This is a genomic window from Bacillus sp. M13(2017) (assembly GCF_002218325.1).
GTDB classification, from domain to species: Bacteria; Bacillota; Bacilli; order Bacillales; family Bacillaceae_G; genus Bacillus_A; species Bacillus_A thuringiensis_K.
In genome coordinates, this window is sequence record NZ_KZ268506.1 from 1 (window position 1) to 115343 (window position 115343).

Consider the following 115343-nt stretch of genomic DNA (forward strand, 5'->3'; position numbering starts at 1 on the left):
CTATAATCATAAAAGAATTAAGGCAAAATTAAAGGGTATGAGCCCAGTACAATACCGGGCTCATACCCTAGAGGCTGCCTAATGAAACGACCTGTCTAACTTTCGGGGGTCACTTCACAGTAGGTGGCTTTTTCTATTGCTTAGATGTCCATAGTATTTAATGGATTATATTTGTCATTTTGTTCTCTTAATGCAGTACCCCATATAGCCAAGTAACGTTCAGTCATTCGTAAATTGCTATGACGTAGCATTTTTTGAAGGGTAAATACATCACAACCATTAGCTAACATACGATGGGCAAATGTATGCCTAAAAGTATGGGCAGATAAGCGAACGTCTTTAAAATTCATTACCACCTTTAATCGTTTAAAGATACATTTAACAGCATTAGGTGTTAAAGGCTTGTTATCTTTATTTACAAAGACATGACTTGATAGAGTATCAAATTCTCGTTCACAGAATATCTTGTATTCGCATAGTTCTTTAATAAGTTTTTCTGTTAAAGGAATGCTGCTTTGCTGACGTTTCTTTCCGAATACAGTAATTGTGCCCTGTACAAGGTCAACTTCTCTCCATTGCAAATTACATAATTCTCCTAACCTGCAACCAGTACCGAGAAAAATAAGCATGATAGCATAATCTCTATATGCGTAATATTGTTTATCTCGTTGTTTTAACCGCCTATAATAGCCAAGCATTTGTTTAATATGTTGGTCATTGAAAACCTCGATTTTGATGTCTTCTTTTGCATACGTAAACTTTCGAGTAGGATTCTTCTTTTCTTCAATGATTTCTTGATACTGAAGGTAATTAAAGAAAATCTTTAACGTATGGAGTTTGGTATTTCTTGTAGTAGGATTGTTCTTACGTTGCTTTTGACAATATAATAGGTAGCTTTTGATTACATTAGGTGTAATATCATTAACGTCAATAAGTTCACGTTCAGAACAAAACCCTTGAAACTCGTTAAGAGTAAGGAGATAAGAACCGATTGTTCGAGAGGATAAATTTTTAAATTCCCTGTCATCTTTGAAGTCTTGAATAGCAAATTTAAGCAACAAAAAAACCACGTCCTTTCCAGTTTATAAACTAGAAGAAAGTGGTTCTTCGATTGCATAGCGTGTCTGCCAGCAACCACTATATTTTATTACCGTATAAATTGCTTGAAAATTCAGCGATATCAAGCGTGTATGACCCCGGAGAGGTTCGAACTCACGACCTCCACCCTGTCAAGGTGGCGCTCTCCCTGCTGAGCTACGGGAGAAACGTTGATTTAAAGGGATTTTCATTAGTGTATGAAAGTCGAAATCTATTGAAATTGCATAGTTTTTTGTATGCCATGTGACCATTTGTGACCACAAAATTATGTTCTTAGCTGTCTGTATAATGGTAAGGGGAATGAGGTGACTCATTCCTTTTTTGTGTAGAGGGGGATAATTTCCACAATTAGAGGAGGACTTGTGGAGAGAATAGGCATAGGTTGGTTCAGACACATGGTATGGAAATGTTGAGTGTCCGAGAAAGAAATATGAGAGCGTGGAAGCTGAAAAAGAAACTTGATGATAAAGAGAATGAATTAACATACATAAAGAGAAAGGTTAAAGAAGGCATGGATGCTGAGCGAAAGAAACTTGACAATAGAAGGACAGAAGCCGAAGAGATTTTAAATCTTGTTAATAATAAGAATCAATTAACATCAGAAGTTGATAAGCTAGGAAAAGATGTTGAGGCTAAGAAAGTCGAGATTAATATGATTTACATTCCAATAAAAAACAATTAAACTGTATAAATGAATTAATTAATAATAGACGCAAAAAGGAGAATTATCGTGAAAACAAAAAAATGGACAATTTGGGGAATTATCTTTTACATCCATTCAGCAGTATTACTTTTCTTAGGATTTGATAGACTCGGAGGATATCAAAATTCTGAAACATATACCGATTCGAATAAATATGCCTACGTAGGCGGAGATGCGTATAATTATATTATCAATACAAATGTACTTACAGGTTTCTTTGTACTTAGTGCGTCATTCTTTGTAGCAGGTACAATGTTAATCGCAACTGGTTCAATTCTAAGAGCTATCAAGGAAAAGTAAGTGGAGAACAAATACTTGAACCGCCAATAACACTATATAATTAAAAATGGACTTCCTTCGGGAGGTCTTTTTTTATCTTTACCTTTGTTTCTACGAAGCAGGACATGACTTACGGGATAGTACAGATTCAACTCTCTGCTCATTATAAGGAGAAGAATGAAGCCTCTAGAATTATCTGCTAAAGGGTTGTTCCAACGAGAGATTATAGAAAATGTAAGTAGAGGTTGGTAAGAAGGGATGGTTATGTGACCATTTGTGGCCACAAAATTATGTACTTAGCTGTCTGTATAATGGTAAGAGAAAGTTGTTTTGCTATGGGGAACTATACTAATTTTCGATGGAACTTTTGCTTTAGTAAGGATTGTTACAGTAGAACTTGAGAAAAGAAAAAGAACCACGATGCCGACCAAGCTGATGGTTCTTCTTCTGATTCCAAATAATTGAATTAGATAAACTACCACAATGCTGTAAATAGTTGTACGCAGAACTCGATGTTAGCGCATCGGGTTCTTTTTATTATGTACCAATTGTATCATTAATATAATATTCTTAAAAGAGGATGGGGAAAATCAATCTTCTTTGTTGATGTAGGATAGTATATTTCTACATTATTGAGTCTCTCTTACTTATGAAAAGAGGGAGGCTCTTATCACAAAACATTTAATGAAATATTGCTTTTATTAGTTACTGGGATTAGGAAATCTTACAGCACTTTTTAGTATCTGGCTCAGTAGCCATATGCTTGGATATAGACGGAAAGAAGCTAGTTGTAAGGGGGTTATTTTGTTATAGTAGAAGATAGACAACCTTATTCAATAACATGCATGGATATAGATGTAATTCAGATGGAGGAAAGAACATGGAGAAATTAACATTACAACAACTGGAATCCCATTTATGGGAATCTGCGAACATAATGCGAGGAAGTATTGATTCTTCCGATTATAAGAACTATATATTTGGGTTACTATTCCTAAAACGTTTGAATGACGTATTTGTAGAAACAGCAAAGCGTATAGAAGAGGAAGAAGGAGATGACTACGGTTGGACTGACCGTGACGAGCATCAGTTCTTTGTACCAGAAGGCGCAAGATGGGAAGATATACGTTCCAAAACACAGGACATCGGTGATGCTATTAACAAAGCATTTGAAAAGCTAGAAGAAGAAAACGTATCGTTACAAGGGGTACTAGCGACAATCGACTTTAATGATAAAGAAAAGCTGCCTGACAACCTTTTACTGCAATTGATGCAGCACTTTTCAAAAATTGATTTAAGTAATGCGAGCTTATCTGAACCTGACATGCTCGGTCGTGCATATGAATACCTCATTAAGCAGTTTGCTGATGATGCTGGAAAAAAAGGTGGAGAATTCTATACGCCAAGTAAAGTAGTAGAACTTATTGTAAAACTGATTAAACCAGAAGAAGGAATGCGTATATGCGACCCAACAGCAGGTTCTGGTGGAATGCTTATTCAATCTGTAGACTACATTAAAGAAAAAAGTGGAAACCCACGGAATCTTGTGTTACATGGACAGGAAAGAAATCTTAGTACATGGGCAATTTGTAAAATGAACCTTCTATTACATGGATTAAGTGACCATCGCATTGAAAAAGGAGATACAGTTCGTGAGCCTAAGTTATTAGAAGAAGGTGAAATTATTCTTTATGACCGTGTTATCGCTAATCCACCTTTTAGTTTAAAGAACTGGGGACGTGAAGAGGCAGAGGCTGACGAATACGGACGTTTTAGATTTGGATTACCCCCAAAAACAGCAGGGGATTATGCGTTTATTCAGCACATGATTGCGACATTAAATCATGAAGGTAAAGCTGGAGTTGTTATGCCACATGGTGTTCTATTTCGTGGTGCAGCAGAGGGGACAATTCGTAAAGGGTTAATTGAGGAGGACTTAATTGAAGCAGTTATTGGTTTACCTTCTAATTTGTTTTATGGTACAAGTATTCCAGCATGTATTCTAATCCTTAATCGTAATAAGCCAGAAGAGCGTAAAAACAAGATTTTCTTTTTAGACGGCTCTCAGGATTATCAAGAGGGGAAAAAACAAAATACATTGCGTGACCAAGATATTGAAAAAAATGTAGCAGCTTATGACAAATATGAAGAAGTAGAGAAATATTGTCGTCCTGTAAGCATCGAAGAAATTCGTGAAAATGACTATAATTTAAATATCGCTCGTTACATTGATACCTCGGAAGAAGAAGAACAAATTGATGTAGCTGTTGCATTAGTAGAACTTTGTAAGTTGGAGAAAGAATGTAAGGAAATCGAGTCGGTGATGTATGGGTATTTAAAGGAGTTGGGGTACGATGTCAAATCAATGGATTAAAACAAAAATAGGCAATCTAGCTACACTTCGGAAAGAGAAATTTGACCCTAAGGATGAAAAGATAAAAAAGTATATAGGTCTAGAACATATAGAACAAGGTACAGGAAGAATTAATGGGCATGGGTATTCTTCGGAAACTACTAGCATGAAAGCAGTATTTGAAACAGGAGATATTCTATTTGGTAAGCTGCGTCCCTATTTGCGGAAATATTGGTATGCCCAGTTTAGTGGAGTATGTGCTACGGAAATACTACCGTTAATAGCGAATAAGAATGTAGATAGAAAATTTCTTTTTTATTTACTACAACAAGACAAATTTATTGATTTTCTGGACCAGAAATCTTTTGGTACAAAAATGCCAAGAACGTCTTGGAAAGAGATTAAAGAATATGAATGTATCGTTCCGTCATTATTGGTTGAACAAGAGAAAATTGTTTCTACCCTTTCTTCTGTTGATGAGGCTATTGAAAAAACGGAAGCTATTATTGAGCAAACCAAAAAAGTAAAAAAGGGATTGATGCAGCAGCTTCTTACAAAAGGAATTGGACACACGAAGTTTAAGAAAACGGAAGTTGGGGAGATTCCTAAGGAATGGGAAGTAAAAACATTTAATGACCTTTTACGAGAAGGTTATATCATTGATATCCAAGATGGAAATCATGGAAATGCTCACCCGAAAGCCAATGATTATGTCACACGAGGTATACCATTTATTATGGCAAATAACTTGGTAAATGGAGCTTTAGACTTAGTAAATTGTAAATTTTTAAAGAAGGAGCAAACAGATAAGTTAAGAATTGGATTTTCTATAGAGGGAGATGTCCTTTTGACACATAAAGGAACTATTGGGAGAACAGCTATAGTTCCAAGGGTTGAAAGTTATGTTATGTTAACCCCTCAGGTAACCTACTATAGGGTAAATGATAGCAGGTTATCTAATAAATTCTTAAAGTACTTCTTTGAGGGAGATTATTTTCAAAACAGGTTAGAAAAGTTATCTGCGCAGTCAACCCGCAGTTACATCGGTATTACAAATCAAAAGAACCTATTAATGGCAATGCCTACATTAGAAGAACAAGAACAAATTGTGAGCAATTTAGAGATATTTGATGAAAAGTTAGGGAATGGAGTTGCAAAGTTAGAACAATTTCAAATTCTAAAAAAAGGACTTATGCAATCTCTTCTCACAGGAAAAGTTCATGTAAAGGTCGATGAAGCTGAGGTGACACAAGTATGACCTCCTCCGCTAAATGGAATGAGAAACAACTTGTTGAAAACCGTATGATTGAACAATTAAAGGAACTGGACTATGAACATCTTCATGGTCCTTCTCTTGATTCAGAACGAGAATCAAGAGGGGAAATCATATTAAAAGAACGGTTAAGTAAAGCTATCTTACGACTAAATCCTTGGCTTTCCGATACTAATCTAGCAAAGGTTATGCGTGCTATTACACATATTGAATCAATAAGTTTAATGGAAGCAAATCAAAAGTTCCATGAAATGATAGTCAACATGATTTCTGTTCAACAGGACCTTGGCAAAGGGAAAAAGAATCAAACTGTAAAACTAATTGATTTCGAAAGACTCGAAAATAACGAGTTTCTAGTAGTAGACCAATTTACCATAAGTAACGCTCAAAGTAACATTCGCCCTGACCTTGTTATTTTTATAAATGGATTACCCCTTGTTATTGTTGAATGCAAAAGTCCTATGCTGCCTCCAGATGAACAGATTGGTGAGGGTGTACGTCAGTTACATAGATATCAAAACACACATGAGCAGCTATTTTATTACAACCAATTTATGCTTGTTACAAGTAATGACCGTGCAAAGATAGGGACTATTGGAGCAAAAGTGCAGCACTACGGTGAATGGAAAGACCCATATCCAAAAACAGTCGCAGAACTAGAAGCTTCTCCAACACCACAAGATATTTTAACAGCTGGAATGTTAACAAAAGAGAATCTACTAGATTTAATTCGTAACTTCATAGTATACGAGCCAGTAGAAGGTCGTACAATAAAAAAACTTGCCCGTTACCAGCAGTTTCGTGCAGTAAATAAAGCAATTGACCGTATCTTATGTGCAGAGGATAAAACGCAACGTGGCGGTGTTGTATGGCATACGCAAGGAAGCGGGAAATCTTTAACGATGGTGTATCTTGCGATAAAGCTACGACGGATTAAAGAACTTAAGAACCCCACTATCGTTGTAGTGACAGACCGTAAAGACTTAGATGACCAAATTTCAAACACATTCCGTCGATGTGGCTTTCCAAATCCACAACAGGCTGAATCGGTTGCACAATTACGGCAGCTGCTTCAACAAGGTACAGGCTCTACTATTATGACATTGGTACAGAAGTTCCAAGAGGATGCAGAGACAAAGGAATTCAAGAACCTATCTACTGCTGAAAATATCTTTGTCATGATTGATGAATCTCACCGTTCTCAATACGGTGGACTAGCGACCACAATGAAAAGTGCTATGCCAAATGCTTGTTATTTAGCATTTACAGGTACACCAATCGATAAGGAAGATAAGAGTACAAAGCGTACATTCGGACCATACATTGACAAATACACCATTGAACAAGCAGTAGAAGATGGGGCAACAGTACCTATTTTTTATGAAGCAAGAATGGCTGACCTACATGTGCAAGGAGATTCGTTAGACGAACTGTTCGAGCGACAATTTCGTGAGTACAGTGAGGAAGACCGAGAGCGTATTAAGAAGAAGTATGCAACAGAACAAGCGATTATTTCGTCTCAAAAACGAATTAAACGTATTGTACTAGATATAATTGAACATTATGAAACACATATCCAGCCAAATGGCTTCAAGGCACAAATTGTGGCGATTAGCCGTGAAGCAGCAGTTATGTATAAAGAGATGTTGGACGAGTTGAGTAATTATGAATCTAAGGTTATTATGTCAGCGGGTCATAACGATAAGGAACATCTTCAAAAACATCATTTGTCAAAAGATGAAGAAAAAGATGTGATTGCTCGTTTTAAGAAGTCGATGTCAGAGGATAAGTTATGTTTCTTAATCGTGTGTGATAAGCTGCTGACAGGCTTTGATGCTCCAATCGAACAGGTTATGTATTTAGACAAGCCAATTAAAGAACATAATCTTCTACAAGCCATCGCTCGTACAAATCGTACATATGATAAAAAGACTTATGGTTTGATTGTCGATTATTACGGTGTTTCTAGATTCCTAGAGCAAGCGCTTGCTATTTTTAATAAAGAAGATGTACAAGGGGCATTAAAAAATATTGATACTGAGATACCAAGATTACAGTCTCGTCATCGTTCTGCTATGCGCTTTTTCGACTATATCTCGACAGAAAATCTAGAAGCATGCTTACAAGTGTTAGAGCCAGAAGACGTACGAAACGAATTTGACACAGCATTTAAACGCTTTTCAGAAAGCATGGATATGGTAATGCCGAGTCCAAAAGCACATGGTTATATAGCAGATTTAAAATTTCTAGGTAAAGTACGGCAAGCAGCAAAGTCTCGTTATCGTGTCGATGGGATGGACATTAGTGACTGCGGAGAAAAGGTAAAGCAGCTCATAGAGGAGCATCTTGCAGCAGTTGGTATTAACGTTGTTCATGAACCAATTGATATTCTTTCGAATCGATTTGAAAAACAGATAGAGGAAACGAAGACACCAGAAGGTAAAGCAGCTGAAATGGAACATGCCATTCGTCATGAAATACGAGTTAAGTTGGAAGAGAATCCAGTTTACTATACATCTTTAAAGGAACGGCTTGAAGAACTCCTTCAACGGCGCAGAGACCGCCAGATGGATATCGACGAGTTGTTGGAAGAATATCGTAATATGGTGAATGACATGCGAAATACAGCCCGAAAAGGTGAAGAACAAGGCTTTACCCGTGAGCAATACCCATTTTATCAAATGCTGGAGAAAGAAATGCCTCAATATGATGATGCAGAGGATTTGAAAGCATTAGCGCATCTTATAACGGACATCATTCAGCAGGAAGCAGATATAGTGGAATGGACGACTAAAGAAGATGTGAAACGTGAAATGCGAAAGAAGATAAAGAAGCAGCTCCGTGTAAGTCCTTGTCCAAAAGAAAAATTGGAGAGTCTAACACAGCAATTGATTGACTTAGCAACAGTGAATTATAGGAAATAGCATCAGTAACGAAAATAAGCCATCTTTCTTGAGATGGCTTTCCTTCTATTCCAGTGTTAAAGTAGGTCCGTTTACACGTAACCAATCTTTACGTTGTTCATAGTCGGGGAGGATAGAGCGCACAAAGTTCCAGTAGTCATTACTGTGATTCATATATCTTAAATGTGCCAATTCATGCACGAGTACGTAGTCTATAATAGACATTGGTGACATGATAATTCTCCAGTTTAAATAAATGTTACCTTCAGATGTACAAGAACCCCAACGCATTCTCTGCTCCTTAAGTTCCACATCATTAGGTGTAACGCCCATCTTAGCACAATACAGCTTTAAACGTGACTGTACCTTCGCTTTACCGTGTTCAAGATACCAAGCTTTGAACAAGTCTAGCAATTGTTGTCTCTTCTCCTTTTCGTCTAATCCCACTGGAACGGTTGCGATGAATTTACCTCTTACAAAATTTAACTGAACTTTTTGTAGACCTTCTTCTCTATATACTTTTAATCGATAGTTTCGTCCTAAATAAGCAAATTTTTCACCGCTAACAAATTCCTTTGGAACAGGAGGCTCAGTTATCTCATTCACTTCTTTTAGCTTCTGGAAGATAGTAGGTGCTTTCTTTTGCACAATCTCCTCAATTTGTTCGTCGGTAATACCTGTAGGGACTATGAGTCGAGTGCTTTCCATCCATTCAATAATAATAGATACGTCTTTTTTATCGTCGGCATATTCGATGTCATACTCAATAGCTGTAGTTCCATATTGAAAAGTCGGCATGCTATAACTCCTTCCCATATATATCATCATTTTACGGACAGAAGTACATTGTGGCAACTGTAATTGCAATTGTAATTTTTGCTAGAAGTTGTTGTGTACACATCAGCGCAATTGAGGGCGTTGTAAGTAGTCGTGAGAGGATGGGATTGTGTCATATAAGGTTTGAACGGAGGAGGGGGTATTTTCCACATCTCATAGTGTCTTGTTAGGGAAAGAGAGAGTAGCACCTACATACACACCAATACGATGTGAAAAATTACGATACGAGACGGATATTTGATGTTTTTATTCAATAAAAATACCTTAACAATAAGTATTTCTAAAGTAAATGTCGAAGCGTGTATACATCATTTGTTCATGTCGATACTTTTTATTTTAGGTATCAAAGTATTTTTGTATCGATGCTACTATTGTAAGTAACGCTTGATGCAAGAGTTGATGAGAAGATGCTAATTACAAATCCTGTAGAAGGTTATGATGGATATAAGAAAGAAATTTTTATCAAATTGTTGATAGAATCTATTGCGTTACACTGTTAATAGTATTTTAATAATATTAATAATTGAATGAAGCGTTAAACAAATAAACTATAAAAGGAGAGGGTTTACATGTACCCGCCTCAATAGGAGGCACACTTATTTCTATTACCTGTTACGTACTAAAATAGATAGGATGTTTCATGTCTATAACTGGGGATGAGTGTGTTTTCTTCGAGGTCGGAGTATGTAAATTCACCCCTTTTTGTGCTTCTTGGGGTAGGATATATCCACTCGTACTAATCTTATCAGTGCTTTTTTTAGCCGTACACAGCTTGTCGGTGGCTATTTAAATTCTGAGTTTATATGCTTCAAACCCTTGTGGTTCTAAGGCTAGAAGGAACTCCCCTTTTTTTAGGGAGTTCCTTCTAAAGTTGGGGGGTAAACTCCCCCGAAAAAGGGGACTTTGTTCCAGACCTTCGGGAAGAATTCCTCAAAAAAAGGGGAGATAACGGGTCACTAAACAGAAGACGAATTATAAACAGAAGATAAAAATAAAAAAGAATATATGTAACGCCCCCCTGCAAGCGGGTATGGGACGTTACGGACTTAGGTAATTTCTGCTTTTTTAAGGAGGCTAAAGTTCTAGATAAAGCAAAAGAACCACCAATGCCCTCCAAAGCGTAGTGGGCTAAAGATAAGAAAAATAATCTATGAGCTAACCATCTTTGTAGGCATTTAAGTCAGATAGTTTTCAACCCTTGTCAACTTCTTAGTTGTGAAATGATACTAATGTAGACGGGCAAAAGAAATTGATAAATGCTAATAACTTTTGGGGTGTGAGATAATACTAAATTATGAGAGCATACGAACTTTTTAGTTGTAATATAAAAAAATATACCACTTACTACAATTTCTCATCAGAATCACTAGTAATTCTCGGACAAATCTGATATAATTTTAATTTTGGATACATGTTGATGTTATATTGCGTCTGTGATATAATAGACTTACAGTTAAATAGATGTACTCGCATTCTTGTCCAACGGACATAGTGTTATTTTGCGACTTGGTTCTATTGCAGAACTGACGACTTAGGCACAGAAGAGTCTATCAATCCATTAATTTGGGTCGGTAGCTTTTCTGTGCCTTTTTTGCGTTGCCTTTTTTAGTAACGAAACTACGTTAACAGAAGGAGAATTACAGTGATTAATTACGTTGAAGTTGATAATAATTTTATTTGGAATAGTGAAGAGTACAATTGCAAGGAGCAGTTCATTACAGTTCTATTAAGAACCTTGAGCATGAATCCAATGGGTTCAGCTAGAGTAGGGGTTAACAGCTTGCTACAGATGCTTTCGTTGAGTGAGGGTAAGAAAAATAAAGCATCTTTAAAAGCAACCCTTGTAGCAATGGAAAAGAAGGGTATGATTATTATCTTTGAAGATTTCATAAAGATGAATCAGATTCAAGCAGAAGATATGAAGTATGCGAATGATTACTTTATTGAAGTATCTGATATTTCTGATGCTAAAACAATTTTTGGAGAGAATGCTGAAGGTAAAGTTAAGAACAACTTCACTAAGATTTCATTTGATGTGATGATGAAGCTTATTGCAATGAAAGAGCGTAATAAGTCAATCGCATTCGCAGTTTACTTCAATATTGTGCATTGGATTTGGGAAGGGGTTTCAAATTGGAGTGTGTCAAACCCCACAATTGAAAAGCTTGCAGAAGCTACTGGATTAGATAAGAAGACAATCACTAAGTATGTGAAAGTGCTTATGAAAAATGAGTTAATCTACTTTGAAACTATCAGAGAAGAATACGATAAAGAGAAGAACTACTACTGTAAATGGGAATATAGAGAATCATTTAAGGAAGATGTTAAGGCTCTTCAAAATTACTATAAAGAGAAAGGTGGACAATAGGGTGAAATATTATTATATTAAGGGACAAATAGAGTTGCGTATTGACAAGAGAGGGAATATCGTTTTTAGTCCTATAACAGGAATGTACGCTAAGGGCAAGAGCGTGGGTGGGATGCTTTATAATGCTGAGAAATCAAATCCTCAATTCATGAATAGCTTTAAGTCAATTCACTGGATTGAACTTGATAAAGAGTGTGTACAAGAGGTATTGAAAAGTGGATTAAGGTTCGCAGATGGAACAAGATAGAAATGTGACAGACAAACTGTATATATAAGTGTAAAAGTAAACACATCTCATAAAAGAGAGAACCTAACCTTTGGGATTGCCTTTGCCCATCTTTTAGCCGCAATAGATTGGATTGGTTTGGGTAGGATGCCTTGGGAAGAAATCTTAACCGATGCATTGAGTGATGAGTAAAAGCAGGAGAAATCCAAGTAAACATCATCTAATATAAAGCTGCCAGTAGGGCAGTTTATTTCTTATACAGCTAACTGGTTTAACAACAAGACTCAAATAATTGATTATTTGAGTGCGGTAAAATGATAAATCTTTAGTGATTTAATGGAATGTAAGGTGAACTAAAGAAAAAGAAGAACTATTGTGTTATTTAGTAATAAATATTCCGCTAAGAAAAATGGATATCAAATTTATAATGTACTGATTTTCAACCCTCTAGGCTAATTAGGTAACCTAGAGGGTTTTTATATAGCTATAAATAGTTTAATAGTCTAGCTTTGTTAATTATTTTAGTTATTTATAGGGATTTAATTCGGAGATAACTTTAAAAAAGTATTAAAGCTAGGTTTATTTAATACTTAAATTACGTTTAAATGCATTTTTTATTCTAGCTGCTAGAATTATTTGACAATTTTAGCAGCTAGATGATATATTGTTGGAAACTATTAATTTGAGGAGTACTTCATATGAATTCAACATTAAAGAAATCTTTATCAACCCTATCATCTAGTGCATTATTTGATGCAAGTAAAGAAAAAAGAGAAATCAATATTAGACAGCTATGTGAGGATATTGAAGAGAAGAAACTTGTCATTCCTGTTTTTCAAACATACATTAGATGGGTAAATGAAAAAGTTGCAGAATTATTTAATTATCAGTTACACGGAGCAGCACCAATTTCGCCGATTTCAGTAAATCTTATTACAAAGCCTGAGAAGGTAGTTGAACAAATGAATTTTATTACACGTGAAGTTTTAAGTGGCGAGGAAATGAAGAATAAAATGTCAGTTGCTGATGGACAGCAAAGGTTGTCAGCAAACTATAAAGCGTTTGTTAATCATGAGGATATTAGTAATGTGGTGCTTGATATCAGAAAAGGTAAGTTCAGAGTACTAAATGAAGGAGATGAATTAGCAGCTCATCATGTTCCTGCTGGAATCTTGTACAATAAGGATACAGTTGTATTTAAGGAATATATTAGAAACAATAAGTTTTTAAAGCAAGAGGAAGTGAAAGATGTTTTAGAAGATGTTCGAAGAAAACATTTCTCATATACTTATGTCATTAATGTAGCGACGGATTTAAACAAAGAAGACCAAAAGGAATGGTTTGAGGTACTAAATTTAGAGGGAAGTCGTGTAACGGAAAATATGGTTTACTTATCTGAAATGCTCATAAAAGGTTTGGATTTTTATACCAATTATGTGTTTCCATTCGTAGACAAATTAGAGGGTTTTGGATTTGGATATCTTTTCCCAAGAAAGTCAGCTGAAGTATCTATTCCGTTAGCAACATTAAATACTTCGTATTATAAATTTACAGGTTTACCTAAAACAAACAACTCAAGTCCTATACCTTCTGATGCCAAACCTAAACCTATTGGTAGATTAGAAGTTGTTGAGATTAAAAAGATTATTGATGAAACGCTAGAAGCTATGGACAACGTTTTATTATTTATCCGTGAAAATGCAACGTTAATTCCAAAGATTGAACGTATAGATATTATTACTTATCTAATCGGGTTATTTGTTGAATTTGAAATTACTAGCGAAGTTGATGGTAAGCAAAAAGAATATATTCTTAAATGGTGTCAGAGCATTAATTTTGTAAATAATTCAAATTCGGAAAGACGGGAAAAATTTGAACGCTTGATTGATGACTATAAGAAGCTATAAAGATTGAGATAGAACATGAAATCAATTTTCATGTTCTATCTTAATTTAATGATAGTAAATGTATATTGATACTTGGATGAAAGGGATAGCTACTACATTGCTATCCTTTTTGAATACAGTCGTAATAAAATTTTGATTTTAATAGGAATTACCATTAGGAATCTTTACTTCCTTCTATTCTATTGCCTTTATCAAACATAAGAGTAAGAATGAACTGCCTGTCACAATCTTTCAATGAGGCTATTACAATATTGTGAATGTAAAATACTAGGACATGTGGTATAATTTAATTTCTAAATAATTTGTCTTTTTTGTAAATTGTCAATGTGGAGGTCTATTATGTTACTGAGTAATACTGATATAAAAAGAGAGTTGGTTAGTACTAAAAAACTTAGCATCTACCCCTTAAGTTTGGAGAATATTAAAGCCAGCTCAATTAACTTAACTGCAAGCGCTCATGCATGGGATATTAAGTCTGGGGATTCTGTTGTAACATCTGATAAAAAAAAGATAATTGTAAGGGCTTCCACAACTGTGTCTATACACAGCCAAGAGGCGATATGGGTATCTAGAAGGATAGGAGGTACATATCATCCTAGAGTCTCTTTGGTAGCAAAAGGATTAAGCAACATATCAACTACCTTAGACCCTCAATGGTATGGACTCTCTCTGGTAACAGTAAGTAATAATACAGGTCAAGATATTGAGCTTAAAGTAGGAGAAGCTTTTGTTTCTGTTATGTTATATTATGTTAACTCTCCTGCTGAAAAATGGAATATAGATAATCAGGCTGGTAGACCTGACTTATACAGTAGGTTTAAACTAACTGATGATGATAGAGACTTTCTTAACCAACAATGGCATAAAAACCATCCTTCCATAGTAGCTGCTATGAAAAGGTCTGATACCTACAAAGAACTTGTTAATGATAAGAAAAGGTTTAGCAGATGGTTCAAAAGCATTTCTACAAATCCACTGATTGTTGGCATCTTGGCAGGAATAATAAGTGGTGTCATAACAGGCATTATAGTTTATAAGCTAGGTATGAATTAATGACAGCATTCAAATTGACCTTTCTAGTATTAATGAAAGGTCTTAATTTTTTGCCTTTTTCACAAACTTACATCTTTGAAACAGTATTTTAATACGTAAGTCGACAGGTTAAGCGGAAATCTAAATTATAGTTAAAGAAAACCTTTATTCACAGTCTTATGAGGATGTTTCTTATTCACTAATACGGTCGTCAAAGGATTAATGCCGTTAGGTATTAGCGTTCTGTAGAGAGTGTACAAACAGCCGCAAATAAATGCCTAATATATCTTATTTAGGGGATTAAACTTCTTATTATTTTCCTTTAATTCATTAGAGAACATATGCAGATAACGCTCAGTTGCTTTTATACTAGTATGACGTAAAATTCAAGTATATAATAAAATTACCATATACAGCACAGTTAAGGACTTCAAGGAGGCTCTTAACGATGAATGGAAGCGTCAAAAAAGATAATAAAACAGGAAAGTATTTTTATATTGTAGATATTGGTATTGACCCTTTAACAGGTAAAAGAAAGCAAAAAAAGAAAAGGGGATTCATTACTAAAAAAGAAGCAGAAAATGCTTTAACAATGATACTTTCAGAAGTTCATACTGGAACATACGTAGAACCTAGTAAACTACTTTATGGTGAGTATCTGGAGAGCTGGTTCAATACAAAGAAGCACAGTGTTGGTATTCAAACAGCGAAGGTACTGAAAGGCTACTTAAACAGCCGCATCATTCCTTCTCTAGGTAATATCAAATTAGCTCAGTTAACATCATTGCACATGCAAAACTATGTCAATTCACTGCGGAACGAAGGTTTAAAGAGAGGAACAATAGAGAAGATAATCAAAATCATTCGGAACTCTCTTGAGCATGCAATAGATTTGGAGCTGATTACCAAAAATGTCGCAGCTAAAACTAAGTTGCCTAAAAGTGATAAGGAAGAGTTAACTGTATGGAATGAACAGGAAGTGCAGTTGTTTTTGAAAGCTGCGCAGGATAGCAGGTATTCTATTGTCTTTCATATGGCTCTTGTAACTGGAATGAGACAAGGTGAATTACTAGGTTTGCGGTGGAAAGATGTTGATTTAGAAAAAGGGCATTTAACTATTAGCCAAACGTTAAGTCATGACGGGAAGACGTTCTTGCTTGGAGGAAAGACGAAATCAAGTTTAAGAAAGATACTATTACCTGTATCCACAATAGCAAAGCTAAAGAAGCATAGAGCAGTCGTATTGAAAGAGAAGCTGAGTCAAGGTGAGGAATACCAAGACAATGACTTGGTGATGTGTACTCCTTCTGGAACGCCAATCAATCCTGCTAATGTTAGAAGGAGTTTAAACGCTTTGATTAAGAAAGCAGCTGTACCAAAGATTCGCTTTCATGATTTACGTCATACACATGCAACCCTGTTATTGGCTAAAGGTGTGAATGTGAAGGTGATTTCTGAGCGGTTGGGACATAGTAACATCAAAATCACATTAGACACATACTCACATGTATTACCAACGATGCAAGAAGATGCAGTTAATAAAATAGAAGAGATTTTGTAGGTAATGTGACCAATTCTGTGACCACTAGCTCTATAGAGTATGAAAGTAAACAAATAAAAACCGCATCAAACGTTAAGTTGACACGGTTTCTAACGGTATGACCCCGGAGAGGCTCGAACTCACGACCTCCACCCTGTCAAGGTGGCGCTCTCCCTGCTGAGCTACGGGATCCCAACTATAAATATTACGACCAGCAATGTGTTTTCATTCGTGTAATCGGAGGATTTATATAATTTGTTGAATATTGTAACATTTGACGTATTCTTATAATAGCAACAAACTTCAATAGTGTAAAGATGTAATTTTCTGAATATTATTATTCCAATTTGTATATAAAAAATAAGCCCAGAAGAGCTTATTTCAATAATAATAATATCACCGCAATTATCAATGATATCATCAAAAATACAAGTATAAATAATGGAGCTCGTTCATGAGCTATCTTCCTGTAAGTGTCATTGAAGCTGTATAAATTGTATCTACAGAACCGTCAGCATTTGTAATTTTAACTTTGTAACGATATTCCCCGTTTTCTGGAAGTTGTCCCCCAAAACCAGTTGTATTGTAAAATTCTTCGTTTGTTCCAGCTGGTAATTCGGAGCCAAAATTGAAGTCAGTTTCATAGTAACCCCAGCCACTTGCCCATTTCTTTTCAATAGTTACACGATAGCGCACATCTTCAGCTCTATCATTTGTAATTTTTGCAATCATATTTTGGCCGTAGCTGTACTCTGTAGCGTGTAATTGAATTGTGAAGCCATTCAACGTTTCGCTAGGACCACAAATATAACGACAGAACTCGCTTGCTCCGTCAGCATGTGCCTTTGGTGTATCAATGTTCATAGCTGTTAAACCGCCTAAAGCTAAAGCTCCTGTTAATAATACTTTACCAAATGTTTTCACTTGAAATTCCCCCTAAGTATATTCTCAATTCGTTCGATAGATATCATATTAATCTAATGGAACGTTTTTTCCTTAAGTGTATTCGCTATGAATCTTTCATCTTGTAGTAATCTAATCACAAGATAAAATTTCATAGTTTTGATTCTATATATGTATCATGATTTACATAGAACAAATCTGTTAATACGCTTTGGTTATTTACTTATTCCACCACTTATTATTACCTTTTATTGGTAAAATGTTGGTTTTATTATATAACATTATTATCTATTTACAAGAGAAAATAATACTGTATGCAAAAATGCATAATAAAAAACACTGCTTGTATTCTAGATTACAGATTAAATGGAGTGTTGGGTTTCAATTAATATTTGAGTGGAACTTAATGCTAATTTTTTATGCTTAACAGTATGCATATATCATCGTTTATTAAAGTCATAATTGATAAACCTTGTTCAGGGGACGCTCTTCCTGCTGAGCTAGAGAATCTTCAAAAGGGAAAGTATAAGCGATTATGCTAGTAATGTATGAAGGAATAATGATGAGAAGCGAATTTAGTAGAAAGTAGTCTTTGGATGTAGTGGTTATATTATTTACGATACCAATCCAAAGGACCTTCAGCACTTAAATCAACAAGAAAAGGGAGTAAGAAATGTAAAGGTAAGCTTATAAGTTCTGGCATAGCGTTCACCGTTTTCTTTGATAGATATTGTCTCATAAAACAATACGGACAATCCTTTTCAAATGTCACGAGTATTGCCCATACATCTTTTATTGTCCACTTCGTTTTACAATACGTACAACGCGTCATGAGGTTCCTCCTCATTTTAAGTTTTCTTCTAGTATACTCCATTCCATTGTAAGAAAGTCATTTGTATTTGGTGTGGTAAAATGTAAGTTATTTTATTTTTATGTGAATCTATTTAGTCATTTATGATCAATTACATATCATTTGATATTTTTGCAGAATGATAGATTTTCAGTTTCAATATGCCAATTGGCCAATATATCCTTTTTACAATTTACTGAAAATCATGTATAACAGAGATACATGATTATTTTATCTCGCTATTTGCAGGCAGTAAGATCCCTTACCTCGAAATTCAGCAAAAGTAAAGAAGTTAGGTTGGAGTCTGGATGGCCGTAAAAGTCCGATTGGTGAGGGTTGATGAAAGTTTCACTTTATAAATATTCAGAAGTAGAGGGAGAAAAGTTGTAATGGTAAGAAAAACGTTCAAGATGCGCGTGTCTAAAAATAGAACGATTTCGATTAATGGATCGATTCTTGATGTGGATGTTACACATGATGAATTTTTACAAGAGTTTGTTGAGTGGGTTGATTCTAAAGGTTGGTCGTTTATGGGAATAACAGATGAGATTACGCCCGAGGAAGCTAGTCAAAAGTTAATAGATTCGTTGATTGATGAGAAGGATAAGAAAGAGTAATTCCTTCTTATTTTTATTGTATATTTATGTTCTTTATCGTAAAAGTATGATATAGTAAAAAATAGTGAAAATTCTTCCAATATAATACAAATTACATATGATTGGTAGATTTATTATTTTGTTAAGGAGTAAATGGAAAAGGGAGAGTCATATGGTAAATTTTAAGAAAATTTTGGTTTTTGTTACAGTTATTTGTTCGTTTTTTTTGACACCTATGACATTGCGTGCTGAGACGAATATTGGAGTAAATCCAGAACAAGTTGCACCACCACCTGCGGAAGGACCGAATGTTTTTAGTCAGTTTGCAACGACAATTGATGCAAAAACAGGAGATGTTTTGTATGACAAAAACGCATATCACCGCGCATTTCCTGCTAGTACGACGAAGGTGTTAACAGCGATTTTACTCATGGAGCATACAAAGCCAGAGGATCAATTTACATTTTCACAATTAGCATTAGATCAAGAGAAGAGTAATTATCAAATTGAGTTTCAACCTGGAGAGACAATTAATAGAAATACTGCGCTTATGATTTTAATGGTGCTGAGTGCGAATGATGTGTCGTATGCGATTGCGGAGCGGATTGGCGGGAGTGTTGAGAATTTCGCTAATATGATGAATGAGAAAGCGAAGCAATTGGGGGCGAAAGATAGCCACTTTGTAACACCGAATGGATTGCATGATCCGAACCATTATACGACGCCGTATGATATGGCTATGATTACGAAGGGTGTGCAAAAGTATCCTGAAATTTTACAAGCGATGAATACGAAAAGAACGACAGTTACGACGTCTAGGCAGACGGTGTCTATTTTTAATAAATCTAATTTTTTTGAAAATCCATATAGCATTGGCGGTAAGACAGGGTTTACGAATGAAGCACGTAATACACTTGTTTTATTAAATGAGAAAGATGGAAATCGTATTATAAGCGTAGTAATGGCTTCTCAAAGACCTGAAATTTATGAAGATTTGAAGCAGATGGCGGAATATTCTTTCGGTCAATTTACGAAGCAAATGGTGCTTGATAAACATAATTGGCATCAAAAAACAACATATTTAAATAAAGATGTTAATTCTGAGTTGGAACAAAGTGCGGAGCTTATGCTTAAGAAAGATGAAGGGAAAAATGTGAAAACTATTTTCCGGGCGGCTTCATTAGATAAAGAATCTTTATATCATAAAGGAATACATCGTGGTGAGGTAGTTGGTGCAGTTGATATTACGAAAAATAATCAAACAATTGCGACGGTAAATGTTCTTTCAACAGAAGATGTCACTTTTACGATGCCTAAAAAAGATACAACTATGCCTGAAGTAAAAGACTCAAATGTGAAAGTAATAAGTGTTGGGATAGGTGCGATTGTATTATTTGGAGCAATTTTATATGTAGTGTTGCGCCGAAATACAAAAGGAATGAAATCAGAAGGTAAATAAATTACTAATAAAAAGACTGTGTAAAATTTTGGCACAGTCTTTTTTCTATACTTAAAATAACTAATAATTGTAAATTTTCTTATTGCAATAACTTAAAGTTCGTTATATCATTTACTTGTGTTCTTGTTAAAGAACAAAGTGGATATTGCATACTTCAAATAATATAAAACAACGGAGAGGGAGAGAGACGATGAAATTAATATGGAAGATAATTAGCAACGCGATCTCATTTGTTTTATTTGCATTGATGGTTTTTTTAGCTTTTGTAGTTATTTCTTCAAAAGCAAGCGGTGGTGATCCGACAGTGATGGGATATCAATTTAAGAGCGTTCTTTCAGGATCAATGGAGCCGACGTTTTTAACAGGATCAATCATTGCAATAGAACCAAACAAAGATGGTTCTAAATATCAAAAAGGTGATGTTATTACCTTTAAAGAGAAAGATCAAAAAATTATCACTCACCGTATTATCGGTGTGAAAGATACAAATGGAAAAGTAATGTATGAAACAAAAGGGGATAACAACAACGGACCAGATTTAGAGCCAGTACTTGCAGAAAATGTAGTTGGAAAGTATGCAGATATTACAGTTCCGTATGTTGGTTATTTACTGAATTATGCGAATTCAAAAGCGGGAGCAGCATTACTTCTTATTATTCCAGGAGTCTTTTTACTTGGTTATTCCGCGATTTCTATTTTTGGTGCTATTCGTAGCATTGACGGAGAAAAGAAAGATAAAAAAGTAGAACAATCCGTCTAGTTCGTTTGGTTATACTTTCCGTTTAGGAAGTTAACAAATATATATTAAGGGGATATGGACATGACTTTAAAGAAAAAATTAGGAATGGGTATTACATCAGCGGTATTAGGAGCAGCTTTAGTTGGTGGAGGAACATTTGCATTTTTCAGTGATAAAGAAGTGTCAAACAATACATTTGCGGCTGGAACACTGGATTTAGCATTAAATCCATCAACGGTTGTTAACGTATCGAATTTAAAACCTGGGGATACAATTGAAAAAGAATTTAAACTAGAAAATAAAGGCTCTTTAAATATTAAAAAGGTTCTACTGAAAACAGATTATAATGTAGAAGATGTAAAGAAAGATAATAAAGATGATTTTGGTAAACATATTAAAGTAACATTCTTAAAAAATGTAGATAAACATGAGACAATTGTGAAACAAACTACTTTAGATAAATTAAAAGGTGACACACTTACAGCTGTAGATAATGATTTATCGGCTTGGTTCTGGGATGAAAAAGGTATTTCAGCAGGTAAATCCGATAAATTCAAAGTGAAATTTGAGTTCGTTGATAATGGAAAAGATCAAAATCAATTCCAAGGTGATAAGTTACAATTAAATTGGACGTTTGATGCACAACAAACAGCAGGTGAAGAAAGATAATAATAAAAAGGGCTATCACATGGATAGCCCTTTTTCTATTTTTCTAGTATTTGTCTATCAATTTTAATAGTTCTTTACTATAATATAGGTAATGTTCTGTATAAAGAACGTAACGTTCGATGGGAGAGATTAAGATGCTGAAAAGACCGCGTAATTTTAAAAAGATGCTTATATTGCCGTGTATGTGTTCTATTACGTTTTATTTAGGATCTCAAATTATGACGCATACAGAAGCGGCGTTCATTCATGAAACGAAAGTAGAAGCGACGCTTTCTACAGCAATTATATTTCCGAAAACAGTTAATACGTTAAAAGAGCAATCTGAAAAACATAAACAGTTTATTGAGCGTGAGTATGGAACGATGAAGGGGAAATCGAAAGCAACTTCTATTGAAGAAATAAAACAGGCGATTTCTGTATGGCAACAAGGGCGTGAGAAAATTGTTACTGAGAAGGAAGCCCTGCAAAATGTATATACTGAAATAGAAGCTCCTTACAATCAAATACAAGAAGAATTAAAGGTAAATAAAGATGAGTCGATGCAGCAAGTGTCCATATATGTAAATGAAGGCTTCCGCAGTATCAAAGAGAAGCGTGACTATATTGAGAAAGAAATTAGCTTGAAAGCTATTGATGAGCAAATCCAGGCTCTTCAGCAACAATTAAACGTTGCAATTGAAGCGGAAGGACAAAAGAAAGCCGAAGAACAAAAGAAAATAGAAGAACAAAAGAAAGTAGAGGAACAAAAGAAAGTAGAAGAACAAAAGAAAGTAGAGGAACAAAAGAAAGTAGAAGAACAGAAGAAAGTAGAAGAACAAAAGAAAGTAGAAGAACAGAAAAAAGTAGAAGAGCAAAAGAAATTGGAAGAACAGAAAAAGCTAGAAGAGCAGAAGAAAGCGGAGTAACTGCTTTAGTGAAACAGCCAGAAAATAAGAATGTGGTGTAAGAGAGAGCGAACGAATAAGCAAGACTAGTAATATTTATACGAGTGTGAGGGAACGTTAGCCCTCACCTCTTTGTTTTTCTTTTTTCTTATAGTATTAAATGATTTGAGTGTGAAAAAAGTTATAAATTATCATTATTTTTTCTGAAAAGTCTAAATAATATTGAGAAATAAAAATAACTGAAAATATTAATAAATATGTGTTGTGTTTATATAGGTTTGTTCGTTATAATGAACATAAGGTTTTTAAAAAAGAACACATATTGGCTAAGCTAATATAGTTTTCTTTACATCTCTTATTGAAAAATAAGTGATAAAAATATAAAAAAAGCTAGGGGGAATTGATTGTGAGTCTGAAAAAGAAATTAGGTATGGGAGTTGCATCAGCAGCATTGGGGTTAGCTTTAATTGGTGGAGGAACATTTGCATTCTTTAGTGATAAAGAAGTATCAAACAATACATTTGCAGCTGGGACGTTAGACCTTACATTAAACCCTAAGACGCTTGTAGATATTAAAGATTTAAAACCAGGGGATTCTGTTAAGAAAGAGTTCTTATTACAAAACAGCGGTTCGTTAACTATTAAAGACGTTAAATTAGCAACAAAGTATACTGTTAAAGATGCAAAAGGTGATAATGCAGGTGAAGACTTTGGTAAGCACGTTAAAGTAAAATTCCTTTGGAACTGGGACAAACAAAGTGAGCCTGTATACGAAACAACTTTAGCAGACTTACAAAAAGCTGATCCAGATCTTTTAGCTAAAGATATCTTCGCTCCTGAGTGGGGAGAAAAAGGTGGATTAGAAGCTGGTACAGAGGATTATCTATGGGTACAATTTGAATTTGTAGATGATGGAAAAGACCAAAATATCTTCCAAGGTGATACATTGAATTTAGAATGGACATTCAATGCTAACCAAGAAGCTGGGGAAGAAAGATAATAAAAAAGGCGGGTATCCCCCGCTTTTTTTTATAAAGAAAAAGAAGTGCTGGTTGTAAGCACTTCTTTCTATTATTATTTTTGATTTTGCTTCCACTTTGTAAATTCAAGAAATTCACGAAATTGTTCTTTGGAGACACCAGAGTTCATTGCATCTTTAACGAGTTGTGTCCATTCGGAGTCTAGGTTAGTTTCCTTTGTTGTTTCATCATGAAGTAAAGTATCAACTGGAATTTGTAGAACTGCTGCGATCTTTTCAAGAAACTGAATGGAAGGGTTTTTTTGTAAATTTCGTTCTATAGAACTAATGTAAGATTTAGCAACGCCAGCTTTTTCGGCAAGTTCAGTTAATGAAATACCTTTTTGTAAACGAAGGCGTTTTATACGTTCTCCAATCATATTTGCGCACCTTTCTATCAATATGTAGTTGTCTTATGATGTCATTATTATAACATAAACTTCGTTAAAAAGAACAAACCTATTGAGCCTGACTGGATGGCTTCATACGTTGGAAAAATTGCTCGATGTCTTGCATGGCGATACCAGCATCTAGAGCTTCAAGTATTAAATCAATCCATTCTTGATCCAGTGCGTCTGTCTTATCTTTGTACAAATGTAATTCCTCCCTAATTATCGGTCATAATTGCTGCTACAGAATACATGATAATGCAATCGGATTTTGTGTTTTATATAGTGAATTATCAAATATTGTGTAGATGAAACAAAGATAAAATCCCCATTAAACTCCCTCTATGGAAATTATAAATTGTTCGATAAAAACTTTCAATATTTTCAGAAAACATTGTTGAATTGTGATATATTCGTATGCTAACTATGAAATTTTTACAAATATATTAAAAATATTACATAATATAACTAAATATTGAAAAAATATTGAATTTTTAATAAAATTCAATTTGTAATACATATTATTTATTAGGGGAGGAAATATGGGATGAACAAGAAACCGTTCAAAGTTTTGTCATCAATCGCTTTAACAGCTGTATTAGGCCTTTCATTCGGAGCTGGCACTCAATCTGCATATGCTGAAACGCCTGCGAATAAAACAGCTACGAGCCCAGTTGATGATCACTTAATTCCGGAAGAACGTTTAGCAGATGCGCTAAAAAAACGTGGGGTAATTGATTCGTCAGCTTCAGAGAAAGAAACAAAGAAAGCTGTCGAAAAGTATGTAGAGAACAAAAAGGGTGAAAATCCTGGGAAAGAAGTACCGAATGGGGATCAACTTACGAAAGAAGCATCTGACTTTTTAAAGAAAGTGAAAGATGCGAAAGCAGACACGAAAGAAAAATTAGATAACCCTGCAACAGGAACACCTGCAGCGACAGGACCAGTTAAAGGCGGATTAAATGGTAAAGTACCAACATCTCCAGCAAAGCAAAAAGCGTATAACGGTGATGTGCGTAAAGATAAAGTACTCGTTTTACTTGTAGAGTACGCTGACTTTAAACATAACAATATTGATAAAGAGCCTGGCTATATGTATTCGGAAGACTTTAATAAAGAACACTATGAAAAAATGTTATTCGGTGACGAGTCATTCACGTTAGATGATGGAAGTAAAATTGAAACATTTAAACAATATTATGAAGAGCAATCTGGTGGTAGTTACACTGTAGATGGAACAGTTACAAAATGGTTAACAGTTCCTGGTAAAGCTGCTGATTACGGTGCGGATGCTGCTAGCGGTGGTCATGATAATAAAGGACCAAAAGGACCACGTGATTTAGTAAAAGATGCATTAAAAGCAGCTGTAGATAGCGGTCTTGATCTATCAGAGTTTGATCAATTTGATCAATATGATGTAAATGGTGATGGAAATAAAAATCAACCAGACGGTTTAATTGATCACTTAATGATTATTCATGCAGGTGTTGGACAAGAAGCAGGTGGTGGTAAGTTAGGTGATGATGCAATTTGGTCACATCGCTGGACAGTTGGACCAAAACCATTTGCAATTGAAGGTACACAAGCGAAAGTTCCATATTGGGGTGGAAAGATGGCAGCGTTCGACTACACAATTGAACCAGAAGATGGGGCTGTTGGTGTATTCGCACATGAATATGGTCATGATTTAGGTTTACCAGATGAGTATGATACACAATATAGCGGAGATGGTGAACCAGTTCAAGCTTGGTCTATTATGAGTGGCGGAAGCTGGGCAGGTAAAATTGCTGGAACGACGCCAACAAGTTTCTCACCACAAAATAAAGAGTTTTTCCAAAAAACAATCGGTGGTAATTGGGCAAATATCGTAGAAGTAGATTATGAGAAATTAAATAAAGGTATCGGCCTAGCAACATATTTAGACCAAAGTGTTACGAAATCTAACCGTCCGGGTATGATTCGTGTTAACTTACCAGATAAAGATATAAAAACAATTGAGCCGGCATTCGGAAAACAGTATTACTACAGCACAAAAGGTGATGATCTTCATACGAAGATGGAAACACCGCTGTTCGATTTAACAAATGCAACGACTGCAAAATTTGACTTCAAATCATTATATGAAATTGAAGCAGAGTATGACTTCCTTGAAGTACACGCTGTAACAGAAGATGGTCAACAAACGTTAATTGAAAGACTTGGTGAGAAAGCTAATAGTGGAAATGCAGATTCGACAAATGGCAAATGGATTGACAAATCATATGATTTAAGCCAATTCAAAGGTAAGAAAGTAAAATTAACATTTGATTACATTACTGATGGTGGTTTAGCATTAAATGGTTTCCTACTTGATAATGCTTCATTAACAGTAGATGGTAACGTAGTATTCTCTGATGATGCAGAAGGTACATCACAATTCAAATTAGATGGTTTTGCTGTTTCTAACGGAACAGAGAAGAAGAGCCATAACTATTATGTTGAGTGGAGAAACTATGCTGGTTCAGATAACGCGTTAAAATTTGCTCGTGGTCCAGAGTATAACAGTGGTATGGTCGTATGGTATGCAGATTCAGCTTACACAGATAACTGGGTAGGTGTACATCCAGGATACGGATTCCTAGGTGTAGTTGATTCTCATCCAGAAGCAATTGTAGGAACTTTAAATGGTAAACCGACAGTGGAAAGTAGTACACGATTCCAAATCGCTGATGCGGCGTTCTCATTCGATAAAACGGCAGCTTGGAAAGTTGTATCTCCAACGCGTGGAACGTATACGTATGATGGTTTAGCGGGTGTACCGAAGTTTGATGATTCTAAAACGTATATTAATCAACAGATTCCAGATGCAGGACGTATTTTACCGAAGCTTGGTCTGAAGTTTGAAGTAGTAGGACAAGCTGATGATAATTCTGCAGGTGCTGTTCGTTTATATCGTTAATACTGTGAAACTACCGAGAGATTTTCTTTCGGTAGTTTTTTTGTGAGCAATGAATTTTATATAGCTGAAAAAGTCATATATAATGTAACTTTAAGAATAGAAATTTGTTATATATGAAGTCTATATAAATAATGAAAGAATTGGATAAAAATAGTGGGAGAAGGTGAGTGAATGAGTATTTCCTCTATTATAAGTAGGCAAAAGGAATATTTTTTAAAAGGTCATACGAGAAGCATCGAAATGAGAAAGAATAATTTGAAGAGGCTTTATGAAGGCATTCAGCATTTTGAAGAAGAAATATTTCAGGCATTGAAATTAGATTTAAATAAGTCAGTTCACGAGTCGTTTACAACGGAAGTTGGATATGTATTAAAAGAAATTTCCTTTCAATTGAAACATATGTCATCGTGGAGTAAACCGAAGCGAGTTCGAACAGCACTGACTCATTTTGGATCAAAAGGAAAAGTAGTGCCAGAACCGTATGGTGTGACGCTTATTATTGCACCGTGGAACTATCCTTTTCAATTAGCAATTGCACCACTTGTAGGAGCATTGGCAGCTGGAAATACAATCGTTTTAAAGCCGTCAGAGTTAACGCCAAGCGTTTCAAAAGTGCTTAAGAGAATGCTAGATGAATTATTTCCAGAAGAGCTTGTAGCGGTAGTAGAAGGTGGCGTTGAAGAGAGTACATCTTTGCTGAAGGAACCGTTTGATTATATTTTCTTTACTGGTAGTGTTAGCGTTGGAAAAGTTGTAATGGAAGCAGCAGCGAAACAGTTGACGCCGCTCACTTTAGAACTTGGCGGGAAAAGTCCTTGTATTGTACATAAAGATGCAAAGATAGAGATGACAGCAAGAAGAATTGTTTGGGGTAAGTTTTTAAATGCAGGGCAGACGTGTGTAGCGCCTGATTATATGTACGTGCATTCTTCCGTGAAAGAAAAGCTAATTGAGGTACTGCGACATGAAATTACAGAGCAGTATAGTAAAGAACCTTTGAAAAATGAAAATTATGTGCGTATTGTAAGTGAGCGTCATTTTGAACGATTATGTGGATTTTTACAAGATGGTCAAGTCGTAATTGGTGGAAACTATGAGAAAGATACATTACATATTGAACCGACAGTGCTAGCGGATATTACATGGCAAGATGCTGTTATGGAAGATGAAATTTTTGGTCCGATTTTACCAATCATAGAGTACGACAATATAGAAGATGTAATTGGCACAATCCAGCAACATCCGAAGCCGTTAGCGTTATATGTATTTTCTGAAGATAAAGAAGTACAAAAGAAAGTGACGAGTAATATTTCATATGGTGGAGGCTGTATTAATGATGTTGTCTATCATCTTGCCACGCCATATTTACCTTTTGGGGGTGTTGGAAGTAGTGGATTAGGGGGTTATCATGGGAAAGAAAGTTTTCGGACTTTTTCACATTATAAAAGCATTTTAGCCCAATCTACAGCATTCGACATGAAAATTCGTTACTCTTCTACAAAAAGTGCTTTAAAATTCATACGAAAGTTGTTAAAATGATGATGGTGTTTATCAGTAGGCGTAGCCGTATGATAAAAGCCCCTTCGCAATGGAAGGGGTTTTTCTGTTCGACGTTATGTATCATGCGAAAATGAATCAAACATACTACATAAAGAATAGAAACGAACGCTTGCTAAATAACCATTTTTGTTTGGATCGAAACAAAAAATAGTCTATAGAACATAAATATTTATTCATGAATATAAAAATTTAAAATTTAAGGTAGATAGGACGGGAAAATGAAAAAGATTATTAAAGTTGAAGCAGTTGAAAAACATTTTGGAAATCAAGTGATTATCCCACCTCTTTCTTTAGATATTAAAGAGGGAGAGTTTTTAACAATTTTAGGGCCGAGTGGCTGCGGGAAAACGACTTTACTTCGTATGATCGCAGGATTTGAAACTCCAACTAAAGGGAATCTTTTATTAGATGATGAAAGAATTAACGATTTGCCGCCATATAAACGTCATATGAACCTAGTGTTCCAACATTACGCACTATTCCCACATATGACAGTAGAGAAGAATATTTGTTTTGGTATGAAAATGCAGAAAGTATCAGCAGCAGAGCAGAAAGAGCGTGCTGAAGAGGCAATGCGTTTAACGCAGTTACTTGAGTTCCGTAATCGTAAACCTGCGAAGCTTTCTGGTGGACAACAGCAGCGTGTTGCAATTGCAAGAGCGATTGTAAATAATCCGCGTGTATTACTATTAGATGAGCCACTTGGAGCGCTTGACTTTAAGTTACGAAAAGACTTGCAACGTGAATTGAAAAACTTACAACGTAATTTAGGAATTACGTTCATATACGTAACGCACGATCAAGAAGAAGCAATGAGCATGAGCGATCGTATCGTCGTTATGAATAAAGGACATATCGAACAAATCGGAACACCGAAAGAAATTTATAATAAGCCAAAAACATTGTTCGTTGCGACATTCATCGGTGAAAATAATATTGTGAAAAACGGGGAAGGCTATGTAGCAATTCGCCCTGAAAATGTAAAAGTACGTTCGGTTGAAGAACCAATTTTAAAAGAATACCATCTTGGACATATTGAAGATATTGAGTTTGTCGGAAATATGGAGAAGCTTTATGTACGTGATGAGAAAACATCAGAATTACTAATGGCATATCAAACTGCTGAAGAGGCAGCGCAGTGGAGCATTGGAGATAATGTATATGTAGGCTGGGAGCAAGAGGACGAGGTGACCTTAAATTGAAAAAAGGGAAATTACTCGCACTACCTACAGTCGCGTGGCTGTTAATTTTCTTCCTAATCCCGCTCATATTCGTATTAGGATTCGCCTTCATGCAGCGCGGAGCTTACGGGACAGTAGAAATGCAATTTACGCTGGAGAATATATCCCGTGTGTTTGACCCATTGTACTTAGGAACGTTATGGGAAACTGTTAAAATCGCAGTTATTACGACAGTAATATGTTTATTAATTGGTTATCCGTTTGCTTATACAATTACAATTGTTGACCGCAAATACCGCTCTATTCTTTTATTATTGGCAACGATCCCGTTTTGGATTAACTTTCTTGTTCGTTCATACGCATGGATTGTTATTTTACGTTCACAAGGTCTTGTGAATACGTTGTTATTAAAGCTTGGCATTATTAGTGAACCGTTAAATTTATTATATAATACTCCTTCTGTAATACTCGGAATGGTCTATTCTTTATTACCATTTATGATTTTACCAGTGTATGCAGCAATTGAGCAGCTGGATAAGCGTAAGCTAGAAGCGGCTTATGATTTAGGAGCAACACCAATAAAGGCATTTTGGAATATAACAGTGCCGATGACGATGTCAGGAATTGCGACTGGTTCTATTTTAGTATTCGTTTCTTCTATCGGAATGTTTGTTGTATCAGACGTGATGGGCGGATCGAAAGTAGCATTAATCGGAAACGTTATTCAAAACCAATTCTTAGGTGCACGTGACTGGCCGTTTGGATCTGCGTTATCGATTATCGTTGTTCTATTCTCTGTTCTGTTAATTTACTTATATTATCGTGCAACGAAAGTATATAAATATAATGAGAACGGAGGCGAATAGGCAAAGATGAAGAAGTTTTTAGTTTCTTATTCTTGGTTAATTTTGTTATTTTTGTATTTTCCAATGATGGTTTTAATGGTCTATTCTTTCAACGACTCTCGCATTAATGCGGAGTGGGAAGGTTTTACATTCCATTGGTATACAGATTTATTTCAAAAACAAGATGTTATTGATGCATTTGTAAATAGTATTACGATTGCAGTTATAACAACGATTGTGACAACGGTACTTGGTGTATTCTTTGCAATTGCTTTACATCGTTATAAATATCGTTTCGAAGGGGCTATTAATGGCCTTGTATATTTACCAATTTTAATTCCGGATATTTTAATGGGATTATCTTTACTAATTCTTTTCAGTCAGTTAGGAATGGAACTTGGACAAACAACGATTATTATTGCACATATTACATTTAGTATTTCGTTTGTTGTTGTTATTTTAGCTGCGCGTCTTTCAAGTATGGGACGTGACTTAGAAGAAGCTGCAAATGATTTAGGAGCAACCCCTTGGCAAACGTTTCGTTATGTAACGTTCCCAGCAATTGCACCGGGAGTTATTTCAGCAGCATTATTAACATTCACATTATCAATTGATGATTTTGTAATTAGTTTCTTCGTATCAGGACCAGGATCAACAACATTGCCACTATACATTTACAGTATGGTTAAGCGCGGAGTATCACCAGAAATTAATGCTCTTTCTACAATTTTAATTGTTGCTATCGTAGGATTAATGGTTCTATCTGAAATCTTCCGGAACAAAGGTGCAGATGGTGAAGAAAACTCTGGAGGACACCTTCCTTTATAATACGAACGATATAGAAAGTACAAGGGGGTAATAAATCGATGAAATTAATGAAAAGAATAGCTGGCGCAGCAATTAGCTTTAGCCTTGTTGCTGGTGTGCTTGCTGGTTGTGGTGAAAAGAAAGAAGAATTAAATATTTATAGCTGGGCTGACAATTTTGATGAGCAAGTGCTAAAAGATTTTGAAAAAAAGTATAATGTGAAAATTAACTATGACAAGTACGCAAGTAATGAAGAAATGCTTGCAAAATTACAAGCTGGTGGTGCAAAGTATGACTTAATCCAGCCGTCTGATTACATGGTTAAAACAATGGCGAAAATGGACTTATTAGCGCCGTTAGATAAAAAGAATATCCCAAATATCGAAAACATGGTTTCTAATTTCAAAACACCTGCGTTTGATCCAGAGAATAAATATTCTTTAGTGTACACTTGGGGTGTAACAGGGATTGCATACAATAAAAAGTATGTGAAAGAAGCACCTACAAGCTGGGCTGACTTATGGAATGAGAAATATAAAGGACGCGTAACGTTACTAAACGATTCTCGTGAAGTATTAGGAATGGGTCTTAAGAAGCACGGGTTCTCAAACAGTACGAAAGACGATGCACAATTAAAGACAGCAGCAGATGATTTAAAGAAGCTGCTTCCAAACTTATTAGCATTTGATACAGATAACATTAAACAAAAATTCATTACAGAAGATGCTTGGATTGGAACAGTTTGGTCTGGAGATGCAGCATTTATCGCAAAAGATAATAAAGATGTAGAATATGTTGTACCAAAAGAAGGCGGCACAATTTGGGCTGATACGTTAGCAATTCCAAAAGGTGCAAAACATAAAGAGCTTGCTGAGAAATTTATGAACTACTTACTAGATGAAAAAGTAAGTGTGAAAAACTACGAGTCAATTGGTTACAGTAATCCAAATGAAAAAGCTCATCCTCTTCATAGTAAAGAATACCGTGATAATCACATGATCTTCTTAACGAAAGAAGAGTTAGATCGTACAGAATGGCTTGTTGATGTGGACGATAAGTTAAAAGATTATGATCGTTACTGGACAGAGCTAAAAACAAAAGGTAAATAAGTAAGGAAATGCGGTTTCTAAAGTAGAAATCGCATTTTTTCATAGTAGGAGGAAATCGTTTGAAGAAGTTACATCAGTATGAGGTAATGTGTATCGGTTTGTTATTTGCTGTATTTGGTATTGTTGCTTGGCGCGTACATGCAGGTGGCGTTACAGTGATGGATACATATGTCCGTGGATTAGTAAGAGGGCTGCAAACGGAAAGTTCTCTTACATTTTTCTCGTACTTTACAAAATTGGGATCAGCAATTGGGATAGTCGCTACGCTCGTTATAAGTTTGCTTGTTTTTTGGAAGAAGCGTTATTATGCTGCGATGATTGTATATCCAATGGGAATTTTAATAACACATCTTGTGAATAAAGGGATAAAAGAGATTGTAAAGAGAGAACGTCCGTCATTAAATGAAGCGCTAGATGCACTTGGATATAGTTTTCCTAGTGGACATGCAATGCTATCGATTATGACATTTGGATTTCTTACTTATATCATTGCTGCTAATTTGAAAAGCGTAGCTGGGAAATGTGTCACAATAATTTTGATGGGTATAGTAATTCTATCGATTGGATTAAGTAGAGTCATTTTAAATGTACATTACCCAACTGATATTTTAGCTGGTTACTGCGTAGGTGGTATTTTGTTAATTATCGCGATTTACTACCATCGTTTACTTACTGAGAGATTAGGGCTTAATAAAGAGAGATAGAAAGACGTCTGGAAAAACTATCATTATAGTTTCTCCAGACGTTTTTTGTTTATATCAAGATGTGATACAGTATAAGTGACAATTGAATCATTTAAAGTAGGTGAAAATGTGTGAAGACAAATGTACATAAAGTTGATAAGTGGGGGAAGTTAGGAGCCTTTTTGTATCAGTCTCGTTATACAGTAATTGTAGCGCTACTGTTGCTCGCAATCGCACTTGGGATTTTTGCTCCAAAGCTACCGGGAGTATTAGGTGGCGATGGTTTCCAAACGGAAGGCGACTATCAAAAAACAAAAGAAATTTTAGATAAAGATTTTAAGAAGTCTCAAGATACGCTTCTGCTCGTTTTTGAGAAAAATAAAGATGTTTCGCATGAGGAATTTAAAAAACGAATAGATGAAATTGTAAAGAATGTTCAAGAGAAAGAGAACTATGAATCTTTCCATCACCCAATCCAAAATAAAGAAATGCTACAAGATGACATCGGTTATGCGACAATTTTATTTTCCGGGAAAACAAATAAAGAAAGAATGGAAAAGACATTACAATTTGCTGATGAGATTGAGAAAGAAAGTAATGTAGCATTAAAATTAACACCTACAGGATTTCCGAAAATTAATCAAGAGATTAATGAAAGAACGCAAAATGATTTAAAAGTAGCAGAAATGATTGGATTACCAATTGCGTTTCTTGTATTACTATTTTCGTTTGGGAGTCTTTTGGCATCAATTTTACCGATTTTGAATGGGGCGCTTAGTGTTATTAGTACGATGGGGATATTGTATTTCATCGGTGTTGATAAAGAACTATCTATTTTCGTGTTAAACGTTGCACCGATGATTGGACTTGCATTATCTATTGATTTTGCGCTATTATTTGTGAACCGTTTTCGAGAGGAAGTTGCTAAACGAACGGTAAAAGAAGCGATAGCAATTACATATCAAACGGCAGGACGTGCGATTGTATTTTCAGGATTATGTGTATTTGTTGGGTTATCCGGTTTGTTTTTCTTTAAGATAGATTATATTCAATCTGTAGCGATTAGCGGAATGATTGTTGTCATTATGAGCATTTTATTCTCACTCACACTTCTTCCAGCACTATTATCGTTAATAGGTAAAAGAATATTAAAAAAGAATCAAGTAGCACATACGCCGGCAAAAGCATGGCGTAAATTTGCACAATTTGTGATGAAACATCCAATTGCAATGATTATTGTTGTTACAACATTTATTGTTATTTGCTTATTACCGTTACGTACAGCTAATTTGCAGTTCCCTGGTGTTGAAGCTTTACCTGAAAAGAGTGATACAAGAATTGCATATGAAAAGTATGAAGAAGCATTTAATGAAACTGTCAAAACACACGCTGATGTTACGTTAGTTGTAGAGACGAAAAAAGATATGAAAGAAAAAGAAAGTCTACAAAAGATAGAAGAAGTCGTTCAAAAGTTAAAAGATGATAAGAAAGTACATGAAGTAAGAAGTTTATACGACGGGTTAACTGGAATGAAAGTAGATCAAGTTGTTGGAATATTACAGTCGCCAGAATCAGCGAAACTAACTCCTGTATTTGAAGCATACACGCAAGGGAATAAGACGACGATAGAAATCTTTTTGAAAACAAAACCACGTACAGAGACTGCAAAACAGTGGGTGCGTGACTTTAAAAAGAACTATAAAGAAACGGATGTTACTTATTATCTAGGAGGAATGACGACATTTCAACAAGAATTAGAAGATGAAATTAAAGATAAAGTAGTAATTGGTATGTCTGTTATATTTGGATCGACCTTTGTTATATTATTATTTGCATTCCGATCTATACTCATTCCAATTAAGGCAATTGTTATGAATATACTTAGTTTAAGTGCAACTATTGGAATTGTTGTTTGGTTATTTGAAGGTGGTCATTTCGGTTTAGAAACGAGTCCGGTTCTGTTTGTCTTACCAATCTTCATTTTTGGCCTCGTATTTGGGCTTAGTATGGATTATGAAGTATTTCTTATTTCACGTATTCATGAGCTCTATGAAGAAACAGGAGATAACGATCAAGCAACGTTAGAAGGGCTCGTTTCAACAAGTAGAATCATTACATCAGCTGCTTTAATAATGATTGTTGTAACTGGTGCATTCGCATTTACTGATATTTTACCAGTAAAGCAGATGGGTCTTGGCGTTGCGTTAGCAATATTTCTTGATGCAACAATTATTCGTCTTATGCTCGTACCAAGCTTAATGAAGTTATTTGGAGACTGGAACTGGTGGTTACCATTTCGAAAAAAACGAGAAAAATCATTGTAAAAAATGCTCATCATATTGATGAGCATTTTTTATGAATAGCAAAGCCTACATTTTGCAAATAGTATGTGATAAGAACATTACATAATAAGTAGGTGAAGGCAATGTTTCGTTATTTTAAGTTTAAGTTAAATGATACAGTACAGTTTGCCGAGAACGATGGGCATATGTATCGCATTGTCGGTTATCGGTTAGAAAAAGGATTTTATCCAAAAGATGAATGGACTCATATCATTTATGAACTACTTAGAGAATTTGACGGGTATACGATGGATGCAGAAGAGGAAGAACTTGTAAAGGTCGTTCAAGTAGAGGATGAGTATTACAAAATACAAGAAGTATCAGGTTATCGCTATCCAGTAAAAATGAAACAAAAACAACAAGTGATGAAAATAGAAAAGATGGACGATTTATTAGATGCTTACAATGACTATAAAAGGTTGGCGGATTTCTTTAAGGATTTATCGTATGAACAAAAAGCTGAAGAAGTATTGTTAGAAATGAAAAGACTTAGAGCTTGAGGGGCAGTCTATTATAAGACTGTCCTCTATTTTTGACGGTGCATCAAAGTGTGTTTTCCGTTACAATGAGAGAATCAATAGAAATAAGGTGATAAACAGTATGGAAACAAAGAAAAAGGGCGAATGGTGTGAAATTACCGTTCCAGCTAAATGGAGTGGTATAAGTATTGAATCGGTATTAAAAGTAGAATGGGAAATACCGAAAAAGCTATTACATCAGCTTCGTATGGAAAAAGGTGTTACGGTTAACGGGGAACAAAGAAGATGGAATGAGCTTTTAAAAGAGAACGATAAGTTACAAGTCCATATGTTTGCGGAGGAAGAGTACGATGTAGATCCAGAATATGGTGAATTACATGTAGTATACGAAGATGATCACGTACTTATCGTAAATAAACCAGAGCAAATGGACACACACCCTGCTGAAAAAGGTGGAACCGGGACGCTTGCAAATCTTGTTGCTTTTCATTTTCAAATGCAAGGTTTAGAGACGAGGGTGCGTCATATTCATCGTTTAGATAAAGATACGACAGGTGGTGTCGTGTTTGCTAAGCATAGAATTGCTGGTGCAATTATGGATCGTCTATTAATGGAAAGAAAAATTAAAAGAACGTATGCTGCGCTCGTTGAAGGGAAAGTAAAGAAGAAACAAGGAAAGATTGATGCTGCTATCGGAAGGGATCGCCATCATGCTACAAGGCGTCGTATTTCTCCAAAAGGTGACCAGGCTATCACATATTATAAAGTAGAAAAGTATTTTAAGAAGCAAAACACGACTTTCGTAACGTTACAATTAGAAACGGGTAGAACACATCAAATTCGTGTTCATATGAGTCATAATGGTAATCCACTAGTTGGGGATGTATTATATGGTGGACAAACAAAATATATGTCCAGTCAAGCATTACATGCGATGAAGATAAATTTCTTGCATCCAATTACGAAAGAAGCGATTGAAGTTGATGTGCCGTTTCCTGCAAAGTTAAATAATAAAATAAAAGAATTTCAAAAAGAAAATGCGTAAAGTATAAGTTTTAACTTGAAAAAAGTAGATTTTTGCAGGGATTTCTCTACAAGAAGCGAAGCCGTTAAGAGAAAAGAGAGGTGAGAATCACTTGATCAAATATAAGTATGTACTTGGAATATTTTTCGCTTGTCTTTTACTTACTCTATGTCTTTATCCCTATTTACCAAATCGTATGGCAGTACATTGGAATGTAAATGGTGAGCCAAACGAGTTTATGAGTAAACAAGTTGTTGTAGCATTTATTCCCTGTTTTATTATTTTTTCATATGGATTTTTGTATATTATTTCACATAATATATTTAAGTTTAATGAAAGAGAGCATGGTATTATAGGCGGATTTATAAAGAAAATTACGTTATTTATGTTGTTTATTCATATGCTTATCCTCTTTATTAATTTTGGGGATTTGATATCCTTTCAAACAGGATTAACGATTGGGATTAGTATGTTTCTTTTTATGCTGAGTAAAGAATTTAAGAAAATAAAAGGCAAAGAAAAAGACCCAATTAAATTACAAAAAATTCGTTTAGTGAGTAGACGGATTTTTCAAGTGATGGCATGTGGCATATTGTTTTCATTGTTTTTGAACTTAGAGTGGGGATTTTATGTATTGCTTAGTGTAATAAGCTGTGGATCTATGTTGTTTATGTTATATATTTTCTATTCATACATAATAGAAAGCTATGAAACTTAAAAAAGAGTCTTCTCATTATGAGAAGACTCTTTTAATCTATTTACTTCGTAATAAATTGTTGTGTCCAGTAGTTGCCGCTTTCTACATAACCAACACCGATATGAGTGAAGCCGTTATTTAAGATGTTTGCACGGTGTCCAGCGCTGTTCATCCAAGCTTGTACTACTTCTTCAGGTGTACGTTGGCCTTGAGCGATGTTTTCACCTGCAGATGTATAAGAAATGCCAAATTTCTTCATCATGTCAAACGGAGACCCGTATGTAGGGCTGTTATGATCAAAGTAGTTGTTTTTTTGCATATCTTCAGACTTAATACGTGCTACTTTGCTTAATTCAGTATCGATTTTTAGTGCTGGTAAGCCTTGTTTTGCACGCTCAGCATTTGTTAATTCAACAACACGTTGTTCAAACTCGCTTAAAGATTTTGTTTCTTCAGCAGGCTTTTGCTCAGCAGGTTTTTGTTCAGTAGGTTTTTGAGTATTGTTGTTTTCAGCAGGTTTTTGAGCTTCTGGTTTTTGAACTTCTTCAGCAGGCTTTTGCTCAACTGGTTTTTGTTCAGCAGGCTTTTGAGTTTCTGGCTTAGCAGTTGGTTGCTCAGTTACAACATTTTCAGTAGGTTGTTGACCAGGAATGAAGCAGTTTGGTTGGAAGTTTCCTTGTTGCCATTGTGCTAATGATTCAACGCCCATAGATTGTAAGAATGCTTGTAATTCTTGTTGGCTCATTTGTTTCATCATCACTTTTGAATGCTGAATATTTTGAACCTTTAAGTTAGATGGTTGTACTGTTGCAGCTTGTGCATCTAGAGAAGATACTCCTAAAGTAAGAGCTGTTGCAGCAGCTACAGATAATAAAACACGCTTTTTCATGATGTGTGTCCCCCTATATAAAGTTTTAATTTGTTTTCACACGATTTGTTTTTGACAGCCTGTCTGACTGACAAATTCATCGTAGCATACAATTTGCGAGAAAAAAGATGGAAAAAAATTCATAGACTTTAAAATTACCTAATTTATCCTAAGAGAAGAAGGGAACAAAAATAAGAGAAATATAGAGTATAAAAGGAATTTATAGTGTTTTTATACTTGGTTTTAAGAGGGGATTTTTGGATAAAGTTACCTAAATAGAAAATGAAGAATCCTATTGTATCAATGGTTTGAGCGATTTTTTGAGGAATATAATGGATTGATTTTTACAAAACTGTAATGTTTCTGTTGTTCTTTTTTATAATAAAGTAACATATTTTTAATGTTGTAGCAGACAAAAAAGCGGCTATCTCTTTACATAGACGAAGGAGATAGCCGTTTTCCTATTATTACGTATGTTACGAGTTAGTTTCAATTGCTTCTAATAATAAATCCACAATGTGAATTCCTCTCATTTTATGAGAAAGCCCTTCTCGCTCAATGCCCAATTTCATTTGTAATAAACAACCTGGATTTGCAGTAACAATGGTTGCTGCGTCTGTTTCATGCACACGGTCCATTTTGTAATCTAGAAATGCCATTGATAACTCTGAATGAACAATATTGTAAATACCAGCAGAACCACAGCAACGGTCGGCATCTTTCATTTCACGGTATGTTGCACCTTGGATAGCCTCTAGTAACATACGAGGTTCAGAAGATGTGCGCATAACATTGCGTAAATGACAAGAGTCTTGATACGTAATAACTTGCGGCGTGAGTCGTAAGTCATTACGTTTATGGAAATCTAGTTCTACTAGAATAGCAGTAATATCTTTAATTTTAGAAATAAACTGCTTAGCACGTTCAGCCCAATCCGGATCATCCTTTAAAAGATAATCATAGTCTACGAGATAAGCTCCGCAACCACCTGCATTCGTAATAATATAGTCGATGTTTAAATCTTCGAATGCTTTTATATTTCGCTTTGCTAATTCTTTTGCTCCACTCTTTTCACCAGCATGTCCATGCAATGCACCGCAGCAACTTTGTGTTTTCGGAATAACGATATCACAACCAGCTAATTGAAGAAGTTTCATCGTTGCGTTATTTGTTTCTAAAAACATCGTATCCATTAAGCAGCCTGTGAAGAATGCAACTTGTTTTTTCTTTGTACTTTCTGCAGGTAAAAATGAAGGACGATTTTTCATCGCTTTCATTTTAGGGACTTTGGGTAAAACGAGATCCATCGTTGCAAGTGTTTCAGGGAATAACTTCATAATCCCTGTTTTATGTGTTAGCGTTTGTAAACCAGAACGTTGATAAAATCCGATTAGTCCAGTTAATGTTCTCATTCGATTTTGATGGGGGAATAATCCTTCAAAAACGACTTTTCGAACAGCTTTCACTGGCACTGAGAATTTTTTATTTTGATTAATAATATCACGAGCTTCTTCTAATAAATGTCCATAATTTACACCAGATGGACAAACAGGCTCACAAGCACGGCAACCAAGACAAACGTTTAATGTATTTTCAACATCTTCATCTGGTTCGATTAAACCATCAACGACTGCTTTCATTAATGCGATACGTCCGCGCGGTGAATGTGACTCTTTATATCCGGATTGAATGTAGGTAGGACAAGTAGGTAAACAAAAACCGCATCGCATACAGTTTAGTAATTCATCTTCACTTAATCGTTCTTTAAATTCTTTTTGAATATTTTCTTTATTTAATGTGGTCATCGCTCAACCACCACTCTTTTTCGAGTGTCTTTCGCGAACATTTTTCCAGGATTCATAATGTTATTTGGATCGAAAGCTTGCTTTATTCCTTGCATAGCTGCAATACCTTCTTTACCTAATTTCATTTCTAAATATGGAGCTTTCATTGCACCAACACCATGTTCACCAGTAATTGTGCCACCAAGTTCAATTGCTTTCGCAAATATTTCAGCAAAAGCTTGCTCAGCTCGGTGCATTTCTTCTGCATTACGAGCGTCTGTCATACAAGTTGGATGTAAATTACCATCACCAGCGTGTCCAAACGTACAAATAGGAATATTATATTTTTTTGCAATGGCATTAATAGCTTCAACCATAGGAGCGATTTGTGAACGTGGTACAGTTGCATCTTCTAATATTGTAGTAGGTTTTAGTCGTGCGAGCGCTGATAGAGCACTACGGCGAGCGGTACGAAGCGCATCTGCTTCTGTTTCATCTTTTGCAACGCGAACATCAACTGCATTCATAGAGCGGCAAACATTAGCCATGTTTTCAATATCTCGATTGACTACTTCGGGCGGACCGTCTTGTTCGATTAATAAAATTGCTTTTACATCTGTAGGTAAACCGATTTGTGCAAACTCTTCTACTACTTCAATTGTCGGTTGGTCTAAAAACTCCAGTGTTGCTGGAATGATTTTATTTGCAATAATAGAAGAAACAGCACGTGCAGCTTCATTAATATCTTCATATAATGCAAGCATTGTTTTCTTTGTTTCAGGCATAGGAACAAGTTTTAATATAGCTTCTGTTACCACGCCAAGTGTTCCTTCAGAACCGATAAATAAACGAGTTAAATCGTAACCAGCTACATCTTTTGCTAATTTACCACCAGTGCGAATAATATCACCATTTGGTAAGACAAGTTCAAGCCCCATTACATAATCACGTGTTACGCCATATTTCAAACCGCGTAATCCACCTGAGTTTTCATTAATATTACCGCCGATTGTAGAAATTTTCATCGAGCTTGGATCTGGTGGATAAAATAAACCTTTTTCTTCTACCGCTTTAATAATATCAAGTGTAATGACACCAGCTTGTACAGTAATTGTTAAGTTTTCTTCATCAATTTCTAAAATATTGTTCATATGGCGGAAAATAAGGACGATACCGCCTTCAAGTGGACATGTTCCTGCGCAAAGATTTGTTCCAGACCCGCGCACATACACAGGAATTTTGTGAGTGTTACATACTTTTAACACTTCAGCTACTTCATTTGTATTACGAGGAGCAATGACTGCATCAGGCATTGCTTGGAAGTTTGGAGTAGCATCATAACTATAAGTTAAACGCCCCATATTGGATGTATCTACATTATCTTCGCCAACAATAGATACGAATGAATGAATAATTTGTTTTTCTAACATTGGAAATCCCCCTCAAACTGTTAACGTGTTTAGTTATAATAAACAACGTGGTAACAGTGCTTTCATTATAATGATAAAAAAGTTGAGGGATTCTTTCTATGTATAATCATCTAAAGATTAATCTATTTTATCGTTCTTTTTTATATGATTATCTAATAGGAGAAGTGCGAAGTATAAAACGTTTAAGTCTTTGAATTGTTTTGGATCAAGTCCTGTATGTTCTTCAATCTTTTTTAGCCTGTAATGTAATGTGTTAATGTGTATATGTAATTGTTTAGCCGTCTGTTTATAAGATTGGTTATAATCGATAAATAAGCGTAAAGTGTGCATAAGCTCAGGAAATGATAATAAGTTTTCGATGGTACGCTCTAGAAATTGTTCACGCGTTTCGGCAGAAATATCTTGTAAACACATTTCTAAACGTAAATCTTCATTAAATACAATTTTTTTCGTTTCCAATGATACAGAAAGAGCGCGTAATGCTTGTTCGTAACATATGCTCATATTGTTTGAGGTAACTGTTTGTCCAATCCCTATATATAAAGGAATAGAAAATAAAGTTTCGCAGTCTTGTTTTAATCGTTTTAAAAATTGATAAGTTTGCTCTTTGGAGCTCATTGCTGTAAATAAAATAAAACGATCATTTCCCCAGCGAACAAATAGATGCTCTTTTGTTAAAATATTACGTATGTGTTGCCATATTTTACGCTGGAGCATCGTGTCATTTTTGCCAATAGAAAACAAAATAAGTTGTTTTTTCTTATATAAATCAATGCCAAGTGTTTTTGCGCGATCAAGAAAACTCGGGGACCACTCTGTATTTTGAAGCCAATCAAAGACAAAAGCTTCATAAGAACGGTGCTCAAGTTCTAGTTGCTCTAAAAAGTAGTTTTCATGAATTAATAATTCGGTCATCTTACGCAATATTTCTCCGTAGCGTGAAATGTTTTCAGGTTCTCCTGTAATCCCAATGACACCAATTACTTCATCATGAAATAATAAAGGAAGATTCATCCCAGCCTTTACACCTTGCAATCGCCTTTCATCTTCTTTTGTAATGATGACGGTTTTCTTTTGTTTGGCGCAGCGGAGTGCACCTTCATGAAATTGTCCAATTCTTTCTGTATCTGTACTTGCGATAATAACGCCTTCTATATTAATGATAATTATATTTTCTGTAATTAGTCTGCGTACTTCTCGTACAATTTTATTCGCTAAATCAGGAAATAGCATAATTGACACACCTCAAATTCTATTTGTTGTACATTATATATGTAAATTGAGTAAGAAAGGGAAATTTCACACTTTCCACACATTTATTTGTTATTTTACAATTATAACGAAATCATCTGAAGATGGAGGGAATCTTTTGAGAAAGTATGTTTTTCTTCTCTGTTTTTTATTTCTATTAGTAGGGTGTCAAGGAAGTTCATATACACCAATTGCTAAAGATAAAAATGTTATTATAACTACGAATATAAAAGAAGGCAGTATTAGTTTTATTGATAAAAAGGATAAAAAGTTAATTACGACATGGGAACTAAATGAGCCAATGGCCGGAATCACACTGCTTCCAAATGGCGATGAAATACTTGTATACGGTAAGCAATTAGAATATATGTATGTATATTCACTAGCGGAAGGAAGGCAAGTGGAAAAATATAAAACTGGAAAGGGCATTGTAAATGTGGTCGTATCAGCAGATAAAAAACAATTATTTGCTGCTGATCAAAATGTTCAAAAGGTAAGATTCTTTACGATAAATGGGAAAGAGACAGGAAATGTTTCAACAAGAAAAGGGCCTATAACGATGGTAGAGTATCAGAATCGGTTATCTGTACTAAACTTTTATGATACGAAACTAACGACAATTGATACGAAGAAAAAAGAAGTTGTTCAATCCTTTATGATTCCGCCAGCATCAACAGGAGCGACGATTAGTCCTGATGGGAAAGAAATATGGATTGGCGGACATGGTGATGGAAATCAAGTAAATGAGAAAGTGTTAGTGTATTCTTTACAGAGTGGAGAAATGGTGCGTTCTTTACACGCTCCATTTATGCCTGTGAATATAACGAAGGATAGTAAGTACGTATATGCACTCAGTCATGGGTCGAATACACTTAGAAAGTTTGATGTTAGCACATATAAAGAAATAGCTTCTGTAGAAGTAGGGTCGAATCCATTTGCATTTTTGGAGAGCGGAGCAGAAGGGTATGTAGCCAGTTATGATAGTGATGAAGTGTGCGTTATGGATATGAAGAATTTGAAAATAAAACAAACAATTAAAGTCGGAAAAGGACCGTTTCAACTCATAGAGAGGGAAGGGAAGGACAATGAATAAATATAGAGTGCTAGTTGTAGATGATGAAAGTGATATGAGGCAGCTTGTTGGAATGTATTTGGATAACTTTGGATATGAGTGGGGAGAAGCTGAAAATGGAAAAGAGGCTCTTAAAAAGCTAGAAACGGATCATTATGATTTCGTTGTATTAGATATAATGATGCCAGAAATGGATGGACTTTCAGTTTGTAAAGAAATTAGAAAAACGTCAGATGTGCCGATTATATTTTTAACCGCAAAAGGTGAAGAGTGGAATAGGGTGAACGGCTTACGTATGGGAGCAGATGACTATATTGTAAAACCGTTTAGTCCTGGTGAATTGGTTGCCCGTATGGAAGCTGTGCTAAGAAGATATACAAAGCAAGAACAGCAAGAAGAGATTCAATTTGGACCAATTCTTATCAATGAAAAAAGTAGACGAATCGAGGCGGATGGTGAATTGATTTCTCTTACTGTAAAAGAGTTTGATTTACTATATTTTCTTTGCCAGCATACAGGACAAGTGTTTAGCCGGGAGCAATTACTTGAAAAGGTATGGGGATATGATTATGCCGGAAGTACAAGAACAGTAGATACGCATGTGAAAACGATGCGCTTGAAGCTTGGAGAAAGTGGAAACTACATTCAAACTGTTTGGGGTGTAGGCTATAAATTCGAGGTGTAACGTATGTTTACGATGGTACAAAAAATTTGGCTTACAGTAGTATGTGCAGTATGTGTAACAGTGTCCTTTCTTTATTTCGTATCTTTATACTCGTATGAAAAATTATACGTTGATAATTTAAAAGCTTCGTTAGTAATGGAAGGAAAAAGTCTTGCTGCTCAATATGATAGGCGTGAAGGAATATCAACTTTTGAAGAGAAAGTAAGATCGTTTGATCAAATATCTAGTTCAGACGTTATTTTTGTGTCTAATCCGCGTGACTTAAGCGCATGTTTGCCTTTTGATGTGCATCACCATTCTCTTATAAGTGAAGGAGATAGGCAAACGCTATTAGATGGGAAAACTGTGACAAAAATAGGATATGAAGAACATTTTGACCGTAATATTATGGGGGTTGTCATTCCTGTATTGGAAAATAAAAAATTAGTCGGAATTGTCTATTCGTATATTCCTTTAAAAAGTATAAAAGATTTAATCTATGATATGGGTCTTATTTTAGCACCGTTAGCAATTGCTATGATTTTAATTACGATATGGGTTGGAAGAAAAATTATAATTGCAATTACGAAGCCACTTTCGCAAATGGAGCGGGTTGCAAATCATTTGGCTACGGGAGATTTCTCGGAGCGGATTACAGTTTCTTCAGAGGATGAAATTGGACGATTAGGAAAAGCATTTAATAAAATGGCAAATTCATTAGAAACAGAAGATGTAAAGCGTAAGGAATTTTTAGCAAATGTTTCGCATGAACTTAGAACACCACTTAGTTATATAAAAGGGTATAGCGAGGCTATTTTAGATGGTGTTGCAAAGGGACCGCAGCAGGAAAAAGTAACGCAGCTAATTCATAAAGAAGCAGGTCGTATGCAGCGTCTCGTTCATGACTTGTTAGACTTAGCACAATTAGAAGGCGAGCACTTTCCGTTAAAGAAGCAACCTATCGTTTTTTCACAGCTGATTGAAGACGTATTAGATACGTATGAGATTAAGTTTATAGAAAAGGAAATTCATATTTCAACCAATTTAAATCCAGAGGTCATTGTCATGATTGATGAGGATCGTATGCAACAAGTGCTTCATAATGTGTTAGATAATGCGATACGGTATACAAATCAAAAAGGAAATATCGTTATAACTTTAAAGCAAATCTATGATTACTGTGAATTAAAAATACAAGATACAGGAATTGGCATTGATATAGAACATTTGGAAAACCTTGGGGAACGCTTTTACCGAGTTGATAAAGCGAGAAGTCGTCAACACGGTGGAACAGGTTTAGGCCTTGCTATTGTGAAACAAATTGTTCATATACATGGTGGACAGTGGCAAATTGAAAGTGAAAAAGATAAGGGAACAACGGTTAGTATTAAACTGAATGTACAGGATGAGGGGGGCATGTTCTAATTTTGAGGACATGTTCTTTATATTGAAGGAAATATTTATACATAAAAATATAAATTAATATGTAATAAATATCGAAAATTCGACTATTTTATGAACAAAACATTTGTACTTCTTATCAATTCGGTCTAAAATAGTTATGATGCAAAGTTTTTATAAATCGTTTCAATTGTTGTTTGGAAGATACTGAGGTGATTTAACTGGAGTACAAATCTATTAAACCGAAAAAAATTTACGAAGAAGTATCTGAAGCTATTTTAACAATGATTAAAAATGGTACGTTAAAACCTGGTGACAAACTACTCCCTGTGCATCAATTAGCTGAGCAGTTTCAAGTTGGCAGATCTGCTGTTCGTGAAGCGCTAAGTGCGCTAAGAGCGATGGGCTTAATTGAGATGAAACAAGGAGAAGGTACATATGTGAAGAACTTCGATTCTTCTTCATTAACGAAATCATTAAACAATAGATTATTAATGAAGAAAGAAGATATTTTGAATTTATTAGAAGTACGAAAGGTGCTTGAAGTGGGGGCAGTTCGAGTAGCGGCGGCAAAACGTACGGAAGATAATTTACAAAATATGAAACATTGGTTAGATGAAATGGCAAAGAGCATTGGAGATGAAAAGGCTGGCGAAAAAGCCGATTTTCAATTTCATATGGGAATTGCAGAGTCTTCGCATAATAACATTTTGCTTGAACTCATGAATCATGTTTCAGAGATGATTGCTGAAACAATTGGTGAATCAAGACGCATTATTTTATATGGTGAACAAACGACATCAGAACGACTTATAGAAGAGCATCAAGTTATATATGATGCGGTGTTAAAACAAGATGTAGAATTAGCGCAGCAAGCAATGCTAGATCATTTAACAAATGTAGAACATATTGTCACAGGTAAAAACGATATAAATTCGTAATTTAATCTTTTAAAAATTTAATTTTCTGATAAAATAGAGAAAGATTAAGTAAGCGTTTTCTTTAGAAGAGGGAGAGGATAGGCCATGGTTGAGCCTATTTCTTCTCTACTAAGTCATCTGATGACCGTATGTTTGTTGGTGAAGTTGTAAAAAGGGGGAGTAATAGTTATGAAAGTTACTTTATTTGTTACTTGTTTAGTCGATATGTTTGAAACAAATGTCGGCAAAGCAACAGTTGAAGTGTTGGAGCGTTTAGGTTGTGAAATTGAATTTCCAGAAGCACAAGTTTGTTGTGGGCAGCCTGCTTATAATAGCGGCCATGTAGAAGCAGCAAAAGAAGCGATGAAACATATGATTGAAACTTTCGAAGATGCAGAATATATTGTTACGCCATCTGGTTCTTGTGCGACAATGTTTCATGAGTATCCGCATGTTTTCAAAGATGATCCAAAGTGGGCTAAACGTGCACAAAAAGTTGCTGATAAAACTTATGAATTTACACAGTTTATTGTAGATGTTTTAAAAGTTACAGATGTTGGTGCAAGTTTACCAGGGATAGCTACTATTCATAAATCATGTCATATGACGCGTATGCTTGGAGTAAAAGAAGCACCAGGAATTTTATTATCAAATGTAAAAGGATTAACTGTGAGAGATTTGCCAAACGTGCAAAATTGTTGCGGGTTTGGGGGAACGTTTTCAGTTAAGATGACTCCAATTTCTGAGCAAATGGTAGACGAAAAAGTAGATAGTGTCATGGAAACAGGTGCAGATTATTTAATCGGTGCAGATTGTGGGTGTTTGTTAAACATTGGCGGACGTATTGAGCGTTTAGGAAAAGAAGTAAAAGTAATGCATATTGCTGAGGTACTGAATAGTCGCTCATGAAGGGGGAACATAAGCTATGTCTATGAAAATCAGTGAGAAAAAATTTAATGATCGCGTTGGTGATGGAATTCAAGATTCGTTTATGCGCGGAGCAGTATCTTCTGCACAAACGCGTTTATATACGAATCGCTTAAAAGCTGCAGATGAATTAGGAAACTGGGAAGAGTGGCGTGAACTAGGTGAACAAATTCGTCAACATACGTTAGAAAATCTGGATTATTACTTAATGCAGTTAAGTGAAAATGTATCAAAAAGAGGCGGACACGTGTACTTTGCGAAGACGAAAGAGGAAGCTGCAAAGTATATTCAAGATGTTGCCAAAAAGAAACAAGCGAAAAAAGTAGTAAAATCAAAGTCGATGGTAACAGAAGAAATCAGTATGAACCATGCGCTTGAAGAGATTGGCTGTGAAGTGTTAGAGAGTGACTTAGGAGAGTATATCTTGCAAGTAGATAACGATCCACCTTCACATATTATTGCACCTGCACTTCATAAAAATAGAACGCAAATTCGCGATGTATTTAAAGAAAAGTTAGGCTATGAAAATTCTGATGACCCGTATGAAATGACAAAGTTTGTTCGTAAACAACTTCGTGAGAAATTTATGGATGCAGAAATTGGTGTAACTGGTTGTAACTTTGCTGTTGCAAATACTGGCTCTCTTTGTTTAGTAACGAATGAAGGTAATGCCGATCTTGTCATGTCGATTCCGAAAACACAAATTGCAGTAATGGGTATGGAACGTATGGTTCCTACAATGGAAGAATTAGATGTTTTAGTTGGTTTACTATGTCGTAGTGCAGTAGGTCAAAAGTTAACAAGTTATGTAACGGTAGCGGGACCAATTCAAGAAGAGGAAGTAGATGGCCCAGAAGAATTCCACTTAGTTGTGGTCGATAATGGTCGTTCTCAAATTCTTGGATCTGAATTCCGCCAAGTATTGCAATGTATTCGTTGTGCTGCTTGTGTTAACGTATGCCCTGTATATCGTCATGTTGGTGGACATTCATATGGTTCTATATACTCAGGACCAATTGGTGCGGTATTAACACCACTTTTAGGTGGATATGATGATTACAAAGAGCTTCCTTATGCCTCTAGTTTATGCGGAGCATGTACAGAAGCTTGTCCAGTAAAAATTCCATTGCATGATTTATTATTAAAACATCGTCAAGTTATCGTTGAGCAAGAAGGACGTGCTCCACTTGCAGAAAAATTAGCAATGAAAATGTTTAGTATGGGTGCATCTTCAGCAGCTTTATATAAAATGGGATCAAAAATGGCGCCAGCAGCAATGAGTCCATTTACATCTGGTAACCGTGTATCAAAAGGTGTTGGGCCACTTAAAAACTGGACAGATATTCGTGAATTCCCAGCTCCAAGTAAAGAACGATTCCGTGATTGGTATAAAGATCATAAGAAAGGTGGGGACAAATAATGACAGGATTAATTCAAAACCGTGATGCCTTTCTAGATAACATTGCAAAAGAACTTGGGCGCGCTCGTAAAACAGAAGGTGTAGAGCGTCCAGTATGGAAAAGTAATGTGAATATAGAAACGTTAAAAGATTATTCACAAGAAGAATTACTAGAAGTGTTTAAAAAGCAATGTACAAACATTCATACAACTGTAGTAGAAACGACAAATGACAGTTTAGGTGAAGACCTTCAAAAAGTAATTATGGAAAACGGCGGGGGACCTATTTTATTATCAGCAGATGAGCGTTTTGATGCATATGGTTTAACATCTTTATTTCAAGAAGAACTTCCAAAGCGAGACGTTGAAGTGAACGTATGGGATCCAGAGAGAAAAGACGAAAATATGCGTTTAGCTGAAAAAGCGAATATTGGTATTGCATTTAGTGATTATACATTAGCTGAATCTGGTACAATTGTTGTACAAAGTCATAAAGGGCAAGGACGTTCTTTACACTTTTTACCGACTGTATATTTTGCTATTATTCCACGTGAAACACTTGTGCCTCGTATTACACAAGCAGTTCAGGATATGAACTCACGCGTAGAAAATGGGGAGACAGCGGCATCTTGTATTAACTTTATTACAGGACCAAGTAACTCGGCTGACATTGAGATGAATCTTGTTGTCGGAGTACATGGACCATTAAAAGCAGTATATTTCATCGTATAAAAGAGGGGAAAGCAGGCCAGAAAATGGCCTGCTTTTTTAGTAGAATAAAGGATAATATGAAGTAGAAGTTCTCTCCTTTTTTTGCTATGTTTTTTGGGAAAGGAGAGGAAGGGATGTTCACTTATTTATATGCACTGTTAGCAGGGGTGGTGTTTGGTTCTTTTTTTATGCTAGTTGCGATGAGGGTTCCATTAGGTGTTTCTATTATTACCCCGCGTTCACATTGTGATTATTGCAAATATGTGCTAAGGACAAAAGAACTAATCCCCATCATTTCATTTTATATACAAAGAGGCTATTGTACGAATTGTAAGAGGAAAATTCCAATTATGTATGTAACATTTGAATATATAACAGGAGGTATATTTCTTCTTACAGTTTATATGATTGGAATAGAACGAGAGCTTATTATCATTTTATCCCTTTTTTCGCTACTTCTTATTATTTCAGTTACAGATTACTTATATATGTTAATTCCTGATTGTATTTTAATTTCGTTTGCCGTTTTACTCATTCTCGAAAGTGTTTTTGTACAATTAGTTACTTGGACAGATAGTATAGCTGGTAGTGGTGTTATATTTATTTTGTTATATTGCATGCAAAAGATATATCCAGAAGGGCTTGGCGGAGGAGATATAAAACTGCTTTCGTTACTTGGTTTTATAGTAGGAGTGAAGGGAGTTTTTATCGTTTTATTTTTAGCATCTTGTTTTAGTCTTTGTTTTTTGGGGATTGGTATCGGATTAAAACGTATAGAAGTACGAAAGCCAATTCCATTTGGTCCTTTTATTAGTCTTGGGGCAATGTGTTATGTATTAGCCGCTTATTCAAATTAGAGAGTGAATCGAAAATGAACGTATATATGGATGATCAAAGAAGTTGCCCGTTCGGGTATGTGTCCGCAACTACAGTAGAATGTGCCTTGCAAATGGTTCGGGATTATGATGTGAATATTCTTTCCCTTGATTATAATATGGGCTGGGGAGCAAAAAATGGACTAGATTTTGTAGAAGCTTTTTGTACAGAGGGATTATATGTAAATGAAATTCACCTTCATACGAATGATGTCATCGGTATGCATAAGATGAAACAGAGAATGGATAAGGGAAAGGAAGAAGGAGAAATTAATCCTCACCTTTTAGTTAAATACGTGGGAAGCTAAAAACTCCAAAGTAAAACTTTGGAGTTTTTAATGTTTCATATGTGCTTGTAAAGGAATAATCTCTTCTTGTTGAGCTGTTGCGATTTCAGTTTTTTCCTGTTGAACGTCAGGTGTTTTCTTTGTTAAGTAGTGGTATACCATACCGACAAATACTGATCCACCAATAATGTTACCGATTGTAACAGGAATTAAGTTATGAATAGCACCTGAAAAAGAAATTGTCTCAGGATGCGGTGAAACTAAAGATAAAGCAAAGAGTGATAAGTTTGCAATACTATGTTCGTAGCCAGATAAGAAGAATGTGAAAACAAGTAGCATCATGACCATTATTTTTGCTGTGTCACCTTTAACCTGAGAAGGTAAGAAACAAGCAAGACATACGAGCCAGTTACATAAAATAGCTTTAAAGAATAACTGCATCGTAGGTGTGTTCATCTTTCCTTCAACGACTTTACTCATTAAGTGACCGTGATCAATTGCTTCGAAAATTCCAGTTGCGTAAAATAGTAAGGCAAAGAATAACGCGCCGGCTAAGTTACCTGCATAACAAGCAACCCAGTTACGAAGTGTATCAGAAATCGTTGTTTCTTTTCTTAAAGTTGCTACAGTAAAGTACATTGTGTTTCCAGTAAACAATTCAGCACCGCCATATATAATAAGTACGAGAGCAATCCCGAAAAACATAGAAGCAGCTAAATACGTTGCTGGTGAATCTGCAATGTGAAAAAAGTTACCTAATTTAAAACATAGTACAATAATAAAACCGATATAAATACCCGCAAGTGCAGCACGAATGAAATATTGCATTGGGTTTGTATCTAGTATTTTCTTTTTGTTTTTAGCCAGTTTGACAACATAATCTAGTCCTTGTTCTAGCATGAGTAATACGCTCCTTTAGTAAATCTTCTATAAATACTCCTTATATGAATAAAGTACATGGAATTGTTCTCACTTTCAATAAGTTTGTGCAATGTTTCACAAAAAGGACATACATACATTAAGAAAACGTTTACAAAAGGTAGTATAATGGAATTTTTTCTGGACATTGAGAGGAAGAACGGAAAAAGAAAAAGCGCTGTAATTACAGCGCTTTTTCGTCTAAATTCTTTTCTACTTTTACTTCTACTTCTTTTGAGAAGAACCAACCACCAACTGCGATTCCGACTAATACAATCCAGAATGTAAGCTTCCACGGAGTGGATTCTGGGAATGAATGTGGTATTACATTTAATGCAGGGTGTGCTAATGTATAAACTGTTAGCTTCACACCAACCCAACCTACAATTAAGAATGCTGCAGTTTCAAGTCCTGGTTTACGTTTTAAAATCTGTACGAAAGCAGTTGCTGCAAATCGCATAATGATTAATCCGATAAGTCCACCTACAAAGATAACAACGAATTGCCCAGTATCAAGACTACCAATTGTACCTAATCCTGTTTTTGGTAAAGTCATTGCTAGTGCAACAGCAGCTAAAATTGAATCAACTGCGAAGGCGATATCAGCAACCTCAACTTTAAATACAGTCCACCAAAAGTTCTCTTGTTTTTTCTTTGCTTCTTTTTCTTCTGTTTCTTCATCTGTATTCTTTTTAACATATGTTTTAAATAAGTGATTACCAGCGATAAACATAAGGTAGATGGCACCGATTGCTTGCACTTGCCATACATCGACTAAGAACGAAATCATAAATAACGATCCAAATCGGAAAACAAATGCCCCCGCTAATCCATAAAATAGTGCTTTCTTTCGTTTTTCTTCTGGTAAATGTTTTACCATAATTGCAAGAACAAGAGCGTTATCAGCCGCTAAAATCCCTTCAAGTGCAATTAGGATGAGTAATACCCAACCATACTCCAATAATAATGATACATCCATGTACATTCTCCTCTCATTTCTATAAGTTCTAAATAAGTGAAGAATTTCCCCACTATTTAGTTTCCCCATACTCCTGCCTATTAACTTTGGGAGAATCTGGAAATGAATACAAAAAAGACCTCTGCCGTTAATAGGCAAAGGTCTTGCTAGACATATGTAATAAAAAATGCCAACAAAGCCGGAAGAACTAAGTTCTACGTAATGACGACTTTGTTTCCAAGAAATATTCTTGGACGCTACTCCCCTTTGGAGATATGTTATTGTATTCTCATTATATGGATAATTTATACGGTTGTCAACCTGTTAAAATATCTTCATTCGGATATTTTATTTTCGGGTTCTTTTTACGAGCAAATGAAAAAGCCAATGTTAAAGGACCCATTTTCCCAAAAAACATCATAAAGATAATAATAGTTTTTCCGATTATAGTTAAGTGGGGTGTTAAATTCATACTGAGGCCAACAGTCCCAAATGCTGAAAATACTTCGAAAGCACTCATCAATAGAGGAACTCGCTCAGTAATACTTAAAATTAAAATAGCAAAAAAGATAAATGAAATGGAAATAATAGTAATGGTTAATGATTTGACAATGAGAGTATCTTTAATGGATTTTTTAAATACGACAATATCCTCTTGTTGTTGTAAAAATTTAAATACGCCAAAAAATATGATTAAAAATGTTGTTAACTTAATCCCACCACCAGTTGAAGCGCTACCAGCACCAATAAACATAAGGAGCATCATTAATAGGAGGGAAGGTTTTGATAATGTAGAAATATCAACTGTATTAAACCCGGCAGTTCGCGTTGAAATTGCTTGAAAATAAGAGGCCAATCCTTCTTCAAATGGGGTAAAACCTCTCATAGAAAGGGAGTTATGGAACTCGAATATAAAAATAAAAAGGGTAGCAATAATGTTGACGATTAGAGTAGAAGAGAGCATAAGTTTTGAATGTAGTGTAAGGTTTTTAAAGTTTTTCTTTCTTTTTATGTCTACGATTACTGTAAAACCAATTCCACCTAAAATGATGAGAGAGGAAATGACGAGATTGACAAGAATACTATGAGAATGGGACATTAAATTATCGCTCCACACAGAAAAGCCAGCATTGTTAAAGGCTGAGATTGAATGGAAAAAACTATAATAGATCCCTTTCGTAACCCCGTATTTGGGTACCCATTCAAAAGAAAGAATTATAGTAGCGATACATTCGACTGTAAAAGAGAATAAAAATAATGCTTTGGCAAGACGGATGACGCCGCCGATATTCGTTTGATTTAATGCTTGTTGCAGTAAAATCCGATTTTGAAGACCGATTTTTCTTCCGAGCATAATCGCAATTAAGACAGCAAAGCTCATAATGCCCAGTCCGCCTACTTGTATAAGTGTTAAAATGACACATTGGCCAAATAAGGTAAATACCTTCCCAGTGTCTACCACACCAAGCCCTGTAACCGTACAAGCAGAAACGGTTGTAAATAAAGCATCTAGCCATGAGATAGACGTTGTTGTAGCAATTGGCAACTTTAATAAGCATGTACCGATAAGTGATAACATAATAAAAGCCAATGTAAGAACACGGGGAGGACTCATGCGAATATTAATCCGTTTCATGTTACATATCGTTCCTTTCAGTTTGCTTTTACTAGTATGTGAAAAAGTACGATTATGTATGTTAAAAATAGAAAGAGGCAGAGAATATCTGCCTCTAAGCCATATGTTATATTATTATCCACGTAGTTGTTGTTGAGCTAAAGCAACAAGACGTTTTGTTACTTCACCGCCAACTGAACCGTTAGAACGAGATGCTGTATTAGATCCTAAGCTTACACCAAATTCTTGTGCAATTTCATATTTAAATTGTTCAAGCGCTTGTTCTGCACCTGGAACTAATAATTTGTTTGTTTTTACCATGTTGATACACATCCTTATGAGTAGTCCAGTTCAGCTAAGTTCTTATCTAAACTGGTAACGTTATTTTATGTGGAAACGACGTACTCATACGCGGAAGTAATCGGTGCGATTAGAAGTTCTTGGATAGAAAAAAGAGTAGCAAATTTGCTACTCTTTTTTTAGTATTGTCGCTGTTCCTTCCACGACAATATCATCTGATTGATTATATATGTTTGTTTGCAACGTAATGATTTTTTTATCGTCACGCTTCTTAATAACCTCTGCCACAACGCGAAGTGTATCACCGATTTTGACAGGGGCACGGAATGAAACATTTTGGGATAAATAAATCGTATTTTTGCCTGGGAGTTTCGTTCCAAGGATGGTAGAAATAAAACTCGAGACGAGCATTCCGTGAGCAATACGTTCTTTAAACATTGTCGTTTTTGCAAAAGAATCTAAAATGTGAATAGGATTCACATCTCCAGTCAATTTTGCAAAATTGATAACATCTTCATCTGTAATTGTTTTTGTAAGGGATGCTTGATCACCGACTTGAATCTCATCATAGCGAAGCTCCGGAACAGTTTGTGCTTCTTGAAATGGATTCATTTTGTCCTCCTTCTTTTCCATATCGAAAAATGTTAGCCATCTTGATGTAGTAGGAGGAAGAAAGAGTTTTGTTTGTGCTGCGGTTAGCTCCCACATTTTTCTTACTTGATGGAAGTAAATAGATTTTTTGAGTTTTCCTCGAACTTTTTTGCGAGTTCCAACTGTTTTGACTTGAACTCTTCCAAAAAACCCTCTAACTGTTTTTGAGCCTCTTCACGTTGTAATTGTTGTTGCTCAATAAATTGTTTTGTTGTTTCTTCAAATTGACCGCTTGTTTGTGTAAGAATTGACAAAGAAGTTTTTGTAGGAGAAACGGTAAGCTGATGCATATGAGCAGAAAGTTCCTTCCACTTGTCTTGCCATTCGTTAATTTGATCATTTAAGGAGTTTCCAGTTAATTGTTTCACGTAATCTGTATATTGGTTATTGAACTGAGCAGTGAGTTGTTGCAGTTCTTTTTCTAGTTCATCTACTCCTGATGTTAATTTATGCAAAGCGTCTTGTTGTTGTTTTAATGTTTCTAAAGTAAGTTGCTCTAACTGTTTTCCAGCTGAAGAGAAAAGGGAAAGTGATTGAGACCAGTTTTTCCAAAATGCATCGACTAATTCGTATGGTTTAGTTTCCATTGTTTGACCCCCAAATGTTTTTTTGCATATTGTGAACGCAGATTACTCTGCTGTACCACCAGGTGAAGATGAAGAATCCTTTTCATCCTTTTCTGGAGAAGTAGAAAATGGAAAGAATGCATTGGTGTATAACGTGAAAAACGTTCGCAACATATTTTGATAATGTTCAAAAGAAGTCGCACATGTTGTTAAATATTGCTCTCCATATTCAGTTAAAGAATAAATTCTTTTTGCCGGCCCTCCATCGCTTGTATCCCAAGTAGAAGAAATAAGGTTTTCTTTTTCTAATTTGCGTAGTGTTCTATAAACATTACCTTGGTCAACAGAAGAAAAGCCGATATCCATTAGCATTTGAATAAGTTTGTAACCATGAAGACTCCAGTCTTTTAGACAGAGAAGTAAGAAGGGAACTAAGAAGTTTTTTGGCATGGAGTTTGGTTGTTTCGCTTGGTTGCTCTCCAAACTTTCGCGTTGTTCTGGTTCATTTTGTAGCATGATTGTGCATCACCTCATGAATCAGTTAGATGGAATTTTTTGCTTATAAGTGCAATTTACACCTATCTGTTTTTAAAGTCAACACATTTGTTAGAAAATAGAAAAAATAAAATATAGACTTGAAGTTTTATTCAGAATATTAGAAAATAGTGAATAGGTTGAATTGTTTCAAAAACGAAAAAGGGAGTGTAGGTAAAGTGATTGATCAAAAATTCGATCCACTACAAGCATGGAAAAATGCTTATGAACAAACCGAAACATTTTGGGGAAAAGCGCTCAATGAAACAATTAAAACAGAAGAATATTCTGCTTGGATGGGCAGCGTTCTAGATTTGAATTTGTTTTATCAAAAAGCATTAAATGATACGACAAAAAACTATTTAGAACAAGTAAATGTGCCGACGAAAGAAGATATCGCAAGAGTGGCTACGCTTGTTATTAACTTAGAAAATAAAGTAGATAACATTGAGGAGTTTCTAGAAGAGAAAGTAGATTCTTTAGGACAAGCTCCTACATTAAAGCGTGATGTGACGAAAGTAAAACAAGATATTCGTACGCTTGAAACAAAAGTAGATCAAATTGTAGAATTGCTAGAAAAGCAAAATGCAGTACTAGCTAAACTACAAGTACCTGTAAAAGAAGAGGTAAAGCCTGCGAATAAACCAGAAAATAAAAAATGATAAAAACGCTTGTTTATAACAGGTAAAAGAGAGAGGGAGAATCTCTTTTCACGTATAAACAGCGAAACATAATTATATATGGACTCTATAGTATGAGTACCAAAATGATTCATAAAAATCGTTCACAAATTCATTTAAGGGGGAAAAGAAATGGTTCAATTAAATGGAAAAGTAGCAATCGTAACAGGTGGAGCAAAAGGAATTGGAAAAGCAATTACAGTAGCATTAGCACAAGAGGGAGCGAAAGTAGTTATTAACTATAATAGCAGTAAAGAAGCAGCTGAAAATTTAGTAAATGAATTAGGAAAAGACGGGCATGACGTTTATGCAGTGCAAGCGGATGTTTCTAAAGTAGAAGATGCAAACCGACTTGTAGAAGAAGCTGTGAATCATTTTGGTAAAGTTGATATTCTTGTTAATAATGCTGGTATTACAAGAGATCGTACATTCAAAAAGTTAAATCGTGAAGATTGGGAGCGCGTAATTGACGTGAATTTAAGCAGCGTATTTAATACGACAAGCGCGGTTCTTCCATACATAACGGAAGCGGAAGAAGGAAGAATTATTAGCATTTCTTCTATTATTGGTCAAGCAGGTGGATTTGGCCAAACAAACTACTCAGCAGCAAAAGCGGGTATGTTAGGATTTACAAAATCATTAGCGTTAGAACTTGCAAAAACAAATGTCACTGTAAACGCTATTTGCCCAGGATTTATTGATACTGAAATGGTAGCAGAAGTACCAGAAGAAGTACGTCAAAAAATTGTTGCAAAAATCCCGAAAAAACGTTTTGGTCAAGCTGATGAAATTGCAAAAGGTGTAGTATACCTATGCCGTGATGGTGCGTATATCACAGGTCAACAATTAAACATTAACGGCGGATTATATATGTAATGAAGTAAGAAAAAAGTGCATATCCATAGCAGGAATGCACTTCTTTTTTTAAGAAGAAAATCGACCAAAAAGGAGATAAAAAAATGACTACATTCGCAACAGAATGGGAAAAGCAATTAGAGCTATACCCAGAAGAGTACCGAAAAGCGTACCGCCGAGTGAAAAGGGCGAGTGAAATTTTATTACGTGAACCAGAGCCGCAAGTAGGATTAACGCCGAAAGAGGTTATTTGGACGAAGAATAAGACGAAGCTTTATCGCTACATTCTAAAACAAGAAAAAACACAAAGAGTTCCAATTCTGTTAATATATGCTCTTATTAATAAACCATATATTATGGATTTAACTCCTGGAAATAGTTTAGTGGAATATCTAGTGGATCGTGGTTTTGATGTGTATATGCTTGATTGGGGCACATTTGGTTTAGAAGATAGTCATTTGAAATTTGATGATTTCGTGTTTGATTATATTGCAAAAGCAGTAAAAAAAGTAATGCGAACTGCAAAATCGGACGAGATTTCTTTACTTGGTTATTGCATGGGTGGAACGCTAACTTCTATTTATGCAGCACTTCATCCGCACATGCCAATTCGTAATTTGATTTTCATGACAAGTCCTTTTGATTTCTCTGAAACAGGATTGTATGGTCCTTTATTAGATGAGAAATATTTCAATTTAGATAAAGCCGTTGATACATTTGGAAATATTCCGCCAGAAATGATTGATTTCGGAAACAAAATGTTAAAGCCAATTACGAACTTTGTTGGTCCATATGTTGCTTTAGTAGATCGTTCAGAGAATGAGCGCTTCGTCGAAAGCTGGAGATTGGTTCAAAAGTGGGTTGGTGATGGTATTCCGTTCCCAGGTGAATCATACAGACAGTGGATTCGTGATTTTTATCAAAATAATAAATTGGTTAAGGGTGAACTCGTTATTCGCGGACAAAAGGTAGACCTTGCAAATATTAAGGCGAATGTCTTAAATATTTCCGGGAAACGTGATCATATCGCTTTGCCATGTCAAGTAGAAGCATTACTAGATCATATTTCTAGCACAGATAAACAATATGTATGTTTACCAACAGGGCATATGTCTATCGTTTACGGTGGAACAGCTGTAAAACAAACATATCCGACGATTGGAAATTGGCTTGAAGAGCGTTCTAATTAAAAATAAAAAAATCCAACTAGCCTATGTTAGTTGGATTTTTTTATGAAAAATAACAAAACATAGAAAGGAGAAATTTATATTTTAGGAGTATAATTATGAAACTTATGACGGGTAAGTTGTTTTGGAATACAGGAGTTTCTGTACCTTGTTATCCACTGTTAGAAAATGATATGATATGTGATGTGCTCGTAGTCGGAAGTGGCGAAGCCGGTGCTCATATAGCGTATTCTTTAGCGAAAATCGGTATGAGTGTAATGCTTATTGAAAAAAGAGAAATAGCATGTGGTAGTACATTTGCAAATGTAGGTTTATTACAGTTTCTTCATGATAAATCGTTAACCTCACTTATCCATACATTTGGTGAAGAAAAAGGGGTACGAGCATATAAACTGTGTTACGAAGCGTTACGAACAATGGAGAAAGTGGTACCTACTCTCGATATTGATCCCTATTTTATGCCAAGAAGTAGTTTATATTATGCAAGTAAAAGTGAGGATGTCTCATTTTTACAAGAGGAGTACAATACGTTGCAGAATTATGGATTTCCTGTTGAGTATTTTACAGAATCTGATATTAAGGAACGTTATCCTTTTATAAAACAAGCGGCATTGTATACACACGGTGATGCTGAGGTGAATCCGTATTTACTAGCGCATAGTCTTTTGCATAAAGCAAACCAAATGGGAGCTAATATATATGAACATACAGAGGCAATACATATAAAAAAACGGCAAAATGATTTAATTTGTTACACGAAAACAGGAAATCAAATTGTAGCAAAGAATATTATTATGGCGACGGGCTATGAAGCGCTTTTTGGGAAGAAAGAAAAAAATACAACAGTAGAGGCATCTTATGCAGTTGTGACAAATGAAATAGATCAGTTTGATGGCTGGCATGAGCGATCGTTAATTTGGGAAACAGCACGTCCCTACTTATATTTTCGGACGTTTCAAAACCGCATTATGGTAGGCGGATTAGATGAAGCGATGCAAATTCAACCGATTGGTGATACGAAACTATTGCGTAAGCGTGATATCCTTATTAACATTGTAAGAGAGATGTTCCCACAGTATAAGAATATACAAGCAGAGTATTATTGGGCAGCAGCATTTGGTAGTAGTCATGATGGTCTACCTATTTTAAAAGAAGATAAGAAGATACATAATTTATTTTACGCATTATTGCACGGAGGTAATGGAACTGTGTATGGAATGGTATTTGCCAAATTATTTGAGCAGTTATTTACAAATAAAGAAAGTAAAGATTTTTCTTTATTTAATCGATAGAAAAAAGGTAGCGAAGTGATGGAATGAGAGATATAAAAAAGTTTTTACAAAAATTACGTCCTGTACAACTCATCGTTTTGTTTTATTTATTAGCGGTAGTTGTATCGGTGATATTGCTTAGTTTACCGTTTGTTACGAAGCCTGGTGTGAAATGGACATTTATAGATTCGCTTTTTACATCGGTTAGTGCGGTAAGTGTTACGGGACTGTCTGTTATTACGATTTCAGATACGTTTACTACAGCAGGAATTATTGTTTTAGCCCTTATTCTACAATTAGGCGGCTTAGGAATTATGGCGCTTGGTACATTTGTTTGGATCATTACGGGAAAAAAGATTGGTTTGCAAAGAAGAAGATTAATTATGGCAGATCATAATCAAGGAAATTTATCGGGTCTTGTAGAATTGATGCGTTCTATTTTAATTGTAATTATTTCGATAGAACTTATTGGAGCAATCCTATTAGGTACAAGATTTTTACTTTACTTTCCGACTTGGCAAGAAGCTTATTTTCACGGTTTCTTTGCAGCTGTTAGTGCGACTACGAACGGCGGATTTGATTTAACAGGACAATCATTAATTCCATATAAAAAAGATTATATTGTTCAAATGATTCATATGTTACTAATTATTTTAGGCGCGATTGGTTTCCCTGTGCTAATGGAAGTAAAGCAATTTCTTAGTAAAAGGCGACAACAATTATTTCGTTTTTCATTATTTACAAAATTGACGACAACAACATTTTTTGCACTCGTTGTTGTTGGTACAATTATGATTTTTTTACTGGAGAGAAATCATTTTTTAGTAGGAAAGTCATGGCATGAAACTGTATTTTATACATTATTCCAATCTGTGACGACGCGAAGTGGTGGACTTGCTACGATGGATATACGTGAATTGTCACAACCGACGCTTTTATTTATGAGTATATTAATGTTTATAGGGGCATCTCCAAGTTCGGTTGGGGGCGGAATACGTACAACAACATTTGCTGTTAGTATATTATCGCTATACACTTTTGCGAGAGGCGGGAGAACGGTTAGAGTCTTCAAACGTCAGCTACATGAAGAGGATGTGCTGAAAGCATCTGTCGTTATGACAATGGGTATTTTATTATGTGCTACAGCATTATTTATTTTATCTATTACGGAAGATGTACCGCTTATGAGTCTAATTGTTGAAGTCTGTTCTGCTTTCGGAACGACAGGACTATCGACGGGTATTACGCCAGATTTAACAACTGTTGGTAAAATTGTACTCATTGTGCTTATGTTTATCGGTCGCGTTGGTATTTTAACATTTATACTAGCTAGTGGCGGAAGAGAACAGCCACCTCGCTATAAATATCCGAAAGAGCGGATTATTATTGGATAGTATGAAACCATTCTACCTATGTTAGGTAGAATGGTTTTTTAGTCGTTAATGCCAAATTGCGGATGCATAAAAGCATCCTTTTTATTATCTACTTCTTTTTTTAGCAACTCTTGATTTTCTTCTGAAATCCACCCAATATCATTTGTAGGATGGATCCATTCTTCTCCAGCCATAATGGCAGGATCTACTTCATCACTCCAATTGTTAAGCGGACTGTTCTCGGAATTATATTTACTGTCTCCAATTACAACATCATATTGATTCAAAAAAGGTTGTTGCATCGTTTTTCCTGTTCCTTTAAAAGATGGAAAATTCATTTGATGCGGGAGCGTTTCATCTAAAATGGGTGACTGAATTTTATCTTGCTTCTTCAAAATACGAGCTCCTTTTTATAATGATTTCTTCATATGTAGTATTTCCATCTAACGCCTCTTATGTACTTGTTAACACTTGCCAGTAATAATTATTTCAGCTTGCTTCAAACTAGAGTAGAAAGTGATTTCTTGAGAGCAGGTGAATGTATTGGTAAAAAGAAAAGTGAAACAAAATGCGGCAATTAACAATAATAAAACTCCGAAAGAAAGCTTACCAGATGCAGAATTTGCATTAGAGTATGAAGGAGAAAATAGCGCGAAGTATGCAAATCGTAATTCAAAAAAAGGGAAATAAAAATGAGGCGTTTTTTACAAACGCCTCATTTTTTTGTGGGATTATAAAGGAATTTTTAATTATTTGTAAATTTAGTGTTTTCTATCAGCAGAAAAATGCGAAAAAACATAGAAGTAGCAACGTATTACACAAAAACAAACAACAAACAAAAGATTAATGTTGGTTTAATACTGCTTTTACACTAGTTGTTTATATTTGAGTTGTACATAAGATTTGTAAAAGGAGAGAGAAACAGTGAAAAAAACAATCTTTAAAGCTGTAGCGACTGGAATGGTATTTTCGTTATTAATGGGGTGTGGTGCAAAGAAGGAAGAAAGTGCTGGAGCGAAAGTGAAAGATGACAAATTATCTGGATCATTAACTGTTTACACAGCGATTGAAGAAGAGCTTGTACCAATTTATCTTGATTCCTTTAAAAAGAAATATCCTGATGTGAAATTGAACATTGTACGTGATTCAACAGGAGTTATTACTGCGAAATTGTTAGCTGAAGGAAAAAATACACAAGCAGATGTTGTATGGGGAACTGCAGCATCAAGTCTATTAGCTTTAGATAAAAAAGATATGTTAAAAGGGTACTCTCCAAAAGGAGCGGACCGCGTTCTTTCGCAATTTAAAGATGACAAACAACCTGAAAAATGGGTAGGAAATACTGCATTTATGACGGGGGTTGCTATAAATAAAGAAGAATTAAAGAAGAAAAATTTACCGATGCCAGAATCATACGAAGACTTAACGAAACCAGAATATAAAGGAACGCTTGTTATGCCACATCCGGCTTCTTCTGGAACAGGATTTTTAACAGTTTCTGCATGGCTACAAATTATGGGTGAAGATAAAGGCTGGGATTACATGAAGAAACTTCATGATAATATGGCAACTTATACGCATTCAGGCTCAAAACCAGCGAAATTAGCAGGTGCAGGTGAATATCCAGTTGGCGTATCGATGGTTTATAGTGCTTTAAAGGAGAAACAAAAAGGTGCACCAGTTGAAGTTGTATTGCCGAAAGAAGGATTAGGTTGGGAAGTAGAAGCGAACGCACTTATTAAAAAAGATAATGCAAAAAATGAAAAATTAGCGCAAGCATTTTTAGATTGGGCAATTACTGATGATGTAATGAAGTTCTACTTCGAGAAAAATGGATTTGCAACAATTAAAAATGATTATAAACTTCCAGATGGATTCCCGAAAGATGTGACGGAAAAATTATATAAAAAGAATGACTTTAAGTGGGCAGCAGAAAATCGCGACAAAATTTTAGAAAAATGGGAAAAAGAGTTTGGCCAAAAAGCAGAACCGAAAAAGTAAGTGAGTGGGAGAGAGAAAAAATGAGCGAATATTTATCAATTCAACACATTCAAAAACAGTTTGATGCATTTACAGCGTTAAAGGATATTTCTTTTACTGTGAAAAAAAATGAGTTTGTATGTTTATTAGGCCCAAGTGGCTGTGGGAAAACAACATTGCTTCGAATTTTAGCAGGGCTAGAAGAGGCGACAACAGGTAGTATAGCTGTGAATGGAAAAGATATTACAGCATTACCTCCTGGAAAGAGGAATTTCGGAATGGTGTTTCAATCATATGCATTATTTCCGAATTTAACAGCACTTGAAAACATTGAATACGGCTTAAAGACAAAAAAGTATGGAAAAGCAGAAGTAAAAGAGAAGGCGCTATCGGCGTTAGAACTAGTTGATTTACTGAATGTAAAAGATAAATATCCTGCTCAAATGTCTGGTGGACAACAGCAGCGAGTAGCACTTGCACGTGCGCTCGCTCTGTCTCCGGATATTTTGTTACTCGATGAGCCGTTATCTGCTTTAGATGCAAAAGTGCGAGAAAAGTTGCGTAGAGAAATGCGTGATTTGCAAGAAAAAGTAGGAGTAACAACTATTATGGTCACGCATGATCAAGAAGAGGCATTAACGATGGCTGATAAAATTGTTGTAATGAATCATGCGGAAATTATGCAGATTGGAACACCAGAGGAGATTTATCAAAGACCAGCCAATCCGTTTGTGGCAGATTTTATTGGTTCTATTAATTTCTTTTCGAAAAATAATGAAGAACATGCAATTCGTCCTGAACATGTAACAATTGTACAAAAGGACGGTATTAAAACAGTTGTGGAAAGTATGGAATTTCGCGGATCTGTATATCGGACGGAAGTGCGAGTCTTACAAGAAAACACACACCTTTATAATGAGAAAATTGTAGTGGATATATTAGCGTCAGAAGTAGAAGCAACGGCTATTAGAAAAGGAAAGCCGATTCAAATCTCTTTCTCAGAAAATCATATGTTGTCATATGGAAAGAAGGTCATTGTATAGATGGAGATGTTAGAAAACTATAAGGTAGAAAGTACGAAAAAAAAGATTAAGAGAAGTATAGGGAAAGAGGAATGGATCCAAAGGTTCGTAATTATCGGTATGATTCTTTCTTTCCTTATCATACTTGTATTACCGCTATTACAACTATTTACACAAGCTTTTTATAATAAAGATGGAGTTTTCATTGGTTTAGCGAATTTCAGTAAATATTTCACAACACCAACTTTAGTTCAGTCTTTACAAAATACAGTATGGATTTCGGGCGCAACAACAATTATTTCAGTTGCAATCGCATTCGTTTACGCATATGCAATTGCCCGTACGAATGTTTTTGGAAAGCGTGTATTTCAGTATGTAGCGTTATTACCATTGTTCGCACCAACGATGATGCACGGTATAGCACTTACATATTTATTTGGTAATCAAGGGCTAGTAACGAAAGGAATGTTTGGTTTATTTGAAGGTATACAAATCCCTTTATATGGCCCAGTAGGAATTGTAATAGCTGAAGTTATGTATACATTTCCGCAAGCCTTTCTTATATTGCTAATTGCCTTCCAAGGATCTGATTATCGTTTATATGAAGCTTCTAATATGTTAGGGGCGAGTAAAACAAAGCAATTTTTCACGGTTACTTTACCTAGTGTAAAGTACGGATTAATTAGTGCAATGTTTGTTGTGTTTACACTTAGTTTTACTGATTTTGGGGCACCAAAAATTGTTGGTGGTCAATATAATGTGCTTGCTACTGACGTATACAAACAAGTAATTGGACAGCAAAATATGCCGATGGGTGCAACTGTCGGAATGATTTTATTAATCCCAGCTATATTCGCATTTGTAGTTGATCGTATTACGCAAAGAAAGCAGGCAAATTTCTTATCTTCAAAAGCAGTACCATACAGAATAATAGCTAATAAGAAAAGAGATGTCATCTCATTCATATATTGTAGTGTGATTACACTTATGATCATTCTATTATTTGTTGCAGTTGGTATTGCTGCAAGTGTGAAAGTATGGCCATATAATATGAGTTTTACATTTGAGCATTTTAATTTTTCGAGTTTAACAGGAGATGGACTTGAAGCATTTAAAAATAGCGTAATTGTTTCAGCAGTTACAGCAGTTATTGGGGCGATTTTAACATTTGCATTCGCATATGCAATTGAGAAAATAGACCAGCTACAATTTTTCAGAAAAACAGGTTACTTTTTCTCTATCGTTCCTTTAGCGATACCAGGTTTAGTACTCGGATTAGGATATGTCTTTTTCTTTAGTCAACCAACGATTCAAATTCTGGGACTATCAGTAACGAATCCGTTTCATTCTTTATACGGAACAATTGCTGTGTTAGTACTAGTAAATATCATTCATTTTTATTCTGTAACATTTGTCACGGCAACGACTGCCTTAAAGAAATTAGACCGAGAGTTTGAGCTTGTTTCGCAGTCGATGGGTATTCCGTTTTATAAAACATTCTTCCGAGTAACAGTACCAATGTGTTTACCAGCAATTTTAGAAATGGTAATGTACTACTTCGTAAATTCAATGGTAACTGTATCGGCAGTTGTATTCCTATATGCAGCTGATTTTAAACTAGCTGCCGTATCAATCGTAAATATGGATGATGCAGGAAATGTAGCGCCAGCAGCTGCAATGAGTGTACTTATTGTTGTTACAAATATTGTAGTGAGAGTTGTATATGAACGGGGAACGAAAGCACTTCGTAACCGAACTTCACAATGGCAAAAAAGATAAGTAAGAAAGGTGATGGACAGAATGAAAATTGAAGCAGTTATTTTTGATTGGGCAGGTACGACGGTTGATTACGGATGTTTTGCACCACTAGAAGTATTCATGAAGATTTTTCAAAAACGCGGCGTTGAAATTACAGCAGAAGAAGCACGTAAGCCAATGGGATTATTAAAAATAGATCATGTAAGGGCACTAACAGAAATGCCTCGTATTGCTGATGAGTGGAAGCGTGTCTTCGGTCAATTACCAACAGAAGCAGACATTCATGAGATGTATGAAGAGTTTGAAGAAATTCTCTTTTCTATTTTACCAAGTTATGCTACGCCGATTGATGGGGTAAAAGAAGTAATCGCTTCTTTACGTGAGAGAGGCATTAAAATCGGTTCAACAACGGGCTATACGAGAGAAATGATGGAAATTGTAGCAAAGGAAGCAGCGTTACAAGGATATAAACCTGATTTTCTTGTTACGCCAGATGATGTTCCAGCAGGCCGTCCATATCCATGGATGTGCTATAAAAATGCAATGGAACTTGGTGTGTATCCGATGAACCATATGATAAAAGTAGGGGACACAGTATCAGATATGAAAGAAGGTAGAAATGCTGGAATGTGGACAGTTGGTGTAATTCTTGGAAGTAGTGAGCTCGGTTTAACGGAAGAGGAAGTGGAGAGTATGGATTCGGTAGAGCTTCGTGAAAAAATTGAAATAGTTCGTAATCGGTTTGTTGAAAATGGGGCTCATTTTACGATTGAAACGATGCAGGAGCTCGAAAACGTAATGGAACATATCGAGAAACAAGAACTTATTATTTCATAAAAGGGGCACGGGATCATGAATGAAAATCACTACTTATTATTAACACCAGGACCATTAACGACAACAAAATCAGTAAAAGAAGTTATGCTATACGATTGGTGTACGTGGGATGATGAATATAATACGATGGTGCAAGAAGTAAGAGCTAAACTTGTATCGTTAGCGACGAAGGAGGAAGAGAAATATACAACAGTGTTAATGCAAGGAAGCGGTACGTTTTCAGTTGAAGCAGTAATTGGTTCTGTTATTCCGGGAAATGGGAAGCTCCTCGTTTGTACAAATGGTGCGTACGGTAAGCGCATTGTTCAAATGGCAGAGATGTTACAGATTGATGTAGTGATCAGTCAAACAGAAGAGTGGGAACCTACTAATATTGTAGAAGTAGAAAAGTTATTGCAAGAAGATAAAGAGATTACACATATTGCAGTTGTTCATTGTGAAACGACGACAGGAATTATAAATCCAATTGTAGATGTATGTAAATTAGGACAACAGTATGGAAAGGTTACAATTGTTGATGCGATGAGTAGTTTCGGCGGGATTGAAATAGACATTGCTGATTTACAAATTGATTTTTTAATTAGTAGTGCGAATAAGTGTATTCAAGGGGTTCCTGGATTCGGATTTGTAATCGCAAAACGTGATGAATTATTGAAGTGTAAAGGGCAAGGACGCTCTTTATCTCTTGATTTATATGATCAATGGGAAACGATGGAAAAACAAAATGGGAAATGGCGTTTTACTTCACCTACACATGTTGTACATGCTTTTTATCAAGCACTACTTGAACTAGAAAAAGAGGGAGGAGTAAGAGCGCGTTACAATCGATATTACAACAATCAAAAACTACTAGTAAATAGAATGGGAGAAATCGGATTTAAGCCACTAGTAGATGAGGAATATCAATCTCCTATTATTACATCTTTCATTTATCCAAAAAAGGGGTTTGAGTTTCAACAGTTATATAACGAATTAAAGCGTTATGGATTTGTTATTTACCCTGGAAAAATTTCGAAAGTAGATACGTTTCGCATTGGAAATATCGGTGATGTACATGAAGAAGATATTAATCGCTTAGTTGATAGTATTGCTAAAGGAGCTGTTATTGGGTGAAAGTATTTTGCTTAGGTGGAGCAGGTAAAATTTGTCGCGAAGCTATTTTGGATTTAGTTCAATTTTCATCTTTTGAGACGATTACTGTAGCTGATTTTAACGAGGTAGAGGGCCGTAAAGTAGTAGAATGGCTCAACGACCCTCGTGTTGATTTTGTAAAAGTAGATGTAACGAATCACGAGGATACGGTTGCAAAAATGATTGGTTATGACATTGTAATGGACGGTACGACGATAAAGCTAAACGGATTGTCGACTCGCTGTATTGCAGAAGCAGGCTGTCACGGTGTGAACTTAAATGGATTTGGTGAAGAAAATGAATCGCATGCTATATTTGTTCAAAATGAAAAAACATGTTTACCTGGATTTGGCATGACGCCAGGTGTAACGCAAATGATGGCAATGCATGCAGCAAATCAACTGGATACTGTAGAGTCCGTCCGTGTAAGTCACGGTTCGTATCGTCCGATTGCTTTTTCTGCTTCAATTACAGAGACAACGACATATGAATATGATCCACATTTACCATCGCGTATAGTGTATGAAGATGGTGAATTTAAGCAAGTACTTCCGTTTGCGCGTCCGAGAGAAATAGAATTGCCAGCGCCTTATGGTAAGGCAACGCAGTATATCATTCCGCATTCTGAAACGATTACGTTAGCAAAGGCACTAGAAAATAAAGGTGTCAAACTGATAGAGACGAGAGGAACTTGGCCAAAGCAAAATATGCAACTTGTACGTGCTTTATATGATTACGGCATATTGCGTAATGATCAGATTGAAATAAACGGGAAAGAAATAGGTATTATGGATTGTATTTCGCATTATTTATTACAATCGAAAGAAGGACAAGAAACAGATCTTTATGGATATGCACTTCATGTAGAAGTAATAGGTATGAAAAATAATGAGAAGCAAAGACATGTGTTATATCATACACACCCGTTATCTGATGGTTCTGTTGTAGGATGGGAAAAATTAAGAGCGTATACGAGAAACGTCGGTATTCCATTTGGGATTGCTGCAGAGTTAATTGCAAATGGAAATGTAAATAGGGTGGGTGTTGTTACGCCTGAAGAAGCCTTTGGAAATCCACAATTGATTTTTGATGAGCTAGCAAAGCGTGGTATTCATATTCATGAAGAAGTTGCTACTTACAAAGAAAATTATAACTTTGTATAAGTAAGGAAGTTTATGAGGGAGATATAAATGGGGTGAAGCTATGTCTGTAGTAGGAGAAGAAAGAAAGCGAACCATTCTTGAAAAGGTAGAATTTAAAGGGAAAGTAAAGGTTTCAGAATTAGCGAGAGAATTTGCTGTATCAACAGAAACAATTCGTCGATATTTAGAAGAATTAGATCGTGAAAAGAAGCTGAAAAAAGTGTATGGTGGAGCTGTTCAACTTCCAGGCGCTGGAGTAGAGGCACCAATGTTAGAAAGAGAAATGCTACATATAGAAGAGAAGAAAAGAATTGGTTATAAAGCAGCGACATTTGTAGAAGATGGTGATGTCATTGTAATTGATGATGGAAGTACACCGCTTCAAATGGTTCCATACCTTGTTCATCGTAAAAACTTAACAATTGTAACAAGTTCATTTCCAGTCGCAACACAATTAATTTCTTCTATTAATAAAAAGATGTTTCACGGTGAAGTTTTATTTATAGGTGGAAAAGTATCTCCAAAGCATTCGCGTGTATCAGGTTCTATTTCTCAGCAAGTCATACAGCAATTCCATTTTCATAAAGCGTTCGTTTCGATTGATGGGTTATTACCTAGTTTTGGAGTTTCCAGCTTTGAATTAGAGAAAGCAAAATTGTCAGAGGCGATGATGAAATTAGCTGAGAAAACATATATTTTATGTGATCATACGAAGGTAGGCGTGAAAGGGAATTATCGTATAGCAGCAATTTCGCGTATTCAACACGTAATTTGTGATAAAAAAATGCCATATAGCTTTGAAGAAGAACTTATGAAGCATAATATTCAGTGGACAGTTTGTTAAATACAGTGAAAGCACATAAACTCCCGCCTAATTTTTAGGAAGGAGTTTTATTGTCTGCAAATCGTAAAATAAAAGATTTGCATTTATGCAAAAAGTGGACACATTTTCTCACCTCTTTCATATAATTTACCAATACAAAAAAAGTTGGTCGAAGGAAAGAAGGGAGAACATGTCAGAACGAATATATAATAAACTTGTATTGTACGCGAATATTTTGCAAAAAATCGGTGTCATCAATGAGAAGGAAAAAAGTGAAATTCTTCATACGATAGGTAAAAAATCCCTTTGAATAAAGGGATTTTTTTATTTTTATCTTTAAAAATATAAATTTAATGTAATATTCTCATTGACAATGATAATGATATTCATTATCATTTATTTGTGAGTAATTGATAAGTATTATCAATTAAGAAAATTATATATGATAGGGGATATTATTTTGAAAAAAAATTATATGAAGGCGCTAATAGTAGCGACAACATTAGCAATTCCATTTGCTACGTACTCTACTCCAGCATTAGCGGCATTAAAAGTTGAAGCAAATCAATCGGTAGCAGCAGCGAGTGATCGCACGTATGATACTGAGATTAAAATATATAAGGACCAAAAAGACGAGCCATCTATGGTTTCTCAATATATAAAAGATGCTAAAGTAACGATTGCAGCTGGCAAAAAAGTTGTCACTGTAACAATGCAAGATAGCGATTATTTTCAATATCTTAGAATAGAAGATAGAAACCAGCCAGGTGTATTTCATGATGTGAAAGTTTTGTCAGAAGATAAGAGGAAGAATGGAACGAAAGTAGTTCAATTTGAAATTGGCGAGTTTGAGAAGAAGAACAATATGCAAATGCATATACTTATTCCGGCTATTGGATATGATCACAAATATCAAGTTCAATTTGAAATTAAAGATCCAACTGTAGGTAACAAAGAAACAGAGAAACCAGATGATAACTCTAATTCAGGCAATACGGAAACGGATAATCCAGTTGATAATCAAAATATGATAACAGATAACAAATTAAGAGAGCTTGTTAATAAAAAAGTATTTAATAGAAAAGATTTAAATACACCAATTACGAAAGATGAGTTATTACAAGTAAAGGATTTGTTTTTAAATACAAATGAGATACTTGATTATAGTGCATTAAAATATATGCCAAATTTAAAATCTTTAACAGTTGCGAATGCGAAGATAAAAGATCCGTCGTTCTTTGCGAACTTAAAGCAATTAAATCATTTAGCTTTGCGTGGTAATGAATTTGCAGATGTAACGCCACTTGTTAAGATGGATAATTTAGAATCCCTTGATTTAAGTAATAATAAAATTACAAACGTTGCACCACTAACTGAAATGAAAAATGTAAAAAGTTTATATCTATCAGGCAACCAAATAGAAGATGTAACAGCATTAGCGAAAATGGAACAACTAGATTACTTGAATTTAGCAAATAATAAAATTAAGAACGTTGCTCCATTAAGCGCTTTGAAAAATGTAACATACTTAACTTTAGCAGGTAATCAAATTGAAGATATTAAACCGTTATATTCATTACCTTTAAAAGACTTAGTATTAACGCGTAATAATGTTAAAGATTTATCGGGTATTGATGAAATGAAGCAATTAAATAAATTATTTGTCGGGAAAAATCAAATTAAAGATGTGACACCACTTACTAAAATGACTCAGCTTACAGAATTAGATTTACCTAATAATGAATTAAAAGATATTACTCCATTATCAAGTTTAGTAAACTTACAAAAGCTTGATTTAGAAGCGAATTATATTTCAGACTTATCACCAGTTAGCAATTTGAAAAAATTAATATTTCTAAGTTTTGTTGCAAATGAAATCCGTGATGTCCGACCAGTTATAGAACTAAGTAAGACGGCTTATATTAATGTCCAAAATCAAAAAGTATTTTTAGAGGAAACAGAAGTAAATAAAGAAGTAAAAGTACCTGTATATGAAAAAGATGGTGAGGTTTCTACGAAAATCCGTCTGAAGAGCGATAATGGTACGTATAGTAATGGTGTAGTGAAATGGAGTACACCAGGTGAGAAAGTATATGAATTTGGTGTGAAAGATCCATTCGCGGATACAGGAATCTTCTTTACAGGATCTGTTATTCAAAATGTAGTAGAAAGTAAAGACGGTAATACATCTAAAGAAGATGAGAAAACAGAAGTGGTAGAATTTAAAGATGTACCAAAGGGACATTGGTCAGAAGAAGCAATTAATTACTTAGCGAAAGAAAAATTATTTATAGGCTATGGAAATGGTGAATTTGGATTTGGTGATAACATTACTCGTGGACAAGTAGCACTTCTAATACAAAGGTATTTAAAATTAGAAAATAATCTAGAACCAAAAACGGCATTTACAGATACGAAAGGAAATATGTATGAAACGGCTATTGATGCAGTGGTTCAAGCTGGAATTATGACAGGATATGGAAATGGTATATTCCGTCCGGATGGAGTATTAACTCGATATGAAATGTCAGTAGTACTACAAAGAGTATTTCAGTTAAAAGAAAATGAAAATAGTACAGAGAATTTTCAAGATATACCAAATGACCATTGGGCGAAAGGGTATGTGAAAGCTTTAGTAGATAATAAAATATCAAAAGGTGACGGGGAAGGGAATTTTTTAGGAGATAATTTCGTAACACGTGAACAATATGCGCAATTTTTATATAATGCAATAAAGAAATAAAAAATGAGGAGAATGCGCTATTCTTTAATTAAAGAATAGCGCATTTTTTATGTACAAAATGAAATAGGAAATAGATAGGAGTATAGACATATGAATAGCCTATTTTAAAGAAGAACGACGAAACTATATTGACAAAAAAGCGTTCTCATGTGATAATTCAATTAAATTTTTAGAATAATCAAAAAATACTCCTTTTACATAGAAAGGATTCGAACCTTATATGAATATTATGCCGGGGGTGACGAAATGTTATTTTTTCTGAAGAAATGGAATGAATTAAAAGATGTGAAATCTGAATTGGCACTTCGTGATTGGTTTTATGGTACCAAAATTAGCTTATCGCTATGTACGTCAAAAGAGCCGTTAACATTTTTAGTAAACGTTGAGGGAAGAGATAAAGGGCTATTTTCGGAAGAAGATTTTATTGTCGTAAATTGCATGTGCGAGTCAGTATTTGAAAATGAAGAAAAACCAGCTGCAGAGTCATTTATGCATGCGGATATTTATAAAAAAAGTAGTGCAGGATGTATTTTACAAGTGCAGACTGTAGATAGTCATTTAATATCAGAGTTATATGGGGAAGAAGGAGAAGTAACGTTCGATAAACGCAGTGTGGAGCGTGTTTTCGGAAAAGAAGGTATAACAGAAATGACAATTCCAATTGTAGAAGATGAAAAAAAATTCGCTGATTTATTAGAAAGCAATGTTCCGAATTTCATTGAAGGTGGAGGGGTAGTTCTTGTTCATAATTATGGCATGATTGTGTGGGGAAAAACGCCAGAAGAAGCGAAAAAATGGTTAGAGGGTATAGAATATTTAATGAACTATCATGTAAAGTTATTAATGATTAAGGGTGCAAGGAGCTCTGTTATATAAAAATGGATGTGACATGGCTACAAGTTAATAATAAATGAAAGCGTTTTAAAAATAATTTCACTCATAAAATATAGGTCTCCTTATTATATATAGATTACATGTTGACATGTAAGGAGGAACATATTTTGCGAGTTAAATATCATTTTCTGCCAAAACAGCAAGTAACATTTTGCAAGATAAATGATTCTGGTGAAGAGGCACTGCAAATGATGAACGAAACGGGATTTCGAGCCATCCCAGTATTAGCAGAAGATGAGAAGAAATTCACGGGGATTATTTATAAAGTAGATTTATTAGAAAAAAAATGCAATAGCGGATTAGAGCATGTAAGTGCAGGAGATATGCTCGCTGATTCTAATGCATTTATTTTTGAAAAGGATTCCTTCTTCAGAGCTTTTTATGTAATTCGTCGGCTTCCGTTTTTAGCCGTGCTAAATGATTATAATGAATTTGTCGGTATGTTAACGCATTCGAATATATTTGATGTTATTGAAGATTCATTTGGTATGCGAACAGGTGGTTATATATTAACAATTGCAACACAAGATTGTAAAGGAACGATTAAAGAGCTTGGTACATTGTTAAAAGCATATAATATTGGTGGCCTATTTACGCTAGATAACGGTGATCAATATATCCGCCGCGTTATTGTAAATATATCAGATGAGTTAGATGAAACAAAATTAAAGCAATTAATCGGAAAAATAGAGAAAAAAGGATTCAGAGTGAGTCACGTAGATTATATTTAAGTTAAAAAGAAAAGTACCTATCTGTTATATATAGATAGGTACTTTTTTGTCCCGCTATTTGTGGGCAGTAAAATCCACGTCTCAAAATTTGGTGAAAGCAAAGAATTTAGGTGGGCGGGTGTTGCCCGTAAAAGCCCGATTGGTGAGGGCTAATTAAAGTTTCACTTTATGTGAGTAATGAACTTTATTTTGAAACAGGAGGCGGGGATAATGCTAGATCAGATAAGAAAATAAAGTCTGCATGCTCACGAATTTTAGGGATAGAAGTTTCAATAACGCGTGATGTAATTTCACCTGGAGGACCCACATGCCCGATAGCTACCATAATAGGTTTTTCTTGAATTTTTTTGATGAGTAATTGGGCTTGTTTTGAAATATGCCTTGCTGTATACACATCATCAAAAAATAGTTGGTTTTCAATAATAGGAACTCCTAATTCTTTTCCGATTTTTGGGACGACACTATTAGGGTTAGTTTTACTATCTAAGTAAAATAAACCGTGTTTTTTACAAGCAGCAAGTATAAGGCGAACAATTCTTTCATCCGCTGTTACTTTTGAGCCCATATGATTGTTCATTCCAATTGCATGCGGTACTTCTTGAATCGCTTGTTCAAGTCGGTTGTTTATTTCTTCATCACTTAAATCAGTTGTAATTGCTTTTGGCCCAAGCCATTCTTTTTTGCCTTTTATAGGTTCCATTGGCATATGTATAATAACTTCATGGCCTTTCTTATGGGCAGCTATTGCATCTTCTTTTGTGGAAGGAAGAAACGGCATAACAGCAACAGTGAGTGGAATGGGAAGTGATAACATTTGATTAGTCCCCTTCATATTATTACCGAAATCATCAATGACAATAGCAACTTTATTCGTATGAGCATTTGCTTGAATAGGAAATAAGAAGGACGGTAAAAACAAAACAATGATGAATAATGCAATCGTATATTTTCGCATATAAATATTTCCTTTCTATTGTTATCCCGCTATTTGTGGTAGTAAGACTCCCACCTCAACATTGGGCTGGATAGGTGGGAGATTCACTGCCTACCCGATTGGTGAATGCTAATAATCAGTGGGGGCTGAACAAAAAACACTGATTAAAGTTTCACTTTATCAATCATCATTATGTTTTGCTTTTTTATATAAATTAAACAAAAAATGTCGAAGAAAAGTAGGTGGAAAATTAAGAATCCCCGGTTTACGTAGAATTTATAAAAAAACAAGATGAAAAAAATGTCTATTATTGCGAATGTATTTACAAAGATAGAATAATTTGTAATAATTCTCAAAGTGAGGGTAAAGATTTGTAAATTACAGGGAGAAAATGTTAAAATTTCTGATTCTTCAAATTTGCATATGATTAAGTAGTTAAAAAAGTCAATGGAGAAGTGAAGTTAAGAGCATGGAAGTATAATAAGGGGGATATGGATGTTTACTGTAAAAAGGAAGTACACATTAGAAAAGCTTTCACGTGATATTCATATGAAACGTGAAGAAATGATTCAACTAGGATTAACAAGTGGGTTAAATAGTAGGGAGACAATTCAAGTTAGTCAAGAATTGGACAAGCTTATTTTACAATATCAATGTTATAAAGACAAACAAACACCGAAATGGTTTTCAATTATAAAAATACCTATTTTCCAAATCGGGTATGAAGGAAAATCAAATAATTTTTGGCGAATGCTTGTGGCTGGTTTTATGAAATAAGTATAATTACCCTTATAGGATAAGGATAATTATACTATGTGTAACGGAATTTCGATATGAACTGTCGTTCCTTCGTTTTCTGTACTGTCAATAAAAATATGCCCATTATACATCTCTACAATTCGTTTACATATGACAAGTCCAAGACCTGTTCCAGTATCTTTATTAGTAAAGAACGGATGAAAGAGGTGTTTTTGAATATGTTGCGGAATCCCTTTTCCAGTATCTGTAATCTGCAATTGTGCGTGTGTTTCATTGTTTTTTACTACAATGGTTAGTGTATCACTAGAAGTCATGGCCTCAATTGCATTTTTTGTAATGTTTAAAACCACTTGTTTCATATGGTCTTTCGAACAACGGATATGAACAGGATGGTCTGGCAAATGTAAATGGAATACAATGTTATGTAAATTCGCCTCAGATTGAATAATTAATGCTATCTCATTTAGAATTGTTCTTACATCATATGTTTGTTCGATGATGGCGGTTGGCTTTCCGAGAATAAGAAATTCACTTACAATTTCATTGATTCGCTCTATTTCTTGTTCAATTACGGAAAAGTAGAACTGATCTTGCTCATCTTTATATTTCTCTTTTAATAGAGCGACGAGTCCTTTAATTCCAGTAAGAGGATTACGGATTTCGTGTGCTGTACTCGCTGCAAAAGTTCCAACTAATTCAATTTTCTGTAGTTCATTTTGTTGTCTTTCAAGTTTTGTTTGACGTTTTAACAACATGTATTGAACAAGTAAAAATAAAATAGACATTAAAAATAAAGTAGCGATACACTCTATTGTAACCCACTGGTATAAGGTTTTTTGATGAATAGGTAATGGAGAAACAGAGACCTTCCAATTTAATCTTTGGAGTGGGGTAGTAAGCATATTAGAATGCGTATCACTTGTGTCGCTATTATCATCGGTTAGAAAAACTACATCATGTTTATCAGTTACCTCAAAATGGTATTGTGGTTTAATGGCATTTAAAGAAGATGAAATGTAATCAAAGCGTAAACTAGCTAATAATAATCCTGAGAGCTCCTTCTGTTTATTAAATATGGGAGCAGCAATCATAATAGCTTTATGTCCCAGAACGCGATCAGTAATGACTGATGATACAGTGGTTTTTTTAGTTTGGAGCACGTCTTGAATATATTTACGGTCTGAAACATCTATAGGCTTTGATTCATCTTCAGATGCGATTGTAATGACTCCTTCTGGTGTAGCGTAATATAGACCAGAAAAGCGTGCATCGTTTCCATCTGTATCATGTACAATTTGTTTAATGCCATTTATATTACCAGTCTCGGTGCCTACAACTTTTGCAAGCATGTCTAAAGCAGAAATTGCTTCACCAAGATGATGATCCAAATAATCTCTATATAAAAAGAGAACTGTATGAGCGGATAATTTGTTTTCCTGTTTCATTTTATATGTATGATACGAATAAAATGTAGCACCAATCCCTATTGTCGGTAGGATAACAAGCAATATATATATAATTATGCTTTGGAATTTGACTTTCAAATGTGGTACTCCTTCTTTTTTTATTATCATTATATATAAACTATGTTAAAATTGTCATGTTTTTATTCAAGAATGATTCTTAATATATTAGGGGAGAGGAAATGAATGAGTGAATGCTCATTCGGAATTCACATGAAGTATGAAGTGGCATTTTCTTTTTATTGCTGAGAATTTAAGTGAAGGGTTGAAAGTTGTATGACATCAAATAATGAACGAGAAGATATTTCTCAATCTTTAAAAGTATTTATTGCATTATCTCGTGTACATCGTTCTGTTATGGATACTACAAATAAATCTATACAAAGTAACGGGTTAAATCCAACTGAATTTGCTGTATTAGAACTGCTATATCATAAAGGCGGTCAACCACTTCAGCAAATTGGTGAGCGCATTTTAATAGCTAGTGGCAGCATTACATATGTTGTAGATAAGCTGGAGAAAAAGGGATTAGTAAAGAGAATCCCATGTCCGAATGACAGACGTGTTATTTACGCGCAATTAACTGAGTCTGGCGAGACCTTTATTGCTTCTATTTTTCCGGGGCATGAGAAAGTTATACATCAGTCTTTTGAAATGTTAACGAAAGATGAAAAAGATGAATTACTTGATTTATTAAAAAAAATTGGGAAGTATGAAAAATAATATGTTCCAAAGGAGCTTTGGATAAGTAAATCCAAGGCTTTTTTATTTGCAATGAACTCAGGGCAGTCACTGCCGAATTTTGTTGAAAATTAAGAGGGAATTCGAGAATACGTATTGAATTATAATAAAGGTATGTAATGGAGAGGAGGCTCGTTCATGTCATTTAAAGACTATGAATATAAACGCCCAAATATTGAAGAGTTAAAAGAGAAATTTACTGTTGCTTTAGAGAAGTTTGATAACGCAAAAACTGTAGAAGAACAAAAACAAGTCATTCATTCAATTAATGAAATTCGCAACGATTTTGGTACAATGGGAAACCTTTGTTACATTCGTCATTCTGTTGATACGACGGATACTTTTTATAAGGAGGAGCAGGATTTCTTTGATGAATTCTCTCCAGTTGTACAAGGATATGGTACAAAATATTATAAGGCACTCATTAATTCTCCATTTCGTGAAGAATTAGAGGCGTATTATGGAAAACAATTATTTGCTCTAGCAGAATGTGATTTAAAAACATATTCAGATGAAGTCGTGAAAGATTTACAATTAGAAAATAAATTATCATCGCAATATACACAGTTATTAGCATCTGCAAAAATTGACTTTGCTGGAGAAGAAAGAACGTTATCGCAACTGATTCCGTTTATGCAAGGAAAAGAAAGAAGGGAACGTAAAGCAGCAAGTGAAGCATACTACGGATTTTTAGCTGGAAATGAGGAAGAACTAGATCGTATTTATGATGAGCTTGTTAAAGTGAGAACGAAAATCGCAAAATCTTTAGGTTTCAAAAACTTTGTTGAACTTGGATATGCAAGAATGTACCGTACAGATTATAATGCGGAGATGGTGGCTAATTACCGTCAGCAAGTGCTGGATTATATCGTTCCCGTTACAACGGAATTAAGAAAGCGACAACAAGCACGTATCGGTGTAGAGAAGTTAGCTTATTACGACGAAAACTATGAGTTTGCTACAGGTAACCCAACTCCAAAAGGAGATGCGGATTGGATTGTTGATCATGGAAAGACAATGTATAAAGAGTTATCGGCTGAAACAGATGAATTTTTCAATTTCATGCTAGATAATGATTTATTAGATTTAGTTGCGAAAAAAGGAAAAGCTGGTGGCGGATATTGTACATATATTGAGAATTATAAAGCGCCATTTATTTTCTCAAACTTCAATGGAACATCTGGTGACATTGATGTATTAACACATGAAGCGGGTCATGCTTTTCAAGTATATGAAAGTCGTAAATTTGAAATTCCAGAATATAATTGGCCAACATATGAGGCATGTGAAATTCACTCTATGAGTATGGAATTCTTTACATGGCCATGGATGAAGCTATTCTTTGAAGAAGATGCAGATAAATATTACTTCTCTCACTTAAGTTCAGCACTTCTGTTTTTACCTTATGGTGTATCTGTTGATGAATATCAACATTATGTATATGAAAATCCTGAAGCATCACCTGAAGAGCGTAAGACAGCATGGCGTAACATAGAGAAGAAATATTTACCACATCGTGATTATGAGGATAATGATTATTTAGAGCGCGGTGGTTTTTGGCAACGTCAAGGGCATATTTATAGCTCACCGTTCTATTATATTGATTACACGCTTGCTCAAATTTGTGCGCTACAATTTTGGAAACGTGCAAGAGATAATAGACAAGAGGCGTGGGAAGATTATGTGAATCTGTGCCAACAAGGTGGAAGTAAATCGTTCTTAGAATTAGTAGAAGTTGCAAATTTAACATCACCATTTGCCGAAGGCTGTGTGAAAAGTGTTATTACAGAAATTGAAGCATGGTTACATGCGATTGACGACACAAAATTGTAAAAAACATGCACTTTTTTTCACATGTTTAACATCGACATAATGGGAAAATGATGAGATAATAAAAGAAAATTCAGAATACTAAAGAGGTGTTTCTAATAAGGAGCACCTCTTTTGACCAACAAAAGGGGGGAACAAGTATGCTTCAATCTAATATGGATGTAAGTTTAGAAAGTTTAGTAAACTCATTACAGTCTACTCGAAGCACGCTATTATCAGAAATTGAAATGTTAAATGACACCGAAGTGAATGTAAAGCCACGCCGTGATAAATGGAGTATTATTCAAATTTTACACCACTTGCATTTAGTTGAACAATCTGTCACGTCTGCCCTTGTATATGCTTTACAAAAAAATGAAAGAAACATGACTCCATTTAAAGACCTCCAACTTACGCTTGATCGCACACATAAACGAGAAGCTCCTCAGCAAATGCAACCAACAGAAACTTTAATGAAAAAACAGCAAGGAATTCAATTGCTAGAACATTCACGACAAGAACTATTACACGCACTTCATAGTGTTATAGATGAAAAAGATCTATTTGAAAATGGATTAAAGCATCCTGTTTTTAATGATCTGAATTTGTATCAATGGGTTCAATTTCTTGATTTGCATGAACAAAGACATCTTACGCAGTTAAAAGAGGCGAAACATGCAATTTTGCAGCGCTAAAGTGGAAGAAGTGGGAAACCACTTCTTTTTTGATACGTGCATAGTTTTCTTTCTTATTTTGGAATACTACATGGAGAAAGAAAAGAAGGAGTTGAAAAAACATGTCTAAGAAGAAGCGAGAAGAAGAGCGCGCCTGGAAAGCACGTAAAGAAAATCAACAACCACACGGAAAAGTGAAAGCTTTTGCTGAATTAGTTGAAGGAACAGAAAAAACGTGATGAGTATTTCATCACGTTTTTTGTATGAGTGGAAACGTTAATAAAAAGGTTGTACCGATTCCTTTTTCACTTATAATATCAATTTTTCCATTCATAGCTTGAACAACACTGAATACGACCATCATTCCAAGTCCAGTGCCTTTTTCTTTCGTTGAATAAAAAGGAGAGCCAAGACGTTTTACTTGTTCCGAATCCATACCGACTCCTGTATCTTTTATATATAACTGAATATGCTTATGATCAGGAACTAATGTGAAATAAAGATCACCGCCTTTTGGCATAGCCTCAATGCAATTTTTTAAAATATTTAATAAACATTGATTTAGTTTTTGCTTTTCTCCAGCGATAAAAAAAGGAGTGCTTTGCTTTATATAATGAGTACGTACATTTGTTAAATTAGCAAGCGGTGTAATTAACGACAATGCATGTAGTAATTCTTCTTCTAACTGTAATGTTTGCTCTTTTTCAATGCTAGGTTTGGCAAAGGTTAAATAATCTGTAAGAACATGATTTGCTTGTTCGATGCCGTTAATGGCAATGTCAATATATAATTTTCGTTCCTGCTCAGTGCATGTATCTGATTGTAACAGTTGTAAAAACCCTTTCGTTGAAGTTAATGGATTGCGAATTTCATGAGAGATAGATGCTGCCATTTCACCAATTAAATGAAACTTTTCAGCATTTATAAGTTCGTTTTGGAGACGAACTTGAGTTTGTAATATGTGTAGTAAATATAAAATTAGGATTGTACCAAGCATTGAACATAACTCATACACAATAATATGCGGTATATAATCAGTCTTATTTGTAACCTTGGAAAGGAAGAAGGGTATCCAACTAAATCCGTATGTGAGACTGTAGATAATAGCAAGTGTTATTTTTATACGATTAGAAGTTCGATTGAAAAATTTATATGTTAATAGTAGAACAATAAATAGAAGAACAGAACCGATAAGAGATGGGAAAACACCTACCCCACCTAATAATAAGCGATATATGTTTAATACAACTAAGATAGAACCACCAGCAATAGGCCCTCCCGTTAATGTACCGACAATTAATACAATATGGCGCATATCAAATTGAAAACCATTATTTATTTTTGCTGCAAATGTAATACAGAGTACGGTAGCGAGGCAACAGAGTACAATAAATATAGCTGAATTTAATTTAGGAGAGCGTTTCCCTTTTTGATTCCAAAATAAATGATATACGAGCATTGTAATCAGGATGAATAATATATTTAAAAAGAGATAAATAATAAAGGATTTCAGTGGGATGCCCCCTCTCTTCTTATATTAAATTAATCATACTATAAAATGAAAGAAATGAAATGAAAAATAACCGAAAAATCAGAAATTTTTACGCTAGTATACAATATGTTACAATAAGCTGTGTCAATGAAAGAAGAAATTCCGTGCACCGTGCGGGAGAGGTTCGCGAACTCCCTCTATAAAAAACTATGGAAACAACAATATCCTTAGGTATTGTTTTGTTTTTTTATTGTGACAGTTCAAGAACGTTCTTTCTTCTTATTTATAGTAGAGAAGGAGAATGAGTGAAATGAAAAAAGAAAAAGCAGTTGTTGTTTTTAGTGGAGGACAAGATAGTACAACATGTTTATTTTGGGCAATAGAGCAGTTTGCAGAGGTAGAAGCTGTAACGTTTAATTACAATCAACGTCATAAGCTAGAAATTGATTGTGCAGCGGAAATTGCGAAAGAGCTAGGAATAAAGCATACGGTACTAGATATGAGTCTATTAAATCAACTTGCTCCAAATGCGTTAACGAGAACGGATATGGAGATTACACATGAAGAAGGTGAATTGCCATCGACATTTGTAGATGGACGAAATTTACTCTTCTTATCATTTGCTGCTGTATTAGCAAAACAAGTGGGAGCACGTCATATTGTAACGGGTGTATGTGAAACTGATTTCAGCGGTTATCCAGACTGCCGTGACGTGTTTGTGAAATCGTTAAATGTTACATTAAATTTATCTATGGATTATCCGTTTGTCATTCACACGCCACTTATGTGGATTGATAAAGCTGAAACATGGAAATTATCAGATGAACTTGGAGCATTTGAGTTTGTTCGAGAAAAAACATTAACATGTTATAACGGAATCATTGGTGATGGTTGCGGTGAATGTCCAGCATGTCAACTTCGTAAAGCAGGATTAGATACGTATCTGCAAGAACGCGAAGGAGCGAACAACTAATGGATAACTTTTTTGGATTTCGCATCGTAGAGAATTTGCAAAAAATGGACAAGGATATTCAGCGTAAACAACTCAAATATCATAATAAAAGAGTAATGGTCAGTAAGGAATTTACATTTGATGCAGCACACCATTTACACTGTTATGAAGGGAAATGTAAAAACTTACATGGTCACACATATAAAGTTGTATTTGGAATTAGTGGATATGTAAATGAAATAGGTCTTGCAATTGACTTTGGAGATATAAAAGAAATTTGGAAAAATGAAATAGAAATTCATTTAGATCATCGTTATTTAAACGAAACGTTACCAGCAATGAATACGACTGCTGAAAATATGGTCGTTTGGATTTATGAAAAGATGGCAGAAGCACTAACAAAAGAGAATCGTGTGAACGAATATAAGGGAGCTCGCGTTGAATTCGTTCGTCTATTTGAGACACCGACTAGTTATGCGGAAGTAAGACGGGAGTGGATGCTCGATGAGTAAAATCCCTGTCTTAGAAATATTCGGTCCGACTATTCAAGGTGAAGGAATGGTTGTAGGGCAAAAGACAATGTTTATCCGTACAGCTGGTTGTGATTATAGCTGCGCTTGGTGTGATTCTGCTTTTACGTGGGATGGATCAGCTAAAGATCAAATTAGACAGATGACAGCAGAAGATATTTGGAGTGAGCTTGTTGCAATTGGAGGAGAAAATTTTTCTCATGTTACGATTTCAGGTGGAAATCCGGCATTACTGAAAAATATTGAGTTTCTTCTTTCTATATTAAAAGAAAATGGAATGCGAACGGCAATTGAAACACAAGGGAGTAAGTGGCAAGATTGGTTACTTGAAATTGATGAGGTAACAATTTCGCCAAAACCACCAAGTTCGACGATGAAAACAGATTTTCAGAAGTTAGATGCTATGATTCAGAAACTAGCAGGAAAAGATATTAGTTTAAAAGTAGTAGTATTCGATGATTATGATTTTGAATATGCAGTTAAGATGCACGAACGTTATCCAAAGGTACCATTTTTCTTGCAAGTAGGAAACGATGATACAAAAACAGTGGATGATGCGATGCTTATTAAAAAATTATTAGATAAGTATGAGTGGCTGATTGATAAAGCTGTAAATTGTAAAGAGATGAATGATGCAAAAGTATTGCCTCAGCTTCATGCGTTAGTATGGGGAAATAAACGCGGTGTATAATGAGAAGGGATGTTTAAAAATGGCAGGAAGATTAGATGAAGATTTAAAAGATGTAACATTATTAGGAAATCAAAATACAAAATATTTATTTGAATATAGCCCAGAAATATTAGAGGTATTTGATAATAATCATCCAAACCGTGATTATTTTGTAAAATTCAATTGTCCTGAATTTACAAGTTTATGCCCGAAAACAGGACAACCAGATTTTGCAACAATTTATATTAGCTATATTCCAGAGCAAAAAATGGTAGAGAGTAAATCTTTAAAGTTGTATTTATTTAGTTTCCGCAATCATGGTGATTTCCACGAAGATTGCATGAACGTTATTATGAACGACTTAATTAAATTAATGGATCCACGTTACATTGAGGTATGGGGGAAATTCACACCACGTGGTGGCATTTCAATTGATCCATACTGCAACTACGGTCGCCCAGGGACGAAGTATGAACAAATGGCTGACTACCGCATGATGAACCACGATCTATATCCGGAAACAATTGATAATCGTTAATAGAAAGAAAGGGCCTGTATACTATACAGGCCCTTTCTTTCTATTATATTATGCATTTTGATTAATGACAGTATAGTTTTTATGACTTACAACTGTAAGAGGTTCCATATCTAGTTCTCTAAAATTCTTCATAATTGTTATATCAACAATAACAGAGTTTTGATTTACTTTTTGAACACGGCCTTGCATTCCACCTTTAAATTCGATGATATCTCCAGTTTCTGCGATCTGCATAAGCAACTCTCCTTGTTACAGTTTTCCCAAAAAAAGAATAAATTTGGGTTTTTTTATTTCCTCCTATTTTGAACCATATTTCCTACTTTGTAAATGTTTCCAAAGTAAAAAATCGAAAAATATTCACTTTTTGTAAGAAAATATGTAAAAAATCCATGTTATTTGAAAAAAATAGCGAAAATGCGGGAATCTTTATATCGAGGTATAATGAAAAAGTAGAATAACCTACTGAAGTGGGAGAAATTAGAGGCGGTAAAATGATGTTTGAATTTGTGGGGAGTGTTATAGCTTTAATTTTATTTTTATTTTCTTATATGCATTTAAAAAAGATTCGTCAATATGATACGAGTACATATTTTGATGGGATGGATGGTATCCATGCTTCGATAACACATGATAGTGGTGGGGAGATGTAAAGGTATATAACTTTATTTTCTTGCGTGGTATGATGTTTAGAACTAGTGCATAATAAAGTTCGTAAGTGATGAATGGAGAGTGAAGAGAATGAAGATTTCTTTTATTCGTCATGGTTGTTTAGGTCGTATAAGAGAACCGATGACAATTACTTCATTTCACGAATGGATGAAACAGTATGATTCCGAGTCAATGATACAAAAAGCTAAAATGCCGATAGAAACAATAGAGGCAATTGAAGCAGCGAAATTTGTCTTAACAAGTGATCAAAGGCGTGCTGTACAATCAGCAGCTGAATTAACGGATTCTTTATCTTTTATGCAAAATTCTCTTTTTAGAGAAGCTGAAGTTCCTTCATGCTTTTTTGCTCCGAAGTGGTTGAAATGCAAAATTAAGGTATGGATGTTCATTGGACGAACATTATGGATACTTGGCTACCATAAAGGTGTTGAGTCCTATAAGGAAGTAAGAGAGAGGGCAAGGCAAGCGGCTTACCTGTTACATCGTTATGCTCTCGTACATGGAAGTATTGCTCTTGTAGGTCATAATTATTTTAATTCGATGATTGGAGCGGAGCTGAGGGCAATGGGATGGTCTGGTTCTCCTATTTTGCATAGAAAGCCATGGGGATGTACAACATATACGTTTCACGAGGCGATGGATGGAAATATATTAAATACGAATTTAACATAAAAGCACACGATTTATATAAATCGTGTGCTTTCTTTTTAAGATATAGAAATTTTGACGTTTAATGGTTTTACGAGATGAGCATAAGGTTCGCCTACTAGCATAACAATTTCATCTTTTTTATAACCTAACTTTTCGTATAATGAATAGGCGCGTGTGTTTTCTAAATTAACAAGTAAAGCGATTTTTTCATGCCCTTTTTCAGTTGCATAGATTTCGGCAGCTTCAATTAATTTAGAACCGATACCTTTTCCGCCGTGTGCACTTGAAACTGATAATGTATCAATGTAATACTCATCAAGCTCAGCTTCTTTTTCTAACGTAATTGATTCATCTTTATGTAATTCTCTTAAGTGATGTACAATTGGTGCGTCAAGCTGTGTTGCTTCACTACCGTGATAAGCGACAATAACTCCAACTGCACCCCCGTCTTGCTCATATACAAAACAGTTTTCATAGCTCAGTCGATTTTTCTTTTTTGAGAACCATGTTTCAAGTCCTAGTAATACTTCTGTCTCAACTGTGCTACCTGTGATTTTTTCAGCAATTTCGTGCAGAGCGTTATACAATAAAGGTGCTACCAGTTTCGCATCTGTCTTTTTTGCTTTCCGAATCATAGTATCCCTCCTAGTTCTATTCATATATTGTAGCATAGCGGTGTGAAACTTTGCATAATTGAATGTCGAAATGTTTGATATAGAGAAGTAGCTATGTTAGTATATGATATTTAGTGGACATATACTAAAGAGATATCTTTTGAAAAATAATGAAAATGAAATGAAGGTATAGCATCTGGATAATTTTACAGTTGTTGACCTATAGAATATAAGATAAAATAAAATATTGCATAGAGGTGAAATACATGGATAAAGAATTAGCAAATACAATTTTGGATCAGCTGAAAAATGGTGAAATAAAGGAGTATGTTGTTACGAAAGATGTATTTTATACGTTCAGAGAAGTTTTAGTAAATCGAGAAGACTTTAAACATTTCATTGGTAACGCACAGCGAGGCGGGCAAGTGATTTATACATATTCAGAAACGCCACGTTCATAAAGGGGAATTTTGATCAGCAGGGCATCTCTCACTGATTAGTAGCCTTCACCAATCGGACGTTTAATGCGGGATAAATAAAAGATAAAGGAGAGGGGAATTATGGGCGATTTTAAACAAGGCATTTTACCACATTGGGATTATATGTGGAAAGATAGAGCCGGCAATCGATTTATGGGAATGGTTATGTATCCAGAGAAAAGAAAATGTTCAGCAAAAATGCTTCAGAAAATAAAAAGAGCATATGAAGAAGCAGTAGAAATTAAAGTAACTGTACAAGTTCAACATACATATCAGTACGTAGAAGGAATGATTGTATACTTTGATGAAGAGTCTCCTGTATGTACAATGATTGATAAAGATGAAAATCCGCATCATATATTTGTAAAAGATATTTTGCGCATTGAGCAATCTGAATAAACTTTTCATAAATAAATTGAAGTTCCATAATAATAATCTTTTTCTATAATAGTTATCTTTTAGTATGTAACGAGAAACGAAAGTATATGTATAATATATTTAATAAGGTAAATTTGATAAATGTAATCTTTTTTTAGAGCAGATTATAGTTTCATATCTGTTCTTTTTTGCGTGATGCTGGAGAAATATATTTCTTCAGCATCTACCGTTTTATGACAAAATATATTGTTAACTTTTTTAAAAATAAGGTTAAATTCGTTGACAACTTTTTTGAAAAGCACTTTATTGACATGAGTTTTAGAATGTTGTTTCATAGTCATTGTATTGAAAAAAAACGGCTATCATGTCGAAAAGTAAAAGTTAAAAAAAGAAAGAATTTATACATATATCTTGTGTCTTATTTTGAAACGTAATACAATATATAGAGAAATCAAGAACAACATATAGAGAATATAGATTTGAGAGGGAGGGTCGGAAATGTTAGTTGCATATGATTCTATGACAGGAAACGTGAAGCGTTTCATTCACAAATTAAATATGCCGGCCGTTCAAATTGATGAAGATCTAGTAATAGATGAAGACTTTATTCTTATTACGTATACAACAGGTTTTGGCAATGTACCAGAACGTGTTTTAGACTTTTTAGAGCGCAATAATGAAAAATTAAAAGGCGTATCTGCAAGCGGCAATCGTAACTGGGGAGACATGTTCGGTGCAAGTGCTGACAAGATTTCTACTAAATATGAAGTGCCTATTGTATCAAAATTTGAGTTATCTGGAACAAATAACGATGTAGAATATTTTAAGGAAAGGGTGCGGGAGATTGCGACACATTGAACTGAATAATGAAATCACGCAAATGCAGGACGGTTTTTATCAGCTTCATAAAGATAAAGAGGCATTAGAAGTCTTTATGGAAGAAGCTAGAGAGAATACCGTTCCTTTTAATAGCGTGGCAGAGCGAATGGAGTATATGAAAGAGCATGATTACTATTACAACGTTCTGGACGAGTATAGCTTGGAGGAAGTAGAGGAAGTATATAACATCGCTTATGGTGAAAACTTCGAGTTCCAATCTTATATGGCAGCATCTAAGTTCTACAAAGATTATGCGTTAAAAACGAATGATCAAAAACAATACTTAGAAAGCTATGAAGATCGTGTAGCAATTGTTTCATTATACTTAGGACGCGGTGATGTTTCGAAAGCAAGACAATTCGCAAGCATGATTGTAAAACAAAACTACCAACCAGCGACACCAACCTTTTTAAATGCGGGAAGAAGCAGAAGAGGAGAAATGGTGTCTTGTTTCTTGTTAGAGATGGACGATAGCTTAAATTCAATCGGCTTTAACATTAATACTGCGATGCAATTATCAAAAATCGGCGGGGGAGTAGCTTTAAACTTATCTAAGCTACGCGCACGTGGTGAGCAAATTAAAGGTATCGACAACGCTGCAAGTGGTGTAGTACCTGTTATGAAATTGCTTGAAGATTCGTTTTCATATGCGAATCAGCTTGGCCAACGAAAAGGTGCCGGTGCAGTATATTTAAACATTTTCCATTGGGATATTATTGAATTCCTTGATACAAAAAAAATAAATGCCGATGAGAAGAGCCGTATTCAGTCTCTATCAATCGGAATTATCGTTCCAAGTAAGTTCTTTGAGCTTGCTGAGAAAAACGAACCTTTCCATGTTTTCGCGCCTTATACGGTTTATAAAGAATATGGCAAGCATTTAGATGATATTGACATTGATGAAATGTACGATGAATTAATGAGCAATCCGAAAGTGAAGAAGAAGCCACTAGATATTAGTGCACGTGATATGCTTATTAAAATCGCCATGATTCAGCTTGAGTCTGGTTACCCATACTTAATGTTTAAATCAAATGCAAATAATCAACATCCATTGAAGGATATTGGAACTGTGAAGATGTCGAACTTATGTACAGAAATCTTCCAGCTTCAAGAAACTTCAGAAATAAATGATTACGGTACAGATGACATTATCCGTCGTGATATTAACTGTAACTTAGGATCGTTAAATATCGTAAACGTAATGGAAAATAAAGAAATTCGTGAAGCAGTTCATGCGGGAATGGAAGCTTTAACAGCTGTTTCTGATATGACGATTATTCCGAATGCACCAACTGTGAAAAAAGCGAATGACGAGCTTCATTCAGTTGGACTTGGAGCAATGAACTTACACGGATATTTAGCAAAAAATAAAATCGCTTATGAAAGTGCAGAAGCGAAAGAATTCGCTCGTACATTCTTTATGATGTTAAATTACTATTCTATTGAGAAAAGTATGGAAATCGCTACAGAAAAAGGCGAGACATTTAAAGACTTTGATAAATCTGATTATGCGAATGGCACATACTTTGAAAAGTATGAAACGACAGATTACAGCCCAGTAACTGAAAAAGTTCAGCAACTATTTGAAGGAATTCATATTCCAACAAAAGAAGATTGGACAAGTTTAAAAGAGCAAGTGCAAAAGAATGGTTTATACAACTCATATCGTCTTGCCATTGCTCCAACACAATCAATCAGTTACGTTCAAAATGCAACTTCAAGCGTAATGCCGATCGTAAGTCAAATCGAATCAAGAACATATGCGAACGCGACAACATATTATCCAATGCCGTATTTATCAAAAGATACGTTCTGGTACTATAAATCTTCTTACGATATGAATCAGTTTAAATTAATTGATTTAATCGCAGAAATTCAAGAACATATTGACCAAGGAATTAGTACAATTCTTTACGTTAATAGTGATATTTCAACACGTGAATTAGCACGTTACTACATCTATGCACATAAAAAAGGCTTAAAGAGTCTGTATTATACGAGAACACGTAAATTAAGCGTGGAAGAGTGTGTGGCTTGTACCGTTTAATATAAAAAGTGAGACATGATGAGCAGGGTTTTCTGAACCCTGCTCATGCTTAGTTATCATATTTAGAGAAGGGGCGATTTAATGCGTGCGGTAAACTGGAACAAAAAAGAAGATGATTTTAGTTTAATGTTTTGGAAGCAAAACATCGCTCAGTTTTGGACAGAAGAAGAAATTGCGGTTTCGTCTGACAAAAATACTTGGGTGCAATTATCGAAAGAAGAGCAAATTGCTTATAAGCGTGTATTAGGTGGTTTAACACTTTTAGATACGAAACAAGGTGGCGAAGGAATGCCACTTGTACTTGTTCATCTTGAAAATTTACAAGCGAAAAGTGTATTAGCTTTTATGGGAGCTATGGAAGAAGTACATGCGAAAAGTTATAGTCACATTTTCACAACGTTAGCTACAGAAGAAGAGATTGATGATATTTTTGACTGGGTAGACAATCATCCGTTACTTGAGAAAAAAGCTGGTATTATTACTGGTTACTATCGTCGTTTATTAAAGCCTGAAGTAACAAAAAAAGAGTTATACATGGCAATGGTAGCAAGTGTGTTCTTAGAAAGTTACTTATTCTATAGCGGATTCTTCTATCCACTTTACTTAGCTGGTCAAGGAAAACTAACAGCAAGTGGTGAGATTATCAACTTGATAATTCGTGATGAGTCAATTCACGGCGTATTCGTCGGTATTTTAGCACAACAAATCTTCGCAGAACTTTCTGCAGAAGAGCAACAAGAAGTGCAAAAAGAAACACAAGAGTTATTAATGGAACTATATGAAATTGAAATGGCCTATACAGAAGAAATTTACACTTCTATCGGTCTTGTAGAAGATGTAAATCGTTTCGTTCGTTACAATGCAAATAAAGGGCTTATGAACTTAGGACTTGAGCCGAAGTTTGAAGAAGAAGAAATTAACCCAATCGTTTTAAATGGTTTACGTACAGATACGAAAAACCATGATTTCTTCTCTGTAAAAGGAAATGGTTACGTAAAAGCAACGAACGTTGAAAAGTTAGCTGACGATGACTTCGTGTTTAACTTTTAATATAGGATTATAAAGAAAAACTGTCTTATTCATTGATAAGACAGTTTTTCTTTATAATTTTGTTTACATAACACTATTATTTTTGTATAGCGATTTATATTGGGAAGTTCTATTCGTTTAACGGATAGAACTTTTTTGTAATTAAATGGGTATTTACAAACCTTTTGTATCGGTGTATTATTTAACTAGTACACCGATACGAAAGGAGGGAAGAAATGAAAATAGAGTTTTCTCCAAATACACCAATTTACATTCAGGTAATGGAATACATAAAAAAAGAGATCGTAACAGGACATTTATTGCCTGGTGATAAAATTCCCTCTGTCCGTGAATTAGCGAGTGAATTACAAGTGAATCCAAATACGATTCAGCGTACATTTCAAGAGCTAGAACGGGATGGAGTTGTTGTAACACGTAGAGGAATGGGACGGTATGTAACGAATGAAGGGGAGAAAATTATGGAGCTGCGAAAAGAGATGGCGAAAGAATTACTTCATTCTTTTATAGATGGAATGGACAATTTAGGTTTTTCAGAAGAAGAAATTCTTACAATTCTTCGTTCTTCATTACATGATAAGAGGGAGGAGAGCCAATGACAAAGCTATTAAAAATAGAAAACTTATGGAAGAGATATGGATTAAAAGCAGTGATCCGTGAATTAAACATAGAGATTACGGAAGGGAAAATCGTTGGGCTTGTTGGAGATAACGGGAGCGGGAAAACGACGTTATTGAAAATGATTGCAGGCTTGCAATATCCTTCTGAAGGTAGGATTACAATAGATGGTAAAAAGGTAGGGTTACAGTCGAAAGAAATCGTTTCATTTATGTCCGATAAGCCAGTCTTTGATGATTGGATGACTGTAAAAGATGCTTTATTTTTTTACCGAGATTTTTATAAAGACTTCGATATTCAAAAAGCAGTAGATACGATTGCAGAATTTAAAATACCGTTAGAAGAAAAAATTACAGCATTGTCAAAAGGTATGGTTGAGAAGCTGCAGATTATTTTAACGTTTTCTCGAGAAGCGAAGCTATATGTACTGGATGAGCCATTGGGCGGGATTGATCCTCTTTCTAGAGAACATGTATTGGATCTAATTCTACAGTTCTATAGGGAAGATTGTACGATATTAATTTCCACTCACTTAATAAATGAAATTGAAAATATTTTTGATGAAGTGATCTTTTTAAAAGATGGAGAAATGGTTCTATATGAAAATGTAGAAGAAATTCGTTTTCAGAGAGGAAAAGCAGTTCATGAATTTTTTAAGGAGGTGTTTAGTAAGTGAAGTCAGTACTTTCCTATTTATGGAATGTAAATAAGAAAAGATATATTGTTACTTTTTTACTCTTTGTGCTAATTGAAGCTGTGTTATTTTCACAAATGATTGTAAGAAAAAGTGATGCGGCTATCAGTAGACAAGAGGGCATATTTGGAATCATTATGATTATATTTTTCTTTTATATTGTTTATATGTTTATACAAACAATGAAATCATATTCACGCTTACTGACTAATCCAATGTTACGACTTACAGCAATATCTGGGAAACAATATGTAATTTCTATGCTTATTTTCTCATTTATTGCAATGGCTATATGGTATGGGATATGTGGAATTCTTTTCTACGTAAGTTATGTATTAGCTTTTCCTACGACTTCTGTATATGTAGAGGCAAAAGAGATTATGCAAGTAGGCATAATTAATAATTTAATATATATGATAAGTGATTTATTTGAGTTTTTGTTTAGTGTGTTACAAATTATATTAGTAATTACTCTAGTTAAGTCACTTACGAAAAAGAAAAAGGCGCAAAATATACTAATTGTTATTATTTTTCTAGTAATAAATATAGCGATTACTTTAGCGACAACCTTGCTAGGAAAATTAGCTCCAGCTTTCCAAGTATTACGAAGAGTAGAATATCATAGTGAAAGCAAGAGTCTGTTTATTAATATGTTTCAAGAAAATGGATTTAACATTTTTAATATAAGTTTCATGGTAATGGTTAGTGCTCTAATAATATATGTAATTGCTTATATTATCGATAAAAAACTAGAAGTCTAAAGGAGGAATCAGCATTGGGAAACGTAGTAGTAAAGTTAGAGAATGTTCGAAAAAAGATTGGTGGAACGGAAATTATTCGTGGTTTATCATTTGAGGTTCGTGAAGGAGAAGTATACGGATTCCTTGGGCCGAACGGTAGCGGTAAGACGACGACGATCCGTATGATGACAGGTCTTATTTCAATGACAGAGGGCGATATTACAATTTGTGGACATAGTATTCGCTCGGAGCGTGAAAAGGCGCTAGAGCAAATTGGAGCGATTGTAGAAAATCCTGAACTATATGATTATATGACAGGAATGCAAAACTTAAAGCATTTTGCGAACATGGCCATTACACCAATTAGTAAAGAGCGCATTGCTGAGATTATAAAGCTTGTTGAATTAGAGCATGCGATTCATAAAAAGGTGAAAACATATTCACTTGGTATGAAACAACGTTTAGGAATTGCACAAGCATTACTTCATCAGCCGAAAATCTTAATTTTAGATGAGCCGACAAATGGATTAGATCCAGCTGGTATTCGCCAAATTCGTGATTATTTACAACGTTTAGCGAAAGAAGAGAATATTGCTGTAATCGTATCAAGTCACTTATTGAGTGAAATTGAATTAATGTGTGATCGCGTCGTTATTATTAAACAAGGTGAGTTTGTTCAAGAGTACAACTTACATGAAAAAGTGAAACATGATGAGGCAGTCGTTGTAGCGTTTGAAGTAGATGAAGTTCAGAAAGCGAATGAAATCATTAAAGGCAAAGCAAAAGGGAATGTAATTGTAGCATCTGTAACAAAAGACAACATTCCGCAACTTGTAAAAAAACTTGTTCATGCTGATGTGCTTGTATACGGAGTTACTGTTCAAAATAAAACGTTAGAGGATGAGTTCTTAGCGATTACTGGGGGAGTGAAAGCGTAATGTTTAAATTAATTCAAAATGAATTTTTAAAGTTGCATGCGAAAAAAGGTATGTATATTTTAATAGGTGTAATTGCTTTATTGGAGATTTTAGGAACAGTAGTATTGGCGAAATGGGGCGACGCTGGTAGCTTAAGTGGATCTTACTTAGATTTTGCGAGTTCAAATATCGGCTTAATTATGATATTCACAACGATCTTTGGAATTACAATAGCTTCTCGTACAATTACAGATGAATTCCAAAAAGGAACGATTAAGCAATTATTAATTCGTCCAAGAAAACGAATGACAATTTTATTTTCTAAATATATTACAGTATTATTAACGATGTTATTTATCGTATTTGCTAGTACGTTAATTGCTTTGATTATTGGTGTAATTGTAATGGACGGTAGTAAAACTGAATTAACGTTAGGAATTGTTTTAAAAACAATATTATATCAGCTGCTATCACCATTTTTCTTTGCAACACTTGCATTTTTCTTAGCAAATGTGTTTAGAAAGTCTGTATTACCAATAATTATTACGATGTTTCTATTATTCTTACAAGGTACAATTAACATGGTATTAATGATGTTTGCAAAAGGTGTAGCGAAGTTTGTAGTATTCAGCCATTTGGATTTAAGAGCTTACGACAGCAATAAATTAATTAGTGGGGGAGTAGAACCTACATTTACAGAATTTACATTTACAACTTCATTATTACTTATAGCTGCATACTTTGTTGTATTACTTGTAGCATCAAGTGCATTATTCCAAAAACGTGACGTATTATAATAAAAGAAATCCCCGCTTGTAAAAACGGGGATTTTTATTACATAAAATTCACTTAGATTGAAACTTGAAGAACAGCGATATGGTATTTTAAGAGATATGCTGTTTGAAATGATTTGAGAAAAATAGGAAGAGTTTCAACTATATTCATATTATAATTTAGTTATCCTGCTATTTATAGGGAAAGGATTGCCTATAAAGTACTGATTAAAGTTTTATTGTATTTTTACTATCTTTGGGGGTGTTTTATATGCACTATGCATTTTCACGTATAAGGCTACGTAGCTTTTTTGGATGGATGATTATAGGGGTGCTCCTTATAATGATCCCATTAGGTCTAGCAAATGTTTCTGAGAATACGATGGAGGTTATTTCACAAATAACTGTATTTTTTGTATTTCCGTTACTTTGGCTATACGTAAAAACAAATAAAAATAATGTTGTATTCAACAGTTTTTTTGATAAGCCAGGACGTTTACCTTGGGGATTAATTGTATTAGCAACGATAATGGGGATGATTTTTTCAGTTGGCATATCTCAGATTCAATTTTACATATTAGCACATACGTTACCGAATTTCTTAGTTACTATGCTAGAAGACGGAAATGTTATTAATACGAGTAACGTATATATGACGATATTTACTTTCATTTCAGCATGTGTGTTAGCACCTATTATGGAAGAGGTTATTTTTAGGGGATTTTTCTTACAGCGAATGGCTTATAAATGGGGAATTAAAAAAGCTGTAATTATATCTTCAATTATTTTTGGCCTAGGACATTTTGATGTTATTGGTGCGTTCATGTTTGGTATGGTTATGTGTCTTTTATACATAAAGACAAAAAATATATGGACGAATATAGCTGTGCACGCTCTAAATAATTTGATTGCAACAAGTATACAATTTTTCAGTGGAGAAGAAAGTGGTACAATCTCAATTACTGAATTACAAGCGCAAAGTAATTTATGGATTGGTATCGGTCTTACGCTTGTCGGATTACTTTGGTTAATTCCTTATATTGGGAAACAATGGCGTACAGTAAAAGAAGTTGGCGTGCCACCAGTACGTTTTATAAATGAGCAAAAAGTAGTGAATGCATCACAAGAGAATGAAGTGTATAGTCAAGTGATCGTAACCGATAGATTGATGGCCATAGAGTTACCAGATGAGGCTGTAAATAAGCTTAGGTTAGAAGAAAATGATTATGTAACAGTATCTGTAGAAGAAGATAAAATCGTTATAAAGAAAGCACATAGTAGATAATTAAAAAGTAGCTCCTAAGGAGCTACTTTTTAATTTGTAATAATTTCCACTCGAAAATTATCACCGTTCTTTACATATTTAATATCTGTAACAGTGCGGACCGTCTTTAAAATCTCCACTTTTTCACCAATTCGCGGGATGGTTGGAACATTGTCCCAAATACCAAGCAAGTCATCTAATTGTGCCGTTTTTTCATAAAACCAGATTTTCAATGTAAAGCCCCTTTCTCGAACTTTATGTATTTTAATACATAATATATTATTTTTATTCTTATTGTAAGGGGTTTTTTTATATTTTATGAATAAAAATAAATTAATCTTCTGGGAAGATATGTTCAATATCAGGAGTAAGAGATACTTCTGATAATACGATATGAGAAACGGTCGTTGCATATGAAGAAACATCATTGATAAATTCTTCAAGTTCAACGAGTGAAGGAACAGAAATTTTTACAATGTAGCATAAGCTTCCTGTTACTCGGTAACAAAAACTTGCAGATGGATAAGACTGAATAAATTGTTGCATACGTGTTGTATCACCATTTTTTAAAGTAATTTCTAAAATACAATCTAAAACGAGTCCAGCCTTTTTATAATCAATATCGATTGTGTATTTTTGAATAACACCTTCGCTTTCGAGCTTACGAACACGTTCTGAAGTAGACGGAGCAGATAAGTTTACTCGTTTCGCCAATTCACGCATCGAAAGGCGACTATCATTATATAATTCATTTAAAATTTTTCGATCAACACGGTCTAATTGCATTTGTAAATATACCTCCAGTAAAATAATGATTTTTGTAAAGGAAAAATATAAATTAAGATTCATATGAAATGTAAAGTGAACGTTATTTATTTTACAATAAAACAGAAGGAAATAGGAGGGGAAATGATGGAGAGAATTTCATTATCAAATGTAGGAGATACAAAGTTTCAAAAGTTATTAGGGCATAATTCGGATATATTACATTCGTGGAGTACGTTAGAAGATACACTGTACAATAAAGGAACTCTTTCAGCAGAGTTGAAGGAGCAAGTGAGAAGAACATTAGCGTATGGGAATGAATGTCCGTACTGTATGGCAAAGGGAAGACCTGATGATGTGCAAAAGGCAGAGGAGATTGGCGTAGCCGTTACTTTTGCGCATACATTTGTTCATGACCGAAAAGCAATAGATGATACTATGTTTCACGTATTAAAACAATATTGGACAGAAAAAGAAATTGTAGAGCTTTGCGCCTATGTTTGCTTTATTACTGCGTCACAACAACTTGGTTTTCTATTTCAATTACAGCCAAATTAAGGGGAAATGATGACAAATCAAATAGCACTTATCATAATCGATGTACAAAAGGCGTTTCAATTACCAGATTGGGGCGAGAGAAATAATATTTTTGCTGAAGAAAACATGAGAATTTTATTAGAAGAATGGAGAAAAAGGAAACGACCAGTTTTTCATATTCAACATGTAAATAAAGAAAATGCTCAGTCAATGTTTTATGAGAGAGCGGAAACGGTAAACTTTAAAGAAGAAGTGCAACCACTACTTGGTGAAGTGGTTATTCAGAAATTCGTTAACAGCGCGTTCATTGGGACAAATTTAGAAGAGCAATTAAGAAAGAACAAATGTAATGCAGTAGTGGTTGTAGGATTAACGACAAATCATTGCGTGGAAACTACGACACGAATGGCAGGGAATTTAGGATTTACAACGTATTTAGTGAGTGATGCAACGGCTACTTTTAACCGTAAAGGTTTAGATGGTAAGGAGTATAGTGCAGAAGATATTCACAATATGACACTTGTAAATTTACATGAAGAGTTTGCTACGATTGTGACGACAAAAGAAGTATTAAAATTATTTTAAGAAAATAATTGCGAATTATGTAGAAAAAAATAAGAATATTTCGTATAATCTAAGTACAATCATTTTGAAAATAGGGGTGGCATCATATGGAGCAAATTTCAGTAAAGAAATTAGAAGAGGTACTTGTTGTAGCAGGTGATGATAAACAGAAGCAAAAGGAATTTTATGAATTGCTCTTATCTACTGAGTTTTATGTTGCTGGTTCACTAGAAGCAGAGGACGGGGCAACAGAAGGAATACTTCGTTTGCGTCATTTCCAAGGAGAAGGTAGATGGATCGTTCCGTTCTTTACACAAATGGAATTTGTAAAAGATGTGTTGCCAGAAGGAACGCCCCTTATTAAGATACGTGGGAAAGAGTTATTTGGTAGCATTGAGAAAGATGCTACAGCTGTATTAAATGTTGGCACTGATATAAGTAAAACATTTATTCCAGAAGAAATTGCAGATATCGCATCTGGACGAATTTTTAACTATTATAAATAAAAGGAAAAGCGTAATCGCTTTTCCTTTTTAATTTGAACACGGGGTGGCTACGCCGGAAGCAATAGAGAGTGTTTTATTATGTGTACTTATTGTAGCTGTAGCTCCAAGAGGAATCCCAATGTTTGGACTTATATGTCCAATTGGTAAACCGAATAGGACCGGTATATGATATGGTGCGAAATATTCATATAATATTGCTTGCAATGATTGAGATGGCTTTGAAGGAGTGCAGTCGTGACAACTTGTAAAAATAACGCCCCTGCATTCATTAAACTTTCCAGATAAAAGTAGCTGATTTAACATACGGTCAATGCGGTACGGTTCTTCACCAATGTCTTCAAGTAATAAAAGTGTATTGTCCGTATTTATCTCGTAGGGCGAGCCAATTATACTTGTTAACACAGCTAAATTTCCTCCAACTAACGTACCTGTAACTGTACTGTGAGAGCTAGGTACGATACATTCTGATGCAGATAAAATGGTTGAATACGGATGGAATAGCTGATTGAAAGAGGATAAAGATAGGGAATCAATACCTTTTCCTAGTTCTTCAATCATCGGACCATGAAATGTTATAAGCTTTGCATAACGTGAAACAGCAGTATGTAAAGCTGTAATATCGCTATATCCCCAAAAGATTTTAGGGTTTTGCCGAATGATTTCATATTGAATGTGAGGGAGGAGACGAGCACTTCCGTAACCACCTCGTGCACAGAAAACGGCCTTCACTTCATTATTTGTAAATGCTTCATGTATATCGTCAAGCCGAACTTGATCACTTCCGGCTAAAAATCCATATTTCTCGTAAACGCTCTTCCCGATTATTACGGATAACCCCATCTCTTGTAATACATTCACACCTTTTAATACATTTTCGATTGTAGGTGGACCAGATGGTGCAATGATCATTACTGTATCACCTTGTTTTAATGCATTTGGATAAATCATTAAGCTCAGCCTCCTTCTCTTTCAATATATTCGCTTCATATGAAGTTCAACCCTTGCAAAAGCAGGGGAAAGCTTATCAAATAAAGAAGATATAAGGGAAATAGGAGGGAAAATGATGTTTACAAGTCGAGTAACAGACATATTAAAAATTGAGTATCCCGTTGTTCAAGCCGGTATGGCAGGCGCGATTACGACGCCAGAACTTGTTGCAGCAGTAAGTAATAGCGGAGGATTAGGGACGCTTGGAGCGGGCTATATGAGCCCAGAACAAATTCGTGAAGCGATTTATAGAATAAGAGAACTAACAGATAAGCCTTTCGGTGTTAATTTACTTGTAACGAAAGAGATACAAATAGAAGAAGAGAAGGTAAATGAGGCGAAAGTATTACTAAGCGGAGTGAATAGAGAATTAGGTATAGAAGTAGAAGGAACGTTAAAGCTTCCAAAAAGCTATAAGGAACAATTACAAGTGCTATTAGATGAAAAAGTACCGGTCGTTAGCTTTGCATTTCAAACGTTAGAAAAAGAAGAAATAAATGATTTAAAAAGAAGTGGAATAAAAGTCATCGGAACAGCTACCCATGTGAAGGAAGCGAAAGTACTTGCTGAGCTAGGAGTAGATATTATTATTGGGCAAGGTAGCGAAGCAGGAGGGCATAGAGGAACGTTTATTGGGAAAGAACGAGATGCTATGATTGGTACGTTTGCGTTAATACCTCAGTTAGTAGGGGCTGTTCCGCATACCCCAATTGTCGCAGCAGGTGGTGTAATGAACGGACAAGGGCTTGTTGCGGCATTGGCACTAGGAGCAGAAGGTGTTCAAATGGGATCAGCCTTTTTAACAAGTGAAGAGAGTATTACGCACGATGTGTATAAAGAAGCGGTTTTACATAGTACAGATACGAGCACAACTGTAACTCGTGCGTTTTCCGGGAAATATGCACGCGGTATTCGGAATGAATTTATAGAGAGACATGAAGGAAAAGAAGAAGGGCTTCCCATGTATCCAGTGCAAAACGTATTAACTTCTAAAATACGCAAAGAGGCAGCGAAGCAAAATAAGGAAGGATATATGTCGCTTTGGGCAGGACAGGCAGCATCATTAGCTCGAATCGAATCAGCTCAGCATGTAGTGGAGCGAGTTATGAAAGAAGCAGAGAATGCAATCGAACAATTACAAAATATATACAAAAAGACCACTTGAGTAATTCAAGCGGTCTTTTCATTAGTTTGCTTTATAAAACTGTTGGATGGCTTCGTCGATGTAAACCCAGCCTTTCCAACCTAAGTGCATATGATCTTTTAAGAAGTATTTATCGTATTCATGATTTGAGAAGTCGGCAATTGGATACCCAGCTTTTTCAATTTGCTCATGAACTTTCTTATAGTATGCTTCGCGGCGTTCTTTTGGGAAGCCAGCGTAGTCGTACCAAGGACCTTTGACAGGAACAGAAATGAAGAGTGGTTTTGCACCAGATTGTTTTAATAAATCAAGTACAATTTGTAAATCTTCATATTCTGGCGATTGGTCATAAGCATCATTTTTTAAGTAACCTTCACGTTGTTTTAATTTTTTCTTAATTTTGCTATTGAAGTAACCATCTTCGATACCATATTCATTAGATCCAGATTCTGCTGCACCTGTTTGATCTGCATGTTTACGAGCCTCTTCCCAGTTCATTTGTTTTAATGAAGGGTCAAGCTTCTCTTTGTGCGGTTTAATATTAAACATAGCTGTAAATAAATCTTTACGATCTAAAATGTTACGGTAAATATAAGCGAAAGGTTTAGCAGCAAGTGCTTTTACTTTATACTTCGTATCATCATAAGCGATACCTTCAAGCGAAATTTTTAATAAAGTTTCTTTTTTTACAATCTCAAAGTTTAATAAACGCTTTGCAATTTGTTTTTTCATTTCAGGTTTTAAATCATTGTTGAAAATGAAGTGGTAACCTTGTTGTTTTGAAAAGTTAGGTGCAAAGTGCGTTTCGTCAATACCTTGTGGTACAAACCATTGCGGAGAAAGAACGAATACCATTTTCTTATCTTTCAATTGATCCATTGTAGATGCGAAGTTTAACACATGTACAAGGTCTTGTGTTCCGCCGCGTCCAAGAAGGAATGGCGTAAATCCTTCAGGCTTTACTTTAAAATAATTAGATGGATGGAAAGCATCCATACGTGCGAATTCCGATGAACCGTACATCGGAAGATATTTTGGATCTGCTAACATCTTTTGCTGTAAAATCATACTTTGAATTTTTTCTTCTTTTAAAGAAGTAGCAGCTTGTTCTACTTTTTCATCACTTAAAAGTGGAAGTAGGAAGCGCGTTGGAATAAGTAAGAATACAGCAAAAAGGGCCAATGCTAAAAGCATCGGACCAAATTTTGCTTTGTTCATCGGATTTCTTCCAACTTTTTAATAACCATGTTTGGTGTAGCCCACTCGTCACGGTCAAAATCAGAAATAGAAACTTCAATATCTAAACGCTCTTGGAATTCAACTAATAAAGATACTACAGCGAAAGAATCAAGGATACCTTCTTCAAATAATTGAACATCTAAGTTTTCTTTCACAATATCGTTTTCACATACTTCTTCTAAAATATCTAAGACTTGCTCTTTGAATTCTGCCATTTTTAAAATCTCCTTTATATCCGAAATTATTATATGTGCAACTTCTTAATGGAATAAGAAGGGTGCATTAAAAGTATCTGTTAAGGTGTCCAGAGAAGATTAGGAAACCGAAACATACAACGTGGAACGTAATTACAATCGCAAGGATGCGTGTAAATTTATTGTTTGGCCAAAACTTATGCTTTTTGTTTTTTCGTTCGAAAATATCGAATAAAATAAACAGTGCGGCATGGTATAGACCATAAATAATATACTGCGCAACAGCGCTTCCTTGGATATGCCAAATTCCCATAATGAAGAAGTTTAAAAATGCACCGATATACGAAATTGTGTAACGGTTCTTAATTAACTTTTTCTTCGTTGCAAAAAAGACGAAACGCATGTAAATAAAATCACGGAACCAGAATGATAAACTCATGTGCCAGCGGTTCCAGAAGTCTTTAATATTACGACTAAGGAATGGCTTATTGAAGTTTTCTGGCGTTTTAATTCCCATCATATAACTTACACCAATTACAAAAGAGCTATAACCAGCAAAATCAAAGAATAGATATAAGCTATAGCTATACATGTAAATCATATTTGAAAATATTGTATCGTGTTGAGCGAATGCTGGGTCCATACAATATTGCTTTATTAAGTAAGCAATAATAAATTTATACAAGAAACCTTGGAAAATACGATTTAGTCCTGTATATAGTAAATTTTGATATTCTTCAGCGCTAGGTGGCTTTTGAATATCTTTTTGGAATCTTCGGTAACGATCGATAGGTCCTGTTGAAATCGCAGGGAAGAATAAAACGAATTCCCAGAAGTTAAAGAAAGAAAGCTCTTTAATTAAACCATCACGAACTTCAAATACCATCTGAACTGCTCTGAATGTTACGTAAGATATACCTAGAAAAACAACAAGTTTTAACTCAGGTAAAAACGATGCAAACGGTGCGATTTTTGCCAAAATAAGAGGCAAAATCGATAAAATAACAGCTATGCAAAATGTGAATGTACTATTATTTTGTTTTCTTAAAAGTAAATAGCCTTTAATTAGGGCATATTGCCAAATAATAAATGCGGCTAACATAATCGCTTGCTTCGGTTTATCTGAGAAGATAATAGCAATCATGACTAATGTTAATACTGCATTATATTTACGCAACATTTTACCTTTTAATCCAGCTATGATAGTAGGTATTAATAAAATGCCCACTATAGCGAAAAAATAAAATGATCCATATGCGGTCATGCTGTAACCTCACTCAATAATTTTTTGCGATCTACCTTTCCATTTGGTGTCATTGGAATAGAAGATTGATACATGAATTTACGTGGAATCATGTAGTTTGGTAATCGCTCATTGAGTTCTTTTTTGATTGCAGATGTTAATTTGAATTCTTTTTCAAATGAATGTTCTCCAGGAACAACAACCGCTAATAAATAATCGTATTTTTCACCTTTTTTAATTGGAACGATAACTGCACCTTCTACGTAAGAACACGCACGAAGGTGATGCTCAATTTCTTCTAATTCCATTCGATAACCATGCAGCTTAATTTGGAAATCAAGACGACCATTATAGAATAGAAGACCATTTTCAACATAGCCAGCATCGCCTGTTTTATAGGCGCGCTCACCGTCAATCATAGTAAATGCTTTTTCTGTTAATTCAGGGCTTCCTAAATATCCAACGCTTACGCTTGGACCGACAATTACGATTTCACCTTTTTCACCATCAGGTGCAATCGTTCCATCTTCTTTCATAATAAGAAGGCGGCAGTCTGATTTACAGTAGCCAACTGGAAGTGATTTGTATTGATCAAGCACTTCTTCTGTAACGTGAATACCTGTTACAGCGACAGTAGCTTCTGTTGGACCGTAAGTATTCATAATTGTTGCTTTTGGGAAACGCTCAATTAATTTTCTAGCCACTTCATTTGGTAACACTTCACCGCAGAATAAGAATGTTTTCATGTTCGGTAGCATACTCTCAGAAAAAGATGCTTCCATTAAACACATTTCAGCGAAAGAAGGTGTGGAAGTCCATACTTGAATATCCGATTGCTCTAAAGAAGCAAACAAGTCTTTTGGACGCGCAATCATATCTTTATCGATTGCCCAAAGTGTACCACCTGTTACTAATGATGGGTAAATATCCATTACAGATAAATCGAATGAGAAAGGTGCTTGATTTAAGAATACTTGCCCTGTTTGTAAGTTGAAATCTTCTACAGCCCATTTTGTAAAGCTAACAAGGCAGTTATAAGTAATCTGAACCCCTTTCGGATTACCTGTGCTTCCTGATGTGTAAATAATGTAGAAGTTCTCATCACCTTTTACCGCATGTTCAGGATTTGGAGTGTTCCCTTTATGAGTAAAGAAAATATCTTTTAAGTTGTCTTCACTTACGATGCGAACTGGTAAATCAGTTACAGTTACTGCTGTTGCCGATAAAAGTAATTTCGCACCAGAATTTTCAGCAATACGTTGTACACGATCAGCTGGGATAGATAAATCTACAGGGATGTAAGCATGTCCAGCTTTTACACATCCTAAAAAGTTAATAATCATTTCAGGTTGCATATGGCCATACACCATAATTGGTGAACGATCGTCTGGATACTCAGAAGAAATCCAATGTGCTAACGCATCAGAATCTTCCTTTAATTGTTTGTACGTAATTTTCGCATCTCGCCAAACAAAAGCGGTTTGATCAGGCGTTTCTGCAGCCCACTTTTCAATTTGTTCTAATAACTTCATAACGTTCCCACCCTAGAATTCATTGTAAATAAATGTACTTGTGTTTGTATCATGGAATCCATACAACCAAAGTAATGCAAATAAAATTGCAAGATAATAAACCGTCTTTGCAACCCATTGTGTGAGTGGTCGAGACCATATCTCTTTTAATCTTTCCATGTCTTTCCCTCTCTTAATGAAATAATAGCTCTTTGTAGGTATCATGTCCTACATTATTGTGAAAAAAACAAAATCCCACATTTTAGGTAAAAATAAGTCAAAAGGCTCTTTTTTGATATTAGCACTAAATACTAAAAAAGAAAATCCCTAACTTAGCAATTATATTACATTCAGCATGAATTTGTAATGGGTTTGACATGTAAATAGAAAGGAGATTGTGTGAATACATAAAAGTGGACTATAAGAATACGTAAAAATACAGTATTTGTTTTTATTAATCATTCAAGATGGAGTAAACTTTTAAATTTCTAGTTATTTTGAAAAGGAGGAAATTATCATGAATAGAGTGTGGAAGAATCTAATTTCGGAAGAAAATATCGTGAAATGGAGAAGGCACTTCCATAAGTATCCGGAATTATCATTTCATGAAAAAGAAACTTCGCAATTTATATATGATACATTATGCTCATTTTCTTCTTTTGAAGTAACGAGACCGACGAAGTATAGTGTACTAGCAATTAAAAGAGGTGTGAAGCAAGGGAAAGTAATTGCGATTCGAGCTGATATAGATGCTTTGCCAATTCAAGAGGAGACAAGTAAATCTTATACATCTGTGAATAAAGGAATGATGCATGCATGTGGGCACGATGCTCACGCAGCTATTTTATTAAGCACAGCAGAGGTGCTATCAAATATAAAGGAAGATTTTGCAGGTGAGATTCGTCTATTCTTTCAGCACGCAGAAGAGGTGTATCCCGGTGGGGGACAAGAAATGGTTGAGGCAGGTGTAATGGACGGTGTTGATTATGTAATAGGTTTACATGTTATGTCTGGATTAGAAAGCGGAAAGATAGGAATTGCGTATGGGCCGATGATGGCGGCACCAGACGTATTTACAGTTGAAATTCAAGGCAAAGGAGGACATGCGGCGCGGCCAGAAGAAACGATAGACCCTATTGCTATCGGAGCACAGATTATTACAAATTTACAACATATCGTATCAAGAAATACGAGTGCTTTTATGCAAAGGGTTATTTCAGTTACACAATTTCATGGGGGAACGGCTGACAATATTATTCCTAGTACAGCAACTTTAATGGGAACCGTTCGTTCATTTAATCAAGCATTGAGGGGGGAAGCAGAAGGGAAAATCGAGAAAATTGTGAAAGGAATTACAGAAGCACATGGAGGATCGTATACATATACGTATCGATATGGATATGATCCGGTTATTAATGATGAATATATTACGAAAATAGTAGAAGAAAGTGCACTACATTTGTTTGGGAATGAGCGTGTTGTGAAGCTTGAACCTTCTATGGGTGGGGAAGATTTTTCAGCATATTTAAGAAAAGCACCCGGTTGTTTCATTAAATTAGGAACAGGTAATGAAAATATATATACTTGTTATCCACATCATCATCCGAAATTTGACGTGGATGAATCAGCATTAATTTGTGGAGTGGAGCTATTTTTAGAGACGACTATAAGATTACTAAAATCATAGAAAAACAAAAAAAGGCAACTGCACTCTATTGCAGTTGCTTTTATTTCTTTCCGTCAGAGAGGGCTGAGAAAGAACTATGCTCATTCATAGTATATGAATAGCTAACGGACAAGCTTGTACATTTTAATCATTTTTTTAAAAATAGTTGTTGACATTGATAATCAATGTCAATTAATCTAAATGTAGTTGAAATTGATAATTATTATCAATGGGATGGATGCGACATGTTAATGAGAAAAAATTTTCACCTTCTGCGGAGGGGATTAAAAGATAAAAATAAAGATGTTGATCAGCATATGGAATGGCAAAGAAATGTAATTCGGTCTGAATATGTAGATGAGAAGAAGAGCATTCAAACAGAAAAAGAGATACAAAGTAAAGGGAGAGGTTCAGTTGAGTAAGTTAGTAATGATTTTTGCAAGTATGAGTGGAAATACAGAGGAAATGGCTGACCATATTGCCGGCGTAATTCGTGAAACAGAAAATGAAATTGAAGTTATTGATATTATGGATTCACCAGAAGCTTCTATATTAGAACAGTATGATGGAATTATTTTAGGTGCATACACTTGGGGAGATGGTGATCTTCCTGATGATTTCTTAGATTTTTATGATGCAATGGATTCTATTGATTTAACTGGGAGAAAAGCAGCAGTATTCGGATCGTGTGATTCGGCTTATCCGAAATACGGAGTGGCAGTTGACATTTTAATAGAAAAGCTACAAGAGCGCGGGGCAGCAGTTGTGTTAGAAGGACTAAAAGTAGAATTAACGCCAGAAGATGAAGATGTAGAAAAATGTTTACAGTTTGGAGCTGAATTTGTAAAACACCTTTCTTAATGGCAGAAGGGAGATGAAGAGCAAGTGCATGAGAAAATCTCAATCAAAACGATGACAGATTATCATTTGTATGATTTTATGCGTTGTCCGCATAAATTTTATTTTCGTCATATAAAAAGAAGAGAACCTTCTTCATTTGAATGGCAACAAATAGCACAAATGATTGTCAATCAAATTATTAACGAGTATTACACGCTACCTGCGGGTCAACAAACGAAAATTGTACTTTTAATATTAATAGAAAAGTATTGGAAAAAAGTAAGGATTACTATGTTTGCTTCGAAGACGGATTACTATATTGTATTAGCGAAGCTAACGGATCACTTATTACAGTTTGTTGAAAAGGATGATAGTCAGACGCCACCATTGTTTTTATACGAGAAGTTTCAAACATATATGGAAGAGTTAGGTGTCCACATGTCATTGACATTTGAAGTTGGTGAGTGGAGTGCTGAGTCGTTTGTAATTAAAAAGTATGTTGTCGATGCAGATGAGGAAATGCTTGCTCTTTGTCAGAAGCTAATGACAGTATTCAGTTATAAAGCTTTCGGCGTTCTTCCAGGAAAAATTGAAGTTATTAATTTAATAGAAGGAACTAAGTATGAGTACATTCCGAAACAGGAAGATATTATATCTGGAATGGCTGATTTATCTAGAATGAAAGAAATGTTGCAACAACCGGAGCATTATACAGAGCGTCATTTTCGTTCTGAGTGTATAAGTTGTGCGTTTCGTAGTGAATGTCAAGGCGAAGAAGTAAAGAAAGAAGCGAAACAGAAGAAAAATATAGTTCATTAAAGGATGCAACTTTGCATCCTTTTTTGTTATTGACATGAAAAGCTTTTCATCATTTACGGTATATTTGTAGCAGACTTTAATAAAGTGAAACTTTAATCAGTGGGGGGGTGTCCATCACCCACTGATTATCAGTCCTCACTAATCGGGCTACCCACAAATAGCGGGATAAAGGGAGGAATAATCAATGAAAGATGAAACAAAAGTATTTCAATGGTTAAAAGAACAAAATGCTCCTTTTGAAATTCAACTGCAAATTTTACAGGCATTTCAATTGTATAAAGTTATTGTTGAAATGGATAAAAAGTTAATGATGTATGAGGAGAGAGTATATAGGGAGAGAATGTAATCTCATCCCTGTAATATCGTTTTTAGCTGTTCTGTACCTGTAATGAATTCGAGTTCATTCTCTGACTCAAAGTTATAAATAATATTATGTAGTAAAGGACTGTATTGATAAAAGATAGTAATGCGATGAATGAGTAATGGGTCATGATGAGAAATAAGTGTACTGTACTGTTCATATACAGATGTAGTAAACTCATGTCCGAAATCATAATATAGTCCTGCGAAATCAAAAGCAGGATCGCCAATTTGCGCATCACCAAAATCGATAACACCTGAAATGCTTTTGTTCTGCTTGTTAAATAAAATGTGATGATGTGTAAAATCAGCGTGAATGATTGTGTTTTGAAAAGTGGACGTATCTAAACATGCAAAGAAATTTTCAAATAAGCGATTTAAGGCTAGTTTCTGTAATGAAGTAAGGTTAGTAGTGAGATATTGGTTTAATTTTGTTTGTAGCTCTTTCCAGTAGGTACATGTTTTTTCAATAGAGAAACATAGCGTTGTAACTTGGTGTGAAGGAATACTATGTAGTACCGCAAGGAAAGTAGCTAATTGTGTAATAATTGCTTGAAGCTCCGTATCCTCCAGTTTGGCAACGGTTTCTGTTTTTAATGGTTCACCATGAATGAGAGTATAGTAACTACAAAGAGGAACCTCATCAGATTCATTTTTATAAATTAGCTGATATTGTGGAACTTCGATTTCTTGTAGTGATTGAGTGAGAATTGTGCATAGTTCTTTTTCTAGTGGAATTCGCATTGCATATTCCTGTTTTCGCGGGAAACGAAACAGTAGCTCATCATTTACTATAACTGCTACATTATCCCATCCTTCTTCATTTTGTTTATATGAATGTATAGAAAGATTAGGCAAAGCTTCTTTTATATAATGTTTGTAAGAGTCCATAATTGTTCCTCGTTTCTGAGTTAAGTTATTCTACTTTATGATATCAGAATCTTCTTTCTATATGTTAAAATATAGCTATCATTATGAAGAAGGGCGGGAGTATTACGAAAAAAAGACTGTTAATCATTTCTCTATGTATCGCTTTTGTATTGTTTTGGTCATATAAAGAGGAGGTTTTTGCTACCTTTAAACCGATTGATCAGTACGAATTAAATAAGGAGTTAAAGAACAAAAGTATAGAAAATTTAACTCATAATGAAATGCAAAAGGTAGGAGAGTATTTTGTGACCGAGCAACTATCAGTATTTGAGTTTACTAATAAAGAAGATGTAAAACGAAAAGGTGAAGAAATATTTTTAAATAGAGGGTATGAACAATTAATGGGAAATTATGATCCAAATCGTTTTCAAGATTTAGAGTATAAATTTACAAACGAGGAGATACGTGAAGAGACAGATGAGAGTTTTCTCTATCAAGCTGTAGCGTATGTTGTGGGTACTGAAAATGGTAAGAGAAGCGAAATGAAATTGAATTATGAAGTGAAAATTGTAAAGGTTAATAATATATTTATGGTGCTAGAACAAAAGCAGCGCATACAATAAAGGAAATTCATTGCTGAATAGAACATTTGGAGATGTACTACTTAATGCGGAATAAAAAAGCCCTCAAGGAATCAAGGGCCTTTAAAGATTTTCATTTTGTTGACCAAGTTCTTTTTGAGCAATATATAAATTTCCTTGCTCGACTTGTTTAAGGGTATGAACAGAATCTCCTGCATATTCTTTTTGTGCTTTAACAGTTCTTTTTGAACGATTGGAATCTTGTTTCTTCATATAATAAGCCACCTTTCATCAAAAATAAACGAAAATGATAAGTATGAGTAATACAGCAGCGAAAATGGTAATGCCCATTAAAAACGAAGTGTTTTTATATTTAGGTGGCTTATGTACATCTTGCCGATATCCAGGTGAAATTTCAGGGGCAAATTCTTCATCGAATGATTGCTTTTTTTCTTTTTCGTCCATATGTATCCACCTTTCTTTCTCATTATCGTATACGTTACAAGAAAAAATATGCATAAAGAAAACAGCCGCTTTATTATTAGCGGCTGTTTTGTGTTATATATTTTCGTTGTACTTGAAAAAGACGGATAAGTAGGAAGGCAGCGCCAAATGCTAGACCGATAATAAGACCGATCCAATAGCCTTTCGCGGCCCATTCTGTATACGTTGCTAATATGTAACCTAGTGGTAGACCAATTATCCAATAAGCAATTAAAGTCATAATTAGAGCAACATTTACATCTTTATAACCACGCAAAGCTCCTTGTACAGGGGTTGCAATTGCATCTGAAATTTGAAATAAAATTGCAAAGATAAGAAATTCTTTTGCTAAATGATGAACTTTTGCATCTGTCGTATAAATAGAAGCAATTTGATCATCAAAAAAGTAGAGAAGAATCGAATATAATAAAGCAAAGGCAAGGGCTAATCCAATTCCAATCAGTCCGTATTGTTTTGCATTATTGTAACGTTTTGCTCCAACTTCGAATCCAACCGCAATAGTCATTGCCATTGCTAAACTTAGCGGAGTCATATATAACAAGGAAGCAAAGTTCATAGCTGCTTGGTGAGCTGCGATAGTTGTCGTACTAAAATTACTCATCATGAGCGTTACCGCAGCGAAAATACTTGTTTCAAAAAAGATAGCAAATCCGATAGGGACGCCAAGTTTTAAGAATGCTGTCCAACTCGAAAGAGAAGGTCGGTATAATTGTTTGAAAATGTTGAAAGAGGCAAAAGGCTCTTTCGTCTGAATAATAATGACTGTAATAATTAAAATGCACCAATATGTTGCAGTGGAAGCAATTGCTGCTCCGACACCACCAAGCTTTGGGAAACCGAAGTTACCAAAAATTAATAGGTAATTCAATATTACGTTAATTGGTAATGATAGTAATGTAATAATCATCGTTGTTCGAGTTTTTCCTAATGCATCAATAAATCCACGTAAAACAGTGTAAGTGAATAAAGGTATAATTCCTATTGCGATAATACTTAAAAATTGCGCTGCAATACGTTCCACAGGTTCTTCTAAGCGCATGCCATTTAAAATAGGTGAAACGACGAAGAAACCGATGAGGATAACAACGAAGCTAGCACAAATTGCTAAATAAACTGCTTGTATGACAACGTGGGGAACGTCCTCTTTTTTCTTGGATCCAACGAGCTGTGCAACAATGGGAGTAGTAGCCATTAAAATTCCTGTTAACCCCGTACTAACTGGAATCCATATACTTGTTCCAATTGCAACACCTGCTAAATCAGTTGGACTTGCATGTCCTGACATTGTTGTATCAAAAAAACTCATCGCAAATAATGACATTTGCGTTACGAAAATCGGAAAAAATAGTAATACAAATTGCTTTAACTTTTGTGAGAATGAAGTAGTTTCTTTCATAAAATCCCCTTTCCGTATAAAAAAACAAACTCTTACTATCATACAATTTAATCAAAGATTAGAAAAGAAATACGCGCCTACAACATATGAAGCCAATAAAAAAAGGATGCACTTTGAAAAGGGATAAGGTATTATGATAAGGTGTGAAAAAATTACATATTATTTGTTATTAAGGAGGCACTACTTGTGGCTGATTGGTTAATTGGTTTAATCATGGGTGCTGTTGAAGGGTTAACAGAGTTTCTACCAGTATCATCAACAGGACATATGATTTTAACAGGACATTTAATTGGATTTAACGATGAGAGAGCGAAAGTTTTTGAAGTTGTTATCCAATTGGGATCGATTTTAGCAGTTGTTGTTATATTTTGGAAGCGTCTATGGTCGTTAGTTGGAATAGGTAAAGTAACAGACGGACCATCGTTAAATTTATTACATATTATTATCGGGATGATTCCTGCCGGGGTACTTGGCGTATTATTCCATAGCACTATTAAAGAGGTTTTATTTGGTCCAGGACCAGTTGTTATTAGCTTAGTAGCCGGTGGTATTTTAATGATTGTTGCTGAGAAGTTTTCGAAACCAAGTACAGCAAGAACGTTAGATGAAATCACATATAAACAGGCATTTACAATTGGAATGTTCCAATGTTTAGCTCTTTGGCCAGGATTTTCTCGTTCTGGTTCTACAATAAGTGGTGGTTTATTAGCTCGCGTGTCGCATACAGCGGCAGCTGAATATACGTTCATTTTAGCGGTACCGATGATGGTAGCTGCAAGTGGCTTAGATTTAATTAAAAGCTGGGATGTATTAAGCTCAGCAGATATAACGCTATTTGTAACAGGATTTGTAACTGCATTCGTTGTTGCGATGCTTGCAATTGTTTCATTCTTGAAATTATTATCTCGTGTAAAACTAACACCGTTCGCTTATTATCGTTTCATTTTAGCTGCGGTATTCTATTTCTTCATTATGTAAGAATAAATTATCGGTAATCCCCTATAGAATAGACACTTGAAAAAAGTCTATTCTATAGGGGATTTCTTTTATAGGAGGAGAAAATAAAATTTTCGCTCTCATTTACTTGTATTTCACTATGTAAAATATGACATAATGATTTTATTAGTTAAACCAATCGGGCTTTTACGGGCAGCCCGCCCCCCACCTAACTTCTTTGCTTACGCTGAATTTTGAGGTGGGGGTCTTACTGCCCGGCAAATAGCGGGATAAATAAAATTTATAGGGTATTTGAGAGGAGCAGTTTAGTGAGTTTTGCAATAGAAATAGTAATTCCAGCACCAATTGATGTCGTTTTTGATTATGTAAATAATGATGAGAAGATATTGGAATGGAGTACCTTTATGGTAGAAAACAGGTATCCTCCAAATGTAGATATAAACAATCCTCGTGAAGGGGATAAATATATATCTGTGCAAAAGATGGGTAAGAAAATATATGAGTTTGAGGCAGAAATTTTAGAGTGTGAAGCACCTTATATCGTATCAATTGGATGTGAAATGAAGCAAGGCTATACAGTCGCAACTTATATGTTAGAAGAGGATGAAGAAGGCACATCACTTACTTTAATTATAGAATTTGAACCGAATAATTTTTTATATAAGATTATGTATAAGTTGACTGGGTGGATGACTCGTGGAGTCTATATGGGGGAGATAGAGCGTCTAGCAGAGTGCGTAGATGCCGCATATTCTCAGAAAAAAGGATTATAATTTTGTAAAATAAAAAACCTGCCGAGCTCGGCAGGTTTTTATTTTACTACTTTTTCCATCATGTTTTCCATTACATGTTCCCAAAGAGAAGTATCATCAGCTAATGTAGCACGGAAATTAGCATACATTTCTTTTTGTTTTTCTTCGAATGTTGGATCTTCTTTTTCAGGTAATGTAGCGCGCATTGAAGTTACTAATTCTTGTACTTTTGGAGCGCGTGGTCCCCAAACAGCTTGTTCATTTCCGTCTTTATCAATGAAAATAAAGATTGGAATCGCACGTGCTGTTCCATTTGTTAAATATT

123 protein-coding genes, 1 tRNA gene and 2 riboswitches (1 of these 126 running past the window's edge) are annotated in these 115343 nt (G+C 34.9%); of the genes, 87 read left to right on the plus strand and 37 right to left on the minus strand.

The genetic code is table 11. The features are described from left to right. The coding region (locus CGQ22_RS16670) for an IS3 family transposase (RefSeq protein WP_140420774.1) at positions 1–82 on the plus strand (82 nt) is incomplete at its 5' end. A 58-nt stretch (positions 83–140) separates the two neighbouring features. On the opposite strand, the gene CGQ22_RS16675 is transcribed toward CGQ22_RS16670, so the two are convergent. Beyond that, positions 141–1061: a tyrosine-type recombinase/integrase gene (locus CGQ22_RS16675; protein WP_089148997.1), complete on the minus strand. Its 921-nt coding sequence runs from the start codon at positions 1059–1061 to the stop codon at positions 141–143. 467 nt (positions 1062–1528) lie between these two features. On the opposite strand from CGQ22_RS16675, the gene CGQ22_RS32285 reads away from it, so the two are divergent. From CGQ22_RS32285 to CGQ22_RS16705, 5 genes are all read left to right on the plus strand, one after another. Beyond that, positions 1529–1780, plus strand: a complete 252-nt coding sequence (locus CGQ22_RS32285) for a hypothetical protein (protein WP_217622146.1) — start codon at positions 1529–1531, stop codon at positions 1778–1780. Between the two features lie 48 nt (positions 1781–1828). Then, positions 1829–2101 (plus strand): hypothetical protein, encoded by a 273-nt coding sequence (locus tag CGQ22_RS16690; RefSeq protein WP_000850455.1) that lies wholly within the window; start codon positions 1829–1831, stop codon positions 2099–2101. A gap of 859 nt (positions 2102–2960) precedes the next feature. Next, complete coding sequence (locus CGQ22_RS16695) at positions 2961–4454, plus strand: type I restriction-modification system subunit M (RefSeq protein WP_089148999.1); 1494 nt, start codon at positions 2961–2963, stop codon at positions 4452–4454. Continuing rightward, positions 4435–5691, plus strand: coding sequence for a restriction endonuclease subunit S (locus tag CGQ22_RS16700; protein ID WP_089149000.1), 1257 nt, complete (start codon positions 4435–4437; stop codon positions 5689–5691). The genes CGQ22_RS16695 and CGQ22_RS16700 overlap by 20 nt, the downstream gene beginning before the upstream one ends. Continuing rightward, on the plus strand, positions 5688–8630 hold the full coding sequence (locus CGQ22_RS16705) for a type I restriction endonuclease subunit R (protein ID WP_089149001.1): 2943 nt from the start codon (positions 5688–5690) through the stop codon (positions 8628–8630). Before CGQ22_RS16700 ends, CGQ22_RS16705 begins: the two co-directional genes overlap by 4 nt. 45 nt (positions 8631–8675) lie before the next feature. Here the strand turns inward: CGQ22_RS16705 and CGQ22_RS16710 are convergent, their stop codons facing one another. Continuing rightward, a complete protein-coding gene (locus tag CGQ22_RS16710; RefSeq protein ID WP_089149002.1) occupies positions 8676–9407 on the minus strand; it encodes a M48 family metallopeptidase in 732 nt (243 codons plus the stop codon). A gap of 1681 nt (positions 9408–11088) precedes the next feature. Between CGQ22_RS16710 and CGQ22_RS16715 the strand changes: the two genes are divergently transcribed. From CGQ22_RS16715 to CGQ22_RS16735, 5 genes are all read left to right on the plus strand, one after another. Then, entirely contained in the window at positions 11089–11814 is a 726-nt protein-coding gene (locus CGQ22_RS16715) for a hypothetical protein (protein WP_089149003.1), read from the plus strand. Position 11815: 1 nt separating this feature from the next. Continuing rightward, on the plus strand, positions 11816–12061 hold the full coding sequence (locus CGQ22_RS16720; RefSeq protein WP_089149004.1) for a hypothetical protein: 246 nt from the start codon (positions 11816–11818) through the stop codon (positions 12059–12061). A 677-nt stretch (positions 12062–12738) separates the two neighbouring features. After that, positions 12739–13947, plus strand: coding sequence for a GmrSD restriction endonuclease domain-containing protein (locus CGQ22_RS16725; RefSeq protein WP_089149005.1), 1209 nt, complete (start codon positions 12739–12741; stop codon positions 13945–13947). Between the two features lie 339 nt (positions 13948–14286). Beyond that, positions 14287–15000 (plus strand): dCTP deaminase/dUTPase family protein, encoded by a 714-nt coding sequence (locus CGQ22_RS16730; protein WP_089149006.1) that lies wholly within the window; start codon positions 14287–14289, stop codon positions 14998–15000. A gap of 427 nt (positions 15001–15427) precedes the next feature. Further along, positions 15428–16540, plus strand: a complete 1113-nt coding sequence (locus CGQ22_RS16735; protein ID WP_089149007.1) for a tyrosine-type recombinase/integrase — start codon at positions 15428–15430, stop codon at positions 16538–16540. A 98-nt stretch (positions 16541–16638) separates the two neighbouring features. Here the strand turns inward: CGQ22_RS16735 and CGQ22_RS16740 are convergent. From CGQ22_RS16740 to CGQ22_RS16750, 3 genes are all read right to left on the minus strand, one after another. After that, positions 16639–16711, minus strand: a tRNA-Val gene (locus CGQ22_RS16740). A gap of 267 nt (positions 16712–16978) precedes the next feature. Then, a complete protein-coding gene (locus CGQ22_RS16745; RefSeq protein WP_000846650.1) occupies positions 16979–17443 on the minus strand; it encodes a hypothetical protein in 465 nt (154 codons plus the stop codon). Positions 17444–18032: 589 nt separating this feature from the next. Next, a complete protein-coding gene (locus tag CGQ22_RS16750) occupies positions 18033–18254 on the minus strand; it encodes a hypothetical protein (RefSeq protein WP_000196288.1) in 222 nt (73 codons plus the stop codon). A 407-nt stretch (positions 18255–18661) separates the two neighbouring features. Here CGQ22_RS16750 and CGQ22_RS16755 point away from each other — a divergent pair, with 407 nt between their 5' ends. The 6 genes from CGQ22_RS16755 (at position 18662) to calY (ending at position 23619) form a co-directional block, all read left to right on the plus strand. Further along, complete coding sequence (locus tag CGQ22_RS16755) at positions 18662–18889, plus strand: hypothetical protein (RefSeq protein WP_000251856.1); 228 nt, start codon at positions 18662–18664, stop codon at positions 18887–18889. A 151-nt stretch (positions 18890–19040) separates the two neighbouring features. Further along, a complete protein-coding gene (locus CGQ22_RS16760; protein ID WP_089149008.1) occupies positions 19041–20327 on the plus strand; it encodes a D-alanyl-D-alanine carboxypeptidase family protein in 1287 nt (428 codons plus the stop codon). 190 nt (positions 20328–20517) lie between these two features. Continuing rightward, complete coding sequence (gene sipW / locus CGQ22_RS16765; protein ID WP_000767792.1) at positions 20518–21087, plus strand: signal peptidase I SipW; 570 nt, start codon at positions 20518–20520, stop codon at positions 21085–21087. A 60-nt stretch (positions 21088–21147) separates the two neighbouring features. Then, positions 21148–21735 (plus strand): CalY family protein, encoded by a 588-nt coding sequence (locus CGQ22_RS16770; RefSeq protein ID WP_000172854.1) that lies wholly within the window; start codon positions 21148–21150, stop codon positions 21733–21735. A gap of 134 nt (positions 21736–21869) precedes the next feature. Beyond that, entirely contained in the window at positions 21870–22640 is a 771-nt protein-coding gene (locus CGQ22_RS16775) for a DUF4047 domain-containing protein (RefSeq protein WP_175423353.1), read from the plus strand. A 385-nt stretch (positions 22641–23025) separates the two neighbouring features. Next, positions 23026–23619, plus strand: a complete 594-nt coding sequence (calY, locus tag CGQ22_RS16780) for a biofilm matrix protein CalY (RefSeq protein ID WP_000053710.1) — start codon at positions 23026–23028, stop codon at positions 23617–23619. A 74-nt stretch (positions 23620–23693) separates the two neighbouring features. On the opposite strand, the gene CGQ22_RS16785 is transcribed toward calY, so the two are convergent. Both CGQ22_RS16785 and CGQ22_RS16790 read right to left on the minus strand, forming a co-directional pair. After that, positions 23694–24017, minus strand: a complete 324-nt coding sequence (locus CGQ22_RS16785) for a helix-turn-helix domain-containing protein (RefSeq protein WP_000578885.1) — start codon at positions 24015–24017, stop codon at positions 23694–23696. 79 nt (positions 24018–24096) lie between these two features. After that, positions 24097–24231 (minus strand): anti-repressor SinI family protein, encoded by a 135-nt coding sequence (locus CGQ22_RS16790; RefSeq protein WP_000276219.1) that lies wholly within the window; start codon positions 24229–24231, stop codon positions 24097–24099. 342 nt (positions 24232–24573) lie between these two features. On the opposite strand from CGQ22_RS16790, the gene inhA1 reads away from it, so the two are divergent. From inhA1 to CGQ22_RS16845, 11 genes are all read left to right on the plus strand, one after another. After that, positions 24574–26964, plus strand: coding sequence for a M6 family metalloprotease immune inhibitor InhA1 (gene inhA1, locus CGQ22_RS16795; protein ID WP_089149010.1), 2391 nt, complete (start codon positions 24574–24576; stop codon positions 26962–26964). A gap of 171 nt (positions 26965–27135) precedes the next feature. Continuing rightward, on the plus strand, positions 27136–28503 hold the full coding sequence (locus CGQ22_RS16800; RefSeq protein WP_089149011.1) for an aldehyde dehydrogenase: 1368 nt from the start codon (positions 27136–27138) through the stop codon (positions 28501–28503). 239 nt (positions 28504–28742) lie between these two features. Next, the gene (gene potA / locus CGQ22_RS16805; protein ID WP_000720333.1) at positions 28743–29726 is read left to right on the plus strand and encodes a spermidine/putrescine ABC transporter ATP-binding protein PotA; all 984 of its coding nucleotides are present in this window, start codon (positions 28743–28745) and stop codon (positions 29724–29726) included. Next, positions 29723–30571 carry a spermidine/putrescine ABC transporter permease PotB gene (potB, locus tag CGQ22_RS16810; RefSeq protein WP_000715490.1) on the plus strand — a complete coding sequence of 283 codons (849 nt, stop codon included), beginning with the start codon at positions 29723–29725 and terminating at the stop codon, positions 30569–30571. Before potA ends, potB begins: the two co-directional genes overlap by 4 nt. Positions 30572–30577: 6 nt before the next feature. Continuing rightward, positions 30578–31378 carry a spermidine/putrescine ABC transporter permease PotC gene (potC, locus tag CGQ22_RS16815; RefSeq protein WP_000714192.1) on the plus strand — a complete coding sequence of 267 codons (801 nt, stop codon included), beginning with the start codon at positions 30578–30580 and terminating at the stop codon, positions 31376–31378. A 38-nt stretch (positions 31379–31416) separates the two neighbouring features. Further along, positions 31417–32466 carry a spermidine/putrescine ABC transporter substrate-binding protein PotD gene (gene potD / locus CGQ22_RS16820; RefSeq protein ID WP_000772487.1) on the plus strand — a complete coding sequence of 350 codons (1050 nt, stop codon included), beginning with the start codon at positions 31417–31419 and terminating at the stop codon, positions 32464–32466. A gap of 86 nt (positions 32467–32552) precedes the next feature. Next, positions 32553–33170: a phosphatase PAP2 family protein gene (locus CGQ22_RS16825; protein WP_003300478.1), complete on the plus strand. Its 618-nt coding sequence runs from the start codon at positions 32553–32555 to the stop codon at positions 33168–33170. Between the two features lie 110 nt (positions 33171–33280). Further along, a complete protein-coding gene (locus tag CGQ22_RS16830) occupies positions 33281–35473 on the plus strand; it encodes an MMPL family transporter (RefSeq protein WP_046945122.1) in 2193 nt (730 codons plus the stop codon). 101 nt (positions 35474–35574) lie between these two features. Continuing rightward, positions 35575–35991 (plus strand): hypothetical protein, encoded by a 417-nt coding sequence (locus tag CGQ22_RS16835; protein WP_000490301.1) that lies wholly within the window; start codon positions 35575–35577, stop codon positions 35989–35991. 100 nt (positions 35992–36091) lie between these two features. After that, positions 36092–37015, plus strand: a complete 924-nt coding sequence (locus CGQ22_RS16840; protein WP_089149012.1) for an RluA family pseudouridine synthase — start codon at positions 36092–36094, stop codon at positions 37013–37015. A gap of 91 nt (positions 37016–37106) precedes the next feature. Next, positions 37107–37712 (plus strand): DUF1648 domain-containing protein, encoded by a 606-nt coding sequence (locus CGQ22_RS16845; protein ID WP_000598994.1) that lies wholly within the window; start codon positions 37107–37109, stop codon positions 37710–37712. Between the two features lie 40 nt (positions 37713–37752). Here CGQ22_RS16845 and CGQ22_RS16850 read toward each other — a convergent pair whose 3' ends face one another. The 4 genes from CGQ22_RS16850 to CGQ22_RS16865 all read right to left on the minus strand — a co-directional run bounded on the left by CGQ22_RS16850 (position 37753) and on the right by CGQ22_RS16865 (position 43006). Further along, positions 37753–38580: a CAP domain-containing protein gene (locus CGQ22_RS16850; RefSeq protein ID WP_089149013.1), complete on the minus strand. Its 828-nt coding sequence runs from the start codon at positions 38578–38580 to the stop codon at positions 37753–37755. Between the two features lie 455 nt (positions 38581–39035). Continuing rightward, on the minus strand, positions 39036–40364 hold the full coding sequence (locus CGQ22_RS16855) for a (Fe-S)-binding protein (RefSeq protein ID WP_089149014.1): 1329 nt from the start codon (positions 40362–40364) through the stop codon (positions 39036–39038). Continuing rightward, positions 40361–41773 (minus strand): glycolate oxidase subunit GlcD, encoded by a 1413-nt coding sequence (glcD, locus tag CGQ22_RS16860; RefSeq protein ID WP_000890761.1) that lies wholly within the window; start codon positions 41771–41773, stop codon positions 40361–40363. The genes CGQ22_RS16855 and glcD overlap by 4 nt, the downstream gene beginning before the upstream one ends. 117 nt (positions 41774–41890) lie before the next feature. Continuing rightward, positions 41891–43006, minus strand: a complete 1116-nt coding sequence (locus CGQ22_RS16865; protein WP_089149015.1) for a CdaR family transcriptional regulator — start codon at positions 43004–43006, stop codon at positions 41891–41893. A gap of 136 nt (positions 43007–43142) precedes the next feature. On the opposite strand from CGQ22_RS16865, the gene CGQ22_RS16870 reads away from it, so the two are divergent. From CGQ22_RS16870 to CGQ22_RS16910, 9 genes are all read left to right on the plus strand, one after another. Further along, positions 43143–44117 carry a YncE family protein gene (locus CGQ22_RS16870; protein ID WP_089149016.1) on the plus strand — a complete coding sequence of 325 codons (975 nt, stop codon included), beginning with the start codon at positions 43143–43145 and terminating at the stop codon, positions 44115–44117. Then, complete coding sequence (locus CGQ22_RS16875; protein WP_001046395.1) at positions 44110–44781, plus strand: response regulator transcription factor; 672 nt, start codon at positions 44110–44112, stop codon at positions 44779–44781. Before CGQ22_RS16870 ends, CGQ22_RS16875 begins: the two co-directional genes overlap by 8 nt. Before the next feature lie 3 nt (positions 44782–44784). After that, on the plus strand, positions 44785–46185 hold the full coding sequence (locus tag CGQ22_RS16880; RefSeq protein ID WP_089149017.1) for a sensor histidine kinase: 1401 nt from the start codon (positions 44785–44787) through the stop codon (positions 46183–46185). Positions 46186–46412: 227 nt separating this feature from the next. Then, positions 46413–47102, plus strand: a complete 690-nt coding sequence (locus CGQ22_RS16885; protein ID WP_254904515.1) for a FadR/GntR family transcriptional regulator — start codon at positions 46413–46415, stop codon at positions 47100–47102. A 168-nt stretch (positions 47103–47270) separates the two neighbouring features. After that, a complete protein-coding gene (locus tag CGQ22_RS16890; protein ID WP_000869148.1) occupies positions 47271–47990 on the plus strand; it encodes a (Fe-S)-binding protein in 720 nt (239 codons plus the stop codon). 16 nt (positions 47991–48006) lie between these two features. After that, a complete protein-coding gene (locus tag CGQ22_RS16895; RefSeq protein WP_000061927.1) occupies positions 48007–49428 on the plus strand; it encodes a LutB/LldF family L-lactate oxidation iron-sulfur protein in 1422 nt (473 codons plus the stop codon). Beyond that, complete coding sequence (locus tag CGQ22_RS16900; RefSeq protein WP_000147193.1) at positions 49428–50138, plus strand: LutC/YkgG family protein; 711 nt, start codon at positions 49428–49430, stop codon at positions 50136–50138. Before CGQ22_RS16895 ends, CGQ22_RS16900 begins: the two co-directional genes overlap by 1 nt. A 113-nt stretch (positions 50139–50251) precedes the next feature. Continuing rightward, positions 50252–50974 (plus strand): prepilin peptidase, encoded by a 723-nt coding sequence (locus tag CGQ22_RS16905; protein WP_089149018.1) that lies wholly within the window; start codon positions 50252–50254, stop codon positions 50972–50974. A gap of 14 nt (positions 50975–50988) precedes the next feature. Further along, positions 50989–51300: a cyclic-phosphate processing receiver domain-containing protein gene (locus tag CGQ22_RS16910; protein ID WP_001103769.1), complete on the plus strand. Its 312-nt coding sequence runs from the start codon at positions 50989–50991 to the stop codon at positions 51298–51300. A 27-nt stretch (positions 51301–51327) separates the two neighbouring features. On the opposite strand, the gene CGQ22_RS16915 is transcribed toward CGQ22_RS16910, so the two are convergent. The 7 genes from CGQ22_RS16915 to phaQ form a co-directional block, all read right to left on the minus strand. Next, on the minus strand, positions 51328–52179 hold the full coding sequence (locus CGQ22_RS16915; protein ID WP_000893022.1) for a formate/nitrite transporter family protein: 852 nt from the start codon (positions 52177–52179) through the stop codon (positions 51328–51330). Between the two features lie 202 nt (positions 52180–52381). Continuing rightward, positions 52382–53176 carry a TerC family protein gene (locus CGQ22_RS16920; protein WP_139032726.1) on the minus strand — a complete coding sequence of 265 codons (795 nt, stop codon included), beginning with the start codon at positions 53174–53176 and terminating at the stop codon, positions 52382–52384. An 82-nt stretch (positions 53177–53258) separates the two neighbouring features. Further along, a riboswitch (yybP-ykoY riboswitch) is annotated at positions 53259–53433 on the minus strand. Between the two features lie 38 nt (positions 53434–53471). Next, the gene (locus CGQ22_RS16925) at positions 53472–54791 is read right to left on the minus strand and encodes a TrkH family potassium uptake protein (protein ID WP_089149020.1); all 1320 of its coding nucleotides are present in this window, start codon (positions 54789–54791) and stop codon (positions 53472–53474) included. A gap of 114 nt (positions 54792–54905) precedes the next feature. Then, positions 54906–55091 carry an alpha/beta-type small acid-soluble spore protein gene (locus CGQ22_RS16930; protein WP_000241212.1) on the minus strand — a complete coding sequence of 62 codons (186 nt, stop codon included), beginning with the start codon at positions 55089–55091 and terminating at the stop codon, positions 54906–54908. A 147-nt stretch (positions 55092–55238) separates the two neighbouring features. Beyond that, positions 55239–55682, minus strand: a complete 444-nt coding sequence (locus tag CGQ22_RS16935; RefSeq protein ID WP_001067916.1) for a MaoC family dehydratase — start codon at positions 55680–55682, stop codon at positions 55239–55241. Between the two features lie 101 nt (positions 55683–55783). Then, a complete protein-coding gene (gene phaP / locus CGQ22_RS16940; RefSeq protein WP_000448594.1) occupies positions 55784–56308 on the minus strand; it encodes a polyhydroxyalkanoic acid inclusion protein PhaP in 525 nt (174 codons plus the stop codon). A gap of 42 nt (positions 56309–56350) precedes the next feature. Then, entirely contained in the window at positions 56351–56803 is a 453-nt protein-coding gene (gene phaQ, locus CGQ22_RS16945) for a poly-beta-hydroxybutyrate-responsive repressor (protein ID WP_000939955.1), read from the minus strand. A gap of 197 nt (positions 56804–57000) precedes the next feature. Here phaQ and phaR point away from each other — a divergent pair, with 197 nt between their 5' ends. From phaR to CGQ22_RS16970, 5 genes are all read left to right on the plus strand, one after another. Continuing rightward, the gene (gene phaR / locus CGQ22_RS16950; RefSeq protein WP_000566944.1) at positions 57001–57483 is read left to right on the plus strand and encodes a polyhydroxyalkanoic acid synthase subunit PhaR; all 483 of its coding nucleotides are present in this window, start codon (positions 57001–57003) and stop codon (positions 57481–57483) included. Between the two features lie 150 nt (positions 57484–57633). Further along, complete coding sequence (locus tag CGQ22_RS16955) at positions 57634–58377, plus strand: acetoacetyl-CoA reductase (RefSeq protein ID WP_000250407.1); 744 nt, start codon at positions 57634–57636, stop codon at positions 58375–58377. 83 nt (positions 58378–58460) lie between these two features. Beyond that, positions 58461–59546, plus strand: a complete 1086-nt coding sequence (gene phaC / locus CGQ22_RS16960; protein ID WP_089149021.1) for a class III poly(R)-hydroxyalkanoic acid synthase subunit PhaC — start codon at positions 58461–58463, stop codon at positions 59544–59546. Positions 59547–59641: 95 nt separating this feature from the next. Beyond that, positions 59642–60835: an NAD(P)/FAD-dependent oxidoreductase gene (locus CGQ22_RS16965; RefSeq protein WP_000772561.1), complete on the plus strand. Its 1194-nt coding sequence runs from the start codon at positions 59642–59644 to the stop codon at positions 60833–60835. 23 nt (positions 60836–60858) lie between these two features. Continuing rightward, the gene (locus tag CGQ22_RS16970; RefSeq protein WP_001204713.1) at positions 60859–62208 is read left to right on the plus strand and encodes a TrkH family potassium uptake protein; all 1350 of its coding nucleotides are present in this window, start codon (positions 60859–60861) and stop codon (positions 62206–62208) included. Positions 62209–62246: 38 nt separating this feature from the next. Here CGQ22_RS16970 and CGQ22_RS16975 read toward each other — a convergent pair whose 3' ends face one another. Then, positions 62247–62582 (minus strand): DUF3905 domain-containing protein, encoded by a 336-nt coding sequence (locus CGQ22_RS16975; RefSeq protein WP_000743724.1) that lies wholly within the window; start codon positions 62580–62582, stop codon positions 62247–62249. A gap of 148 nt (positions 62583–62730) precedes the next feature. Here CGQ22_RS16975 and CGQ22_RS32010 point away from each other — a divergent pair, with 148 nt between their 5' ends. The 11 genes from CGQ22_RS32010 (at position 62731) to cbpA (ending at position 75248) form a co-directional block, all read left to right on the plus strand. Beyond that, positions 62731–62877 carry a hypothetical protein gene (locus CGQ22_RS32010; RefSeq protein WP_000240798.1) on the plus strand — a complete coding sequence of 49 codons (147 nt, stop codon included), beginning with the start codon at positions 62731–62733 and terminating at the stop codon, positions 62875–62877. A gap of 234 nt (positions 62878–63111) precedes the next feature. Beyond that, positions 63112–64188, plus strand: coding sequence for a putative 2-aminoethylphosphonate ABC transporter substrate-binding protein (locus CGQ22_RS16990; protein WP_089149023.1), 1077 nt, complete (start codon positions 63112–63114; stop codon positions 64186–64188). A 20-nt stretch (positions 64189–64208) separates the two neighbouring features. Next, positions 64209–65210, plus strand: a complete 1002-nt coding sequence (locus tag CGQ22_RS16995; protein ID WP_089149024.1) for a putative 2-aminoethylphosphonate ABC transporter ATP-binding protein — start codon at positions 64209–64211, stop codon at positions 65208–65210. Continuing rightward, the gene (locus CGQ22_RS17000) at positions 65211–66968 is read left to right on the plus strand and encodes a putative 2-aminoethylphosphonate ABC transporter permease subunit (RefSeq protein ID WP_139032727.1); all 1758 of its coding nucleotides are present in this window, start codon (positions 65211–65213) and stop codon (positions 66966–66968) included. 21 nt (positions 66969–66989) lie between these two features. Further along, on the plus strand, positions 66990–67784 hold the full coding sequence (gene phnX, locus CGQ22_RS17005) for a phosphonoacetaldehyde hydrolase (RefSeq protein WP_000687400.1): 795 nt from the start codon (positions 66990–66992) through the stop codon (positions 67782–67784). Between the two features lie 15 nt (positions 67785–67799). After that, positions 67800–68897 carry a 2-aminoethylphosphonate--pyruvate transaminase gene (gene phnW, locus CGQ22_RS17010; RefSeq protein ID WP_089149025.1) on the plus strand — a complete coding sequence of 366 codons (1098 nt, stop codon included), beginning with the start codon at positions 67800–67802 and terminating at the stop codon, positions 68895–68897. Beyond that, positions 68894–70078: a saccharopine dehydrogenase family protein gene (locus CGQ22_RS17015; RefSeq protein ID WP_089149026.1), complete on the plus strand. Its 1185-nt coding sequence runs from the start codon at positions 68894–68896 to the stop codon at positions 70076–70078. Before phnW ends, CGQ22_RS17015 begins: the two co-directional genes overlap by 4 nt. A 40-nt stretch (positions 70079–70118) precedes the next feature. Next, a complete protein-coding gene (locus tag CGQ22_RS17020; RefSeq protein WP_065223916.1) occupies positions 70119–70901 on the plus strand; it encodes a DeoR/GlpR family DNA-binding transcription regulator in 783 nt (260 codons plus the stop codon). Positions 70902–71340: 439 nt separating this feature from the next. Then, positions 71341–73623 carry an NEAT domain-containing leucine-rich repeat protein gene (locus tag CGQ22_RS17030; protein WP_139032728.1) on the plus strand — a complete coding sequence of 761 codons (2283 nt, stop codon included), beginning with the start codon at positions 71341–71343 and terminating at the stop codon, positions 73621–73623. Between the two features lie 246 nt (positions 73624–73869). After that, positions 73870–74499: a class II aldolase/adducin family protein gene (locus tag CGQ22_RS17035; protein WP_000896006.1), complete on the plus strand. Its 630-nt coding sequence runs from the start codon at positions 73870–73872 to the stop codon at positions 74497–74499. Between the two features lie 125 nt (positions 74500–74624). Continuing rightward, complete coding sequence (gene cbpA, locus CGQ22_RS17040; RefSeq protein WP_001264205.1) at positions 74625–75248, plus strand: cyclic di-AMP binding protein CbpA; 624 nt, start codon at positions 74625–74627, stop codon at positions 75246–75248. A 184-nt stretch (positions 75249–75432) separates the two neighbouring features. Here cbpA and CGQ22_RS17045 read toward each other — a convergent pair whose 3' ends face one another. Continuing rightward, complete coding sequence (locus tag CGQ22_RS17045) at positions 75433–76203, minus strand: divergent polysaccharide deacetylase family protein (RefSeq protein WP_001234108.1); 771 nt, start codon at positions 76201–76203, stop codon at positions 75433–75435. Positions 76204–76677: 474 nt separating this feature from the next. Between CGQ22_RS17045 and CGQ22_RS17050 the strand changes: the two genes are divergently transcribed. Further along, positions 76678–76959, plus strand: coding sequence for an aspartyl-phosphate phosphatase Spo0E family protein (locus CGQ22_RS17050; protein WP_000495534.1), 282 nt, complete (start codon positions 76678–76680; stop codon positions 76957–76959). A 29-nt stretch (positions 76960–76988) separates the two neighbouring features. Here the strand turns inward: CGQ22_RS17050 and CGQ22_RS17055 are convergent, their stop codons facing one another. Further along, a complete protein-coding gene (locus CGQ22_RS17055; protein ID WP_000865056.1) occupies positions 76989–78485 on the minus strand; it encodes a DUF3149 domain-containing protein in 1497 nt (498 codons plus the stop codon). A 195-nt stretch (positions 78486–78680) separates the two neighbouring features. On the opposite strand from CGQ22_RS17055, the gene CGQ22_RS17060 reads away from it, so the two are divergent. The 4 genes from CGQ22_RS17060 to CGQ22_RS32510 all read left to right on the plus strand — a co-directional run bounded on the left by CGQ22_RS17060 (position 78681) and on the right by CGQ22_RS32510 (position 81867). Continuing rightward, a complete protein-coding gene (locus CGQ22_RS17060; RefSeq protein WP_000203347.1) occupies positions 78681–79127 on the plus strand; it encodes a MarR family winged helix-turn-helix transcriptional regulator in 447 nt (148 codons plus the stop codon). Between the two features lie 156 nt (positions 79128–79283). Further along, the gene (locus tag CGQ22_RS17065) at positions 79284–80978 is read left to right on the plus strand and encodes a M3 family oligoendopeptidase (protein WP_000008571.1); all 1695 of its coding nucleotides are present in this window, start codon (positions 79284–79286) and stop codon (positions 80976–80978) included. Between the two features lie 137 nt (positions 80979–81115). After that, a complete protein-coding gene (locus CGQ22_RS17070; RefSeq protein WP_000941971.1) occupies positions 81116–81649 on the plus strand; it encodes a DinB family protein in 534 nt (177 codons plus the stop codon). A gap of 101 nt (positions 81650–81750) precedes the next feature. Then, the gene (locus tag CGQ22_RS32510) at positions 81751–81867 is read left to right on the plus strand and encodes a DUF6254 family protein (protein ID WP_000038355.1); all 117 of its coding nucleotides are present in this window, start codon (positions 81751–81753) and stop codon (positions 81865–81867) included. An 11-nt stretch (positions 81868–81878) separates the two neighbouring features. Here CGQ22_RS32510 and kinB read toward each other — a convergent pair whose 3' ends face one another. Further along, a complete protein-coding gene (gene kinB / locus CGQ22_RS17080) occupies positions 81879–83087 on the minus strand; it encodes a sporulation sensor histidine kinase KinB (protein WP_089149028.1) in 1209 nt (402 codons plus the stop codon). Between the two features lie 206 nt (positions 83088–83293). Then, positions 83294–83337: riboswitch (PreQ1 riboswitch) on the plus strand. Positions 83338–83430: 93 nt separating this feature from the next. Here kinB and queC point away from each other — a divergent pair. Genes queC through queF form a run of 4 tightly spaced genes read left to right on the plus strand, consistent with a single transcriptional unit; the run spans position 83431 to position 85810 of the window. Beyond that, positions 83431–84093: a 7-cyano-7-deazaguanine synthase QueC gene (gene queC / locus CGQ22_RS17085; protein ID WP_000711595.1), complete on the plus strand. Its 663-nt coding sequence runs from the start codon at positions 83431–83433 to the stop codon at positions 84091–84093. After that, complete coding sequence (gene queD, locus CGQ22_RS17090) at positions 84093–84584, plus strand: 6-carboxytetrahydropterin synthase QueD (RefSeq protein ID WP_000368409.1); 492 nt, start codon at positions 84093–84095, stop codon at positions 84582–84584. The genes queC and queD overlap by 1 nt, the downstream gene beginning before the upstream one ends. Next, complete coding sequence (gene queE / locus CGQ22_RS17095; RefSeq protein WP_000036275.1) at positions 84577–85293, plus strand: 7-carboxy-7-deazaguanine synthase QueE; 717 nt, start codon at positions 84577–84579, stop codon at positions 85291–85293. The genes queD and queE overlap by 8 nt, the downstream gene beginning before the upstream one ends. Positions 85294–85312: 19 nt before the next feature. Beyond that, positions 85313–85810, plus strand: a complete 498-nt coding sequence (gene queF / locus CGQ22_RS17100) for a preQ(1) synthase (protein WP_002163902.1) — start codon at positions 85313–85315, stop codon at positions 85808–85810. Between the two features lie 48 nt (positions 85811–85858). On the opposite strand, the gene CGQ22_RS17105 is transcribed toward queF, so the two are convergent. Continuing rightward, positions 85859–86044, minus strand: a complete 186-nt coding sequence (locus CGQ22_RS17105; RefSeq protein ID WP_001165082.1) for a YkvS family protein — start codon at positions 86042–86044, stop codon at positions 85859–85861. A 260-nt stretch (positions 86045–86304) separates the two neighbouring features. On the opposite strand from CGQ22_RS17105, the gene CGQ22_RS32015 reads away from it, so the two are divergent. Further along, on the plus strand, positions 86305–86460 hold the full coding sequence (locus tag CGQ22_RS32015) for a hypothetical protein (protein WP_000461432.1): 156 nt from the start codon (positions 86305–86307) through the stop codon (positions 86458–86460). A gap of 88 nt (positions 86461–86548) precedes the next feature. Beyond that, entirely contained in the window at positions 86549–87151 is a 603-nt protein-coding gene (locus CGQ22_RS17120) for a histidine phosphatase family protein (protein ID WP_000703095.1), read from the plus strand. A 35-nt stretch (positions 87152–87186) separates the two neighbouring features. On the opposite strand, the gene CGQ22_RS17125 is transcribed toward CGQ22_RS17120, so the two are convergent. Continuing rightward, entirely contained in the window at positions 87187–87765 is a 579-nt protein-coding gene (locus CGQ22_RS17125; RefSeq protein ID WP_000619539.1) for a GNAT family N-acetyltransferase, read from the minus strand. A 245-nt stretch (positions 87766–88010) separates the two neighbouring features. On the opposite strand from CGQ22_RS17125, the gene CGQ22_RS17130 reads away from it, so the two are divergent. The 11 genes from CGQ22_RS17130 to CGQ22_RS17185 all read left to right on the plus strand — a co-directional run bounded on the left by CGQ22_RS17130 (position 88011) and on the right by CGQ22_RS17185 (position 97604). After that, complete coding sequence (locus tag CGQ22_RS17130) at positions 88011–88205, plus strand: hypothetical protein (protein WP_000356683.1); 195 nt, start codon at positions 88011–88013, stop codon at positions 88203–88205. 99 nt (positions 88206–88304) lie between these two features. Beyond that, complete coding sequence (locus tag CGQ22_RS17135; protein ID WP_089149029.1) at positions 88305–88622, plus strand: hypothetical protein; 318 nt, start codon at positions 88305–88307, stop codon at positions 88620–88622. Positions 88623–89099: 477 nt separating this feature from the next. Beyond that, complete coding sequence (gene nrdI, locus CGQ22_RS17145) at positions 89100–89459, plus strand: class Ib ribonucleoside-diphosphate reductase assembly flavoprotein NrdI (RefSeq protein WP_000959447.1); 360 nt, start codon at positions 89100–89102, stop codon at positions 89457–89459. Beyond that, positions 89446–91530, plus strand: coding sequence for a class 1b ribonucleoside-diphosphate reductase subunit alpha (gene nrdE / locus CGQ22_RS17150; RefSeq protein WP_001215839.1), 2085 nt, complete (start codon positions 89446–89448; stop codon positions 91528–91530). The genes nrdI and nrdE overlap by 14 nt, the downstream gene beginning before the upstream one ends. 81 nt (positions 91531–91611) lie before the next feature. Continuing rightward, a complete protein-coding gene (nrdF, locus tag CGQ22_RS17155; RefSeq protein ID WP_001203025.1) occupies positions 91612–92580 on the plus strand; it encodes a class 1b ribonucleoside-diphosphate reductase subunit beta in 969 nt (322 codons plus the stop codon). 215 nt (positions 92581–92795) lie between these two features. Next, a complete protein-coding gene (locus tag CGQ22_RS17160) occupies positions 92796–93176 on the plus strand; it encodes a GntR family transcriptional regulator (RefSeq protein ID WP_000687512.1) in 381 nt (126 codons plus the stop codon). Next, positions 93173–93871 (plus strand): ABC transporter ATP-binding protein, encoded by a 699-nt coding sequence (locus CGQ22_RS17165; protein ID WP_000163898.1) that lies wholly within the window; start codon positions 93173–93175, stop codon positions 93869–93871. The genes CGQ22_RS17160 and CGQ22_RS17165 overlap by 4 nt, the downstream gene beginning before the upstream one ends. Further along, on the plus strand, positions 93868–94650 hold the full coding sequence (locus tag CGQ22_RS17170) for a hypothetical protein (RefSeq protein ID WP_061883917.1): 783 nt from the start codon (positions 93868–93870) through the stop codon (positions 94648–94650). Before CGQ22_RS17165 ends, CGQ22_RS17170 begins: the two co-directional genes overlap by 4 nt. Before the next feature lie 14 nt (positions 94651–94664). Continuing rightward, on the plus strand, positions 94665–95567 hold the full coding sequence (locus CGQ22_RS17175; protein ID WP_000528786.1) for an ABC transporter ATP-binding protein: 903 nt from the start codon (positions 94665–94667) through the stop codon (positions 95565–95567). Beyond that, entirely contained in the window at positions 95567–96343 is a 777-nt protein-coding gene (locus tag CGQ22_RS17180; RefSeq protein WP_000475437.1) for an ABC transporter permease, read from the plus strand. The genes CGQ22_RS17175 and CGQ22_RS17180 overlap by 1 nt, the downstream gene beginning before the upstream one ends. Before the next feature lie 247 nt (positions 96344–96590). Beyond that, entirely contained in the window at positions 96591–97604 is a 1014-nt protein-coding gene (locus tag CGQ22_RS17185; RefSeq protein ID WP_000558820.1) for a CPBP family intramembrane glutamic endopeptidase, read from the plus strand. A gap of 29 nt (positions 97605–97633) precedes the next feature. Here CGQ22_RS17185 and CGQ22_RS17190 read toward each other — a convergent pair whose 3' ends face one another. Further along, positions 97634–97816, minus strand: coding sequence for a DUF3913 family protein (locus CGQ22_RS17190; protein ID WP_089149030.1), 183 nt, complete (start codon positions 97814–97816; stop codon positions 97634–97636). 100 nt (positions 97817–97916) lie between these two features. Next, positions 97917–98369 carry an Lrp/AsnC family transcriptional regulator gene (locus CGQ22_RS17195; RefSeq protein WP_001175505.1) on the minus strand — a complete coding sequence of 151 codons (453 nt, stop codon included), beginning with the start codon at positions 98367–98369 and terminating at the stop codon, positions 97917–97919. Positions 98370–98495: 126 nt separating this feature from the next. Here CGQ22_RS17195 and CGQ22_RS17200 point away from each other — a divergent pair, with 126 nt between their 5' ends. The 3 genes from CGQ22_RS17200 (at position 98496) to CGQ22_RS17210 (ending at position 99955) form a co-directional block, all read left to right on the plus strand. After that, entirely contained in the window at positions 98496–98906 is a 411-nt protein-coding gene (locus tag CGQ22_RS17200) for a carboxymuconolactone decarboxylase family protein (protein ID WP_000439757.1), read from the plus strand. Positions 98907–98915: 9 nt separating this feature from the next. Then, complete coding sequence (locus tag CGQ22_RS17205; protein WP_000184437.1) at positions 98916–99470, plus strand: cysteine hydrolase family protein; 555 nt, start codon at positions 98916–98918, stop codon at positions 99468–99470. An 86-nt stretch (positions 99471–99556) separates the two neighbouring features. Continuing rightward, the gene (locus CGQ22_RS17210; RefSeq protein ID WP_000435263.1) at positions 99557–99955 is read left to right on the plus strand and encodes an SseB family protein; all 399 of its coding nucleotides are present in this window, start codon (positions 99557–99559) and stop codon (positions 99953–99955) included. 27 nt (positions 99956–99982) lie between these two features. On the opposite strand, the gene CGQ22_RS17215 is transcribed toward CGQ22_RS17210, so the two are convergent. Continuing rightward, positions 99983–100903, minus strand: coding sequence for a S66 peptidase family protein (locus CGQ22_RS17215; RefSeq protein WP_000640069.1), 921 nt, complete (start codon positions 100901–100903; stop codon positions 99983–99985). Positions 100904–101018: 115 nt separating this feature from the next. Here CGQ22_RS17215 and CGQ22_RS17220 point away from each other — a divergent pair, with 115 nt between their 5' ends. Next, entirely contained in the window at positions 101019–102107 is a 1089-nt protein-coding gene (locus CGQ22_RS17220; RefSeq protein ID WP_000495284.1) for an NAD(P)H-dependent flavin oxidoreductase, read from the plus strand. A gap of 21 nt (positions 102108–102128) precedes the next feature. Here CGQ22_RS17220 and dltD read toward each other — a convergent pair whose 3' ends face one another. From dltD to CGQ22_RS17245, 5 genes are all read right to left on the minus strand, one after another. After that, positions 102129–103304, minus strand: coding sequence for a D-alanyl-lipoteichoic acid biosynthesis protein DltD (gene dltD / locus CGQ22_RS17225; RefSeq protein ID WP_001030268.1), 1176 nt, complete (start codon positions 103302–103304; stop codon positions 102129–102131). Beyond that, positions 103301–103540, minus strand: coding sequence for a D-alanine--poly(phosphoribitol) ligase subunit DltC (dltC, locus tag CGQ22_RS17230; protein ID WP_000807310.1), 240 nt, complete (start codon positions 103538–103540; stop codon positions 103301–103303). Before dltC ends, dltD begins: the two co-directional genes overlap by 4 nt. Positions 103541–103607: 67 nt before the next feature. Then, on the minus strand, positions 103608–104783 hold the full coding sequence (gene dltB, locus CGQ22_RS17235; protein ID WP_000127930.1) for a D-alanyl-lipoteichoic acid biosynthesis protein DltB: 1176 nt from the start codon (positions 104781–104783) through the stop codon (positions 103608–103610). Beyond that, entirely contained in the window at positions 104780–106294 is a 1515-nt protein-coding gene (gene dltA, locus CGQ22_RS17240) for a D-alanine--poly(phosphoribitol) ligase subunit DltA (RefSeq protein ID WP_000770505.1), read from the minus strand. The genes dltB and dltA overlap by 4 nt, the downstream gene beginning before the upstream one ends. Positions 106295–106306: 12 nt before the next feature. Further along, entirely contained in the window at positions 106307–106453 is a 147-nt protein-coding gene (locus CGQ22_RS17245) for a teichoic acid D-Ala incorporation-associated protein DltX (RefSeq protein WP_000440293.1), read from the minus strand. A 337-nt stretch (positions 106454–106790) separates the two neighbouring features. On the opposite strand from CGQ22_RS17245, the gene amaA reads away from it, so the two are divergent. The 5 genes from amaA (at position 106791) to CGQ22_RS32025 (ending at position 109944) form a co-directional block, all read left to right on the plus strand. Further along, a complete protein-coding gene (gene amaA / locus CGQ22_RS17250) occupies positions 106791–107960 on the plus strand; it encodes an N-acyl-aliphatic-L-amino acid amidohydrolase (protein ID WP_001082782.1) in 1170 nt (389 codons plus the stop codon). Positions 107961–108184: 224 nt separating this feature from the next. Further along, the gene (locus CGQ22_RS32020) at positions 108185–108361 is read left to right on the plus strand and encodes a hypothetical protein (protein ID WP_000929023.1); all 177 of its coding nucleotides are present in this window, start codon (positions 108185–108187) and stop codon (positions 108359–108361) included. Beyond that, positions 108354–108800 (plus strand): flavodoxin, encoded by a 447-nt coding sequence (locus tag CGQ22_RS17260; protein ID WP_089149031.1) that lies wholly within the window; start codon positions 108354–108356, stop codon positions 108798–108800. The genes CGQ22_RS32020 and CGQ22_RS17260 overlap by 8 nt, the downstream gene beginning before the upstream one ends. A gap of 24 nt (positions 108801–108824) precedes the next feature. Further along, positions 108825–109598 (plus strand): hypothetical protein, encoded by a 774-nt coding sequence (locus tag CGQ22_RS17265; RefSeq protein ID WP_000544583.1) that lies wholly within the window; start codon positions 108825–108827, stop codon positions 109596–109598. 184 nt (positions 109599–109782) lie between these two features. Then, the gene (locus CGQ22_RS32025) at positions 109783–109944 is read left to right on the plus strand and encodes a hypothetical protein (RefSeq protein WP_000651086.1); all 162 of its coding nucleotides are present in this window, start codon (positions 109783–109785) and stop codon (positions 109942–109944) included. Between the two features lie 2 nt (positions 109945–109946). Here CGQ22_RS32025 and CGQ22_RS17275 read toward each other — a convergent pair whose 3' ends face one another. Further along, complete coding sequence (locus CGQ22_RS17275; RefSeq protein ID WP_000378987.1) at positions 109947–110849, minus strand: aminoglycoside phosphotransferase family protein; 903 nt, start codon at positions 110847–110849, stop codon at positions 109947–109949. Between the two features lie 83 nt (positions 110850–110932). On the opposite strand from CGQ22_RS17275, the gene CGQ22_RS17280 reads away from it, so the two are divergent. Beyond that, positions 110933–111451, plus strand: coding sequence for a biotin transporter BioY (locus tag CGQ22_RS17280; protein WP_089149032.1), 519 nt, complete (start codon positions 110933–110935; stop codon positions 111449–111451). Positions 111452–111532: 81 nt separating this feature from the next. Here CGQ22_RS17280 and CGQ22_RS32030 read toward each other — a convergent pair whose 3' ends face one another. From CGQ22_RS32030 to CGQ22_RS17300, 3 genes are all read right to left on the minus strand, one after another. Next, complete coding sequence (locus CGQ22_RS32030; protein WP_000743735.1) at positions 111533–111682, minus strand: hypothetical protein; 150 nt, start codon at positions 111680–111682, stop codon at positions 111533–111535. Positions 111683–111700: 18 nt separating this feature from the next. Further along, positions 111701–111874 (minus strand): hypothetical protein, encoded by a 174-nt coding sequence (locus CGQ22_RS17290; protein WP_000343558.1) that lies wholly within the window; start codon positions 111872–111874, stop codon positions 111701–111703. A 76-nt stretch (positions 111875–111950) separates the two neighbouring features. After that, entirely contained in the window at positions 111951–113309 is a 1359-nt protein-coding gene (locus CGQ22_RS17300; protein WP_000665552.1) for an MATE family efflux transporter, read from the minus strand. Between the two features lie 186 nt (positions 113310–113495). Here CGQ22_RS17300 and uppP point away from each other — a divergent pair, with 186 nt between their 5' ends. Beyond that, positions 113496–114287, plus strand: a complete 792-nt coding sequence (gene uppP / locus CGQ22_RS17305; protein ID WP_000796266.1) for a bacitracin resistance undecaprenyl-diphosphatase — start codon at positions 113496–113498, stop codon at positions 114285–114287. A 287-nt stretch (positions 114288–114574) separates the two neighbouring features. Continuing rightward, complete coding sequence (locus CGQ22_RS17310; protein ID WP_000006434.1) at positions 114575–115039, plus strand: SRPBCC family protein; 465 nt, start codon at positions 114575–114577, stop codon at positions 115037–115039. A gap of 38 nt (positions 115040–115077) precedes the next feature. Here the strand turns inward: CGQ22_RS17310 and CGQ22_RS17315 are convergent, their stop codons facing one another. Beyond that, positions 115078–115343, minus strand: the final stretch of a protein-coding gene (locus tag CGQ22_RS17315) for a thioredoxin family protein (protein WP_003300531.1). 322 nt of this gene lie beyond the right edge of the window; the window shows 266 of its 588 coding nt (coding positions 323–588); its start codon lies beyond the right edge, outside the window; it ends in the stop codon at positions 115078–115080.

Coding starts and splice junctions, on each gene's coding strand:
- CGQ22_RS32285 (WP_217622146.1), top strand. CDS start 1,529: ATGAGAGCGTGGAAGCTGAAAAAGAAACTTGATGATAAAGAGAATGAA.
- CGQ22_RS16695 (WP_089148999.1), top strand. CDS start 2,961: ATGGAGAAATTAACATTACAACAACTGGAATCCCATTTATGGGAATCT.
- CGQ22_RS16700 (WP_089149000.1), top strand. CDS start 4,435: ATGTCAAATCAATGGATTAAAACAAAAATAGGCAATCTAGCTACACTT.
- CGQ22_RS16705 (WP_089149001.1), top strand. CDS start 5,688: ATGACCTCCTCCGCTAAATGGAATGAGAAACAACTTGTTGAAAACCGT.
- CGQ22_RS16710 (WP_089149002.1), bottom strand. CDS start 9,407: ATGCCGACTTTTCAATATGGAACTACAGCTATTGAGTATGACATCGAA.
- CGQ22_RS16725 (WP_089149005.1), top strand. CDS start 12,739: ATGAATTCAACATTAAAGAAATCTTTATCAACCCTATCATCTAGTGCA.
- CGQ22_RS16730 (WP_089149006.1), top strand. CDS start 14,287: ATGTTACTGAGTAATACTGATATAAAAAGAGAGTTGGTTAGTACTAAA.
- CGQ22_RS16735 (WP_089149007.1), top strand. CDS start 15,428: ATGAATGGAAGCGTCAAAAAAGATAATAAAACAGGAAAGTATTTTTAT.
- CGQ22_RS16750 (WP_000196288.1), bottom strand. CDS start 18,254: ATGACGCGTTGTACGTATTGTAAAACGAAGTGGACAATAAAAGATGTA.
- CGQ22_RS16755 (WP_000251856.1), top strand. CDS start 18,662: ATGGTAAGAAAAACGTTCAAGATGCGCGTGTCTAAAAATAGAACGATT.
- CGQ22_RS16760 (WP_089149008.1), top strand. CDS start 19,041: ATGGTAAATTTTAAGAAAATTTTGGTTTTTGTTACAGTTATTTGTTCG.
- sipW (WP_000767792.1), top strand. CDS start 20,518: ATGAAATTAATATGGAAGATAATTAGCAACGCGATCTCATTTGTTTTA.
- CGQ22_RS16770 (WP_000172854.1), top strand. CDS start 21,148: ATGACTTTAAAGAAAAAATTAGGAATGGGTATTACATCAGCGGTATTA.
- CGQ22_RS16775 (WP_175423353.1), top strand. CDS start 21,870: ATGCTGAAAAGACCGCGTAATTTTAAAAAGATGCTTATATTGCCGTGT.
- CGQ22_RS16785 (WP_000578885.1), bottom strand. CDS start 24,017: ATGATTGGAGAACGTATAAAACGCCTTCGTTTACAAAAAGGTATTTCA.
- inhA1 (WP_089149010.1), top strand. CDS start 24,574: ATGAACAAGAAACCGTTCAAAGTTTTGTCATCAATCGCTTTAACAGCT.
- CGQ22_RS16800 (WP_089149011.1), top strand. CDS start 27,136: ATGAGTATTTCCTCTATTATAAGTAGGCAAAAGGAATATTTTTTAAAA.
- potA (WP_000720333.1), top strand. CDS start 28,743: ATGAAAAAGATTATTAAAGTTGAAGCAGTTGAAAAACATTTTGGAAAT.
- potC (WP_000714192.1), top strand. CDS start 30,578: ATGAAGAAGTTTTTAGTTTCTTATTCTTGGTTAATTTTGTTATTTTTG.
- potD (WP_000772487.1), top strand. CDS start 31,417: ATGAAATTAATGAAAAGAATAGCTGGCGCAGCAATTAGCTTTAGCCTT.
- CGQ22_RS16825 (WP_003300478.1), top strand. CDS start 32,553: ATGTGTATCGGTTTGTTATTTGCTGTATTTGGTATTGTTGCTTGGCGC.
- CGQ22_RS16835 (WP_000490301.1), top strand. CDS start 35,575: ATGTTTCGTTATTTTAAGTTTAAGTTAAATGATACAGTACAGTTTGCC.
- CGQ22_RS16840 (WP_089149012.1), top strand. CDS start 36,092: ATGGAAACAAAGAAAAAGGGCGAATGGTGTGAAATTACCGTTCCAGCT.
- CGQ22_RS16850 (WP_089149013.1), bottom strand. CDS start 38,580: ATGAAAAAGCGTGTTTTATTATCTGTAGCTGCTGCAACAGCTCTTACT.
- CGQ22_RS16855 (WP_089149014.1), bottom strand. CDS start 40,364: ATGACCACATTAAATAAAGAAAATATTCAAAAAGAATTTAAAGAACGA.
- glcD (WP_000890761.1), bottom strand. CDS start 41,773: ATGTTAGAAAAACAAATTATTCATTCATTCGTATCTATTGTTGGCGAA.
- CGQ22_RS16865 (WP_089149015.1), bottom strand. CDS start 43,006: ATGCTATTTCCTGATTTAGCGAATAAAATTGTACGAGAAGTACGCAGA.
- CGQ22_RS16875 (WP_001046395.1), top strand. CDS start 44,110: ATGAATAAATATAGAGTGCTAGTTGTAGATGATGAAAGTGATATGAGG.
- CGQ22_RS16880 (WP_089149017.1), top strand. CDS start 44,785: ATGTTTACGATGGTACAAAAAATTTGGCTTACAGTAGTATGTGCAGTA.
- CGQ22_RS16890 (WP_000869148.1), top strand. CDS start 47,271: ATGAAAGTTACTTTATTTGTTACTTGTTTAGTCGATATGTTTGAAACA.
- CGQ22_RS16895 (WP_000061927.1), top strand. CDS start 48,007: ATGTCTATGAAAATCAGTGAGAAAAAATTTAATGATCGCGTTGGTGAT.
- CGQ22_RS16900 (WP_000147193.1), top strand. CDS start 49,428: ATGACAGGATTAATTCAAAACCGTGATGCCTTTCTAGATAACATTGCA.
- CGQ22_RS16905 (WP_089149018.1), top strand. CDS start 50,252: ATGTTCACTTATTTATATGCACTGTTAGCAGGGGTGGTGTTTGGTTCT.
- CGQ22_RS16910 (WP_001103769.1), top strand. CDS start 50,989: ATGAACGTATATATGGATGATCAAAGAAGTTGCCCGTTCGGGTATGTG.
- CGQ22_RS16915 (WP_000893022.1), bottom strand. CDS start 52,179: ATGCTAGAACAAGGACTAGATTATGTTGTCAAACTGGCTAAAAACAAA.
- CGQ22_RS16920 (WP_139032726.1), bottom strand. CDS start 53,176: ATGGATGTATCATTATTATTGGAGTATGGTTGGGTATTACTCATCCTA.
- CGQ22_RS16925 (WP_089149020.1), bottom strand. CDS start 54,791: ATGAAACGGATTAATATTCGCATGAGTCCTCCCCGTGTTCTTACATTG.
- CGQ22_RS16930 (WP_000241212.1), bottom strand. CDS start 55,091: ATGGTAAAAACAAACAAATTATTAGTTCCAGGTGCAGAACAAGCGCTT.
- CGQ22_RS16935 (WP_001067916.1), bottom strand. CDS start 55,682: ATGAATCCATTTCAAGAAGCACAAACTGTTCCGGAGCTTCGCTATGAT.
- phaP (WP_000448594.1), bottom strand. CDS start 56,308: ATGGAAACTAAACCATACGAATTAGTCGATGCATTTTGGAAAAACTGG.
- phaQ (WP_000939955.1), bottom strand. CDS start 56,803: ATGCTACAAAATGAACCAGAACAACGCGAAAGTTTGGAGAGCAACCAA.
- CGQ22_RS16955 (WP_000250407.1), top strand. CDS start 57,634: ATGGTTCAATTAAATGGAAAAGTAGCAATCGTAACAGGTGGAGCAAAA.
- phaC (WP_089149021.1), top strand. CDS start 58,461: ATGACTACATTCGCAACAGAATGGGAAAAGCAATTAGAGCTATACCCA.
- CGQ22_RS16965 (WP_000772561.1), top strand. CDS start 59,642: ATGAAACTTATGACGGGTAAGTTGTTTTGGAATACAGGAGTTTCTGTA.
- CGQ22_RS16970 (WP_001204713.1), top strand. CDS start 60,859: ATGAGAGATATAAAAAAGTTTTTACAAAAATTACGTCCTGTACAACTC.
- CGQ22_RS16995 (WP_089149024.1), top strand. CDS start 64,209: ATGAGCGAATATTTATCAATTCAACACATTCAAAAACAGTTTGATGCA.
- CGQ22_RS17000 (WP_139032727.1), top strand. CDS start 65,211: ATGGAGATGTTAGAAAACTATAAGGTAGAAAGTACGAAAAAAAAGATT.
- phnX (WP_000687400.1), top strand. CDS start 66,990: ATGAAAATTGAAGCAGTTATTTTTGATTGGGCAGGTACGACGGTTGAT.
- phnW (WP_089149025.1), top strand. CDS start 67,800: ATGAATGAAAATCACTACTTATTATTAACACCAGGACCATTAACGACA.
- CGQ22_RS17020 (WP_065223916.1), top strand. CDS start 70,119: ATGTCTGTAGTAGGAGAAGAAAGAAAGCGAACCATTCTTGAAAAGGTA.
- CGQ22_RS17035 (WP_000896006.1), top strand. CDS start 73,870: ATGTTATTTTTTCTGAAGAAATGGAATGAATTAAAAGATGTGAAATCT.
- CGQ22_RS17045 (WP_001234108.1), bottom strand. CDS start 76,203: ATGCGAAAATATACGATTGCATTATTCATCATTGTTTTGTTTTTACCG.
- CGQ22_RS17050 (WP_000495534.1), top strand. CDS start 76,678: ATGTTTACTGTAAAAAGGAAGTACACATTAGAAAAGCTTTCACGTGAT.
- CGQ22_RS17060 (WP_000203347.1), top strand. CDS start 78,681: ATGACATCAAATAATGAACGAGAAGATATTTCTCAATCTTTAAAAGTA.
- CGQ22_RS17065 (WP_000008571.1), top strand. CDS start 79,284: ATGTCATTTAAAGACTATGAATATAAACGCCCAAATATTGAAGAGTTA.
- CGQ22_RS17070 (WP_000941971.1), top strand. CDS start 81,116: ATGCTTCAATCTAATATGGATGTAAGTTTAGAAAGTTTAGTAAACTCA.
- CGQ22_RS32510 (WP_000038355.1), top strand. CDS start 81,751: ATGTCTAAGAAGAAGCGAGAAGAAGAGCGCGCCTGGAAAGCACGTAAA.
- kinB (WP_089149028.1), bottom strand. CDS start 83,087: ATGCTCGTATATCATTTATTTTGGAATCAAAAAGGGAAACGCTCTCCT.
- queC (WP_000711595.1), top strand. CDS start 83,431: ATGAAAAAAGAAAAAGCAGTTGTTGTTTTTAGTGGAGGACAAGATAGT.
- queD (WP_000368409.1), top strand. CDS start 84,093: ATGGATAACTTTTTTGGATTTCGCATCGTAGAGAATTTGCAAAAAATG.
- queE (WP_000036275.1), top strand. CDS start 84,577: ATGAGTAAAATCCCTGTCTTAGAAATATTCGGTCCGACTATTCAAGGT.
- queF (WP_002163902.1), top strand. CDS start 85,313: ATGGCAGGAAGATTAGATGAAGATTTAAAAGATGTAACATTATTAGGA.
- CGQ22_RS17105 (WP_001165082.1), bottom strand. CDS start 86,044: ATGCAGATCGCAGAAACTGGAGATATCATCGAATTTAAAGGTGGAATG.
- CGQ22_RS32015 (WP_000461432.1), top strand. CDS start 86,305: ATGTTTGAATTTGTGGGGAGTGTTATAGCTTTAATTTTATTTTTATTT.
- CGQ22_RS17120 (WP_000703095.1), top strand. CDS start 86,549: ATGAAGATTTCTTTTATTCGTCATGGTTGTTTAGGTCGTATAAGAGAA.
- CGQ22_RS17125 (WP_000619539.1), bottom strand. CDS start 87,765: ATGATTCGGAAAGCAAAAAAGACAGATGCGAAACTGGTAGCACCTTTA.
- CGQ22_RS17130 (WP_000356683.1), top strand. CDS start 88,011: ATGGATAAAGAATTAGCAAATACAATTTTGGATCAGCTGAAAAATGGT.
- CGQ22_RS17135 (WP_089149029.1), top strand. CDS start 88,305: ATGGGCGATTTTAAACAAGGCATTTTACCACATTGGGATTATATGTGG.
- nrdI (WP_000959447.1), top strand. CDS start 89,100: ATGTTAGTTGCATATGATTCTATGACAGGAAACGTGAAGCGTTTCATT.
- nrdF (WP_001203025.1), top strand. CDS start 91,612: ATGCGTGCGGTAAACTGGAACAAAAAAGAAGATGATTTTAGTTTAATG.
- CGQ22_RS17160 (WP_000687512.1), top strand. CDS start 92,796: ATGAAAATAGAGTTTTCTCCAAATACACCAATTTACATTCAGGTAATG.
- CGQ22_RS17165 (WP_000163898.1), top strand. CDS start 93,173: ATGACAAAGCTATTAAAAATAGAAAACTTATGGAAGAGATATGGATTA.
- CGQ22_RS17180 (WP_000475437.1), top strand. CDS start 95,567: ATGTTTAAATTAATTCAAAATGAATTTTTAAAGTTGCATGCGAAAAAA.
- CGQ22_RS17185 (WP_000558820.1), top strand. CDS start 96,591: ATGCACTATGCATTTTCACGTATAAGGCTACGTAGCTTTTTTGGATGG.
- CGQ22_RS17195 (WP_001175505.1), bottom strand. CDS start 98,369: ATGCAATTAGACCGTGTTGATCGAAAAATTTTAAATGAATTATATAAT.
- CGQ22_RS17200 (WP_000439757.1), top strand. CDS start 98,496: ATGGAGAGAATTTCATTATCAAATGTAGGAGATACAAAGTTTCAAAAG.
- CGQ22_RS17205 (WP_000184437.1), top strand. CDS start 98,916: ATGACAAATCAAATAGCACTTATCATAATCGATGTACAAAAGGCGTTT.
- CGQ22_RS17210 (WP_000435263.1), top strand. CDS start 99,557: ATGGAGCAAATTTCAGTAAAGAAATTAGAAGAGGTACTTGTTGTAGCA.
- CGQ22_RS17215 (WP_000640069.1), bottom strand. CDS start 100,903: ATGATTTATCCAAATGCATTAAAACAAGGTGATACAGTAATGATCATT.
- CGQ22_RS17220 (WP_000495284.1), top strand. CDS start 101,019: ATGTTTACAAGTCGAGTAACAGACATATTAAAAATTGAGTATCCCGTT.
- dltD (WP_001030268.1), bottom strand. CDS start 103,304: ATGAACAAAGCAAAATTTGGTCCGATGCTTTTAGCATTGGCCCTTTTT.
- dltC (WP_000807310.1), bottom strand. CDS start 103,540: ATGGCAGAATTCAAAGAGCAAGTCTTAGATATTTTAGAAGAAGTATGT.
- dltB (WP_000127930.1), bottom strand. CDS start 104,783: ATGACCGCATATGGATCATTTTATTTTTTCGCTATAGTGGGCATTTTA.
- dltA (WP_000770505.1), bottom strand. CDS start 106,294: ATGAAGTTATTAGAACAAATTGAAAAGTGGGCTGCAGAAACGCCTGAT.
- CGQ22_RS17245 (WP_000440293.1), bottom strand. CDS start 106,453: ATGGAAAGATTAAAAGAGATATGGTCTCGACCACTCACACAATGGGTT.
- amaA (WP_001082782.1), top strand. CDS start 106,791: ATGAATAGAGTGTGGAAGAATCTAATTTCGGAAGAAAATATCGTGAAA.
- CGQ22_RS32020 (WP_000929023.1), top strand. CDS start 108,185: ATGTTAATGAGAAAAAATTTTCACCTTCTGCGGAGGGGATTAAAAGAT.
- CGQ22_RS32025 (WP_000651086.1), top strand. CDS start 109,783: ATGAAAGATGAAACAAAAGTATTTCAATGGTTAAAAGAACAAAATGCT.
- CGQ22_RS17275 (WP_000378987.1), bottom strand. CDS start 110,849: ATGGACTCTTACAAACATTATATAAAAGAAGCTTTGCCTAATCTTTCT.
- CGQ22_RS17280 (WP_089149032.1), top strand. CDS start 110,933: ATGAAGAAGGGCGGGAGTATTACGAAAAAAAGACTGTTAATCATTTCT.
- CGQ22_RS32030 (WP_000743735.1), bottom strand. CDS start 111,682: ATGAAGAAACAAGATTCCAATCGTTCAAAAAGAACTGTTAAAGCACAA.
- CGQ22_RS17290 (WP_000343558.1), bottom strand. CDS start 111,874: ATGGACGAAAAAGAAAAAAAGCAATCATTCGATGAAGAATTTGCCCCT.
- CGQ22_RS17300 (WP_000665552.1), bottom strand. CDS start 113,309: ATGAAAGAAACTACTTCATTCTCACAAAAGTTAAAGCAATTTGTATTA.